A 113711-nucleotide genomic window follows, 5' to 3' on the forward strand; every position below is an offset into this window, starting at 1 on the left:
GGTGCCGCGGCGGTGTCGGCCGGCTTCGACGGCGGAGGCGGTGTCGGCGGCGCGGGCGGGGCCGGCGGGTTGTTGGCGACGACCGGCGGCGGCGGCGCGGGAGGCGCGGGCGATGCCGCCGGTGCCGGACGCGGTCCGCCGGCTCCCGGGCTGAACGAGAAATCTTCGGCCAATGAAGAGGATATCCACGGCACCTGCTCGCCGCGCGACGCCCTTGTAACGCCCATCTTGGTACGGTTCAGCGTCTCCTCGGCCATCAGGTCGGGGACGCGGATTTCCTTCAAAAGCTCCTGGACGAACAGGCTGTGATCGCCGCCGGCGTCGGAGACCACCGAGGCCAGCGCCGCCGAATACATCACCAGCGTGCCGTTCGGCGCGATGACCGGGGTCAGGCCGGCCGAGAAGCTGCGGAACCGGCGCTCGAACGGATTGCGCCTGGAGGCGTCGATCAGTGCGATCTTGACGCCGGCGCCACGGGTGTTGAGCTCGCCGAGGACGGTCTCGAGGCTGAAACCGTCGCGGCGCACGTCGGACTCCGTCCAGATCTGCGCATCGATCGGCAGCAGGTAGCTCTGGCGCGCCGACTGGATGCCGAAGCCGCTGAAGAACACCAGCGCCACCGATCCCGGCTTGATCTTGCTGTAGAGCTTGTCGAAGGCGCGGCGCATGCCGTCGCCGGTCAGATTCTCGCCGATCTCGACCGCAAAGCCGTCGCGCTTGAGCTCGTCGGCGAGGTTGCGTGCATCGTTGATCGGTTCCTTCAGCGGAGCATCCGCGTCCGGATATTTGGCGTTGCCGATGACCAGCGCAAAACGCTCACCGGCCGCAAACGAGGGGGCAGTCGGGACGAGCGAGATGAGCAAGGGCAGAAGAAAAAAGAAGCGAATTTTCATAATCAGCGCGGTCCAGCCAAAAAGGCGCCGTTCCCAGCTTGCGCCGCGGCGACCTTAACTTACGCTTCTTCCATTATCAAACCGGGGACGGGGGGCGTCAACCGCTTGGAGATTCGGCGTTATCGCGACTATTGACCGCAACGCCTGGGTGCGCCGCAAGGGGAATAAACAGGTTGTCATGGCTGTCCTCGTCGCGATCCGGCTCGATCCTATCGGCAGCATGGTAGGGCAGGAACGGCGTCGAAAACGTGATGGGTCTCACATTGAAGGCCCCGCCGCGGTCGCGCCGCGCGGGGTTTGACCTTTACGGCGGACGATGGCTTGCTTGCGCAGCATCGTCCCGTCAAGACCCACTCAGAAAAGCAAAGCAAGAACCATGGGAAGCGCCTACGAGATCTACGCCCTGCGCTATGCGACGATGTCGCCGCGCACCCCCGGCATGAACTTCCTGGCGCCCGATCCGCATGACAGCGCGGCGCAGGATCTCGATTATTTCGTCTGGCTGATCCGCGGGGGCGGCCGCGACATTCTGGTCGACACCGGCTTCAATGCCGAAGAGGCGAGCGCGCGGGCGCGCAAGCTGACGCTGAACCCGGTCGATGCGCTGGAGCGCTTCGGCGTCGCCGCATCAAGCATTCGCGACGTCATCGTGACGCATTTGCATTACGACCATGCCGGCAATCTCGACCGTTTCCCGAAGGCGCGCTTCCATTTGCAGGAGCGCGAGATGGCCTACGCGACCGGCCGCTGCATGTGCAACGGCCTGTTGCGCCATCCGTTCTCGGTCGAGCACGTCACGCAGATGGTGCGCCATGTCTATGGCGAGCGCGTCACGTTCTACTCGGGCGAGGGCGAGGTCGCGCCCGGCGTCACCGTGCATCGTGTCGGCGGCCATTCCGACGGCTTGCAGGTGGTCAAGGTCGAAACCGCGCGGGGGCCGGTGGTGCTGGCATCCGATGCCGCGCACTACTACGCCAATCTGCAGCGCAGGAGCCCGTTCCCGATCGTCTACAATGTCGGCGACATGGCGCAAGGCTGGGAGACGATCGAGCGCCTCGCCGGCCATCCTGACCGCTTCATTCCCGGCCACGATCCGATCGTGACGGAGATCTATCCGCGTGCCGGCGACAAGGTCGACGCCTTCGCGCTGCACCTGCCGCCGTCGCGGTCGTTTGCGAAATAGCATGGCGTCAGTGCCTCGCGCCCTCGCACGCGTCTCGAAGGATGAAGGCCGAGATGCAGCAGCCGGGCCTTCATGGTTCTCGCGGCGATGCGAAGCATCGACCGCGAGACGGCGCTTACGCACCTCCGCGATCGACTTGGGTTCGTGCTCATAGATCCTGGATGCCGGCTTTCGAGGGGCGAGCGGACACGCAGCCCTACCCGCGGGACGTCGCCTTGTGACTCGGAGCTGACATCAGGACGCAGGGATTGGCCTTTCGGGAACTTCAAGCTTAGTGCAGACTTCAGGCCATATTTCGAAGAATTGGATAGGGTGCTGCCGATGCCAATTTTCCTTGATCGACACGATCTCTCGGGGCTGACCGCCGCCGATATCGCCGAGGCGCATCGCAAAGATTTGGAAGTGCAAGATCGATACGGCGTTCGTTTTCTAACGTACTGGTTTGATGAATCGCGCGGTACGGGCTTCTGTCTCATTGACGCACCGGATATCCGAACGGCGATGAGGGTTCATGACGAAGCTCACGGCGACGTAGCGAAAGATGTCATCGAAGTGGACCTCTCGGCGGTCCAGGCGTTTCTGGGGAGGGTGTCCGACCCGGCCCCTAGCGGCGCGGCAGACGATGTCAAATTCGATTCGGCGCTGCGAGCTATCATGTTCACCGACATCGTTGGCTCTACCAGCATGACGGAGCGTCTTGGCGATGCCCGTTCAGTGGAGATGGTTCGGGCTCATGACGCGCTGGTGCGCCGGGCCTTGAAGGACGAGGGCGGGCATGTGGTGAAGCACACCGGCGATGGTATCATGGCATCCTTTGCCGACGCCTCTGCCTCCGTGCAATGCGCCCGCGCCATCCAGCGGGCATTTGAAGCCTTCAATCTGGCGAGCAAGGAGAAGCTTCAGGTGCGAATTGGCATCGATGTCGGCGAGCCGATTGCTGACAGCAACGACCTGTTCGGTGCGACCGTTCAATTGGCCGCTCGTTTGTGTCAGTTGGCCGACCCCGATGCCATTCTCGTGTCAAAGGCTGTACAGGATTGCATCCGAGATCGTGTGCAAGTGTCAAGCTTGGGTGCCCACCATCTCAAAGGCTTTCAGCAGCCCATTGATGCATACGGAATCGAATGGCGTTAATTGTCGCGACTACTGGCGACGTCTGCGTTTGGCCCATCAGTGAAGTAGCAGCGCAGCCCATTGAGGTCCGCTCAGTGAGGCATTGCGAACCAGATTTGCTCAGGTTGAGTTCTTCGCCCCTTAGCGTTCGATCATTTCAGAGAACAATCTCTTAAGTCTGTGCCCATAAGGTGTGCTTCCTATCCGTCACGCAGACCGACATACACACTCATGGGCGAATTGCGATCCGAAGAGAGTCAAACTCAGCAGCTTGCAACTTGGCCGCGATGGAAACGATGGCTCGCCGACGCTGGTGTTCTTGACAGTCGCGTCCTGCTCATGAGCGACACTGAGCGGCAAAGAACTAAAACAGAGAACCTCAGGCGATTGGCTGCTCGACCGCTCTGGGAGAAGTGCATTGCGATCGCAGGACTTGCCACAGGCGCGATCTCTGTTGCGGCGTATCCATATTTATTCGGACACCTAACAATCGGATGGGGAAAACTGGGCTTCACCAGGACGATTGTTCTGTCCGAAGAGCCAGCTCTCTTCATAGCCACGCTGCTGTTGTTTGAGAGCTTCTTCGTCTGCTTATTCTATTTTTTGTACAAGGTTTACTTCTTTCAGGGCAGCGACGGACGCCCTAGGTCCTAACCAGTCTCGGCGAATGTCCGCTTCTGGCCCATCGCGGACGTGGGCCCGTGCTTCGTCGATGTCCGCTTTATGGGCACACGCGTTAATACGCCTGCTTCGCGTCGGCCTCTTCGCTGGTCTGAATCAAATCGAGGCTCTGCTCGATCTTGCCGAGCAGCATGGACAACTGCTTGCGCTCCTGCGCCGAGAGACAGGAGAGGATCTCGTCTTCACGCCGCAGCAATTGCGGGAACAGTTGCTCGTAGAGGGCGCGGCCCTTCGCCGTCAGTTGCAGGCGGAATTCGCGACGGTCGGCTTTGTTCTCGACCCGCTCGATCAGATCCTGATTGAGCAGCGCGGTCACCGCGCGGCTGATGGTGGATTTGTGCGTGCGGGTGCATTGCGCGATGAACTGCGCGCTGCAGGCATCGTTACGGAACCCGAGCGTGGCGATCACGCGCCAGGCCGGGATGTCGAGACCGTGGCGTTCCTGATATTCGACCGCGAGCGCGGAACTGACTTCGGCCGCGAGCCGGTTGAGCCGGAACGGCACGAACTTGAACAGATCGAGCCGCGGTTCTCGCCGCACTGCGGCCTGATCGGCCTCGCGCGCCTTCAGTGCGGTGTCGCTGGATGTCCTCGCCAAGAGAGTGCTCCGAATTCCAGTTGACGGCCGGCCGGCTCCGGTCCAAAATAGTTGCACGTGAGACTATCTAACAGATCAGTGCTCTCCTGACCAGAGCCGAGGTTAGTGTATGGCGCAACCCACGACGCATCAGGCCAAAGCCCAGTTCGGCTATCGCCGCCATCCCGATCAGGACCGCGCCAGCCAAAGCCCGGCCGAGCATCCGGTCGTGGTTGTCGGCGCCGGCCCGGTCGGGCTGTCGCTTGCGATCGATCTGGCCCAGCGCGGCCAGCGCGTCGTCCTGCTGGATGACGCCGACCGCATCGGCGAGGGCTCCCGCGCGATCTGTTTCTCGAAGCGGTCGCTGGAATATTGGGACCGGCTCGGCGTCGGCGACCGCATGGTCGCCAAGGGCGTGGTCTGGAGCGTCGGCCGGATCTTTCACGGGGAGTCCCAGCTCTACCAGTTCAACCTCCTGCCTGAAGACGGCCACAAGCGGCCGGCCTTCATCAATCTTCAGCAATATTACGCCGAGGCCTATCTGGTCGATCGCGTCAGCGAGCTTCCCGAGATCGACCTGCGCTGGCGCAACAAGGTGACGGCGCTGGAGCAGCGCAACGACGGCGTGGCGCTCACTATCGAGACGCCGGAGGGCGCCTATCGTCTGCATGCGCAATATGTCATCGCCTGCGACGGCGCGCGATCCTCGCTGCGGCAGATGGTCGGGGCCGAGTTCGCGGGACAGGTGTTCGAGGACCAGTTCCTGATCGCCGACGTCAAGATGACGGCGGAATTCCCGACCGAGCGCTGGTTCTGGTTCGATCCCCCGTTCCATGCCGGCCGCTCCGCGCTGCTGCACCGGCAGCCCGACGACGTCTGGCGCATCGATCTTCAGCTCAATCGTTATGCCGACCCCGTGATCGAAAAGAAGCCCGAGAATGTGCGGCCGCGGATCGCGCGCATGCTTGGTCACGACAAGTTCGAGTTCGAATGGATCTCACTCTACAAATTCCAGTGTCGGCGGATGGATCGTTTCATCCATGGCCGCGTGATCTTCGCCGGCGATTCCGCGCATCAGGTCTCGCCGTTCGGTGCGCGTGGCGCCAATTCCGGACTGGAGGACGCCGAAAATCTCTCGTGGAAGCTCGATCGCGTGCTGCGCGGCACTTCGCCGGCGAGCCTGCTCGAAAGCTATCATGCCGAGCGCAGCATGGCGGCCGACGAGAACATCCGCGAATCCACCCGTTCCACCGATTTCATGGCGCCGAACTCGCATCAGGAAGCGCGGCTGCGCAAGGCGGTGCTGTCGCTCGCCAAGGAGACCGAGTTCGGCAAGCGCATGGTCAATGGCGGACGGCTGTCGGTGCCGTGCAGCTACGATTCCCCGCTGTCGTCGCCCGATGCCGATGCCTGGCACGGCGGACCGCCTCCCGGCTGCTCCATGCTCGATGCGCCGATTGCCGAGCAGGCCTACCTGACGGATGCGTTCCGCAAGGGTGGAACGGACTTCACGCTGCTGTCGTTCAGCAATGGCGCCGCGATCGATCCGCCGGCCGGCGTCAAGGCGATCCGGATCGGCGGTGAGAGCGGACTTGCCGATCCCTCGGGCCTCGTCGCGAAGCGCTATGATGGCGGACCCGGCACGGCCTATCTGCTCAGGCCCGACGGCTATGTCACGGCGCGCTTCCGTCATCACACACGCGAAGCCGTCGCTGCGGCGCTGTCGCGCGCCCAAGGTTTTAATTGACGGCCTGAATCGAGGTTTTGCATGCCGTTGTCCACCGACTCCAATTTCGCGCGGCCTGACGACGCCTTTCGGGCCGTCGTCGAAGCGCATCGCGGCCTCACCGAGGAGCAGAGCGCCGATCTCGACGCGGCGCTGGTGCTGATCCTCGCCAATCATATCGGCGACATCGATGTGCTGCGCGAGGCGATCGGCCTCGCCAAGCGCCGCATGATCGACGGCCAGCAGCAGCAACAACAGCAGCAACAATGACCCCGAGAATTCAAAGCAAAGCTCAAAGGACGAATTGATGGCGAAGAACTTCGCATCCACCGGCGATCTCGCCGAGAAGAAGATCACCTTCTCCGAGATCGGCACCGATCTCTATGCCTTCACCGCCGAGGGCGATCCGAACACGGCCGTCATCGTCGGCGACGACGGCTGCCTCGTGTTCGACGCGCAGGCGACGCCGGCGATGGCGAACAAGGTGATCGAGCGCGTCCGCGCCGTCACCGACAAGCCGATCAAATATGTCGTGCTGTCGCATTATCACGCCGTGCGCGTGTTAGGGGCCTCCGCCTACAAGGCGCAGGGCATCGTCGCCTCGCAGGAGACCTACCGGTTGATCGCGGAGCGCGGCAAGCAGGATTGGGATTCCGAATATGGCCGCTTCCCGCGCCTGTTCCAGGATGCGCAGAGCATCCCGGGCCTGACCTGGCCGACGCTGACCTTCGAAGGCGAGATGACAATTTACCTCGGCAAGCGCGAGGTGCGGCTGATGCAGCTCGGGGCCGGCCACACCTCGGGCGACATCGTCGCCTGGGTGCCGGATGCCGAAGTGATGTTCTCCGGCGACCTGATCGAATATCATTCGGCCTGCTATTGCGGCGATGCGCATTTGCGCGAATGGCCGCTGACGCTGAACGAGATCCGCAACTTCAATCCCAAGGCCATCGCGCCGGGCCGCGGCGACGCGCTGAAGGGGCTCGCCACGGGCCGCGAGGCCATCGCGATGACGCGCGACTTCGTCACCTCGCTCTACGGCGCCGCCGAACTGTCGGTGGCCAAGGGCCGCTCGCTGAAGGAGACGATGGCGGCGACGCGCGAGGTGATGGATCCGAAGTTCTCGAGCTTCGCCATCTACGAGCACTGCCTGCCGTTCAACGTGTCGCGCGCCTATGACGAGGCCTCGGGGATCGACGATCCCGTGATCTGGACCGACAAGCGCGACCAGGAGATGTGGGCCGCCCTGCAAGGAGGAGGATAGCCATGAACATCAACACCTCGCCCGATCAGATCATCCGCAGCTCGGCCCAGGTGACGCCGGGCTACATGTCCGGCTTCGGCAACAGCTTCGAGACCGAGGCGCTGCCTGGCGCGCTGCCGATCGGGCGCAACTCGCCGCAGCGCTGCGCCTACGGGCTCTATGCCGAGCAATTGTCCGGCTCGCCCTTCACCGCGCCGCGCGGCAGCAACGAGCGCTCCTGGCTCTACCGTATCCGCCCGTCGGTGAAGCATTCCGGCCGCTTCGAGAAGGTCGATGCCGGCCTGTGGCGCTCGGCACCGTGTCATGAGTACGATCTGCCGATCGCGCAGCTGCGCTGGGATCCGACGCCGCTGCCGAAGGAGGACGTCACCTTCGTCCAGGGCGTGCAGACCATGACCACCGCTGGCGACGTCAACACGCAGGCCGGCATGGCCGCGCATGTCTACCTCATCACCAAGTCGATGGTGGACCAGCATTTCTACAATGCCGACGGCGAGCTGATGTTCGTGCTGCAGCAGGGCAATCTTCGCCTCGTCACCGAGTTCGGCCGCATCGATGCCGAGCCCGGCGAGATCGTGGTGATCCCGCGCGGCGTCAAGTTTCGCGTCGAGATTCCGAACGGGCCGGCCCGCGGCTATCTCTGCGAGAACTACGGCGGCGCGTTCACGCTGCCGGAACGCGGGCCGATCGGTGCCAATTGCCTTGCCAATGCCCGCGACTTCCTGACGCCGGTCGCGCATTACGAGGACAAGGACACGCCGACCGAGCTCTACGTGAAATGGGGCGGCGCGCTGTTCAAGACGCAGCTCGCGCATTCGCCGATCGACGTGGTCGCCTGGCATGGCAATTACGCGCCCTACAAATACGACCTGCGCACCTTCTCGCCGGTCGGTGCGATCGGGTTCGATCATCCCGATCCCTCGATCTTCACGGTGCTGACCTCGCCGTCGGAAACCGCGGGCACCGCGAATATCGACTTCGTCATCTTCCCCGAGCGCTGGATGGTGGCCGACAACACCTTCCGTCCGCCCTGGTACCACATGAACATCATGAGCGAGTTCATGGGCCTGATCTACGGCGTCTACGACGCCAAGCCGCAAGGCTTCGTCCCCGGCGGCATGAGCCTGCACAATTGCATGCTGCCGCACGGCCCCGACCGCGATGCCTTCGAGCATGCCAGCAATGGCGAGCTCAAGCCGGTGAAGCTGACCGGCACCATGGCCTTCATGTTCGAGACCCGCTATCCGCAGCGCGTCACCGCGCACGCCGCCAATGCCTCGACGCTGCAGGACGACTATGCCGATTGCTGGAAGGGCCTGGAGAAGAAGTTCGATCCGAGCAAGCCGTAGTTACTGCGTCATTCCGGGATGCGCCGAAGGCGCAGGCCCGGAATCCATAACCACGATCGTGAGTATGGATTCCGGGCTCGCGCTCCGCGCGCCCCGGAATGACGGTGGAGAAACCGTCAGAAAATATCCGGCAGGAAACCCATGCCCCACCCCAACGACCCCAGCCTGCGCTCCTTCATCGAGGTCGACCCTTCTTCCGACTTCCCGATCCAGAACCTGCCCTACGGCGTGTTCTCGACCGCGGCCAATCCGACCCCGCGCGTCGGCGTCGCGATCGGCAATTACGTGCTCGATCTCTGGGAGCTCGAGCAGGATTCCCGGCTCGATGTCGGTCCGCTCGGCGTGTTCTCCGGAGCTTCGCTCAATCCCTTCATGGCGCTGGGGCCAAAAGTCTGGGCAAAGACACGGGCACGGATCAGCGAGCTGTTGCGCCACGATCATCCGGAGCTGCGCGACAACGAGGAGCTGCGCAAACAGGCGCTGGTGCCGATGCGCGAGGCCAAGCTGCATCTGCCGTTCGCCGTCTCCGGCTACACCGATTTCTATTCCTCGAAGGAACACGCCACCAATGTCGGCGTGATGTTCCGCGGCAAGGACAATGCGCTGCAGCCGAACTGGCTGCATATGCCGATCGCCTATAACGGCCGCGCCTCGACCGTCGTGGTCTCCGGCACCAAGGTGAAGCGCCCGCGCGGGCAGTTGAAGCCGCCGAATGTGGATCTGCCGAGCTTTGCGCCGTGCAAGCGACTCGATTTCGAGCTGGAGATGGGCGCGGTGATCGGCCAGCCCTCGCCGATGGGCGGCATGCTTGGGGAGCAACAGGCCGAGGAGATGATCTTCGGCTTCGTGCTGCTCAACGACTGGAGCGCGCGCGATATCCAGCAATGGGAATATGTGCCGCTCGGCCCGTTTCTGGCCAAGGCGTTCGCGACCTCGATCAGCCCCTGGGTGGTGACGCGCGAAGCGCTGGAGCCGTTCCGGCTGAAGGGGCCGCAGCAGGAGCCGGTGCCGCTCGATTATCTCAAGCAGAGCAAGCCGCAGAACTACGATGTCGAGCTCGACGTCTCCTTGCGCGCCGCCGGCGCCAACGCTCCCGCCAGCATCAGCCGCACCAATTTCAAGTACATGTACTGGTCCTCGGTGCAGCAGCTGATGCACCACGCTTCCTCAGGCTGCGCCATGAATGTCGGCGATCTCCTCGGCAGCGGCACCATCTCCGGCCCGGAGAAGAACCAGCGCGGCAGCCTGCTCGAGATCAGCTGGAACGGCAGCGAGCCGGTCGAGCTTCCCGGCGGCACCAAGCGCTCGTTCCTGGAAGACGGTGATAGCCTCGTCATGCGCGGCTGGTGCCAGGGCAACGGCTACCGCATCGGCTTCGGCGAGGTCGAGGGGACGATCTTGCCGGCGGAGTAGGCCGCCCTCTCCACATTCTCCGTCATTGCGAGGAGCTCTTGCGACGAAGCAATCCAGACTGCTTCAGCGGATGCATTTCTGGATTGCTTCGCTGCGCTCGCAATGACGGCGTGGAAAGGCCTACCGCCTCTCTGGCGGCACGTCCCTGATCCTCGCGCAATGCGCGGCGACGTCCTCGAGGCTGTATTTCAAATGCACGCGCTTGTCGGACGGCGCCTGCTTCGCCGTGCAGATCCCCGGCCGCCATTCCCGGGTGGGGCGGATCGGGCGCGGCGCAAAGCCACCGCCGCAGTTCGGGCAGACGTTGAACAGCTTGGTCTCGACGCAGTCCGCGCAGAACGTGCATTCGTAGGAGCAGATCCGCGCGTCCGTTGCGTTTGGTGGCAGGTCGCGGTCGCAATATTCGCAGTTCGGCCGAAGCTGGAGGGCCATGGCAAATCTCCCGGAGCGACCGCGATCATCGCAGATCGCGCCCGCGGTGCGAACGACGTAGTTCCCTCGATTTCAGCCGGCCTGATGGCCGTGTGGCAGAAGAGATCCTATCTCTTCCAGGCCGTCGTCACCGCGGCGATCTCCGCCGGCTCCGGCTCGCGCACGGCCGAGGGCGTGCGCGAGAAACGCGGCGCGGGACCGGGCTGCTTCACGCCGTGGCGCTCGATGAACACGTTGCGCGCGACCATGTGCGGATGCTTTGTCGCCTCCGACATGGTCAGCACCGGCGCGAAGCAGATGTCGGTGCCTTCCATGATCTTGCACCAATCCTCGCGCGTCTTGCTCTTGAACACCGCCTTGAGCTTCTCCTTCAGCGCCGGCCAGGCCTTGGGGTTCATCTGCGCGTCGAAATCGGCATCGGTCAGCCCGGCATGCTGGCGCAGCAGCGCGTAGAACTGCGGCTCGATCGAGCCGATCGAGATGAAATGACCGCAGGCGCATTCATAGACGCCGTAGAAGTGCGCGCCGCCGTCGAGGAAGTTCTGGTCGCGCCCTTCGGTCCAGCGTCCCATATTGGCCATGTCGAAGAAGAACGACATCAGCGAGGCCGCGCCGTCGCACATCGCGGCGTCGACGACCTGGCCCTTGCCGGATCTCTGCGCTTCCAGCAGCGCGGCGAGCACGCCGACGACGAGATAGAGCGCGCCGCCGCCGAAATCGCCGACCAGATTGAGCGGCGGCACCGGCGCTTCCTTCGGTCCGATGGCGGCGAGCGCGCCGGTGATGGAGATGTAATTGATGTCGTGGCCGGCGGCATTGGCGAGCGGGCCTTGCTGGCCCCAGCCGGTCATGCGGCCATAGACCAGCTTGGGATTGCGCGCGAGCACGACGTCCGGCCCGAGGCCGAGCCGCTCCATCACGCCGGGACGAAAACCCTCGACCAGCGCATCGGCGCTCGCGAGCAGATCCAGCACCTGCGCGATCGCCGCCTTGTCCTTGAGGTCGAGCTCGATCACCTTGCGGCCGCGCCCGGCCACCGACTTCATGTTCTTCTTCGCACCGACGCGGTCGAGCGTGACGACGTCGGCGCCCATGTCCGCGAGCATCATGCAGGCGAACGGGCCGGGCCCGATGCCGGCGAATTCAACGATGCGGAAGCCCGCAAGCGGGCCGGAGCTGCGGGCGGACGAGGCTTCCGATTTTTCTTGGGCTGATTGATCGAGCACGTTGTTGTTTCCTCGGGTCGCGGGCGGATGCCGGCGATCCGGCAGCCGTCTCTGACATTCTTTGTGGGGCGAGTTAATCGGCCGATTAACTTTTCTCGCCTTCGCGCCAGTGAGGCAAGCGGTTTTCATGCCGCATGGCCAAAATAAAACGGCGCGCACCGAAGTGCGCGCCGCGGAAAATTTGTGTCGAGGCGCTGGCCGCGGGATCAACCCGCAGCAGAAACCGCGCGTTGCGCCATCACCTTGATGAGATTGGCGCGATACTCCGCGGTGCCGTGGATATCGGCCAGCAATCCGTTTGCCGAAATGCTGACGCCGTCGATCGCCGCCGGCGACCAGTTCGCCTTCAGCGCGGCTTCGATGGCGGGAACCCGCATCACGCCGCTCTGCGAGGCGCCTGTGGCGGCGACGCGAACCTCGCCCGACTTGGTCTGGGCCACGAACACCCCGGTCAGCGCGAAGCGCGAGGCCGGATGGCGCATCTTCTCATAGCCTGCCTTCGCCGGCACGGGGAATGATACGGCGGTAATGAGCTCGCCGTCTTCGAGCGCCGTCGAGAACAGGCCCTGGAAGAAATCCTCCACCGCAATTGACCGCTTGTTGGTCTTGACGGTGGCGCCGAGCGCGAGCAGCGCGGCCGGGAAGTCCGCGGCGGGATCGTTGTTGGCAATCGAGCCGCCGATCGTGCCGCGATAGCGCACGGCAGGGTCGCCCAGCACCGAGGTGAGATGGGCGATCGCGGGAATCGCTTTCTTCACATCGGCATTCGTCATGATGTCGTAATAGGTCGTGGCGGCCTTGATGGTCAGCGTGTCGCCCGACAATTCGACGCCCTGCAGCTCCTTGATCTTGCCGAGGTCGATGACGTCGGAGGGGCTTGCGAGCCGCTGCTTCATCACAGGCAGCAGCGTCTGGCCACCGGCCAGGAACTTCGCTTCGCTGCTCTTGCCGAACAGGCTGACGGCCTCGTCGACCGAGGAAGCGCGATGATAGGTGGTCTGGTACATCTTGGTTGCTCCCTCTTAAGCCGCGTGGATGGTGCGCCAGACCCGGTCAGGGGTCGCGGGCATTTCCAGATTGTTCTTGCCGATCGCATCCGTGATCGCGTTGATCACGGCCGCTGACGCCCCGATCGCGCCGGCCTCACCGCAACCCTTGATGCCCAAGGGATTGCCCGGGCACAGCGTCGTGGTGTGGGAGAGATTGAATGAGGGCACATCGTCGGCGCGCGGCATGGCGTAGTCCATGAACGAGGCCGTGACCGGCTGGCCGTTGGCATCGTAGATCGCATGCTCGAGCAGGGCCTGTCCGATGCCTTGAACAAGGCCGCCATGGACCTGGCCCTCGACGATCATCGGGTTGATCAGCCGGCCGAAATCGTCGGCCGCGACGAAGTTGACGAAGGAGGTCTTGCCGGTGCCGGAATCGACCTCGAGCTCGCAGATATAGGTGCCGGCCGGGAAGGTGAAGTTGGTCGGGTCGTAGAAGGCGCTTTCCTTCAGGCCCGGCTCCATCCCGTCAGGCAGATTGTGCGCGGTGTAGGCCGCGAGCGCCACCATCGGCAGGGCGATCGCCTTGTCGGTGCCGGTCACCTTGAACTCGCCGTTCTCGATGACGATGTCGGCCTCGGAAGCTTCCAGCGCATGGGCTGCAATCTTCTTGGCCTTCGCTTCCATCTTCTCCATCGCCTTCAGGATCGCGGTGAGGCCGACGGCCGCCGAGCGCGAGCCGTAGGTGCCCATGCCGAACTGCACCTTGTCGGTGTCGCCATGGACGATCGAGACCTGGCTGATGGGAACGCCGAGGCGCTCCGCGACGAGCTGGCAGAATGTGGTCTCATGACCCTGGCCGTGGCTGTGCGACCCCGTGAGGATCTCGATGGTGCCGACCGGATTGACGCGCACCTCGGCCGATTCCCACAGGCCGACGCCGGCGCCCAGGCTGCCGACCGCCTTCGACGGCGCGATGCCGCAGGCCTCGATGTAGCAGGACACGCCGATCCCGCGCAGCTTGCCATCGGCCTTCGCCTTGGCCTTGCGGGCGGGGAAGCCGGCATAGTCGATCGCCTTCATCGCGGCATCGAGCGAGGCGTTGAAGTCGCCGGTGTCGTAGGCCATGATCACGGGTGTCTGGTGCGGGAACTGGGTGATGAAGTTGCTCCGGCGCAGTTCGGCCGGATCGACCTTGAGCTGCCGCGCCGCCGTTTCCATCAGACGTTCGATCAGATAGCTGGCCTCGGGACGGCCCGCGCCACGATAGGCGTCGACCGGCGTGGTGTTGGTGTAGACCCCGATCACCTCGGCATGGATCGCCGGGATGTTGTACTGGCCCGACAGCAGCGTCGCGTAGAGATAGGTCGGTACCGAGGACGAGAACAGCGACATGTAGGCGCCGAAATTGGCGTAGGTCTTCACCTTGAAGCCGGTGATCTTGTTGTTGGCGTCGAACGCCATCTCGGCATGGGTCACATGGTCGCGGCCATGCGCGTCGGTGAGGAAGGCCTCGGTGCGGTCGCCGGTCCATTTCACGGGACGGCCTACCTTCTTCGAAGCCCACAGCGCCACCATCTCCTCGGGATAGATGAAGATCTTGGAGCCGAAGCCGCCGCCGACATCGGGGGCGATCACGCGCAGCTTGTGCTCGGGCGCGATATTGTAGAACGCCGACAGCACGAGGCGGGCGACGTGCGGGTTCTGCGAGGTCGTGTAGAGCGTGAAGTGCTCTTCCGCCGCATCGTAATCGGCGATCGCCGCCCGCGGCTCCATTGCATTCGGGGCGAGGCGGTTGTTGGTGACGTCGAGCTTCACCACATTGGCGGCCTTGGCGAAGGCCGCATTTACGGCGCCCTCGTCGCCGATCACCCAGTCATAGACCTGGTTGCCGGGCGCTTCGGGATGAAGCTGCGGCGCGCCTGATTTGATCGCGGCCTGGACGTCGGCGACCGCGGGAAGTTCTTCGTAGTCGACGACGACCGCTTCCGCGGCATCGCGCGCCAGATTCTTGCTTTCGGCGATCACGACCGCGACGGCCTGCCCGACGAAGCGCACCGTCTCCGGCGCCATCGCCGGCCAGGCGCCCATCTTCATCGGGCTGCCGTCCTTGGAGGTGATGGCCCAGCCGCAGATCAGGTTGCCGACCTTGTCGTCGACGATCTGCTGGCCCGTGAGCACCGCGACCACGCCCGGCATCTTCAGCGCGGCCGACGAATCGATCTTCTTCACCTTGGCGTGGGCGTGCGGGCTGCGGATGAAATGGGCATGGGTCATGCCCGTCAGCTTGATGTCGTCGACGTAGCGGCCCTTGCCGGTGATGAAACGCTTGTCTTCCTTGCGCACGACGCGCGCGCCGATACCTTCAACACCCATGTCTGGTCCTCCCGACCGGAAATTTTATGGCTGCGCTTTCCTTCGAAAGCAGCAGGCGGTGATTCTTCTTTCGAGGCGCGCCGATTTACTCGGCCGCCTGCGAGACCTTCATGCGCCCGGCTGCATCCAGCACGGCCTTGACGATGTTGTGGTAGCCGGTGCAGCGGCAGATATTGCCTTCCAGCTCGCTGCGGACGGTCGCCTCGTCGAGCTGACCACCATGGCGATGCACGATGTCGATCGCCGACATGATCATGCCCGGCGTGCAATAGCCGCATTGAAGACCATGATTGTCGCGGAAGGCGGCTTGCATCGGGTGCAGCTCGTCGCCCTTGGCGATGCCCTCGATGGTGGTGATGGTGGAGCCGTCGGCCTGGCCCGCCAGCATGGTGCAGGATTTCACCGCCTTGCCGTCCATATGGACCACGCAGGCCCCGCACTGGCTGGTGTCGCAGCCGACATGGGTCCCGGTGAGGTTGAGGTGATCGCGCAGAAGCTGGACCAGCAGCGTGCGGTCCTCGACATCGACGGCAACGGCCTTGCCGTTCACCGTCAGTTTGACTGTAGACACGTGACGTCCTCCCAAAGTGATTTTGATTGGTTCTAATTAGAGACAGCGCAACGGAACTTTGCAACTGGCATTTTGGTGACCTCGCGTCATGGAAAGGTCATCGTGGCAGTCGTTACGGCGCGCAATTCGGTCATGACGCTCCGAGCCGTCACCAACACGTGGCGCGGCCGCAAGGCAGGTGTGGAAAGTTCGGCATCGCTTCCGCGGGCAATGTCGCAGCGTCGACGCCGCGTATCGCCACCGCTCGCGCGCGAGTTCAGCCCTGTCGCACGTTGCTCTCCCCTGGATATCTTGTTCCTTGGCGTGAATAGGAGCACGTGCCCGCGGCTTTGTAATCGCGATCTTGGTAGTATGTGGCGGAACGCTAAGTAGTTGATTTTACTGTGATTCTTCTGGGGGCGATGGGCGCCGCGTCCGCTCGCCTCCTACTTCCTGGCGATTGATCGACGGCGGCTGCCGCCCTATCCGCGCTGAGCAAGCACAACGGAGGGTGGAACGATGCAGATGAACGAGAGCCAGCGCATCCCGGCGTCGAAAGCGAAAGTCTGGGCCGCGCTCAACGATCCCGAGATTCTGAGGCGCTGCATTCCCGGCTGCCAATCGCTCGAGATGGCGTCGCCCACGGAGATGACGGCCATTGTGGTGCTGAAGGTCGGTCCGGTGAAGGCGACGTTCAGCGGCAAGGTCACGCTGACCGATATCGATGCGCCCAACGGCTATCGCATCGTCGGCGAGGGCGCCGGCGGCGTCGCCGGCTTTGCCAAGGGCGGCGCGAAGGTCAGGCTCGCCGAAGAGACACCGGACGTCACCATCCTGCATTACGAAGCGGAGGCGCAGATCGGCGGCAAGCTCGCGCAGCTCGGCGCGCGGTTGATCGATTCGACGTCGCGAAAACTCGCCGTGAGCTTCTTCGACAACTTCGCCGCATTGGTAGCGCCGTCATCGTGACCGATGCGCGATCGCGGCGCGATGCTGCCTGAATTCGATGGCGCATTTCGAGCTGCAAAATAAGGGCAAGACACAAGGCGGGACAACGAGATGAGCGGCGAAAGTCGCCAATGATTTGCACTACTACCTTCCGCCTATACTAAGCGCCACAAGCCGATGCTGTAATTTCCAACGATGGTTCGCAGACGAACTGCGCATCGCGAGCGCAACGCGCTCAGGCGTCCAACGTGGCGTGCACAACAACATCGTGGAGGGAATACATGACCTTTGGAACGAAGGGATTCTTGGCTGGCATCTCGATGATTGCGGTGCTGGCCGCCGTGAACTCAGGCGTTCGCGCCAACGACTCGCTGATCAAGGCGCAATCGGATGCAAACCAGTGGGCCGTTGCCGGCCACGACTACGCCAACACGCGCTACAGCCCGCTCAAGCAGATCAACACCGAGAACGCCGGCAAGCTGACGCTCGCTTATTCGTTCTCGCTGGCGTCGCTGCGCTCGAACGAATCCTCGCCGATCGTCATTGGCAACACGCTGTACGTGTCGAGCTCCTGGGGCCCGAAATACGTCTATGCGCTCGATGCCGCGACCGGCGCGCGCAAGTGGACCTGGGAGCCCGAAATTCCCGAGGACGTGCTGCAATATGCCTGCTGCGACGTGAACAATCGCGGCGTCTCCTATGCGGACGGAAAGATCTTCATCGGCCGTCTCGACGGCAAGCTGACGGCGCTCGATGCCGCGACCGGCAAGTCGCTGTGGACCACGAAGGTCGTCGACTACAAGCAGGGCTCGGTCATCACCTCGCCTCCGCTGGTCGTGCGCGACAAGGTCATCACCGGGTTCGGTGGCGGCGAATACGGCGTGCGCGGCTCGCTCCAGGCCTTCGACATCAACACCGGCAAGCAGCTGTGGCAGACCTTCACGGTCCCCAGTCCGGACGAGCCCGGCGGCGACACCTGGAAGGGCGATTCCGCCCAGCATGGCGGCGGCGCGGCCTGGCTGGTCGGCTCCTACGATCCCAAGACCGACACCGTCTATTGGGGCACCAGCAATCCCGGTCCGTGGAACACCGGCGTCCGTTCGACCGGCGACGGCAATTTCGGCAAGCTGACCAACCTCTACACCGCCTCGACGCTCGCGCTCGATCCCAACACCGGCAAGATCAAGTGGCACATCCAGACCACGCCGGCCGACGCCTGGGACTATGACGGCGTCAACGAGGCCGTGCTCGCGGACCTGAAGATCGGCGGCAACACCGTTCCGGCGCTGATGAAGGCGGACCGCAACGGCTACTTCTTCGTCGCCAACCGCGAGACTGGCAAGGTGCTCTCGGCGGAGAAATACGTCTTCTCCAACTGGGCGAAGAAGTGGGACGTCAACACCATGCGCGCGGTCGAAGACCCGGACAAGCGTCCGGGGCCGGGCCATCCCGCCAAGGACATCTGCCCGAACCTGATCGGCGGCAAGAACTGGCAGCCGATGTCCTTCAATCCGCAGACCGGGCTCGTCTACATCCCCTCGAACAATGTCTGCATGGACTGGTCGGTCTCCGACGTCACCTACAAGCGCGGCGTGTTCTATCTCGGCGCCGAATTCCCCACCAAGGAAGGCCCCGGCGGCTTCCTCGGCGAACTCGTGGCCTGGGATCCGATCGCCCAGAAGAAGGTCTGGTCGATCAAGGAAGACCTGCCGTTCAACGGCGGCACGCTGACCACCGGCGGCGGCCTCGTGTTCGCCGGCAACATCCATGGCGACTTCCGCGCCATCGATGCGAAGTCCGGCAAGGTGCTGTGGAGCAAGAATCTCGGCTCCGGCATCGGCGCGGGCCCGGTGACCTACAGCGTCGACGGCAAGCAATACGTTGCCATCGTCGTCGGCCGCACGGCGGCATTGCCCGCGTTCCTGGGCGAGGTTGGAAAGAAGATGACGGCCGCAGCCCCCGAGGGCGGCTCGCTCTTCGTGTTCTCCGTCCAGTGACGACTCGCGCGCGTATCCCGAAGGAGACGGGATGCGCGCGTGCTTTCTCGACATCGCGCGGCGACGGCACAGGCCTGATCTTGGCTCAGACCCCGTGCCGCAACGCCAGGTCCACCAATTCCCAACTGCCGGAGACGAGGATGCGTCCGATCAATCCAGGGAAAGGCAAGCGCCGACATCACAGCATCGCGGGACGGCTCGCATGGGCCGCAATGTCCGCGGCGATCGCATCGGCCTCAGCCGTTCATGCCGACGAGACCAAGCCGTTTCGCCTGTGCGCCGATCCGACCAATCTGCCGTTCTCGAGCGATAATCCGTCGCAGCCGGGCTTCTATGTCGAAATCGGCCAGGCGCTGGCACAGGCGCTCGGCCAACCGATCACGTATGATTGGTACAAATCCTATTTCGGCAAGCGGACCGTGCGGGTCACGCTGCTGGGCAAGCAATGCGACGCCATGATCGGCCTGCCGCGGTCCGAGGATTTCATGGGACCGGCCGTGATCTTCTCCGACACCATCGCGAAGGAAGGCTATGCCCTGGTCGCGGCGAAAGCTCAGGCGATCGGCGGCGTCGACGACCTCAGAGGCAAGCGCGTCGCCGTCCAGTTCGCCAGCACACCGCAAAACCTTCTCGCGACACGTGACGACATCCAGAAGGTGACGGTGCTGTCGCCCGAGGAGGCCATGCAGGCGATCGACCAGGGCAGGGCGGACGTCGCCTTCATCTGGGGGCCCGTCGCCGGCTGGTTGAACATGACCGCCTATAACGATCGCTATCAGATCCGGCTCACCGAAGGCGAAGGCCTGTCATGGGATGCCGCCATCGGCTTCGCGAGGGGATCGGCCGAGCTCCGCGATCGCGTCGATGCGATCCTGCCGACACTTCAGAAGACGATCGCTGGTCTCGCGGTGAAATACGGCTTGCCGGACGGGCAGCCCGTCCGCTTCGGCACGGCCGAGGCCATGCCGGCGGGAACCACGACCGGAGCGGGTCCCGGCGCGGCCGTAGGACAGGTCGCAAATGTGGTGGCGACCGAGACCAAGGGCGATGCGGCGGCGCCGAATGCGGAGATCGCGCGTGCAGGCAAGGAGATCTTCAACGGCACCTGCGCGCATTGCCACGGCCCCGACGCCATCCAGAGCGAGCGCAAGATCGACCTGCGGCTCCTGCGTCACCGCTACGGCGACGACATGCGCGACACCTACTTGAAGACCGTGCATGACGGGCGACCGGCCAAGGGCATGCCGGCGTGGAAGGAGGTCTTCACCGACAACCAGTTCGACAGCATCTATTCCTTCCTGCTGACGGTCCAGGTCGAATCGAACGACTGAACGGACGGAACCGGCAAGATGTGGTAGCATCCATGCTGCATCTTTCCGACGCCGGACCGGCACGGATGGGTGCGCTGCTGCCGCGAAGTGCGGTGGATCCTTTGGAAGGCGCCATGACCAGCTTCCTGATCATCGACGATCATCCGCTGTTTCGCGAAGCTCTGGGCAACGCCGTGCGGCTGGCCTTGCCGGAGGCCCGCATCCTGGAGGCGATGTCGATCGAGGACGCGCTGGACATCCTGTCGGCCGAGCAGGGGATCGACCTCGCGCTGCTCGATCTGTCGCTGCCCGATGCGACCGGCTTCTCCGGTTTCCTCCGCTTGCGCGAAACCTATCCGCGCCTGCCGGTCGCCATCGTATCGAGCGAGGAGGACCAGCACGTGGTCCGCGAAGCGCTGGCGCTCGGGGCGGCCGGTTATCTGCCGAAGTCGACGTCGAAGCGCGAGCTGGCCGCCTCGATCGAGGGCGTGCTGTCCGGATCGGTGTCGGTGCCGCGAGATTTCGTGGCGACGCCGCAGCGGCGAAAGGCCGAGACCAGCAAGGCCCTCGAGGTCAAGCTCCGCGAGCTCACGCCGCAGCAGATCAGGGTCCTGGACCTGCTGCGCCGCGGCTACCCGAACCGGCAGATCGCGCAGGAGCTCCAGCTCGCCGAATCCACGGTCAAGGCGCACATCACCGAGATCCTGCGCAAGCTCGGTCTGTTCAGCCGCAACAAGGCGATCATCGAGATCGGCAAGATGGACCTGCCCGATCCCAGGAACCGGCCCTATGCGCGGGCCGACCGCGGCAGGCCGCAATGATCGGCCTTGCCGTTGTTGACTTCGATCAAGCCGGCGCGCGCCAGCTGATACATCCTCCGGTCAAGCTCGACATCCGGCAACGATTTGGGGATGGCTGACGCGTGACCCGATTTCTGATTGTGGAAGACCATCCGTTGTTTCGCGAGGCGCTCGAAGGCGCGCTGCAAATGGTGGCGCCCGGGGCCGCGATCCTGCAGGCGACGTCGGTCGACGGCGCGCTTGAGCAGCTGTCCGCGGGCGCCGAGCTTGATCTCCTGCTGCTCGATCTGTCGATGCCGGGCACGACCGGCCTCTCGGGCATCGTTCGCATCCGCAAGGCCTTCCCGAAGGTCCCCGTCGTCATCGTGTCGGGACATCAGGATCCCAGAATCATCTCAGGCGCCTTGTCGCTGGGCGTCGCCGGTTACATCTTCAAATCCTGCTCCAAGCAGGAGCTCGCCCAGTCGATCGGCGAGGCGCTGCGGGGTCTCGTCTGCCTTCCCGATGCCTATCGCGCATTGCGGCCGCAGCGGGCTCCAAGTCCCGCCCATGATCTGCTGAAGCGGCTGCACGATCTGACGCCGCAGCAATTGCGGGTCCTCGAAATGCTCAAGCGCGGCCTTCAGAACAAGCAGATCGCCTATGAGCTGAAGATTTCCGAGACCACCGTGAAGGTCCATGTCTCCGACATCCTGCGCAAGCTGAACGTCGTCAGCCGCACCAAGGCGATCGTCGAGATGTCCAGAATCGATTTCGCGACGCTGGCAGGCGAGGGCCCCGTGCCGAGGGGCGATCGTGCCCAACCGGATCAGCAGTAAAACCGCTGCGCATTTTTCCGGATCGTGCGCTAGCTAGCTCAGCAGGAACGACAACAGCGCGCGCATCTCGGCGGGCTTGACCGGCTTCTTCAGGACTTCGAGGCCGACGAGGCTCGCTTGCTTGGCGGCCTTCTCGGAATAATCGGCGGTGATGATCATCGCGGGGACGTCGAGCTTGAGGTGCTCCCGGATGTCGGCGATCGCCGACAATCCGCTCTCGCCGTGATCGAGATGAAGATCGGCGATGACCGCGTCGGGCGCTCCGCCCAGCTCGCTGAGGCGCAGCAGCGCGTCCGCAGCCGAGGGCGTGGTCGCGACGTCGCATCCCCATCCTTCCAGCAGGGCGGCCATGGCCTCGGAGCCGGATGGGTCGTTCTCGACCAGCAGGATCTTGGCGCCTTCGAGGCCGCCATATTGACGTTCACTGAGCTTGGGCTCGTGCACCTCGTCGCTGACCTCGGCGAGATCGGCCGGCTCGAGCTCGAGGACGAACGTCGATCCCTTGCCGACCTGCGACGACAGCCGCACCTCGTGTCCGAGCACCGTCGCGAAGCGGCGAACGATGGAGAGACCGAGCCCGAACCCGGCCTGGTCGGTTGCGCTGGCTTCGCCGCGCTGGAATTCGCGAAAGATGGCCTCCTGTTGCGTCTGCGCGATTCCCGGTCCGGTATCGGAGACCTGGACGCAGATGCGGTTGCCTCGGCGCCTGCACCCCATCACGACGCCGCCGCTGCGGGTGTAGCGGATGGCATTGGCGAGCAGATTTTGCAGGATGCGTCGGAGCATCATCGCGTCCGACGACACCGCGACCGGCGAGCTGCGGATGCGCAAGGACAGGCCTTGCCGCGCAGCGAGCGGGGCGAATTCGTTGCGAAGCTGCTCGAACAGCGGCGCCAGCGCCAGCGGACGCACGTCAGGCCTGAGCGCGCCGGCGTCGAGCTTGGCGATCTCCAGCAGCGAGCGCAACAGATCCTCCAGCGTCACCAGCGAGCGGTCGACCTGGTCGATCAGCAGACCCGCCTCCTGCGTTTCCATCATCTCGGCCAGCGCCGAGAGCGTCAGGCGCGCCGCGTTCAGCGGCTGCAGCAGATCGTGGGTGACCGAGATCAGGACGGACGATTTGAGCGAGCTGGCGGCCTCGGCCTGCTGCTTGGCGCGATACAGACCCTCATTGGCGCGTTCGATCGAATGCAGCGCCTCGCGCAATTGGTAGGTGCGGTCGCGGACCTGCCGGTCGAGCGCGATGGCGGTCTCGAACAGCGAGAAGGCGTTGAGCTGCTGGTCCATCGAGCGCTCGACGCGGGACATCAGCGCGGCATTGATCTTCCTCAGCTTCGCGGTTTCCCGCTGCAGCTGCTCGACCGCATCAGGGTCCTGCCACAGCCCGGTCACGCGGGACGCCTGCCGATGGCGACGCCCGTGAAGGTCTGGTTCACGTGCATCGAGCCGAACTGCTCGCCGTAGGTATGAAAGCCGACGACGCGATTCTGCCGGTAGAGCTCGGACATGTCGCGGGCGAGCTGGTGCTGCTCGGCGTCGAGCCGGCGCAGCAGGCATTCGAAGCCGATATAGAGCGAGACTTCGCCGATCTGGTCGCGCGTCTCCGCGAAGGCCTCGCGCGTCGTGCCGACGAGGCTGCGCGACGTCGCTGCGGTCAGCACCATGCCTTCGTCGATGGCGCAGAAGAAGTGCAGCGACCCGTCCGGTTCGACGCGCTGGATCGACCGGGCGTAGTAGGAGCCGCCGACCCGGACCAGAACGGGATGCGAGGCGAACGAGAACGGGTCGAGCTTGGCGTCCATGATCCCGACGACGCGGGAATATTCCTGGGCCGCGGGCTCGGCGTTCAGCTCCCTGACCGTTCGATTCTCGGTGTCGGCCTCGGTGACCACCATCTTCCGGGGCCGCGGTTCGAAATTGTCACATTTGAAGACCCGGAACGGCAGCGACGTGCTCAAGAGGATCAGCAGGGCGGCATTGGTGTGGGCCTTGCCGTCGAGAAACACCCAGGTCCGCTCGAAGCGCATGCCGTCGCCCGCAGATCCCCCGACGATGGGAATGTCGTCCAAGGAGGCATAGATCGCGGACATCACGGCTTCCTCGCGGCGGCACAGGCCGTCGATCAGAACCAGGCCGAACGGATTTCCGCGCTCGCCTTGCGACGATACCCGCAGCAATTCCTGCCGGAGCTCGGTGCCGATCCTGCGGCCGTCCTCGACGCGAAAATTGTCGAGATTGAGAATCGGCCGCACCACGGCCGAGAAGTCGGCGCGGCTGAAGGCCAGGGCAACGACGCTGTTCTCGTCCCAGCCGTCAGGAGCGAGCTCGCCGGCAGTGGTGCAACCGCAGACCTGGGTCCCGTCGAATTGCCGGCTGATCTCTGCGATGAATTGGTGCGGATCGTAGCATGGAGAGACGAAGAGCAGGATGAGTGCCAGCTCGTCGGATGGGAGCTGAGCGGCGAGATCGGCAACGGCCGGCGCGACGCCCGCGGCCTTCGACTTCGCGACGGCAACGCCTGACGCACCGCCAAACCGAAAGTCGGTTTGCCCCACTCCGCTTCTCCCTCAAGGATCCGCTCGGTCTTATGCCGAGTGCCTGACAAGTGCCCAAAGAGTATGGCCTTTTTCGTCTGGTCGCAACATAGCGGCCGGATCCGCGGAAGGTGTGTTCCGTGACCGGCGGCGTTCGGGCACGAATTTACCGCCCCTTGACGATTCTGCCCTAATTTTCATCGCGGGTCGGGCGGGGCTGCTCCCGGCCGTGCTGCACTTTGCAAAAGCCGATCTGGGGGTGGGGAATGTCCGGGCGTATCAATTCGCCGTCAAAGCGCACGCTATTTCCCACGCTTAGGTTCCGCGCCAAGATCATCCTGGGCTTTGCGATTGTGCTCGCCATCTCCGCGGTGAGCCTCGCCTTCGCCTATTTCGGCTTCGAGCGCGTTTCTGAAGGCGTAGAATCCTACCGTATCAGCGTCTCGGAGGCCGATCTCGCCCGCAATATCGATCGCGAACTGCTCGGCTATCGTTCGGCCGCCCGTTATTTCGTGGTGACCGGCAAGGAAGACGACGCCAAGGCGGCGCTGGAAACCGAGGCCGGCCTGAAGAATGCGATCGATCAGGCGATCAAGAATGCCAGGAAGCCGGCGCGGCTGGAGAGCCTCAACAAGCTCGCGAAGGAGTTTTCAAACTTCTCGGCGACCTTCGCCAAGATCTTGGAGGCCAAGCGCGACAGCGCGCTTCTGGTCCAGAATCAGCTTCAGCGCAACGCCAACCTGCTGAAATACAAGCTCGACGACATCGGTAACAACGCCTCCGACTCCGAGGCGCAGGCGATCGAATTCGGCACCAAGCAGGTCAACGCCCAATTCCAGACCGCGAGTGCAGCCGCGAGCAACTTCATTCTCAACTCGGACCAGGCCGTCGGGGCAAGTGCGATGGCGCGGCTGAAATTCGTCGAGAACTCGCTCGGCGCGGTCTATTCCATGGACGACAAGGTCCTCGCCGGCCTGAAGGAGGCCAAGGCGCTGCTCGGCGCCTATCGCGATGCGCTGGAAAAGCTGATCGCGAAAGCCAAGTTGGTCGACGACCTCGTCACCGAGATGAGCGGCTCGGCCGGTGCGATTCTGCAAGGCGCCACCGCCATGAAGGCGGACCTCGTCGCCGAACAGCAACGGTTGGACTCGGAGTCGGAAGCGACCATCGGGCGGACCGAGCGGCTGGTTCTGATCCTCGCCGTTGGCGGCACGCTGCTTGGCGCGCTTCTCGCCTTCGTGCTGGGCACGGGCATCTCGCGCCCGATGATTGCGATGTGCAAGGCGATGCGGGAGCTTGCCTCGGGCAATTTCGACGTCGTGCTGCCGGGCCTCGGCCGCAAGGACGAGATCGGCGAGATGGCCGGCGCGGTCGAGGAGTTCAAGGTTCAAGCCGTGGCCAAGGCCGAGCGCGACGCTGCCGCCAGCGAGGTCCAGAACCGGGAGCAGGCCGCAAGCCGCCGCGCCGAGCTGATCCGCTTCGCCGACGATTTCGAGAGCGCGGTCGGTGCTATCGTCTCCAACGTCTCGGCTTCGGCCGTGCAGCTGGAATCGGCGGCCTCGACGCTGACCCGCACCGCCGAGACCACCCAGAGCCTGTCGAGCCAGGTCGCCGGCGTCTCCGAGCAGGCCTCCTCCAACATGCAGTCGGTCGCGACCGCGACCGAGGAGCTGTCCGCCTCGGTCGAGGAGATCGGCCGCCAGGTCCGCGACTCCAGCCGCATCGCGGAGGCCGCCGTGGTCCAGGCCAAGGAAACCGACGGGCGCATCGGAAAGCTGTCGCATGCGGCCCAGCAGATCGGCGAAGTGGTCAAGCTGATCACGGCGATTGCCGAGCAGACCAACCTTTTAGCGCTCAATGCCACCATCGAGGCGGCGCGCGCCGGCGAGGCCGGCCGCGGCTTTGCCGTGGTCGCCAGCGAGGTGAAGTCGCTGGCGAGCCAGACCGCGAAGGCGACCGACGAGATCTCCTCGCACATCGCGGGCATGCAGGGCGCCACGGCGGAATCGGTTGTCGCGATCAAGGAGATCGGGGCGACCATCGGCCAGATCTCGTCGATCTCGACCTCGATCGCCAGCGCGGTCGAGCAGCAGGGCGCGGCGACGCAGGAGATCGCGCGCAGCGTTCAGACCGTGGCGCAGGGCACCCAGACCGCGGCCACCGATATCGGCCAGGTCAACCGCGGCGCCGCCGAGACCGGCTCGGCCTCGGAGGAGGTGCTGCACTCGGCCAAGACGCTGTCATCCGAAAGCACCCGCCTGCGCGCCGAACTCGATCGCTTCATGGCCAATATCCGCGCGGCGTAGGGGCTGCGAAAGGAACGCGTAGGGTGGATTAGCGAAGCGTAATCCACCACCTCGAATCGAGCGTCGAGAGTTGAGTGGTGGGTTACGGCTTCGCCTAACCCACCCTACCGATCTTACTGCGCTACGCTTGTCCGGCACGACAGCGAGAGATTGGCGGTACTGAATTGTAACGGCGCCGGAAAGCACACCTTAACAATTCCCTTGCGTCATCTAACGCCAGTTGCGGCGCCACAAATTTACCACAGCTTATCCTTTGCCAATTACCGTGCGGACGAGACGGGGGGCGGGCTGCTCTCCGGCTGCGCCTGGTTTTCCGCGAATGGAATGGGGTGGGGGAATGTCGGTCAAGTCCAAGTCGAACCAATCGAAGCTGCCAACTCTGCGGTTTCGCGCAAAAATCATCCTCGGCTTCGTGGCGGTGCTGGCCATCCTCGCCGTCAGCATGGCCTTCGCCTATTTCGGCTTCGAGCGGATTGCCGACGCCGTGGCCTCCTATCGCACCAGCGTCTCGGAAGCCGACCTGGCGCGGACGGTCGACCGCGAACTGATCGCCTATCAAGGATTGGCACGGGCCTACACCCTGACGGGGGCGGTGGACGACGAGACCGCAGCCAAGGCCGCCGAAGAAAATCTGAAGGGCGCGATCGCCAAGTCGGTGGCCGCGACGACCGGCGCCGCGCGCCGCGAGCAGGTCGGCAAGCTCGAGGCCGAGTTCCAGCGCTTCACGAAGGTGTTCGGAGAGATCATCACGCTGACGCGCGAGAACAACAAGATCGCGGCCGATGAGCTCAACAGCGTCGGCAACAAGATCCGGTTCAAGTTCGACGATCTCGCCGATACTGCCGCGCTGGCGGGGCTGGCATCGGTCCAGACCACGGCCAAGGACATCACCTCGCAATATCTGGCGGTCTCCACCTCGGTCAGCGCCTTCGTCGCCAAGCCGGAGCCCAAGACCGCCGACGGCGTGATCGCCCGCGTCAAATTCCTGGAGACCCTGCTGGTCTCGATCTATGCCAGCGACCAGAAGATCACCGACCGCGTGACCGAGATCGGCAATCTCCTGAAGCAATACCGCACCTCCTTCACCAAGCTGTCGGAGAATGTGAAGATCATCGTCAAGCTGAACGGCGAGATGACCAAGACCGCGGCGACCATCCTCAAGCTCTCGGGCGAGCTGCGGTCGGAGCTGACTGCGGATCAGCAGCGCATCGAAGCGAGCGCCAATGCGACGATCCTGGATACCGAGCGACTGATGATGATGCTGGCGCTCGGCGGCCTTGCCATCGGAGCTGTCCTCGCCCTGATGCTCGGCAACGGCATCTCGCGTCCGATGATCGCGATGTGCAAGGCGATGCGGGAGCTTGCCTCGGGCAATTTCGACGTCGTGCTGCCGGGCCTCGGCCGCAAGGACGAGATCGGCGAGATGGCCGGCGCGGTCGAGGAGTTCAAGGTTCAAGCCGTGGCCAAGGCCGAGCGCGACGCCGCCGCCAGCGAGGTCCAGAACCGGGAGCAGGCCGCCAGCCGCCGCGCCGAGCTGATCCGCTTCGCCGACGATTTCGAAAGCGCGGTCGGCGCCATCGTCTCCAACGTCTCGGCTTCGGCCGTGCAGCTGGAATCGGCGGCCTCGACGCTGACCCGCACCGCCGAGACCACCCAGAGCCTGTCGAGCCAGGTCGCCGGCGTCTCCGAGCAGGCCTCTTCCAACATGCAGTCGGTCGCGACCGCGACCGAGGAGCTGTCCGCCTCGGTCGAGGAGATCGGCCGCCAGGTCCGCGACTCCAGCCGCATCGCGGAGGCCGCCGTGGTCCAGGCCAAGGAAACCGACGGGCGCATCGGAAAGCTGTCGCATGCGGCCCAGCAGATCGGCGAAGTGGTCAAGCTGATCACGGCGATTGCCGAGCAGACCAATCTTCTGGCGCTCAATGCCACCATCGAGGCGGCGCGCGCCGGCGAGGCCGGCCGCGGCTTTGCCGTGGTTGCCAGCGAGGTGAAGTCGCTGGCGAGCCAGACCGCGAAGGCGACCGACGAGATCTCCTCGCACATCGCGGGCATGCAGGGCGCCACGGCGGAATCGGTTGTCGCGATCAAGGAGATCGGGGCGACCATCGGCCAGATCTCGTCGATCTCGACCTCGATCGCCAGCGCGGTCGAGCAGCAGGGCGCGGCGACCCAGGAGATCGCGCGCAGCGTGCAGACCGTGGCGCAGGGCACCCAGACCGCGGCCACCGATATCGGCCAGGTCAACCGCGGCGCCGCCGAGACCGGCTCGGCCTCGGAGGAGGTGCTGCACTCGGCCAAGACGCTGTCATCCGAAAGCACCCGCCTGCGCGCCGAACTCGATCGCTTCATGGCCAATATCCGCGCGGCGTAGAGGCTGCGAAAGGAACGCGTAGGGTGGATTAGCGAAGCGTAATCCACCACCTCGAATCGAGCGTCGAGAGTTGAGTGGTGGGTTACGGCTTCGCCTAACCCACCCTACTGATCTCACTCCCGCCCGAACGCCCGCTTCAGCTCGACCTTCGCCTTCTCCAGACGCGCGCGCTGCGTTTTCGGCAAGGTCTTGCCGGCGCGGTTGATGTAGAAGGCCAGCATCGACAGCGCCGAACGATAGGCGCCGGTCTTGCGCCGTGAGCTGTGCTCGGCCGATTGCTTCAACGAGATTGCGATCTTCTTCGGGCTGGTCAGCTTGAACACGCCCTGCCTGAGGTCGAGCGCGTCGCTCTCTTTCGTCACACGTTGCGACCAGCGTTTCGGCGCGGCGCGCCTGGTGCTCTTGCGCGCAACCGTGCTGCGCCGCGTGCTCGTCTTCCGACGGCCGGACTTGCCTGTGCCGCTGTTTCGAGAATGTGTCGTCTTTCTGGCATGAGCCATGCGTCAACTCCTTGCAGCTGCTTCGAAAACGAGCGGGTCGGGGAGCCGTTCCCGCGGGAACCCGACCTCGCCGCAGACGTTGTCGCAGGGGCAGGCGGAATGCCGCACCCCGATGATCGGATCGACCCCGTTCGCATCCTGTGAACCGGGGCCGCTGCCATTGATCGAGCGCAACAGCCTGATGGAATTGCAGCAAAGTCCAGCGCTGAACTACACACCAATGGTCTCGGCGGCCGCGACCGACCGCATCATCGAGACCAGCATTCCCTCGCGGCTCGACGCGCTGCCCTGGAGCGGCTTTCACACCCGCGTCGTGCTCGCGCTGGGCATCACCTGGATCCTCGACGGGCTCGAGGTGACGTTGGCCGGTGCGCTCTCGGGGGCGCTGAAGCAGAGTCCGTCGCTGCAGTTCTCCAATCTCGATCTCGGCATCGCCAATTCCGCCTATCTCGCCGGAGCCGTGCTCGGCGCGCTCGGCTTCGGCTGGCTCACCGACCGCATCGGCCGCAAGAAGCTGTTCTTCATCACGCTGGCACTCTACCTCTCGGCAACGGCCGCGACCGCGCTGTCCTGGGATGTCGCGAGCTACGCACTGTTTCGTTTCCTCACCGGCGCCGGCATCGGCGGCGAATATACCGCGATCAACTCGACGATCCAGGAGCTGGTGCCGGCGCGCTATCGCGGCTGGACCGATCTCGTCATCAACGGCAGCTTCTGGATCGGCGCCGCGATGGGCGCGGTCGCGGCCATCGTGCTGCTCGATCCTGCCGTGATCGATCCCGAGCTCGGCTGGCGCCTGGCTTTTCTCATAGGCGCGATCCTCGGCCTCGTCGTGCTCCTGATGCGCATGTGGATTCCGGAAAGTCCGCGCTGGCTGATGATCCATGGCCGTCCCGATCAGGCCCATGCGATCGTCGACGAGATCGAACGCTCCGTGATCGGGCATGATCAGGATATCAGCGAGGCGCGCTTCCCCAAGATCCGGCTGAAGATGCGCGATCACACGCCGATCCGCGAGGTCGTGCACACGCTGTTCTCGGCGTATCGCCAGCGCGCGGTGGTCGGCCTCGTGCTGATGAGCGCGCAGGCGTTCTTCTACAATGCCATCTTCTTCACCTTCGCGCTGGTGCTGACCGATTTCTACGGCATCAGGGCCGATCACGTCGGCTGGTACCTGCTGCCCTTTGCCGCCGGCAATTTCCTCGGGCCGCTCCTGCTCGGCCGGCTGTTCGATACGCTGGGACGCCGGACCATGATCATGTTTACCTATGGCATGTCGGGCCTGCTGCTGGCGCTGTCGGGGTATCTGTTTTCCATCGGCGCGCTCAGTGCGCAGGGACAGACCGTCGCCTGGATGGTGATCTTCTTCTTTGCCTCACCGGCCGCAAGCGCGGCCTATCTCACCGTCAGCGAGACCTTTCCGCTCGAAGTCCGCGCGCTGGCGATCGCAGTGTTCTACGCCGTCGGCACCGGCATCGGCGGCGTGATCGGCCCGGCGCTGTTCGGCGCGCTGATCGACACGGGATCGCGCACCAGCGTGTTCGCCGGCTATTTGCTGGGGGCCGTCCTGATGCTCGCGGCCGCGATCGTGGCGTGGCGCTACGCCGTCTCGGCGGAGCGCAAATCGCTCGAACAAATCGCGCGGCCGCTGGCCTTTATGGAGTAGACTGATGAAATCTGAACTTGCAGAAATGGCGATGGACCAGCAGCCCACAATATTCGACGACGACACACCCGAAACGGTGCCGGTGCCGCATGCGCTGGTGCCCCATCTCGACGAGACCGCAATTCTGCTCGACATCGACGGGACCCTGCTCGACCTGATGCCGACGCCGCGTGAGGTATGGGTGCCGCCGGGCCTCTCGGAGACGCTGAACCGGTTGACCGAGCGCACTTCCGGCGCGCTGGCGCTGGTCAGCGGCCGCTCGCTCAACGACATCGACCTGATCTTCGCGCCCGAGGTGTTTCGCGCGGTCGCCGGCCACGGCGCCGAGATGCGGCTGTCGGTGGACAATGAGGCCGATGCCGTGCACGCGCCGCCGCTGGACAAGGAGCTGAAGCGGCGGCTCGCCGCCATCGCCAAGCTCAGCCCGGGCATTCTGCTCGAGGACAAGGGCTATTCGCTCGCGCTGCATTACCGCCTCGCGCCGCACGCGGAGAAGGCGATCTACGAAGCCGTCTCGGTGATCCGCGCCGATCTGCCCAACGCGCCAATCGAGGTGCTGCCCGGCAAGTTCGTCTGCGAGATCAAGCATTCCGGATTCACCAAGGCGACCGGCGTGCGCGAATTGATGAATCGGGAGCCGTTCAAGGGACGGCGTCCGATCTTCATCGGCGATGACGTCACCGATGAAACCGTATTCGCGATCATGCCCGACATGAACGGGCTCGCCTTCTCGGTCGGTCGCCGTGCCATGGGCGTAAATGGCCATTTCGACACGCCGAGCGACGTGCGTGCCTTCCTCGCGCGCCTGCTCGATCCGAGGTGAAACAAAGCCCGCGCCATCTCGCAGGTATAATGAGAAGCGGATCGGCGTCGCGGCGCGGCAAAACCTGTTGCGCAACCCGATCGCACAAGGTGTCTTTGCAACGAAATCACCCGGGTTCCGCAAGCGAAACCAGTTCCAACGCCCGCGCCCGATTTTGGTTTCAATTGGTTGAAACGATGATCAGGAACCATATTGATGAACGGCAGTTAAACGGGTGGAATGAAACAGGAGGGGACGACCTGTGAATCTAGTCGTCGTTTCAAATCGCGTCGCGCGCGGCAAACCTAACGAGCCCATGACGGGCGGCCTCGCGGCGGCGCTGCTGCCGGTTGTGGAACATTCGGGTGCGATCTGGGTGGGGTCTTCAGGCCGGGTACGGGACGGCCATCAGAAGGAACCGTTCGCTGAGATCGAAGCGCTCGGCGCGGGCGCTATCGCGACACTGGATCTGCCGGCGGCGCATTACGGCGGCTATTACGAGGGCTTTGCCAATTCGGCGCTGTGGCCGGCGCTGCATTCACGCAGCGACCTGATCCGCGTCTCGCGCGAAGACTATGTCAGCTATCGCGAGGTCAACGCCTTCATGGCGCGCGCCTTGATGCGCTTCCGAAAAACAAAGACCGCGTTCTGGGTGCAGGATTATCATTTCCTCGCGCTCGGCGCCGAGCTGCGTGATCTCGGCGTCGACGATCCGATCGGCTTCTTCCTGCATACGCCGTGGCCCGTCGCTGCGGTGATGCAAGGCGTTCCCAACCACCGCGAACTGATCACGGCGATGCTGGCCTACGATCTGCTCGGCTTCCAGACGGAGGAGGATCGCCATAACTTCCTTGGTTATGTCGGCGGCGAGCTCGGCCTCGCCATCGAGGACGGCGTTGCGATCTCGCAGCATGGCCGCACGCGCTGTGAAGTGTTTCCGATCGGCATCGATGCGGAGAAGTTCGCAGCCTATGCCGCCAAGTCGGCCTCGCATCCGGACGTGTCGCGGCTGCGGCGCAGCCTCAACGGCGAGCGGCTCGCGATCGGCGTCGACCGCCTCGACTATTCGAAAGGCCTCGTCAACCGCATCAGCGCGTTCGACCGGCTCTGGACCGAGCAGCCGCAATTTGCGCGCAGCATCTCGCTGCTCCAGATCGCCAATCCCTCGCGCGGTGCGATCGAGGCCTATGGCAATCTCCAGAACGAGGTCGCGCGCCTCGTCACCGACGTCAACGGCCGCCACGGCGAGGTCGACTGGACGCCGATCCGCTATTTGAACAAGGGCTTCAGCCAGGCCGTGCTCGCGGGTCTCTACCGCACAGCGCAGATCGGCGTGGTGACGCCGCTGCATGACGGCATGAACCTCGTCGCCAAGGAATATGTCGCAGCCCAGAACCCGGCCGATCCCGGAGTGCTGGTGCTGTCGAAGTTCGCGGGCGCAGCCAACGAGCTCGATACCGCCTTGCTCGTCAATCCGCACGACATCGACGGCATGGCGCGCGCGATCGCGGTCGCCGCATCCATGCCGCTCACCGAGCGCAAGATGCGCTGGGACGCGATGATGAAGAAGCTGCGCGGCCACACCATCCAGCAATGGTCGGCCGATTTCGTCGCCGCGCTCGAGAAGTGCCGCACCGAGAAGGCCGCCGTCGCCCCGCTTGCCGCGCAACCGCCGCAAGCGCTGCGCTGGCTGAAATCGGCGATCTCAGGCGTAAGGCTGATTTAGCTTTCTTCTCCCTCGCCCCGTACTTACGGGGAGAGGGTTGGGGTGAGGGGCCGGCTTTTCGCAAGAGAGGTGATAGTCGGATTCGCGGAGAGCCCCCTCACCCGGATTGCATCTTCGATGCAATCCGGCCTCTCCCCGCAAGCGGGGCGAGGTTTCCCTTCAATAGCAATACGAGACCCCGTCCAGAACCGCGCACTGCCGCTTGTTCGGCGCGTTGGGATCGTCCATCGGCACCATGCCCTTGCCCTGGCCGACGAACACGCCGGTGCCGACATGCACCGAGCTCTTGTTGCCGATGATCACGCTTGGATGCGGCGCCGAGCTCGAGCGCGTCCCGTCCGGCCACATGATGGCATCGCCCGACAGCACCCCGCGCCGCCCGTCGTCGCAGCTGACATCGACGCCTTGACGCGTGCAGACCTGGGCAGCAGCGGGCGCCGCCAGGGCGGAGCCGAGGGCCGAAATCAGGCCAAGGGCGAAGATGGTCTTGAGGATGGTCATGGCTCCCCCGGTCGCGCTCGGTATCCTCAACTGAATCGTCGCGCCAAACCCGTCACGGGTTCAGCCCGCAGGCCGATCAGAGCATCTGCGGTGCACAATATTGTCCTTTAAATACAACAGCTTGCGGAAAATTCGCCGGTTTTCCCAGCGATCCCTTGCAAAATCGTCGGCGCCCCTTCAAGAGAGGGCGCTCCGGAGAGATGGCCGAGTGGCTTAAGGCGCACGCTTGGAAAGCGTGTGTGCGGGAAACCGTACCGTGGGTTCGAATCCCACTCTCTCCGCCATTGGCCCAAATCAATCGCGCCCGGCTTATTTGCCTTCGGGGCCAGCAATCGTCGCCAAGCGCCCGATTAGGGCCGCCTCGGCCTTGGAAGTCAGACGGTAGCCTTCCGCCATCTCGACGATGCCCGATCCTCCTCAGCAGTGTCGTACTCGGATTCCTCGACCGAGCCTCGAATGAAGGTCTCGAAGTCGGGCGCAATGACGACGATGCTGTCGTCATCCTCCTGGTCGACGTACACGACCTGCGGCTCACCCCGCTTCCCGCAGGTCCGATAGACCTCGGCTCCGACGCCACCGCATTCGCTGGGACGGAATGTCGATGCCAGCCATCGTCGGCTGATGATCCATCGCGGACGCCGCACGAGCGTTCAGCACCGACCTGACGGGAAGCCGATACGCGTCGGATTACACTCCAGCGGCTTGTCCAACAAGCTGCCAAACCATCTGCTCGTCAACGAGCCATCCCTATCGATCCAGGGGATCGGTGGCAATTGCGGCAGGTAGGATGCATACGGCATGACTTTCGCAAGCGTCACTCTGCCCGGAAAACGTGTGAGGAATGCCTTGTTCATTCCGCCGTCCAGTCCGCTGTATATCGGGGCAGCCGGCAAATTGTCTTCAAGCAATCGCGCGTATTCGAGCTCGTCGGCGCGGCTCTTCTCAAGCGCCCGCCGTGCGGTATCCGGATTGACGACGAAGGGGGGACATCTTTCGGTGGGGTTGAACACTGGAGGCGACGGCGAATGCGGCGGAGCTTGCGCGTCGAAGACATAGCGGCGGTCGCACACATCCACCTTCGGTTCGAGTCGCGTCGTCTCGAAATGATCGTTGCCGATCTTGAGCATGTTCCAGAATGCGAGGTTGGGACTGTTTCGATGCCGCGCCAGATTTGCCGGCGTCAGGCGGAACGGATAGGCCTGGACCTGGAACGACGGCCGGCCGCCGAGGAACGAGTCGCGCGCCAGCGAATAGATTTCGCTGATCTGTTCGTCGGTCATGGCATAGCAACCGCTCGACCAGCAGTCGCCGTGGATCATGAGGAAGCTGCCGTTGCGCTTGTGCGCCTTGTCGAACGTGTTGGGGAAGCCGAGGTTGATCGAAAGATAGAAGTTGGAGTTGGGGTTCATCAACTCAGGTGTAATGGTATAGAACCCCTCCGGCGCCTGTCGGTCGCCCTCGTACAATTTCGGCCCGAGATCGCCCGACCACCGACAGATCGGATAGGTCTTGAGGATCTGGAAACGGCCGGTCGCTTCCTGTTTCCAGACCTCGAGCTCGGCCTCCTCCTTGAAAAGACGCACGAGGATAGGTGAATATTTCGGCATCTTCTTCTGCTCGAGCAGCGAGAGCAGCTCATCAGGTAGTTCCCTCGTCGCCTTGGCCGGCAACGGCTTGCTGCTTTCGCCAAGACACATGACCGGCGTCAAGGCAGCGGCAAAAGCCGCCGCCAGCACTAGGACACGTCGGACCATGGCGCGGATCATTGCTGTGCCTCCAGCCCTTCCGATCGCGCGCCGCTACGCCTCGAAACCGACGAACACCGTCGCTTCCTCGACGGACTTCCGCTCGGACACCACCGCATTCGCCGGAAAAGTTTCATCCGGCCAGCCCAGCGCGATGCTTTTCATGATGACCTGATCGTCGGCGATCCCTGCGTGCTCGCGCACCACGGGGGATTGCATGATGCCCTGGCTGTTGATGACGGCGCCGAGCCCGCGGGACCAGGCCGCATTGACCAGGGCGGTCGCCACCGCGCCGCAGTCAAAGGGCGTATCGTCGCTACCGTCAAGCGCGCGGTCATAGGTGATGATCACGCAGACGGGCGCGTCGAACTGGCGGAAGCCGCGGAGCACCCAGTCCTGACGCTGCTCCATGTTGTCGCGCTCGATTCCCATTGCGGAGAATAATTGCTTGGCGACGCCGACCTGCCTGTCGCGGTGCTTGCCTGCAAAGGCCTGGCCCGTGCGGAACTCGCGCGACTGCGGGATGCCCGCCAGCATCCGTTCGGTGTTGCCGGCGCGGATCCGATCCAGCGGTTCGCCGGTGATGACATAGAAATTCCAGGGCTGGGTGTTCATCGACGACGGCGCACGCATCGCCAAACCAATGATTTCCGCAATCAGCTCCTTGGGGACCGGATCGGGCTTGTAGCCGCGAATGCTCCGGCGACCGAGGATGACGTCATCGAACTGCATCTGTGTGGAATTCCCCTGGCAGGTTCTGAAACAGTCGGGATTTTCGCGGAAAATTCCTGATCTTTCAATCTGGAATGACCGACACTCTCTCCGCCATCGCGCCTCACCCCACGACCCTCCACTTCCCATCAACCGCACGCTTCAGCATCGGATCGCTCACCCGCACGTGCTCGGCGAGAAAATCGATGAACGCGCGCACGCGTGCGGGCAGCGGCGCGGTATGGCCGACATAGACGGCGTGGATGTCTTCGCGGTCGCCGGGATTGTAGTTCTGCAGCACCGGGACGAGGCGGCCGGATTCAATGTCGGGACCGATGTGGAAGAGCGCGAGGCGGGCGAGACCGACACCGCCGAGGCAGAGGCGGCGGGCGGCTTCGCCGTCGCTGACCCGCGCGACGGGCGGGGGCAGGGCCTCCTCGGTGTGGTCGCCGCGCTTGAACGGCCAGCCGCGGATGCTGCGCGGAAAGGTCCAGCCGATGCCGCGGTGCTCGGCGAGATCGGCCGGTATCTTCGGCGTGCCGCAACGGGCGAGATAGTCCGGCGCGCCGACCACGACCATGCGGCTGGTGCCGAGCTTTCGCGCGACCAGACGCGAGGCGCGCAGCGGACCGACGCGGATGGCGACGTCGGCGCGCTCCTGCATCAGGTCGATCACGGTATCGGTCAGCACGAGATCGATCGTGACGTCGGGATGCTGCTTCAGAAAGCGCGGGATCAACGGCATCACATGCAGCATGCCGAAGGGAATGTTGCAATTGACCGTGAGGCGGCCGCGCGGCGCCGCCCCCGATGCCGCTTCGCGCTCGGCCTCCTCCATCTCGGCGAGGATGCGCACCGCGCGCTCGTAGAAGGCCCGTCCTTCCTCCGTCAGCGTCAGCTTGCGCGTGGTGCGGTTGACGAGCCGCGCGCCGAGGCGCGCCTCCAGGCGCGAGATCAGCTTGCTGACGCCCGACGGCGTCAGCCGCAGCCTTCTCGCGGCCTGGGTGAAGCCGCCGAGATCGACGACGCGGACGAAAACCTCCATCTCGGCCGAGCGGTTGGTGTCGAAACGGGCCATATTGAATTCACGTCACAAATGATTGGATTGCGGACATTCTAATGGTTTCGCAGGAGCGCAGCTATCTGCGTGGCTCGTCTCATCCCTTGGAGCCACGCATGCCTCCCGCCGTTCTAGCTCTCACCGCCGGTGCCTTTGGCATCGGCACCACTGAATTCATCATCATGGGCCTGTTGCTCCAGGTCGCGGCCGACATGCATGTCTCGGTGCCTGTCGCAGGCCTGCTCATCTCCGGCTATGCCCTCGGCGTGTTCGTCGGTGCGCCGGTGCTGACGCTGGCGATGCGGCGAATGCCGCGGAAAGCCGTGCTGCTGGCGTTGATGGCGGTCTTCACGCTCGGCAATGCGGCCTGTGCGCTGGCGCCCACTTACGAATGGCTGATGGCGGCGCGGGTGCTGACCTCGCTCGCCCACGGCACGTTCTTCGGCGTCGGCTCGGTCGTCGCCACCAGCCTCGTCGCCGAGGACAAGCGCGCCTCCGCGATCGCCACCATGTTCATCGGCCTGACGGTGGCGACCCTTCTGGGCGTGCCCTTCGGCGCCTGGTTCGGTCTGATGCTCGGCTGGCGCGCGGCCTTCTGGGCGGTGACGGCCATCGGCGTGATTGCGTTCGCGGTGGTCGCCGTGCTCGTCCCCGGTCACGTCGGCCGTGGCGACAAGCCGGTCTCGCTCGCCGACGAGGCCGCAGTGCTCGGCCGTCCGCAGGTCCTGCTCGGCCTTGCCATGACCGTGTTCGGCTTCGCCGGCCTGTTTGTCGTGTTCACCTACATCCAGCCAATCCTGACGCGCTTCACCGGCTTTTCGGAGGCCGCGGTGTCGCCGATCCTGCTGGTGTTCGGCGTTGGGCTCGCGATTGGCAATGTCGCCGGCGGCAAGCTCGCCGACCGCGGTCTTGCGCGCGCCCTGATCGGCACGCTCGCCGCGCTCGCCATCGTGCTGCTCGGCCTTGCCGCGGTGCTGTCGGCCAAGATCCCCGCGATCGTGCTGATCCTGCTGCTCGGCGTCGCCGCTTTCGCAACCGTCGCCCCGCTCCAGCTTCGCGTGCTGGAAGCCGCAGGTCCCAGCGGCCGGACGCTGGCCTCCAGCCTCAACATCGCCGCGTTCAATCTCGGCAATGCGCTGGGCGCCTGGGCCGGCGGCGTCACGATCGATCGCGGGTTCGGCCTTTCCGCGCTGCCGCTGGTCGCGTCCGGCATCACCGCGATCGGCCTCGTGCTGGCGCTGTGGAGCCTTCAGCTCGACCGCAGGCAGGCCGTCGTTGCGGCGTGCCCGGCGGAATAGGAGAGCGATCATGGAATACCGTAATCTCGGCGCTTCCGGGCTCAAGGTGCCCGTCCTCAGCTTCGGCACAGGCACGTTCGGCGGCCAAGGCCCGCTGTTCTCGGCCTGGGGCCGCAGCGATGCGGACGAAGCGCGCAGGCTGATCGACATCTGCCTCGATGCCGGCGTCAATCTGTTCGACAGCGCGGACGTCTATTCGAACGGCGCCTCCGAGGAGATCCTCGGTGCTGCGATCAAGGGCCGCCGCGACAAGGTGCTGATCTCGACCAAGATGAGCCTTCCCATGGGCGACGGCCCGTTCGATGCCGGCTCGTCGCGGCAGCGACTTCTGGCCTCGGTCGACGCGGCGCTGCGCCGGCTTGGCACTGACCACATCGACCTGCTTCAGCTCCACGCCTTCGACGCATTCACGCCGATCACGGAGGTGCTGTCGACGCTCGATACGCTCGTGCGGGCCGGCAAGCTGCGCTATGTCGGCGTCTCCAATTTCGCCGGCTGGCAGCTGATGAAGTCGCTCGCCATTGCGGACCGGCATGGCTGGCCGCGCTATGTCGCGCATCAGGTCTACTATTCGCTGCTCGGCCGCGACTACGAGTGGGAGCTGATGCCGCTCGCGCGCGACCAGGGGGTGGGTGCGCTGGTGTGGAGTCCGCTCGGCTGGGGCCGCCTTACTGGAAAGATCCGGCGCGGCCAGCCGCTGCCGCCGAACAGCCGCCTGCACGCGACCGCACAGTTCGGTCCGCCGGTGCGCGACGAGACACTCTACGCCGTCGTCGACGTGCTGGACGCGATCGCGATGGAGACCGGCCGCACCGTGCCGCAGGTCGCGATCGCCTGGCTGCTGAGCCGTCCCACCATCGCCTCCGTCATCATCGGCGCCCGCGACGAAGCGCAGCTGCGCGACAATCTCGGCGCAGTAGGCTGGCCGCTGAGCGCGGATCAGATCAAGCGTCTCGACGAGGCCAGCGCGGTGATGCCACCCTATCCCTACTATCCCTATCGCATCCAGCAGGGCTTTGCCCGGCTGAATCCGCCGCCGGTGTAGTCCAAGGGACGCAGGCAATTCGTCGCATCGGTGTACCGTTGCAATGCGTCATGCAGAAACGCGGCTGTACACGCCTCATCGTCGTCCGTAACCTCCGCCGCACAATTTCAGGAGATGCGACGTGGCGAAGAAAACGGCAACCAAGAAGAAAAGTGCTTCCAGGAAGGCGGCAACGAAGACGAGCAAGAAGGCATCGAGCACGAAGACTTCAGCCCGAAAGGGCGTCGCTGCGAAAACGATCAAGCCAGCCAAGAAGGCCGCCGCCGGCAAATCAGCCACCGCGCGCCGGCCCAGGGGACCGGCCTGGCAATGGTCCGCGGTCGAGACCGCCGCCGCGATCCGCTCCGGCGCGATCTCCGCGGTCGAGACCGTCGAGGCGCATCTCGAACGGATGCGCGCGGTCAATCCGAAGCTGAATGCCGTCGTCGTCGATCTCTCGGAGGAGGCGTTGAAGGCTGCGCATGCCGCGGACAAGCAGCGCGCCAAAGGCGGTGCGCTCGGCCTTCTGCATGGGGTGCCCATCACGATCAAGGAAAACGTCGATTACCAGGGCCGGCCGAACTTCAACGGCGTACCTGCCAACAAGGACCTGGTCGCGCCCTCGGATTCCCCGGTGGTGCGCAATCTGAAAAAGGCCGGCGCGATCGTCATCGGGCTCACCAACACCCCGGAATTCTCCTTCCGCGGTTTCACCGACAATCCCCTGCACGGGCTGACGCTCAATCCCTGGGATCCCGATATCACCTGTGGCGGCTCGTCGGGCGGTGCGGGTTCGGCGGTCGCCGCCGGCATCGGCACCATCGCCCATGGCAATGACATCGGCGGCTCGCTGCGCTGGCCGGCGCATTGCAACGGCGTCGCCACCATCAAGCCGACGCAGGGCCGTATCCCCGCCTTCAATGGAAGCGCAACGGCCGAGCGGCCGATGCTGGCGCATCTGATGTCGGCGCAGGGGCCGCTCGCCCGCCACGTCGCCGACGTCCGTCTCGCGCTGGAGGCGATGAGCCAGCGCGATCCGCGCGATCCCTGGTGGGTGCCGGCGCCGCTGGTCGGCGAGACACCGAAGCGGCCGATCAAGGTCGCGCTCGCCAAGATACCGGAGGACATGGACGTCGATCCGTCCGTCGCGGCGGCGCTGCGCCAGGCCGCGGACCATCTCGAACGTTCCGGCTACCGTGTCAGCGAGGTCGAGGTGCCCGACATCGACGGCGTCTGGCAGACCTGGTGCGACATCATCACCAACGAGACGGTGATGATGCAGGAAGCCGCCATGCTGAAGGTGACCTCGGAGGACTTTCACAAGGCCTGGGGCGGCATGAAGGCCAAGGCCAATGTGCTCGATCTCAAGGCCTGGATGCAGGCGACCGCCGCGCGCAACGGCCACATCCGCGCCTGGCAATTGTTCTTCGAGGACTATCCGGTCGTGCTGGCGCCGACCACGGTGAAACCGACGCCGGGCCCGCGCGAGGACACCGTCAGCGCCGAGCGCGTGCGCGAGATCTTCTGGGGCGAGATCCGCTTCATCTCGGCGATCAACGTGCTCGGCCTTCCTGGCGCCGTGGTGCCGGTGGCCCTCCACGACGGCAAGCCGATCGGCGTGCAGCTCATCGCCGGTCGCTATCGCGAGGATCTTGCGCTCGATGCCGCGGCCGCGATCGAGAAGCGCGCCGGTGTGCTGACGCATCGGCTGTGGGAGAGGATGGGCTGAGACCAAGCAAGCTGTTCACGCAATGAAGGCGCACCCTCTCCCCTTGTGGGAGAGGGTGGCTTCGCCAAGCGAAGCCGGGTGAGGGGTCTCCATCCTCACGAACGGTTTTGCGAGCGGAGACATACCCCTCATCCGGCGCTTCGCGCCACCTTCTTCCACAAGGGGAGAAGGATCGCACCAAGCAAGCTCGCCATTTCGTTAATCGGCCTTAACCCGAATTCCAGCCAATTCGCCAACAAGCATTAGGGTTACTTCCTCGATCTCTAAGCGAATTATTGTCCGCTTTACCACCCGCCTCTAACAGAGGGACGGCGGACAACGCACATGCCTCATTCTAGGCCAATAAGTGCGGACCGCTCCACGCGGAGGTGGCACGATGCGCAACGAGACGATCGCTATTCACGCCGGCTACGAGCCCGAAGCGACCACGCACGCGGTTGCCGTGCCGATCTACCAGACCGCGGCCTACGCCTTCGACAGCGCCGACCACGGCGCGGCGCTCTTCAATCTCGAGGCCGAGGGCTTCCGCTACAGCCGCATCGCCAATCCGACCAGCGCGGTGCTGGAGAAGCGCATCGCCCAGCTCGAAGGCGGCGTCGGCGCGCTCGCGGTCGCGACCGGCCAGGCGGCCTTGCATTTCGCCTTCGTCAACGTCGCCGATCACGGCGGCAACATCGTTTCCGTGCCGCAGCTTTACGGCACCACCCATACGCTGCTCTCGCACATTCTGCCGAGGCAGGGCATCGCCGGCCGCTTCGCCGAGAGCGACAAGCCGGAGGCGATCGAGAAGCTGATCGACGAGAACACCCGTGCGGTGTTCGCCGAGACCATCGGCAATCCCGCCGGCAATGTCTGCGACATCGAGGCGCTGGCCAAGGTCGCGCACGCGCATGGCGTGCCGCTGATCGTCGACAACACGGTCGCAACCCCGATCCTGCTCAAGCCGTTCGACTACGGCGCCGACATCGCCGTGCACTCGCTGACCAAGTTTCTGGGCGGTCACGGCACCACGCTCGGCGGCGCCATCGTCGATTCCGGCAACTTCCCCTGGGCCAAATATGCCGAACGTTTCCCGGCCTACAACAAGCCCGACGCCTCCTATCACGGCCTCGTCTATGCCGAGCGATTCGGCCGCACCGCCTACATCGAGCGGGCGCGCAGCGTCTATCAGCGCACCATGGGCTCGGTGCTGTCGCCGTTCAACGCCTTCCTGCTGCTCCAGGGCATCGAGACCGTGGCGCTGCGCATGGAGCGTCATGTCGAGAACGCCCGTAAGGTCGCCGAATTCCTCCGCAAGGATGCGCGCGTCGCCTGGGTCAATTACACCGGCTTTCCCGACAGTCCCTATTATCCGCTGGTGCAGAAATATCTCGACGGCAACGCCTCCTCGCTGTTCACCTTCGGCATCAAGGGCGGCATGGAGGCCGGCAAGACCTTCTACGATGCGCTGAAGCTGATCACCCGCCTCGTCAATATCGGCGATGCCAAGTCGCTGGCCTGCCATCCGGCCTCGACCACCCACCGCCAGATGTCGGCCGAGCAGCAGCGCCTTGCCGGCGTGCTGCCGGAGACCATCCGGCTCTCGATCGGCATCGAGCACGTCTCCGATATCATCGAGGACATTGACCAGGCGCTGGACAAGGCCTGCCGGTCGGCGCGCCTCGAGGCCGCGGAGTAGGCCGCCTCGCCAATGACGATCTTGGTCGACAGGGATCAAGTCATCTCGGGCCCGGCATTGGTGCCGACCGAGCGCGATCTTGCGCGCGATCACGGCGCCGAGCTCACGATCGGGCTCGTCAACAACATGCCGGATCCGGCGCTGAAGGCGACCGAGCGGCAGTTCATGAAGCTGCTCCAGGCCGCAGCCGGCCCGTGCCGCATCCGCTTCCACTGCTTCTCGCTTCCCAGCGTGAAGCGTTCGCCGGAAGCGAAGTGGCATGTCGAGAGCGAGTATTCCGACCTGTCTGACCTCAAGCGCCGGAAGTTCGACGGCTTGATCGTGACGGGCGCGGAGCCGGTCACAGCCGAGCTCGACCAGGAGCCGTACTGGCGCGACCTCACCGAGCTGATCGACTGGGCCAAGGCCAACACGCGCTCGACGATCTGGTCATGCCTTGCCGCGCACGCGGCGGTGCTGCATCTGGACGGCATCGCGCGGCGACGGCTGCCGGCCAAATGCCACGGCATCTTCGATTGCGACGTGGTGACGCGCGATCCGCTGACGCGCACCGCGCCGGCGCCGCTGAAGGTCTCGCATTCGCGCCTGAACGAGATCGTGGAGAGCGACCTGGTCCAAGCCGGTTATCAGGTGCTGACGCGCTCGGCGCAGGCGGGTGTCGACATCTTCATGCGCCAATATGCCAGCCGCTTCGTGTTCTTCCAGGGCCATCCGGAATACGACGCGCTGTCGCTCCAGCGCGAATATCTGCGCGACGTCGGCCGCTATCTTGCGCGGGAGCGCGAGACCTATCCGCGCCTGCCCGTGAGCTACTTTGACGCAGCGACGGAAGAGAAACTGGCTCGCTTCCAGAAGAAGGCGGAGCACCAGCGCCATCCGGCGCTCACCAACGAGCTGCCTGGACTGAATTTGCGCACCGATATCGGTGCAGGCAGCGTGGCGGCAGTGCTTTTTCGCAATTGGTTGCGGTATCTCAGCGTGGAAGCCGGTGGGTCGATCCCCGCGGGCTAGCCAATGCATATTGATTCCGCGTTAGGATTACCCCAGCGTTAGGCTTGCCTCAGCCGCCAGGCGAATGTTTCAGTGCGGACATACGTCAATTACGGGAAACGCAGTCGTGTGGTCGGCACTCCAGGGACGCGTGAGCAATCGGCTGGCCCGGCATTTCCGCGCCGCGCCGCACCGGCTGCCTGCGTCGCATATGCCGATCGTGAGCTTCACCTTCGACGATGCTCCCGACAGCGCCGCAGGCGAGGGTGCCGAGCTTCTTGAGAGGCATGGCGGGCGGGGCACGTTCTATCTCGCCGGTAGCCTGATCGGCCAGCCGTCCGACCACTGGCATGGCTTATCGGACGACGCGATCGTCCGGCTGCATCGCGCCGGTCATGAGATTGCCTGCCATACCTTTTCGCACAAGAGCTCGGCTGATCTCGACGAGGCCGCCATGGCGCGCGAGATCGAGCGGAATCGCTCGTATTTTCGCGCGATCGATTCCTCGATCAGGCTGGAGAACTTCGCCTATCCCTATGGGCTTGCCTCGGTCTGGCGCAAGCCGCAACTCGCCAAGGCATTCCGTTCGGCGCGTGGCATTCTTCCCGGCGTCAACAGCGGCGTCATCGACCTCCAGTTCCTGCGCGCCTCGCCTTTGGTCGATCGCGAGATCGATAAAGCGGGCGTCGATCGCTATTTCGACGAGGCGGTCGCGAGCGGCGGATGGCTCATCTTCTATGGTCACGACGTCGCGAGTGCGCCGAGCCCCTTTGGCTGCACTCCGGACCTGATGCGTCACGCGCTGGACGCCGCCGGAAGGCGCAACATGCCGATCGTGACGGTCGCAGAGGCGTTGCGGAGGATTGGGGCGTAGCTCTTCACCTCTCCTCGCTTGCGGCGGGGCAATCCCATTTGAGCATTCAGCAGAGGTCGTCATGCCCGGGCTTGTCCCGGGCAGCCACGTTCTCCGTGCTGCGTGGAAGGACGTGGATGGCCGGGACAAGCCCGGCCATGACGCTGTGGGTGCTGCCTGTGCCCAGCCCTATATGCGATTCCGCTACCACTTGCCGGAGCGAGAAGATGGACTTGCCACGTCCGCGCCAGCATGCGACTGGCGTTGTGACAATCTCACGGCCCAGGTTCCAGCTCCCTCATGTCCGTTCCCTCCACCGCTCCGCTCTCTGCGCCGGCCAACGGCCGCGACGCGTTGTCGGTGCTGCATTCGGTGTTCGGCCTGCCGGGTTTTCGCGGCGCCCAAGGCGAGATCATCCGGCATGTCACGGACGGCGGCAATTGCCTGGTGCTGATGCCGACCGGCGGCGGCAAGTCGCTGTGCTATCAACTTCCCGCATTGCTGCGCGAAGGCTGCGGCATCGTGGTCTCGCCGTTGATCGCGTTGATGCGCGACCAGGTCGCCGGGCTGATCGAGGCCGGCGTCAACGCCGCTGCGCTGAACTCGTCGCTGACGCCGCAGGAAGCCTCCGATATCGAGCGCCGCCTGCTCGCGGGCGATCTCGATCTGCTCTATGTCGCGCCGGAACGCCTGGTCACGCCGCGCTGCCTGTCGCTGCTGGCGCAAGCCAAGGTGGCGCTGTTCGCGATCGACGAGGCGCATTGCGTCTCGCAATGGGGCCATGACTTCCGCCCCGAATATGTCGGCCTCTCCATCATCGCCGAGCGCTTTCCCGGCGTGCCGCGCATCGCGCTGACCGCGACCGCCGACGAGCTGACGCGCAAGGAGATCGTCGCTCGGCTTCAGCTCGCGGATGCGCCGCAATTCGTCTCGAGTTTCGACCGGCCCAACATCCGCTACGAGATCGTCGACAAGCGCAACGCGGTGTCGCAGCTCAAGGAGTTCATCCGGGAGCGGCATGCGGGCGATGCCGGCGTGGTCTATTGCCTGTCGCGCAACCGCGTCGAGGAGGTCGCCGTCGCGCTTCAGGACGCCGGCATCGCGGCGCTGCCCTACCATGCCGGGCTCGACGGCAGCGTGCGCTCGCGCAACCAGGACCGCTTTCTCAACGAGGACGGCATCGTCATCGTTGCGACCATCGCCTTCGGCATGGGCATCGACAAGCCCGACGTGCGCTTCGTCGCCCATCTCGACCTGCCCAAGAGCATCGAGGCCTATTACCAGGAGACGGGCCGCGCCGGCCGCGACGGCAAGCCGTCGGCGGCCTGGATGGCCTATGGGCTTTCGGACATCGTGCAGCAGCGTCGCATGATCGACGAGTCCAGCGCCTCCGACGAATTCAAGCGGGTCTCGATCGGCAAGCTCGATGCGCTGGTCGGCCTTGCCGAGACGCCGCACTGCCGGCGTCGGCGGCTGCTCGCCTATTTCGGCGAGATCGTGATGGGCGAGAGCTGCGGCAATTGCGACAATTGCCTGACGCCGCCGAAGATGCGCGACGGCAAGGTGCTGGCGCAGAAGCTGTTGTCCTGCGTCTATCGCACCGGGCAGCGTTTTGGCGCGATGCACCTGATCGACGTGCTGGTCGGGCGCCTGACCGAAAAGGTGACGCAGTTCGGCCACGACAAATTGTCCGTGTTCGGCATCGGGCGCGAGCTCAACGAAAAGCAATGGCGCACCGTGCTGCGGCAGTTGGTGGCGATGGGCCATTTGCACAGCGACAGCGAAGCGTTCGGTGCGCTGAAGCTGACCGAGACTGCGCGCGGCGTGCTGCGCGGCGAAACCGAAGTCTGGCTGCGCGAGGAGGCGCCCGGCACGCGCATTCGCGCGAGCCGCGGCAAATCCCGCCGCGGCGACCTTGCGCCCGCCGCCAACGCCGCGCCAGGCGATGTCGATCCCGAACTGCGCGCGCGGCTGCGCTCGTGGCGTTCGGAGGTCGCGCGCGAGCGCGGCGTGCCGGCCTATGTGGTGCTGCACGATGCCACCATCGACGGCATCGTCCGGGCCTGGCCGACGACACTCGACGAGCTCCGCAACGTGCCCGGCATCGGCGACAAGAAGCTCGAGCATTACGGCGACGAGCTGCTGCAGATCGTCAAGACGCGGTAAGCGACAAATATTCCGCCGTCATCCCGGACAAGCGCGCCCAAGGCGCGCGCAGATCCGGGATCCATAACCACAGGCCGATGTGGTCACGGCAGGCAGGCCACCACGAGCCGTCGCAAAACGATTGCTGCGGCGTATGGGTCCCGGGTCGGCGCTGACGCTTGCCCGGGACGACAGCGGAGGCGAGGCGAGAGGTGGGTTACCTCACCCATTCCTGAACGCATACGCGTAGCCGTTCAGCGCGGGGGCGCCGCCGAGATGGGCGTAGAGGATCTTCGCGCCCTTCTCGAAATAGCCCTTCTTCGCCAGATCGATCAGACCCTGCATCGACTTGCCCTCGTAGACGGGATCGGTGATCATGCCTTCGAGACGCGCGCTGAGGCGGATTGCCTCCTTGGTCTCTTCCGAGGGCACGCCATAGGCGGGATAAGCGTAGTCCTCGATCAGCACGACGTCGTCGGCGACGAGCTGCTTGCCGAGCTCGACGAGCTCAGCGGTGTTCTGCGCGATCTCGAGCACCTGCGCTTTGGTCTGCGCCGGCGTGAACGAGGCGTCGATACCGATCACCTTGCGGGCGCGGCCATCGGCGGCGAAGCCGACCAGCATGCCGGCATGGGTGGAGCCGGTCACCGTGCAGACGATGATATAGTCGAACTTGAAGCCGAGCTCGGCTTCCTGCTTGCGCACTTCCTCGGCGAAGCCGACATAGCCGAGCCCGCCAAACTTGTGCACGGAGGCGCCGGCGGGAATCGCGTAAGGCTTGCCGCCCGCGGCCTTCACCTCCTCGATCGCCTGCTCCCAGCTCTTGCGGATGCCGATGTCGAAGCCGTCGTCGACCAGGCGCACGTCGGCGCCCATGATGCGCGACAGCATGATGTTGCCGACGCGGTCATAGACGGCGTCCTCGTGCGGCACCCAGGCTTCCTGCACCAGGCGGCACTTCATGCCGATCTTGGCCGCGACCGCGGCGATCATACGGGTGTGGTTCGACTGCACGCCGCCGATCGAGACCAGGGTGTCGGCGTTGGAGGCGATCGCATCAGGGATGATGTATTCGAGCTTGCGCAGCTTGTTGCCGCCATAGGCGAGGCCGGAATTGCAGTCCTCGCGCTTGGCATAGATCTCGACATTGCCGCCGAGATGCTTGGACAGCCGCTCCAGCTTCTCGATGGGAGTCGGGCCGAAGGTCAGCTTGTAGCGCGGAAATTTGTCGAGCTTCATGGGGTCATCCCGATTGGCGTTGATGGCGGCAGCTGCCTAGCATCGCGCAAAGGAAATGTGCTCTCGAATGTTGCGCCAATATTGCGCCATATCTTGCAGTAATGGCCCAATCGGATCATAATTCTTCCAGAATATTATGAGATAGTGGAAGCTTCTTTCATGTCGGCCCGGCTCGACCGTATTGACCTTAAGATCCTGAGATTGCTGCAGAATAATGGCCGGCTGAGCAATGCCGAGCTGGCCGAGACCGTCGCGATCAGCCCCGCCACCTGCCACCGCCGTACCCAGCGCCTGTTCGAGGACGGGTTCATCGCGGCCGTCCGCGCCATGGTCGCCCCCAAGAAAGTGGGGAAGGGCACGCTCGTGATGGTCGGCGTCGTGCTCGACCGCTCCACACCGGAGAGCTTTGCCACCTTCGAGCAGGCGATCGCCAGGCTGAAATTTGTGCTCGACTGCCACCTCGTCGCCGGCGACTTCGACTATTTCCTGAAGATCCGGGTCGGCGACATGGAGGATTTCAACCGCATCCACGGCGAGCAGCTGATCGCGCTGCCCGGCGTGCGCCAGACCCGCACCTTCTTCGTGATGAAGGAGGTCGTCGACAACGCGCCGCTGGAATTTTGAGCGCGGTACACAAGGCGCCCGCGTGCTAAAGCATGATCCGGAAAAGTGCGCAGCGGTTTTCCGAAAAGATCATGCTTAAACAACAACCTAAAGCGCGATGACGATTCATCCTAATCGCATCGCGCTTTAGATGGACATCAGTCTTCAAGGAATCGCCTGGTCATGCCGATGGAGCCGCCTCCCTTCCGCCACCCGGCCGGGCCTGCCTATCGGCGCGGCTGGGTCGATGAGGCCGTGGCCGCGATCGAGGCCGACCAGTGCCGCACCGCCGATACGCATCTGATCCGGCTGATCGTGCCGGCGCTATCAGGCATCGACATCTATCTGAAGGACGAGTCCACCCATCCGACCGGCAGCTTGAAGCATCGCCTGGCGCGCTCGCTGTTTCTCTACGCACTCTGCAACGGTCACATCCGTGAAGGCACACCTGTGGTCGAGGCCTCGTCGGGATCGACGGCGGTGTCGGAGGCCTATTTCGCAGAGATGATCGGCGTGCCCTTCTACGCCGTGATGCCGCGCACGACCTCGGCGGAGAAGATCGCCGCCATCGAGCATTACGGCGGCCATTGCCATCTGATCGACGACGGCCGGGCGCTGTATGCGGAAGCCGCCGCGCTCGCCTCGCGGCTGAACGGTCACTACATGGACCAGTTCACCTTCGCCGAGCGTGCCACCGATTGGCGCGGCAACAACAACATCGCCGAGTCGATCTTTACGCAATTGCAGGGCGAGCCGCGCCCGTTGCCGGATTGGATCGTGATGGGCGCCGGCACCGGCGGCACGTCGGCCACCATCGGGCGCTATTTGCGCTACCGGCAGTATCCGACACGGCTATGCGTTGCCGATGTCGAGCATTCCGCCTTCTTCGATTGTTTCCGCTCGCAGGACCGTTCGCATGTCTGCGACCGACCGTCGCTGATCGAGGGCGTCGGCCGGCCGCGTTGCGAGCCCTCCTTCGTGCCTGAAGTGGTCGACCGCATGATGAAGATTCCGGACGTGGCCACGATCGCGGCGATGAACGTGTTGTCGCGCCGGCTGCGTCGTCCGGTGGGCGGCTCCACCGGCACCAATTTCCTGGCGCTGTGCCGGCTGGCCTCGGAGATGCGCCAGGCGAACGTCGTGGGGTCGCTGGTGACGCTGATCTGCGATTCCGGCGAGCGCTACCGGCAGACCTATTACGAGCCCGAATGGCTGAAGGCGCGCGGGCTCGATCCGGCGCCGTTCGAGGCGGCGCTGTCGTCGTTTCTCACGACGGGCGAGCCGTTGACGCTTGCCGTCGACGACGTCTTCAATCCGCAGAGCGTACGAAGTCCCGCCGCGTCATAGCAGCGTCTTCCTGCCGCTTTCCAAATTGGCACGACCGTCACGGCAACTTCACTTGCCCTGCGCACGCATGCAGGTGACGGTTGTGGTCTCAACGAGGAGATCCTGCCGTGCGCCTTCCCATTCTCGATCCCAAGGATCTGACTGACGAACAGAAGCCGCTCTATGACGACATGCGAGCCGGCATCACCGACCATTTCAAGGGTTTTGTGAACATGCGCGACGACGGCGCGCTGCTCGGGCCCTGGAACCCCTGGATCCGCGAGCCGCGCTTCGGCGGGCCGGTGTGGGAGCTGGTCAAGGCGATCGCGTCGAACCCGCTGCTGCCGGCGCCGGTGCGCGAGGTCGCGATCCTCGTCACCGGCTCGCATTTCCGGTCCGGTTACGAGCTCTATGCTCATGTGCTTGTCGCCGAGCAGCGCGGTCTGTCCGACGAGAAGCTGGCGACCATCGTCGCCGGACAGCGGCCTGTCGATCTGACCAGGCAGGAGGCGGTCGCCTATGACATGGCCTCGGCCCTGGTCAGCGGTGGCGTGCTGCCGGAGCTGACCTATCGTGCGGCGGTGAAGGAGTTCGGCGAACACGGTGCGGCCGAGCTGTCCTATCTGGTCGGCGTCTACTGCATGGTCTCGGTCACGCTCAACACGTTCGACGTGCCGGTTCCGGATTAGCAGCGGCTTCGTTTCATTTGCGCATGATCCTTTTCCGGGATCATGCTCAATTGCGCACGGCGTAGAGCGGCGTTCGCAAGGTCAGCTGATAGGACGGCTTCGGCGTCCACGCGATCAGCGCGGTGATGCCGAACAGGCGGTTGTCGTTGTCGTCCATGCGATCAAGGTCGAGCCGCAGGATCGGCTGCGTGAACGATTCCGCAAACGTCCGGCCCGCCAGCTGCGCGCCGCCGAACGACTGCATGCCAACACGCCCGGTGAACTTCCAGTTGCTCGGCCATTGGTAATAGCCGCCGGCATAGAGGATCGTGTTCGGCCGGATGCTGGCGAACGGGCTGGCGATGGTGGTGTAGGTATGTTGCACGCCGGTCAGCCAGCCCCGCGTCTCGTCCTCGTCGAGCGCGTAGTCGAATTCCAGGATGTTGTTCAGCGAATTCGTCATGCCCTGCTCGTTCGGCACCGACTGCGTCAGCGTCGATTGCAGCGTGATCGTCGGGATCTTGCCGCCATTCTGCTGGTAGAGGTCGGCCTGCACGCCGATGTTCCAGCTGGTGATGTCGAAGGACGACCAGCCGCCGCCGATATCCGTCGTCGATCCGGACACGCCGCCATAGAGCGAGACACGGTCGGTGACGTCGACAGTGAGCGGCAGGTCAACGGCAATCGACTTCGCCGCCGGCAAACCGTTCGGCAGCGTCGTGCTTCGTCGCGCCGCCAGGGCTTGGAACGCGGCCGACAGCGAGGTGGTGCCGAAGCCGAGCCCGAGCGTGCCTGCGGGGATCGTCGCGTAGCTGGTGCGGAGGTCGAGGTAGATGTTCGGAACAGCCGGCTTTGCCGGTGCGTCCTCGTCCGCCTCGGCGGCGAAGGCCGCGCTTGCTGAAACCGTCACGCAGGCCAGCCCCAGCGCGACGGCGCGCAAAGCCGGACGATGCGGTGGGTTGCGAGTTGACACGTGACAATCCGACGCGTGAGGCTCTGGTGACGGAAGCGCACGCTAGATGGAACGTGATCGCTCCCGCGGTCAAGCGCTATCGGCAAACGATGGACTGTATCGACGCACGCGGCTACCCTGTCGTGACTGCACCGACACGCTCGCCGGCCAGAGTGCAGGCCAGACAACGGAGGACGACAGCCATGACCACGTCACGCCGCATCCTGCTCGCCGGAATGGCGGGGCTCGCCCTCGCTCCGACCGCTGCGGCGGCCGCACCGGCGCCAGTGGTCGATGACACGACGGTTGCCGAAGAACGCTTTGCGCGCATGATTGCCGCAGCGCATGCGCCCGACGTCACCTGCGCCCGCCAGGCGGAGCGTTATGCGGACGCGCATTGGCCTGACTATGTCATGGCGGCCAGGGCCGTGCTCGGCGCGCGCGTGTGATCTACCTCTCCACCGCTCGCCGTACCTGCTCGCCGATCAGCGACAGCACGAGCTGCGCCTGCGGCAGGATCGCGCCCATGGCGTGGAAATTGTGAACCATGCCGTCGTGGCAGACATGCTCGACGGCGACGCCTGCGGCGAGCAGCTTGCGGGCATAGGCATTGCCTTCATCGCGCATCGGGTCGTACTCGGCGGTGTGGATGATCGCGGTCGGCAGGCCGGTGAGCCGGGTGGCGCGCAGGGGAGACACGCGGGGGTCGGCGGTGTCGATGTCGTCGGGCAGATAGTCGGAAAGATCGGCCTCGATCGTGACGCGATCGATCAGATGACCCTCGGCAAAGGCCTCGCGCGACGGCGAGGTTTCCTCGAAATCCAGCACCGGGCAGATCAGGCATTGCGCGGCGATGGCAAGGCCCGCGGTCTGCGCCGCCTCCTGACATACGATCGCAGCGAGCGTTGCACCGGCGGAATCGCCGCCGACCACCAGGCGGTCCGCGTCGATGCCGAGCGATGCGGCCTCGCGCGCGACCCATTCGGTGGCCGCGATGGCATCGTCGACGGCGGCAGGAAATCTGTGCTCCGGCGCGAGCCGGTAATCGACGGAAACGAGACGGCAGCCGGTGGCATGCGCCAGCGCCGCCGCGATGCGATCATGCGTGGCGATGCCGCCGGCGACGAGGCCGCCGCCATGAAAGAACACGAAGCCCGGTGCAAGCTCGTCGGCATTTGCAGGCGTGTAGAGGCGATAGGGCACCTCGCCGGCGCGGCCGGGCAGCACGCCGTCGCGCGCCGTCACATCCGGCGCATCCGCACGCGCGAACTGCATCAGCTTGGCCAGCGATTGCCGCCGCGCCTCCACGCTCGGCCGGCTTTTCGCCTGCGGCGCAGCCGCGGCCATCATGGTCAACAAGCGCTTTGCGAGCGGATCGAGCGGCATGGCAATCTCCGTATCATCGCCCGCATTATAGCCTTTTCGGCGCGTTTTACCCTCCAGGGGAGGGTGCAGGTCCAGCAGCAAATCGTTTAGAAATTGGGACAATAGTGCCCGGATATTTCCAAGGGGAGGCCGTCATGGCCGAGATCAAGAAGCCGATCGAATATTCGCCGAGCTGGACCTTCTTCGAGGGTAAATGGCACGACGGCAACGTGCCGATCATGGGCCCGCGCACGCACGCGGCCTGGCTCGGCTCGGTGGTATTCGACGGTGCGCGCGCGTTCGAGGGCGTCGCGCCCGATCTCGACCGTCACCTCGCGCGCGCCAATCAATCCGCGATCAATTTTGGCCTGAAGCCGGTGGTCGATACCGGCACCTGGCTCGGGCTTGCGACCGAAGGCATCGCACGCTTTGCGGCCAATGCCGAGCTCTACGTCCGTCCGATGTATTGGGCGCAGAGCGGCTCGGGCGGCGGCGTGCTGTTCGATCCCGAAACCACCAATTGGTGCCTGTGCATCTACGAGGCGCCGATGCCAAAGCCGGTCGGCAACGCCATCACCCTGTCGCCGTTCCGCCGGCCCACCGCCGAATGCGCGCCGGTCGAGGCGAAGGCGGCCTGCCTCTATCCGAACAATTCGCGTGCGCTGGCGGAAGCCGCCTCGCGCGGCTTCCAGAACGCGCTGATGCTGGACATGCTCGGCAACGTCGCCGAGTTCGGCAATTCCAACGTTTTCATGGCCAGGGACGGCGTGGTCTATACGCCGGTTCCCAACGGCACGTTCCTCGACGGCATCACGCGCCAGCGCGTCATCAGCCTGCTCCGCGGCGACGGCGTCAATGTGGTCGAGAAGACGTTACGCTATGCCGATTTCCTCGCTGCAGACGAAATCTTCTCCACCGGCAATTTCGCCAAGGTCGCCCCGGTGATCCGCATCGACGCGCGCGAGCTGAAGCCAGGTCCGTTCTACGCCAAAGCGCGAAAACTCTATTGGGACTTTGCGCATGCGGTGAAGCTGGCGGCGTAGGCGCCGATTCCTCCGTCATTGCGAGCGCAGCGAAGCAATCCAGGATCTTTCCGCGGCGGCAGTCTGGATTGCTTCGCTGCGCTCGCAATGACGAGTTGGTGGAGCCTGCAGGGTTCGCTTACGAGCTACGCTTCCGAAACCGGCTGAACTGAAACGCCTGCGTCGAATCCCACGGTGTCTGATGCGTCTCGCGGCGCGTCTCGATCAGCTCGAACTCCGGCCCGAGCTCCGCCTTGAGGCTGGCGCTGTCATGGCGCTGCACCGGCAGGCCGCTGCATTTCTCCGGACCATCGGGCGCAAACGTCGCGATGATGACGTGGCCGCCGGGCGCGACCCCAGACCGCAGGCGCTCGACGTAAGCCGCCCTGTCGCCCGGGTCGGTCAGGAAGTGGAACGCGGCGCGGTCGTGCCAGACCTCGTAGGTCTTTGCCGGCTGCCATCTGGTGGCATCGGCAACGATCCAGTCGACCATCGAAGCGCTTGCGCCGATCCGCTTCTTCGCCGCGTCAAGCGCATGGGCGGAAAGATCCAGCACAGAGACGTCGCGATATCCGTCAGCCAGCAGCGCATCGACCAGACGCGAAGCGCCGCCGCCGATATCGATGATGGCCGACCCGCGATCGGGATTGGTGGCCCGGATCATCGCGAGCGAGGTCGACGGGCTATTCTGAAACCAGCTGACCTCGTTCTCGCCCTTGGTGGCGTAGACGCTGTCCCAATGCGAGCTTCGGTCGGACATCTCGTATTCTCCGGCTCAACCGGATGCCGGGACGAAGGAGGAGCTATTCCTCCTTCTTCGACATCCGCTCCAGGCGCTCCTGCATTTCCTTCATCTGCTGGCGCAGATCGTCGATGTTGCTGTCCTTCGGCGTTTCAGCATTCGCGTCGGACCCCGCCTCGGCGGTGGTCGCCGGGCGCGGCGGGACGAAGGGCTTGAACATCGAGAAGGTCTGCTGGAACAGCTCCATGTTACGGCGGACTTGTTCTTCCAAAGGAGCAAAAGGAGTGCCGGACAGGGTATTGGCGATCTGCTTGCGGAACTTCTCTTGCTCCTGGGTCAGGGTCGCGATCGACTGCTCCAGATATTTCGGCACCACCATCTGCATGCTGTCGCCGTAGAAGCGGATCAGCTGGCGCAGGAAGGTGGTCGGGAGCAGGTTCTGGCCGGCCTTGTTCTCCTGCTCGAAGATGATCTGGGCCAGCACCGAGCGGGTGATGTCGTCACCGGTCTTGGCGTCATAGACCAGGAAATCCTCGCCTTCCTTGACCATCGCGGCGAGGTCTTCCAGCGTCACATAGGTGCTCGTTCCGGTGTTGTAGAGCCGGCGGTTCGCGTATTTCTTGATGGTGGTGGGTTGGTCTGATTTCGCCATGGGCTCTCACTTGCAAGCGCGGAGAACGGGAACCCGGCGGGCCATGCCGCAGGGCGGGAAGAGTACGCAACGCAACAAAATAAGCATTTTCAAAGGGGTCACGCTACCGTTTTGTGCGGCACGGTTAATCGCAGAGCAAAATCGTGCTTGCGAAAGCGCCAAGAACGCTATTTTGAATGCGCTGCGGCATGAATTCGGTCGCCGGCCGATTGACATGCCTCAACGACGTTAACAGGATGGCTCACGACACTGGCGAGCCGTTCTCGTAAAGCTCCGCCTGCCCCCTTTAAAAAACCTCAAGCCTCAGGAGATGCCCATGTCAGACGATGTCGTCATCGTCAGCGCCGCCCGCACCCCGGTCGGTAGCTTCAACGGAGCGTTCGCGACCCTTCCTGCCCACGATCTCGGCGCCATCGCCATCAAGGCGGCGCTGGAGCGCGGTGGCATCGAGCCCGGCCGGGTCTCGGAAGTCATCATGGGGCAGATCCTGACCGCCGCGCAGGGCCAGAACCCCGCCCGCCAGGCCTCGATCGCCGCAGGCATTCCGGTGGAGAGCCCGGCCTGGGGCGTCAACCAGCTTTGCGGCTCGGGCCTGCGCACGGTCGCACTCGGCTACCAGGCGCTGCTCAACGGCGATTCCGAGATCGTGGTTGCAGGCGGCCAGGAATCCATGAGCATGGCCCCGCACGCCCAATATCTGCGTGGCGGCGTCAAGATGGGACCCGTCGAGTTCGTCGACACCATGATCAAGGACGGTCTGTGGGATGCCTTCAACGGCTACCACATGGGCAATACCGCCGAGAACGTCGCGCGGCAGTGGCAGATCACCCGCGCCCAGCAGGACGAGTTCGCGGTGGCCTCGCAGCAGAAGGCCGAGGCGGCGCAGAAGGCCGGCAAGTTCAACGACGAGATCGTCCCCGTCACCATCAAGACCCGCAAGGGCGACGTCGTCGTCAGCGCCGACGAATATCCGCGTCATGGCGCAACGCTCGACGCGATGGCCAAGCTCCGTCCCGCCTTCGAGAAGGACGGCACGGTCACCGCAGGCTCTGCGTCCGGCATCAATGACGGCGCTGCCGCGGTGGTGCTGATGACCGCCAAGCAGGCGGCCAAGGAAGGCAAGAAGCCGCTGGCGCGAATCGTCTCCTGGGCGCAGGCCGGCGTCGATCCCAAGATCATGGGCTCGGGCCCGATCCCGGCTTCGCGCGCCGCGCTGAAGAAGGCGGGCTGGAATGTCGGCGATCTCGATCTGATCGAGGCCAACGAAGCCTTCGCGGCCCAGGCCTGTGCCGTCAACAAGGACCTCGGCTGGGACACCTCCAAGGTCAACGTCAATGGCGGCGCCATCGCAATCGGCCATCCGGTCGGTGCGTCCGGTGCGCGCGTGCTGGTGACGCTGCTGCACGAAATGCAGAAGCGCGATTCGAAGAAGGGCCTCGCCACGCTGTGCATCGGCGGCGGCATGGGCATCGCGATGTGCATCGCGCGCGACTGACGATCGCCGACGTGCAGCTTACGCGCAGTTTGCGCGTGCGCTGCACACGTCAGTGAGTGCGTTGCACGCGATTAAAAAGGCAGCGGCTGCAAATCAAATATTCTTCGCAACCGCGCAGGCCTCGACTAAATACAAACGCCCGGCTCGACGCCGGGCGTTTTGCTCTTGATGTCCGTCAAACCAACCGCATAATCCAACGTTAAAAAAGCGATCACGTCAGAAACGTCCGAAGAGTCCAAGGGAAGGAATACGACATGGCACGTGTTGCATTGGTCACGGGTGGTACGCGGGGCATCGGTGCTGCGATCAGCAAGGCGCTGAAGGCGGCCGGCTACAAGGTCGCGGCGAGCTATGCCGGCAACGACGCGGCGGCGGAGAAGTTCAAGGCCGAGACCGGCATTGCCGTGTACAAATGGGACGTCAGCAGCTTCGAGGCCTGCGCCGAAGGCGTGAAGAAGGTCGAGGCCGATCTCGGGCCGGTCGAGGTGCTCGTCAACAATGCCGGCATCACCCGCGACACCGCCTTCCACAAGATGACGCTCGAGCAGTGGAACGCTGTCATCAACACCAATCTCGGATCGCTGTTCAACATGACGCGCCAGGTCATCGAGGGCATGCGCGCGCGCAAGTTCGGCCGCATCATCTCGATCTCGTCGATCAATGGACAGAAGGGGCAGTTCGGTCAGGTCAATTACTCCGCGGCGAAGGCCGGCGACATCGGCTTCACCAAGGCGCTGGCGCTGGAGAACGCCAAGGGCGGCATCACCGTGAATGCGATCTGCCCCGGCTACATCAACACCGAAATGGTGCAGGCGGTGCCGAAGGACGTTCTGGAGAAGAACGTGATCCCCCAGATCCCGGCCGCTCGGCTCGGCGAGCCCGAGGAGATCGCGCGTGCGGTCGTGTTCCTCGCCGCCGACGAGTCCGGTTTCATCACGGGATCGACGCTGACGGTCAACGGCGGCCAGTACATGGTGTGATGCAAGCGCATCACGCCGGCTGATATTTCGTCATGCCCGGGCTTGTCCCGGGCATCATGCCCTGTCATTCCGGGGCGCCGCGCCAGCGGCGAACCCGGAATCTCGAGGTTCCGGGTTCGGCTCTTCGAGCCGCCCCGGAACGACGAGGCCCTGGAATGACTCCCCGTACCGCGACGCTGATCGGATTGACCGCGATCCTGATGTGGTCGCTGCTCTCGGTGATGACGGTGGCGACCGGAAAGATCCCGGCGTTTCAGCTCGCCGCAATGACCTTCGCGATCGGCGGCCTGGTCGGCCTGCTCACCTGGATCGGGCGCGGCGATGCGGCGAAAAGCCTGCGTCAGCCGCCGGTCGTCTGGGTCGTCGGCGTCGGCGGCCTGTTCGGCTATCACGCGCTGTATTTCCTCGCGCTGCGCTTCGCGCCGCCGGCCGAGGCCGGCCTTCTGAACTACATGTGGCCGCTCTTGATCGTGCTGTTCTCGTCGTTCCTGCCCGGCGAGCGGCTCGCCCTGCATCACATCGTCGGCGCCGTGCTCGGCCTCGTCGGCACCGTGCTGCTGTTCGCCGGCAACACCTCCGGCTTCGCGCCGGGAGCGGTGCCGGGACTGATCGCGGCCTTCATCGCCGCGTTCGTCTGGGCAACCTATTCGGTGCTGTCGCGCCGATTGAAAGCCGTGCCGACCGATGCGGTCGCGGGCTTCTGCCTGGCCACCGCCGTGCTGGCCGCGCTGATGCATGGCCTGTTCGAAACCACCGTCTGGCCGGAGACCGCGTTGCAATGGCTCTCGGTGATCGCGCTCGGCATCGGCCCCGTCGGCGCCGCGTTCTACGCCTGGGACATCGGCATGAAGCGCGGCGACATCCGCGTGCTCGGCGCCGCCTCCTACGCGACGCCGCTGCTCTCGACCGGCTTCCTCATCGCCGCCGGCTTCGCCAAGGCCAGCGCCAACATCGCCATCGCAGCGATCCTGATTGCCGGCGGTGGCCTGATCGCGGCCAAGGATATGGTGCTGAGGAAGCGATGATTGTCATTCCGGGGCGCACGAAGCGCGAACCCGGAAATGACGGTGCGAAGTTACGGTTCCCAGCCCTGCGGTGCGAGTTCGAAGCCCGCGAACTCGAACGCGGGCGCGACGGTGCAGCCGACCAGGGTCCACTCGCCTGATGTTTCCGCCATCTGCCATGCATGCGCCGGCACGATGGCCTGCGGCCGTTCGCCGCCGGCGAGGTCGGTGCCGAGCCGCACCTCGTGCTGGGAGCAGCCGTCATGGGCGATGCGCAGCCTCAAGGGGCTGCCGGCATAATAATGCCAGGTCTCGACCGCATCGACGCGATGCCAGTGCGAGCGCTCGCCGCGGGCGAGCAGGAAATAGATCAAGGTCGAGCGCGAACGGCCGTTGGCGTCCGTGGCCTGATCGCGAAACGTCTCGCGATAATGGCCGCCCTCGGGATGCGGCCGCAGTTCAAGGCGCGCGATGATCTCGGCTGCGGTCGGCATCGATCCTCGTCAGGATTTGTTCTTCAGGACTTGAGCGTCAGGATTTATTCTTGCGCTCGCGCAGCTCGCCGAACACCGCGGCGGCATCGGCGCCCTTCATGTGCAGCTTGGCGGCGACCTGTGGCTCGTCGGCGCGCAGGAATACGTTGGCGCGTTTCTCCTCGCCCAGCAGCGTGGGAATGGTCGGCTTGTTCTCGGCCCGCAGCTTCGCCACCTCCGCCGCGCGCGCCTGGAGCGCCGCATTGTCGGGCTCGACGGTCAACGCGAACTTGACGTTGGAGGCGGTGTATTCGTGGCCGCAATAGAGCCTGAAGTCGTCGGGCAGGGCGCGCAGCTTCAGAAGCGAATCCCACATCATCGGATAGGTGCCCTCGAACACGCGGCCGCAGCCGATCGAGAACAGCGTGTCGGCGGCGAAGACCGTCTTCTCGGTGTCGAACACGTAGGAGACGTGGTCGAGCGTGTGGCCGGGCGTCTCCAGGACGCGCGCCAGCAAATTGCCGATCTTGACCACGTCGGCATTGGCGACACGCAGGTCGACGTTCGCGATCGCGGTGGTCTTGTCGTGCGGCGCGACGACGCGGCAATCGTATTTCCGCTTGAGTTCGGCGACCCCGCCGACATGATCGCCGTGATGATGGGTGATCAGGATGTCGGTGAGCTGCCAACCCTCGCGCTCCAGCGCCTTGATGATGGGGCCGGCCTCGGGCGCGTCGATCGACGCCGTCGCCTTAGTTTCCACATCGTGGATCAGATAACCGAAATTGTCGTTTAAACAGGTGAAAGTACGAATTTCGGCGGCCATGTCATCTCCATCGGGCTCAGCCCCGCCAGACAAATATGGCGTTAACGTTGCGCAGGCAATGCAATATTCCGCGCGCAGGCGCGGCCCTGCGCATGTTACATTGCGGTCATGACCATCGACGTCGTCGATCTCCGCGAGTTCTATTCCCGCCGCCTCGGGATCGTGGCGCGGCAAATGATCAATCGCGGCATCAGGGAGCGCTGGCCGGGCGCGGAGGGCCAGCGCGTGCTCGGCCTCGGCTATCCCACGCCCTATCTGGGGTTGTTCCGCGAAGATGCCGAGCGCTGCATCGCCTTCATGCCGGCGGCCCAGGGCGTCCTGAAATGGCCGACGGGGCGGCCGGCGCTGGCCTCGCTGGTCGACGAATTCTCGCTGCCGCTTCCCGACGCCGCGGTCGATCGCATCCTGCTGGTTCACGCGCTGGAGATGTCGGACGATCCGGCCGCGCTGCTGCGCGAGGTGTGGCGCGTGCTGTCGCCCTCGGGCCGCGTGATCGCGGTGATCCCGAACCGGCGCGGGGTGTGGACCCGCACCGACAGCACGCCGTTCGGGCACGGCCGGCCCTATTCGCGCTCGCAGATCACCGATCTGTTGCGCCAGACCTGGTTCACGCCGACCGCGTGGGGCGAGGCGTTGTTCATGCCGCCCTATGCCGGCGGCTGGGTTCTGAGATCGGCACAGATGTGGGAGCGCGCCGGTGCGGCGCTGTCGCTGCCATTTGCCGGCGTGCACATCGTCGAGGCCACCAAGCAGGTCTATCGTGCGATCCCCGCCAAGCGCGAGCGGGCCCGGTTGATTCCCTCGCTCGCCAAGCCCGTGCTGGTGCCGTCCTCGACGGTGACGCGCGGCTGAAAAAATTCGTCCCGGCGAGGCCGGGACGAGTTCAGATCAGAAGATCAGAAAAAGCTTACTCGCCGGTCGCGAGATCGTCGCTCGAGGCGGCTGGCGCTGCCTCGCGCTCGGGGCGCGGGCCATGCGGCCGGCGCCGCCGACGCGGAAACCGTTCGCCACCGCCGCCGCCGCCAGCCTCGAAGCCGGGCTGGCCGCCGTTTGCGCCGACATTCACTTGCGGCTGCGGGCCGGTGATGAAGGACGGCAGGCGATCGACGCCGGCATCGGCGATGACGGGCTGCGGCTGGTTGGCGGGCAGCGGCTGCGGCTGATATTGCGGCTGCGGACGATGATCGCGTTCGCGGTGCTCGCGCGGCTGCTGGTCGCGCTGATAGGGCTGCTGCTGGTTGTCGCGCTGCTGATGATCACGCTGGTGATGATCGCGCTGGCCGTCGCGGTCGCGCGCGAAAGGCTGCTGCGGCGGCTGCGGGACGAAGCCCGGCTCCTGGCCGAAATTCGAGAAATTCTCGCCGTCGTCCTCATCGTCGCCGCTCGGGCTGCTGATGGGCTCGTCACCGCGCGGCTGCTGGTTCTGGCGGAACTGCTCCTGCGCCGCCGCGATCAGGCGGAAATAATGCTCGGCATGCTGGTAGTAGTTCTCCGCCGCAACGGGGTCGCCGGAGGAGCGGGCGTCGCGCGCAAGCTGGAGGTACTTTTCGGCGATGTGCGAAGCCGTGCCGCGGATCTTGATGTCGGGTCCGTTGGACTCGTAGACCCGGGTCATCGGGTTCTGGCTGCGCCGGTTGTTGTTGTTATTGTTGTTGCGGTTGCGCATCCGCTGCTTGTTCTGACCGTTTCTCATGTCCTGCCTTTAATTCCAGCCCTAAAGGTTGCACGCATTACTGATTGCTAGGAGTGACCTGGTGACAGCGGTTTCACGTCGCATGCGCGCACCGCGCGCAAGAGCGGATCCAACCCTGCCAATGTTCGTCGACCGTCGCGTTCAACAAGGACGCGTTCCCCACCCGCCAGCATTGATCGCCAGCGAATCCATTCATTTCGCTTGCCGAAACAAGCCCAGCGGTGTTGCGTAAGTCTTCAAGCGCAATATCAGGCTTTCGTTCACGTTGCGGTCGGAGAGCAGCGCAGCTCCACTGGCTATCGCGCTTCACAGGACCTGCGGCTTGGAACCTATAATCAGTAAAGCTCTCGCCCGAGAGCCCGGCTTTCACCCGCAAGTCTACGGGGCCGGCACCGATGTGTTGATCGGAACGTAGTCGTTCCCAACGGATATTCCAAGAGCTTTTTGCAAGCCAATCCGGCTTTTATGGGGGCATTTTTCGGGCCGAAACGGCCCGCTGAATGCCCGCCAGGTCGGCCTTGGGTGGCCTGTCCATCGTTAACCCCGCTGCCGCCATGAGGGTTTCAATATTTCTCGCCTGGCCCCGGCCGGCCTCGACGACCAGCGCGCCGCCGGGGGCGAGGCGCTCGCTCGCCTGCGGGATCAGGGCGCGGTAGGCGTCATATCCGTCGTTGCCGCCATCGAGCGCCAGATGCGGATCGTGCCCGCGCACCTCGACGCTCAATGTCGGAATCTCGGCCGAGGGGATATAGGGCGGGTTCGACACGATGAGGTCGAACGGGCCGCGGAGCGCTGACGCATAGGAGCAGGCGACGAAAGCGGTGCGGCCGCCGAGACCGAGAGCGACGGCATTGTCTCGCGCCGTGCTGAGCGCGGTCAGGCTGATATCGGTGCCGATGCCGAACGCATCGGGAATTTCGTGCAACAGCGCGAGCAGGATCGCGCCCGATCCGGTGCCGATGTCGGCGATGCGCGGAGGCGGTGCGGCTTTCTGTTCGCGAAGGATCTCGAGCGCAAGCTCGACCACGGTCTCGGTATCGGGGCGCGGGACCAGGGTTGCTTCCGACAGACGAAACGGCAGGCCCCAGAATTCGCGTGTGCCGAGAATGCGCGCCACCGGTTCGCCGGCGCTGCGGCGCTGCGCATACTGCGTGAGCCGGGAAGCCTCGGCGTCGGTGAGCGGCCGGGCGGCTTGCGCGATCAGGCCGGTCAGATCGAGGCCGAGGACCGCGCCGACCAGGATACGGGCGTCGAGCTCGGCCTCCTCGATTCCCGCCGATCTCAGCTGTCCAGCCAGCGAGCGCCGCGCGCTCTCGATGGATTGTCCGGTGAGGGGATTACTCACGCGTCACGCCGCCACGCCTTGTGCGGCGAGCTGCGCGGCCTGGTGCTCGGTGGTCAGCGCGTCGATCAATTCGCCGAGCGATTCGCCCGCGATCACCTGTGGCAGCTTGTAGAGCGTCAGATTGATGCGGTGGTCGGTGACGCGCCCTTGCGGAAAATTGTAGGTGCGGATGCGCTCGGAGCGGTCGCCGGAGCCGACCTTCTCCTTGCGCTCGGCCGAGCGGGCGGCATCGACGCGCTGCCGCTCGGCGTCGTAGATGCGCGAGCGCAGGATGTTCATGGCGGAGGCGCGGTTCTTGTGCTGCGAGCGGCTGTCCTGCATCATCACCACGATGCCGGTCGGGATGTGGGTGATGCGGATCGCCGATTCGGTCTTGTTGACGTGCTGGCCGCCGGCGCCTTGCGCGCGCATGGTCTCGATGCGCAGATCGTCGTTCTTGATGTCGACATCGACGTCCTCGACCTCCGGCAGCACGGCGACCGTGGCCGCAGACGTGTGGATGCGTCCCTGCGTCTCGGTGTCGGGCACGCGCTGGACGCGGTGCACGCCGGATTCGAACTTCAGCTTGGAGAACGCGCCGCGGCCCTGCACCTCCGCGATGATTTCCTTGTAGCCGCCGACGGTGCCTTCGCTGGCCGAGATCACCTCGACCTTCCAGCCCTGCAAGGCGGCGAAGCGCTCGTACATCCGGAACAGATCGCCGGCAAACAGCGAGGCCTCGTCGCCGCCGGTGCCGGCGCGGATTTCCAGCACCACGTTGCGATCGTCCATGGCGTCCTTGGGCAAGAGCGCGACGCGAATCTTCTGGACCAGCTCCTCGATCTTCGGTGCCAGCTCGTCGCGCTCGGCTTCCGCCATGGCCCGCATCTCGGCATCGGTCGCGGGATCGGCGATCAGCGCCTCGGTGTCGGCGAGCTCCTTGACGGCGGAACGGTAGGCCTTCACCGCTTCGATCAGCGGCGTGATCTCGGCGAGCTCGCGCGTGATCTGCACGTAGCGCTCGGAGGCAAGCTGCCCCAGTGATTCGGCCTCGAGCGAGGCGTGATGGGCGAGCAGGACGTCCAGTTTGGCTTCGGGCAGTGACGACATCGGTTCAGTCTCAAATGGCGGAAAGAGGCGAGGCGGCAGGAAGCGGCGACAGGCCCGCTACAAGGCCAGGCCTTCGGCCTCGGCAAATTCCGTCAGCTTCTGCCGGATCGAGACGCTGCCGGCCGGCGCGTCGAGCAGCGGGCCGAGCATGGCTTCGGCCTTCTTGGCGTCGAGATCGAGCACCATGGCCTTGACCGGGCCGAGTGCGGTCGCCGACAGCGACAGCGAGCGGTAGCCCAGCGCAATCAGCGCCAGCGCGCCGATCGGCTTCGACGCCATCTCGCCGCAGAGCGAGAGCGACTTCTGCGCTGCATCGCACTGGTGCGCGATCTGGCGCAGCGCGCGCAGGATCGGCGCCGACATGGTGTCGAAGCGTTCGGAGACCTTGGCATTGCCGCGATCGACCGCGTACAGGAACTGGAACAGATCGTTGGAGCCAACCGAGATGAAGTCGACTTTCCGCAGCAGCTCGTCGAGCTGATAGAGCAGGGCCGGCACCTCGACCATGGTGCCGATGTCGATTCTTTCAGGCAGCGTGTGGCCGTGCTGGCGTAGGTAAGTGAGCTCGCGCTCGACCAGCGCCTTGGCCGCGTCGAATTCGGCGACCTCCGAGATCATCGGGAACATGATGCGCAGCGCGCGGCCGCCGCCGGCGCGCAGCAGCGCGCGGATCTGGCCGCGCAACAGGCCTGGGCGGTCGAGCCCGAGCCGGATCGCGCGCCAGCCGAGCGCGGGATTTTCCTCGATCACGGCTTCCATATAGGGCAGCGCCTTGTCGCCGCCGATGTCGAGGGTGCGGAAGGTGACGGGCTTGGTGCCCGCGGCATCCAGCACGGTGCGATAGAGCGCCAGCTGGTCGCTGGTGCGCGGCAGGCTCTGGCCCACCATGAATTGCAGCTCGGTGCGGAACAGGCCGATGCCGGCGCTGCCGGTGTCCTCGATATGCGGCAGGTCGATGGCGAGGCCTGCGTTGATCATCAGCTCGACCTTCTGGCCGTCCTTGGTGACGCAGGGCCGGTCGCGCAGCGCCAGATATTGCGCCTGGCGGCGGGCGCGGAAGCGCACGCGCTCGGCGAAGGCCGCTTCGACCTCCTGCGACGGACGCACATAGATCGAGCCGGAGGTGCCGTCGACGATGATGGCGTCGCCGGGATCGGCAATGCCGGGCGCGTTCGGGACTTCGCCGACCGCGGGAATGCCGAGCGCGCGCGCCACGATCGAGACGTGGGAGTTGGCGGTGCCTTCCTCCAGCACGATGCCGCGCAGGCGCTTGCGGTCATAGTCGAGCAGCGCCGCCGGGCCCATCGCGCGCGCGATGACGATCGCGTTGTCGGGCAGCTGCTCGCGTGAGGGCGCGTGGTCCTGGCCGACCAACTGCCGCATCAGGCGGTAGCCGAGATCCTCGAGATCGTGCAGCCGGTCGCGCAAGTAAGGATCGGTCGAGCGCAGCATGCGCGCGCGGGTGTCGGACTGCACGCGCTCGACCGCGGCTTCCGCGGTGAGGCCGGTGGCGACCGCTTCGTGCAGCTTGTGCGACCAGCCCTGGTCGTTTGCGAACATGCGGTAGGCTTCCAGCACCTCGCGATGCTCGCCGCCCTCGGCGACATCGCCGCGCTCCAGCATGCGGTCGAGATCGGCGCGCAGCTTGGCGAGCGCGGTGTCGAGCCGCTTGATCTCCTTCGGCAGGTCCTCGGCGATGTAGTCCTTGATGACGACGCGCGGCTCGTGCAGCACGACGTGGCCGAGCGCGATGCCCTCCGACAGGATGGCGCCGACCTTCTGCGCGGAATGGCGCGCGGCGGGCTCGTGGCCCGGCTGCGCCAGCGCGGAGAGCTCGCCGGAAGCGATCAGCTCCGCCAGCACCATCGCGGTGGTCTGCAGCGCCTCGAGCTCTTCCTCGACATAATTGCGCTTGGCGCGGTTCTGCACCACCAGTACGCCGAGCGTGTTGCCGGCCCGCAGGATCGGCACGCCGAGGAAGGAATGGTAGATTTCTTCGCCTGTCTCCGGGCGGAACGAGAAGGCCGGGTGGCTCTGCGCATCGCTCAAATTGAGCGGCGTCGCCTCGCTGGCGACGAGGCCGACCAGGCCCTCATGGGCGCTCAGCACGGTATGGTGCACCGCCGCGCGGTTGAGACCTTCGGTGGCGTAGAGCTCCAGCGTGTTGTCGATGCGCAGCACATAGACCGAGCACACCTCGGCCACCATGTTGGCGGCGATCAGCACCACGATCTTGTCCAGCCGCTCCTGGGCCGAGACCTGCTCCGCCATGGTTTCGCGGAGCCGTCTCAACAAGACGCGGGGACCTCCCGACGCGCTCCGCATGAACCGTCAATCTCCTCCGTCTGCCAGGGCCGAAAAGGGCCTTGGCTGCTCGCCCAGTATCCAGAAAAACAACAAGTTTGCTCGTCCGGCGCCGGCTCAGGCGGTTGCCTGAGCCGAATCAGCACCGCCTGAACTGGGGCACAGTTTCTGGCAGCCCACCCTGTTCGCCGTATAGCGAATTGGGGCTTGTTTTGCCAAGCAAAACGCCTGCCAAACGCGAAAGTGTGGACACCTCGGCGTTTGCTGCGACCGCTAAGAGAAAATTCGTCTAGGCCTGATCGAGACCGTAGAGCGTGTGCAGCGTGCGCACCGCAAGCTCGGTATAGGCGGCGTCGATCAAAACCGAGAATTTGATCTCGGAGGTTGTAATGGCCCGGATGTTGATATTCCGCCTCGCGAGGGCCGAGAACGCCTGGGCGGCGACGCCGGCGTGGCTGCGCATGCCGCTGCCGATCACCGAGATCTTGGCGACGTCGGTGGCGGTATCGAGCCGCGCATAGCCGATCTTGCCCTTGGCGGCGGTAATCGTGTCCTTGGCGCGGGTATAATCGGCCGCCGGCACCGTGAAGGTGAGATCGGTGGTCTTGCCGTCCTCGGAGACGTTCTGCACGATCATGTCGACGTTGATGTTGGCATCCGCCAGCGGGCCGAAGATCGAGGCCGCAACGCCCGGCTTGTCCTCGATCTGGCGCACCGAGATCTGGGCCTCGTCCTTGGAGAAGGCGATACCGGTGACGACGTGGCTTTCCATGATCTCCTCCTCGCTGCAGATCAGCGTGCCGGGCGGCTGGTTGGCATGCGGGTCGATATCCTCGGGCTTGTCGAAGCTCGAGCGGACGAAGATTGGCATGTTGTGGACCATGCCGAGTTCCACGGAGCGGACCTGGAGCACCTTGGCGCCCTGGGAGGCCAGTTCCAGCATGTCTTCGAACGCGATCTTGTCGAGCCTCTTGGCCTTCGGCACGATTCGCGGGTCGGTGGTGTAGACGCCGTCGACGTCGGTGTAGATGTCGCAGCGGTCGGCCTTGACGGCGGCGGCAACCGCCACGGCCGAGGTATCGGAGCCGCCGCGGCCGAGCGTGGTGATGCGATTGGTCTTGGGCTCGATGCCCTGGAAGCCGGCGATGACCGCGACCTCCTTGCGCTCCTTAAAGCGCTTGATGATCTCGCTGCCGTCAATGCCCTCGATCCGGGCCGAGGCATGGGCCTCGCTGGTCTTGATTGGGATCTGCCAGCCCTGCCAGGAACGGGCCTGGATGCCCATGCCCTGAAGCACGATGGCAAGCAGGCCGGAGGTGACCTGCTCCCCCGAGGCGACGACGGCGTCGTACTCGCGCGCGTCATGCATCGGCGAGGCCTCGGTGCACCAGGCCACCAGCTCGTTGGTTTTGCCGGACATCGCCGAGACGACCACGGCCACCTCGTGGCCGGCATCGACCTCACGCTTCACATGGCGTGCGACGTTGCGGATACGTTCGATGTTGGCGACGGATGTGCCGCCGAATTTCATCACGAGGCGGCTCATGACGACGCGTGCATTCCCTCATAAGGATCAGTATGGTGACCCGCACTGGACGGGCCTGGCGGACACCGACCGCGCGTATACAGAGGGGCGGGGCCGGGGGCAAGCGGGTTCCTGCTCCGGCTAATCCGGGCAATGGGTTAATCGAGGTTATGGCGCGCTATATTGACGAGATCCTGCAACCGGGCGAGCGGGTGCTGTATTCGACCAATGCGCACTGGATCTTTTATTTTCCGGCCATCCTGGCCTGGATCGTGACGCTGGCCCTGCTGATCCTGTCGCGCCAGGCGATCGTCGACTGGCTCGTTCTGTTTTGTCTCGCGGCCGCAGCTGTCGCGGCGCTGGCGGCCCTGTACTGGACCGTCAAGGGCTGGTTCCACCGCTTCACCACCGAGACCGACGTCACCAATCTCCGGGTCGTGCACAAGACCGGCTTCATCAAGCGCCGCACCTTCGAAATGGCGCTGGACAAGGTCGAGAGCGTGGACGTCGACCAGACCATTCTTGGACGTATTCTCAACTACGGCGACGTGACGATTCGCGGCGTCGGCGAGGGCTTCGAGACGATCAAGACCATCGCCTCGCCGCTCGCCTTCCGTAGTTCGATCACCACGCGGTAGGACCGCGCGCAACCATGAGCATGCAGCAAAATACTTCCCTCTCCGCCAGCCCGCAGCCGGGCTCGACCGTCGATGCCGCCGAGATCGCCAAATTCTCGAAACTCTCGGCGGAGTGGTGGGACCCCAATGGCAAGATGGCGCCGCTGCACCGGATCAACCCGCTGCGGCTCGGCTATATTCGCGATGCCGCATGCCGCAAGTTCGAGCGCAATGTGCGCAGCCTCAACTGCCTCGCCGGCTTGCGCGTGCTCGACATCGGCTGCGGCGCCGGCCTGTTGTGCGAGCCGCTGTCGCGCCTCGGCGCGCAGGTTATCGGCGTCGATCCCTCCCAGAGCAACATCGCCGCGGCCAAGCTGCATGCCGACAGGGGCCATCTTGCGATCGACTACCGCTGCACCACGGTCGAGGAGATCGACCCGCGCGAGCGCTTCGACATCGTGCTGGCGATGGAAGTGGTCGAGCACGTCGTCGACGTCGGCGTCTTCCTGAAGCGCTGCGCCGCGATGCTGAAGCCGAACGGGCTCATGGTGGTCTCGACGCTGAACCGCAACTGGAAGAGCTTCGCACTCGCCATCGTCGGCGCCGAATACGTCCTGCGCTGGCTGCCGCGCGGCACCCACGAGTGGAACAAGTTCGTCACCCCGGACGAGCTGACGAAATATCTGCTCGACAACCGTCTCGTCATCACCGAGCAGACCGGCGTGGTCTACTCACCCTTCGCCGACAAATGGTCGCTCTCCTCGGACATGGACGTCAACTACATGGTGGTGGCCGAAGCCATGGTGTGAGGGCTGTAAGTAGGGCGAGCATCGCTCCTATGACGTGGGCGTGATTGACCTGCTTCGCGGCTAACGGCAGGTTGGCCAAAGTCTTCGGCCCCACCCCCGCTCACCACCCCATGTTCACCGTCGCCAGCCTCTGGATTCCCTTCACCATCATTGCTGCGCTCGGGCAGGTCGTGCGCAATGCGATGCAGCGGTCGTTGACGAAGCCGCTGGGGACCTGGGGCGCGACCAATATCCGCTTCCTGTTCGGCTTTCCGTTCTCGGTGCTGTTTCTGGGCGTGGTGCTGGTTGCGACCGGCGATCGTCTCGGCATGCCACCGACGGCGTTCTGGCCGTGGCTGCTGCTCGGGGCGCTCAGCCAGATCGTCGCCACCGGCCTGATGCTGCTCGCGATGAACGACCGCTCCTTCGTGGTGACGACGGCGTACCTCAAGACCGAGGCGATCCAGACCGCGATCTTCGGCTTCGTCTTCCTCGGCGATCACCTGACCTGGCTGAAGGTGCTGGCGATCGTGATCGCGACCATCGGCGTCGTCATCACGGCGCTCCGGCCAGGCGGCGAGAAGAGCTTTGCGGAGCTGAAGCCGACCATCACCGGCCTCGTTGCGGCGGCGGCCTTCGCGCTCTCCGCGGTCGGCTTCCGCGGCGCCATCATCAATGTGCCGGATGTCTCCTTCGTGACCGCGGCGTCGGTCACGCTGGTGCTCGGCCTGTTCGTGCAGACGCTGATCCTGACGATCTACCTGCTCTGGCGGGCGCCGGACGTGCTGCGGGGAATCCTTGGGTTGTGGCGGCCGTCGATGCTGGCGGGCTTCACCGGCGCCTTCGCCTCGCAATTCTGGTTTCTGGCCTTCGCACTGACGGCTGCCGCCAATGTCCGCACGCTCGCTCTGATCGAGGTGCTGTTCGCGCAAGCCGTGGCGTATTACTCGTTCAAGCAGCCGGTCGCGCCGCGTGAGCTGCTCGGCATCGCGCTGATCGTGATCGGCGTGGCGGTGCTGGTGGGGGTTTGATTCTTTCAACCGCCGTCATGCCCGGGCCTGTCCCGGGCATCCACGTTCTTTGTGCCGTCGGAATGGAAGACGTGGATGGCTGGGTCAAGCCCGGCCATGACGAAGAGGAGAGGACGTCAGTTCCGGTCTTCCGGTAGCGTCGGCAGTGGCGAGACCTCGATGCCCTCGTCGATCAGCGATTTCGCTTCTTCCGGTGAGGCCTCGCCGTAGATCGGGCGGTGCTCCTTGTCGCCGTAATGCATCGCGCGGGCTTCGTTGGCGAAGCGCTCGCCGACATTGTCGGCGTTCTTGACGATGTGATCGCGCAGCTCCTTCAGCTTGGCGCGCAGCTCTTTCTCCTGCGCCATCAGCAGCGAGGTCGGACCTGACGGCGCGGCTTCGGGCGCGGGAGCTGCCGTTGCTTCCGGCGGTGGCGTCGCACGCCCGCGGCCCTTCTTGCCGACGATGCGCGGCGCCATGATCGCCTTCTCGACCTTGGCCGAGCCGCAGATCGGGCAGGTCACGAGCTTGCGCTTGACCTGCTGGTCATAGGCCGACGAGCTCTGGAACCAGCTCTCGAAGCTGTGGTCCCGGTCGCAGTGAAGCGCGTAGCGGATCATGCCGATCCTCGCACGAGGTGCAGATGGTCCGGCCCCGCCTTGGGGTCGGACACGCCGAAACGGCGGCCGTGCTGGAGCGAGGGAATCGCGCGGCGCGCGGTCTCGACCTTGGCCGGATCGATCCTGGCCATGACGATGCCGGGCTCGACGTCGCCCTCGGCGAGGATCTCGCCCCAGGGATCGATGATCAGCGAATGGCCGTAGGTCTCGCGCTTGTTCTCGTGCAGCCCGGCCTGGGCTGCGGCGAAGATGAAGCAGCCGGTCTCGATCGCGCGTGCACGCAGCAGCACGTGCCAATGCGCTTCGCCGGTCTTGCGGGTGAAGGCCGAGGGCACGGTGATGAAATACGCGCCGCTCTCGGCAAGCGCGCGATAAAGCGCGGGGAAGCGCACGTCGTAGCAGATCGTCAAGCCCACCCGGCCCCAGGGCAGGTCGGAGATCACCGCGGTCTCGCCGGGCTGGTAATTGGCGGATTCGCGGTAGCTCTCGCCGTCCGGCAGCTCGATGTCGAACATGTGGATCTTGTCGTAGCTCGCGAGCACATTGCCCTCGGGCCCGATCAGGAAGGAGCGGTTGACCGCCTTCTCCGGAGAAAAGCGCAGCGCCAGCGAGCCGACATGGAGATGGATCTTCAGCTCCGCCGCGAGCGCCCGGTAGGCCTTCAGCGAAGTGTCGTCCTCCTCGCTCTGCAGATGCTCGAACAGCGCCTTGCGGTTCAGCTGCATCATGTTGCTGACTTCGGGCGTCTGCACGTAGTCGGCGCCGCTGGCTGCCGCCTGCCGGATCAGCTTGGTGGCCTGTTCGAGGCTCGGCCCCGGCATCAGGCCGGTGCGCATCTGCACCATCGCGGCGGTGAACGTGCGGTTCTCGCTCATGAGCTGGCTTTCACGCCTTCGAGCATGCCGTCGAGCTTGCCTTCGCGGTCGAGTGCGTAGAGATCGTCGCAGCCGCCGACATGCGTTCCGCCGATCCAGATTTGCGGGAAGGTCGAGCCCTCGCCGGCGCGATCGTACATCTCGGCCCGCCAGGAGGGGTTCTTGGCGACGTCGAATTCGGTGAAGGCGGCCTTCTTGCGGGTCAGCAGCGACTTGGCGGCGGAACAATAGCCGCAGCCCGGCCTGGTGTAGATCTCGACAGCAGCGTTCATCTCGTCTGGCGCTCTCATGTCATGAATTCATTGAATTATATGGGACTTTACCTGACCTCCACAACCCGGGCGAAGACCAGCACGTCAACCTGGGCGGCTTTGGCGCGCAGCAGGGCCCGCGCGCAGGCATCCAGCGTTGCCCCCGAGGTCAGGACATCGTCGATCAGGACAATGCGGCGGCCCTGGACGTCAGCCTGACGGTCGGAAGATACCTGGAATGCGCCCTGCACATTGGTGGCGCGCTGGGCCCGCGACAGGCCGATCTGCTGCTCCGTCGCGCGCACCCGGCGCAGCACGTCGCCCTGTACCTTCACGCCGCTCTGCCGCTCGATGATTCGCGCCAGCGCCCCGGACTGGTTGTAGCGGCGGCGCCAGGCCCGCCGCCAGTGCAGGGGCACCGGCACCAGCATGTCGGCGCCGGCCAGCAGTTCGCCGCCCGCCCGTGCCATCCAGCGCCCCATTGCGGGCGCCAGATCGGTGCGGTCCTGGTATTTCAGCGCATGCACCAGCGTGCGCGCGACGTCGTCATAGCGCACCGCCGCGCGGGCGCGCATGTAGGCCGGCGGGCTCGCGATCGCCTCCATCGACAGCATGTCGGGGCCGGGGTCGTAGACGAAGGGAATGCCGAGCCGCGGGCAATAGGGCCGCTCGATGAACGACAGCCGTGCCCAGCACGAGGCGCAAACGCCCTCGCCGTCGACCGGTTCGCGGCAGGACACGCACAGCGTCGGCAGCGCGATGTCGAGCGCGAGCCGAGCTGCCCGCGACAGCACGTGACGGCCGGCCGTCCACGCGGCACGGAAGGGCGCGGCGATGGAGCGGGTCGGGGCGGCGTCGGCTTCCATGCGGGGAGGCTAGCGTTCCGCTCGGTGGCGCTCAAGCAATTGTACCGGTCTCGTGCCCCGGACGCGGCGCATCGCCAGGGGCGATGCGCTGCAGAGCCGGGGCCCAGAGAGCCGCACGCACAGATCCATGGGTCCGGCTCTGCGCAGCAGCGCAAGAGCGCTGCAGCGCGTCCGGGACACGAGAGCGTTGCCAGAACGGTGGTCATCAGCGTAACCAGCGGCATGGCTCCGACCCCGCAAATCCCGCCCGCTTTGTTCGATCGCGCCCTGCTGCATGCGCGGCAGCATCGCGCGCAGGCGCAGGGGGCCGTGACCTTCCTGCTCGATCGCGTGGCCGAGGACATGTCGGACCGGCTGGCGGCGGTGATGCGGGAATTTCACGCGCCGGCCGATCTCTGGACGCCCGGCGAGGGGCTTGCGGATTTGCACACGCGCCTGCCCTCGCTCCAGCACATCGCGCTTGACGCGGCTGGCGCGGAGAAGCTGCCTATCTCTCCAGAAAGCCTCGACCTCGTCGTCTCGGCGCTGGCTTTGCAATTCGTCAACGACCTTCCGGGCGTGCTCGCGCAGATCCGCCGCGCATTGAAGCCGGACGGCCTGTTGCTCGCCGCCATGATCGGCGGCGACAGCCTGACCGAGCTGCGCCAGGCTTTCGCCGCGGCCGAGGCCGAATGCGAGGGCGGCGTCTCACCGCGCGTGGCGCCGTTCGCCGATCTGCGCGACGTCGGCGCGCTGTTGCAGCGGGCGGGCTTTGCGTTGCCGGTCACCGATGTCGATCGCGTCGTGGTGCGTTACGCCAATGCGTTCGCCCTGATGCAGGATCTCCGTCGCATGGGCGCGGCCAACGTGATGATCGAGCGGCGGCGCTCGCCGTCGCGGCGCGCGACGCTGCTGCGGATGGCCGAAATCTATGCCGAGCGCTTTGCCGATGCCGACGGCCGCATCCGGGCGACGTTCGACATCATCTGGCTCTCCGGATGGGCCCCGCATGCGAGCCAGCAGCAGCCGCTGAAGCCGGGATCGGCGAAGGCGAGCCTGGCGGAGGCGGTGAAGAAGGCGGGGAAGGAGTGACGTGTGTCCCGGACGCGGTGCGGCACGAAGTGACGCTCCGCAGCGCCGGGACCCAGCTGCGGCTCCTGGGCCCCGGCTCTGCAGCGCTTCGCGCTGTTTCCGGGGCACGGCCTCACGTCAGCAGATCAATCAGATGCGGGATCAGCGGGATATCCGCGGGCGGCATCGGGTAATCGCGCAATCTGTTGGCGCGGACCCAGGCCAGGGCCTGGCCCTCGCGCGCAATCACCATCCCCTCCCAGCGCCGGCAGATGTAGAGCGGCATCAGCAGGTGAAAGGTCTCGTAGCCGTAGCTCGCGAAGGTCAGCGGCGCGAGGCACGGCTCGGCGACGATGATGCCGAGCTCCTCGTGCAGCTCGCGGATCAGGCTCTGCTCCGGCCGCTCGCCCGGCTCACACTTGCCGCCGGGGAATTCCCAGAGACCGGCAAGCGCCTTGCCCGCGGGGCGCTGCGCGATCAGGACGCGCTTGTCGGCATCCACGAGGGCGCAGGCCACCACCAATGTCAGTTTAAGATCGGCCATGCCCGCAATGTCGCTCGCTGAGGTCGTTCGCAAGGATTCGTTAATCCCGTCGAGGGGCCACGTGTCTGGCCTCCCATAAGTCATATTTAATCAACGGTTCCTAGAGTGGGAACATATTTAAACCATTCCGGGCCCGTTTCATGCGCGCTGTGCTTCGCACCACCATCCGCCGATTCGTACGCGACCGGCGCGGCAATATCGCGGTGATCTTCGCACTCGCCTGCGTCCCCCTGATCACGGCGGTTGGCTGCGCGGTCGATTATTCCCGCGCCACGCAGATGCAAGCCAAGCTTCAGGCCGCGGCCGACGCCGCCAGCGTCGGCGCGGTCGCCAAGGCATCGCCGGCCTTCAAGGCGGCGGGCTCGATGAACTCGGACGGTGCGATCCCGGAGGGCGTCACCGACGCGAGGAACATCTTCAATGCCAACGTCGCCAATCTGACCGGCTATACGCTCGACAGCGTCACGCCGACCGTGGTCAAGAACGGCTCGACCGTCAGCTCGACCGTTACGTTCAGCGGCACCATCAAGACCATGTTCCTCGGCGTGATCGGCAAGACGGCGCTGACCGTGACCGGCACGTCGAAGGCGACGGCGAGCATGCCGCTCTATGTCGACTTCTACCTCCTGCTGGACAATTCGCCGTCGATGGGCGTGGCGGCGACGCCGGCGGACGTGACCAAGCTGGTCAACGCGACCACCGGCAGCAGCTTCAAGCCCAACGACCAGTGCGCCTTCGCTTGCCACGACTACAACGACTCCAACAATTACTACAATCTGGCCAAGAGCATCGGCGTGACCACGCGGATCGACGTGCTGCGCAGCGCGACGCAATCGCTGATGGACACGGCTGCCGCGAGCCAAACCTATTCGAACCAGTTCCGCATGGCGATCTACGATTTCGGCGCGGAGTCAAAGACGATCGGCTTGCGTGCGCTTTTCGCGTTGTCCTCGAATTTGTCGAGCGCGAAGACGGCGGCCGGCAACATCGACCTGATGGGCGTCTACGGCAACAACGACAAATATACCAAGGATCAGGACACGCCGTTCAGCTCCATCTTTCCGGCGATCAACAACGAGATCCCCAATCCCGGAAGCGGCAAATCCAACGCGCCCCTGAAGTATCTCTTTTTCGTCTCCGACGGTGTCGCCGACGAAAGCAATACGGGCTGCCTGAAGCCGCTGTCGGGTTCCTCGCGGTGCCAATCGCCGCTCAACGCTTCGCTCTGCAAGACGATGAAGGACCGGGGCGTCAAGGTTGCCGTGCTCTACACGACCTATCTCGCGCTGCCCACCAACCACTGGTACAAGAAATGGATCGATCCGTTCAATGCCGGGCCCTATGGCCCGTCGCCGAACAGCGAGATCGCGCAGAACATGCAGAGCTGCGCTTCGCCAGGGCTGTATTTCGAGGTGAGCCCGACCGAGGGCATCGCGGACGCGATGAACGCGCTGTTCAAGAAAGCGGTCGCCGACGCCCGGATCTCGGGCTGATGTGGTTTTGCGGGTCATTCCGGGGCGATGCGCTAGCATCGAACCCGGAATCTCGAGATTCCGGGCTCTCGCTTCGCGAGCCCCGGAATGACAGCCGCGGAGCCTACGACCTGTAGTCCCCGTTGATCGCCACATATTCCTTGGTGAGGTCGCAAGTCAGCACGCGGTCGCGGCCCTTGCCGAGGCCGAGTGAGACCTTGATCGCGATCTCCGGCGCTTTCATCGCGTCCGACACCTGGGCCTCGTCATAGGACGGATCGCGCGCGCCGTTCTTGGCGACGCGGATGCCGTTGAACGAGATCGAGAGCTTGTCGCGATCGGCCGGCTCGCCGGCCTTGCCCACCGCCATCACCACGCGCCCCCAATTGGCGTCTTCGCCCGCGATCGCGGTCTTCACCAGCGGCGAGTTGGCGATCGACATCGCGATCTTGCGCGCTGAGGCCTTGGTCTTGGCGCCCTCGACAATGATCTCGACCAGCTTGCGCGCGCCTTCGCCGTCGCGGGCGACCTGCTCGGCGAGGTTGGCGAGCAGCTGGTTGAAGGCCTTGACGAAGGCCTTCAGGCGCGGATCGCTGGCGCGGCTGATCTTCGGTGCGCCGTGTTCGGCAGCCGCGCCGGTGGCGAAGGCCAGCAGCGTGTCCGAGGTCGAGGTGTCGCCGTCGATCGTCACTGCGTTGAAGGTGTCCTCGACACCGGCCTTGAGCAGCGCCTGCAAGGCCGCGGGCGCGATCGGCGCGTCGGTGAAGATGAAGGACAGCATCGTCGCCATGTCGGGGGCGATCATGCCGGCGCCCTTGGCCATGCCGTTGATGGTGACCCTGGCCTTGCCGAGCTTGACGGTCGCGGTCGCGACCTTCGGAAAGGTATCGGTGGTCATGATCGCCTTGGCCGCGGCGAGGTAGTCGCCGGGCTCGGCGGTCTCGGCGAGGCGACCGAGCACGCCGTCGAACTTGGTGGCATCCAGCGGCTCGCCGATCACGCCGGTCGAGGCCAGGAAGATTTCGCTCTCGCTGCAGCCGACCGCCTTGGCCGCGATCTTGGCAGTCAGCGCGGTGGAGGCGCGGCCGGTCTTGCCGGTGAAGGCGTTGGCATTGCCGGAATTGACGACCAGGGCGCGCGCCTTGCCGCCCTTCAGCTTGGCGCGGCACCATTCCACCGGTGCCGAGGGGCATTTCGATTTGGTGAAGACGCCGGCGACCGCGGTGCCCTTGTCCATTACCGCCAGCAGCACGTCGGTGCGGTTCTTGTAGCGGATGCCGGCCTCGGCCGTCGCAAGACGGACGCCCGCGATCACGGGCATATCGGGGACGGTCTTCGGGGCGAGGGGAGAGACGGAGGAGGACATCGCGGGGCCTTTTGGACAAATGGAAGCCGTCATGGCCGGGCTTGTCCCGGCCATCCACGTCCTTCAGCACACGTTGATGAGGGTCTTAAGACGTGGATGCCCGGGACGAGCCCGGGCATGACGTCAAACTACTGAAGTGCGAGAGGGAAGTCGATTTACTTCTTCGCCGGCGGCGCCATCTTGCTGTCGGACGGCTTGGCGTCCTTGGACGCATCAGCCGCCGGCTGGTCCAGCCGCTCGACCTTGGCTTCGGTGCGCAGCTTGGCGACATACTCGGCCTGGGCCTTGCGGGTCACATACTGCTCGATCTGGGTCTTGACCTGCTCGAAGTCCGGTGCCTTGCGGTTGCGCTTTTCCTCGACCTTGATGATGTGCCAGCCGAACTGCGACTTCACGGGGTCGGAGACCTTGCCCGGCTCCAGCGCGAAGGCGACGGTGGAGAATTCCGGCACCATCTGCTCCTTGGTGAAGAAGCCGAGGTCGCCGCCATCGGCCGAGCCAGGATCCTTGGACTTCTTCTTGGCCAGCTCGGCGAAATCGGCGCCCTTGTCGAGCTCGGCCTTGACCGCCTTGGCCTCGTCCTCGGTCTCGACCAGGATGTGGCGGGCGCGCACCTCCTGCTCGCCGGTGATCTGCTTGGAGGCCTCCTCGTAGACCTTCTTCATGGCGTCGGGGGTGGTGGCGGCCTTGCCCTCATTGGCGAGCAGGCTGTCCATCAGAAGCCGGTTGCGGGCGAATGCCAGGCGCTTCTTGAACTCCTCGCTGTCGGCGACCTTCTTGTCCTCGGCAGCCTTGCTGACGATCTTCATGTCGATCAGGAACGACAGGACGTTCTCGTCCTTGGTCGCGGGGTCCATCTGGGCGAGGCTCGGCCCGAGCTCCTCCTCGGCCATGGCGACGTCGCTCTTCTTGATTTCCGCGCCATTGACCTTCGCCAGCACCGGATCGTCGGCCGCCCGGAGCGGGCCCGCGAACGCCAGCGACAGCGCCAGAGCAAGGCTGCCAGCCAGGGCGGTCGCAAGGCGGAAACGCTGGCCGGTGGTTACCGGGAACGAGCTGGTCATGGAAAATCCTTATGTTGAAGCAGGGGGCTGCTCGAGCGGGGCGGACACTCGCCCAAGTCAGGGGGGCTTGGCAACGCGAAAAGTCTGTCAAAATGATGAATTAGCCGCAATGCGCCCGCCGTTGACAAGGCCCCGACCGGGCCATATCTCTGGCCGGTCGCGACCATGGCGATGGCGTTTATTTTGCTGCGTTTTTGGCCGTTGAACCCAGGCTTGCCCAATTCCCACCCATATGGCGGACGACCCCGCAGTCCGGGCCGAACACGCCATCAGGCGTCACGGTGAGTTGATAGGCAGGCGGGTGACAACTTTCTCGGGCCCAACGCGGTTAAATCGCGAACACAGGAACTAGGCATGATCGGCGCGCTCGCCCGCAAGTTTTTCGGCTCCGCCAACGACCGGCGGGTGAAGGGATATCAGTCCCGCGTCAACGCGATCAACGCGCTGGAACCCGAGGTTTCCAAGCTTTCCGACGAGGCGCTCAAGGCCCGCACCGCCGAGTTCAAGAAGCAGCTTGCCGAGGGCAAGACGCTGGACGATCTCCTGGTGCCCGCCTTCGCCACCGTGCGCGAGGCCGCCAAGCGCACCCTCGGCCAGCGCCATTTCGACGTCCAGCTGATCGGCGGCATGGTGCTGCACGAGGGCGATATCGCCGAGATGAAGACCGGCGAAGGCAAGACGCTGGTCGCCACGCTCGCGGTCTACCTCAACGCGCTCGCCGGCAAGGGCGTCCACGTCGTCACCGTGAACGACTATCTCGCCCGCCGCGACTCCGGCTGGATGGGCCAGATCTACGGCTTCCTCGGCATGACCACCGGCGTGATCGTGCACGGCCTCGACGATTCCGAGCGCAAGGCGGCCTATGCCTGCGACATCACCTACGGCACCAACAACGAATACGGCTTCGACTATCTGCGCGACAACATGAAGTACCGGCTCGAGGACATGGTCCAGCGCCCGCACTTCTTCGCCATCGTCGACGAGGTCGACTCCATCCTGATCGACGAGGCGCGCACGCCGCTGATCATCTCCGGCCCGCTCGACGACCGCTCGGATTTCTACAACACTATCGACGGCTTCCTGCCCAAGCTCGACAAGACCGATTACGACGTCGACGAGAAGCAGCGCACGGTGACGCTGACCGAAGCCGGCATGGAGAAGATCGAGACGCTGCTGCGCGATGCCGGCCAGCTCAAGGGCGAGTCGCTCTACGACGTCGAGAACGTCTCCGTCGTGCACCACATCAACCAGGCGCTGCGCGCCCACACGCTGTTCACCCGCGACAAGGACTACATCGTCCGCGACGACGAGGTCGTCATCATCGACGAGTTCACCGGACGCATGATGCCGGGCCGCCGTTATTCGGAAGGCCTGCACCAGGCGCTGGAGGCTAAGGAGCACGTCCAGGTCCAGCCCGAGAACCAGACGCTGGCCTCGATCACCTTCCAGAACTACTTCCGCATGTACGAGAAGCTCGCCGGCATGACCGGCACGGCCGCGACCGAAGCGGACGAGCTGTTCGACATCTACAAGCTCGAGGTCGTGGAGATCCCGACCAATCTGCCGGTCGCCCGTCTCGACGAGGACGACGAGGTCTACCGCACCCAGCAGGAAAAATACCAGGCGATCCTCGCTGAGATCGAGCGCGCCAATTCGCGGCTGCAGCCGGTGCTGGTCGGCACGGCCTCGATCGAGAAGTCGGAAGTGCTCGCCGAATTCCTCAAGAAGAACGGCTACAAGCAGATCGACTTCGGCAAGGAGCACGCCCTCGACAAGCTCTATGCGGCGGCCCGCGCCGGCAAGCCGGCGAAGCTGTTCGCCGTGCTGAACGCGCGCTTCCACGAGCAGGAAGCCTATATCGTCGCGGAAGCCGGCGTGCCCGGCGCGATCACGATCGCCACCAACATGGCCGGCCGCGGCACCGACATCAAGCTCGGCGGCTCGCTGGAGATGCGCATCCAGCAGGAGACCGCCGGGATCACCGACGAAGCTGAGAAGGCCAGGAAGATCGAGCAGATCAAGGCCGACATCGAGACCTTCCGCAATATCGTGCTGAAGGCCGAGGAGACCGTCGAGATCGAGCCGGCGAAGGGGTCCAAGCCCGCCAAGACCGTGAAGAAGCCGGGCGGTCTCTACATCATCGGCTCCGAGCGTCACGAATCCCGCCGCATCGACAACCAGCTGCGCGGCCGCTCCGGCCGTCAGGGCGACCCCGGCCGCTCGAAGTTCTTCCTGTCGCTGGAAGACGATCTGATGCGCATCTTCGGCTCGGACCGTCTCGACAGCATGCTGCAGCGTCTCGGCCTGCAAGAGGGCGAGGCCATCATCCATCCCTGGATCAACAAGGCGCTCGAGAAGGCGCAGCAGAAGGTCGAGGCGCGCAACTTCGACATCCGCAAGAACCTGCTCAAGTTCGACAACGTCCAGAACGACCAGCGCAAGGTGATCTTCGACCAGCGCGTCGAGCTGATGAAGGACGACAGCGTCGCCGAAACCGTCACCGACATGCGCCACGCCTTTATCGACGACCTCGTCGCCAAGCACGTGCCCGAGCATGCCTATGCCGAGCAGTGGGACGTCGCAGGCCTGAAGGACGAGCTGAAGCGCGTGCTCGATCTCGACCTGCCGGTCGACGAATGGGCCAAGGAAGAGGGCATCGCCGACGAGGAATTGCTCAACCGGATCGAGACCAGGGCCGACGAGCACATGGCGGCCAAGGTGGCGCAATGGGGTCCCGACGTGATGCGTTACGTCGAGAAGACCATTTTGCTCCAGACCCTCGACCATCTCTGGCGCGAGCACCTGATCATGCTCGACCATCTGCGCCAGGTCATTGGCCTGCGCGGTTACGGCCAGCGCGATCCCTTGCAGGAGTACAAGACCGAAGCCTTCAATCTCTTCCAGGAGATGAGCGCCCATTTGCGCGAGGCCGTCACGGCGCAGCTGATGCGGGTCGAGATCGTCCCGCCGGAGCAGGAAGCCCCGGTCCTGCCTCCGATGGAGGCGCACAAGTTCGACCCCAACACCGGCGAGGACGAGATGGCGCTTGCCAGCGTCACGCTCGGCGCGCAGGCCACCGATGCCACGCTTCGCGACCCCAAGAACCCCGCCAGCTGGGGCAAGGTCGGTCGCAACGAGGATTGCCCGTGCGGAAGCGGCAAGAAGTACAAGCACTGTCACGGACGGTATGCTTGAGGGCTGAGGCCCCCGAGCTGCAGCGTCGCTGAAGGTCCTCAGGGGATCATTCCGCAGTCGAACATCTTGTTGGCGACCGGCGCGGCCACCTTGTTGATGAATTTCACCTTGAGGGAGGGATTGCCCTTCAGGAAGGCAACCGCTGCTCCGATGACTTCTGGCGGGGGCTCTCCCTTCTTTGCTTTCAGATCCTCGCAGCTGGACGTCTTGTATTTTTGGATGACGATTCCCGCGATCATGTCCAGCGGGCCCTCCGGAGGCAATTCGGGAGGCGGCGGCGGCATCTGAGCTGTCGCGGGGGTCGTTGCGATCACCGCGATTGCGACCAGAACCTTCAGCCGTCGCGACTTTCGTGTGGGCCGGATCAAGCGGGTCTTCGAGCGGAGCTCGTCCCACCAGCGCGAGGGACAAGGGGAAGAAAGCGGCACCATGATCTCCATTTAATGAACTATACGGTATAGTATATTTATTGTTCGATGCCGTCAAGCTGCTCGCCCATGTGCGCTCTGCGCGCAAGGTCTCAATCCCGCGGCGCATCTACGCCCAGGTCTTTGCTTTATTCTTGCCCCTCGGGAATCGGAAGGGCGCAGGGAAGGCCGGGTACCGGCTGGCACCCGCGAGCCCCTGTGCAATGATGCGTAGGTAGACGCTCACAGGGGAGACACAGGTGCAGCCCGATAACCGGCCTTCCCTGCGCGATGGTTTGACGGCTTACGTCGCGCTCTCCCCGGGGAGCGTTGCACTATTGCCCCCGTCGCCTCGCAGATCGCTGATATGCGCAACCCGGTCGGGCACGCACACCACCGCGGAGACTTGACGCCAGCCTGCGGGCGCCAGGACCACACGATTTTGCCGTACACAAGCCGCGCTGTCGTACCCGCGCCCGCTGATCGCTCACGGGGACTACCCGCCCTGCGACCGCACCTGGCGCCACCGCCGCCCGCGTCCACCGCAACCCACCCCACGAACCGTGACGATCGCGACCCGCCCCTTCCGGAGGGATGAGATGGCGAGGGAGTATAGGGTGTGTCGCGCTTCGGGTAAAGAGAAATTATGTATATCCGAATGTTCTTGTGGAAAAGGGCTGCATTGCCCCGCGACTTTGGCGCGCAGGGTGCTCGAACCAGATCAAAAGGTCATCTTGGGACCGCAGAATACGTCGTTGGCGTCGTGAAGAGCGCATCTTCAAGAGGTGGAGCGATTTCAAACATCTGCGCATGATTGCGAAAGTGAAAGACGCGCCGAACTCGATATTTGTCGCTTCTCGCTTCAGCAACGTCGACCTCCCGTTTGGTGAGCCAAAACGGCGTGCGTTCGTGTCCGCACGTCGTTTTGATTTCCAGTAGCCGCTCTTGTCCATCGGGTTCAAAGGAACGGACATCGTACCCGTATCCGTCGCCATCCAGGTCGGAGACCCAACGAACGTTATCGGCGAGATCTTCGCGCCCAGCTCGTCGGAGGCGGATGCGTTCGAACTCTACGACGAACTTTTCTCCGGCCTTCCCCAAGTCGCGGTTTCTGGCATCCCGCTCTGCGGGATCAAACTTCCCGACAAGCTGGCGGATCGCAGGCGGAAGCACCTTCGGCGTTGAAACGCCTCAGGTCCATATCGGGCTCCTGATCTTCAGGTGCATCACGGGCCGGCGGCGCACGCTGTATGAGCGCGGCTCAAATCTCATCGCGCTTTAATCACCGGGCAAACGGCTTCGACGCAAATCCCCGGCGGCCCGCCGCGGCTGCTCCAGCGATCACTTCCTAGTGTTGCTGCTTGCGCAGATTTCGGAGGCTCAGTGCTTTCGTCCGGCTGCGCAGGTTGAAGGACTGTCTCACGTCCCGGAATGCCAACGGCGGGATGCGGGATCGTGTCGCGAACGGGAACGCCGCCGGCTAGCCCATCCAATTTTCCGCCACGGCTCTTGTGATCTGCTTCACCTGAAGAGAGCTCAATCTGTGCTTTGATTGAATCACAACACGCGGCAAAAATGGGAGATCGGACAATGTCTGGAATGGGACGTGCGCTGCCGACTGCCTTTTGTGTTCTTGCATTCAGCTTTTACGGCGGCGGTCCTGCCCCTGCGAGCCAAGTGGCCGGATGGTGGGGCGGAACATGGTCTTGCAAAATCGACGGCCGGCCGGCCCGGATGAAGTGGGCCGCCGTGGACGACAGTCAGACAACCTGCGACGGGAACATTTGCAGCAGCACCTCGGGAGCACGCTGGTCGGGCAGCTTTTCAGACAATGGCTCGCGATGGGTGAAGCTGACAAATCCACGCAGCGGTACGCAGGGCGGCCTGTACTTCCAGCACGCTGATGGCAACAAATGGTACCTGGCTAAACCGGTCAGCAACAGGGCCGCGGGCTGGACGACATGGAACCGCCAGCGCTATCCGCTCTCATGCTGGCGATGATGCATTTGTGCGTCGCCCGTTCGGCCTGCGCACGGACTTAAGGGCGAGCCTCGCGCGCTCAATGAGGCTCGCATGCTCCGATCATGTTCAATTCGAGCTGTCGATCAGGCTCTCGAGCAACCGCTTCAATTCGCTGGTCGACTTGTCGCCGTAGCTCTCCAGGATGTGTTCCTCCTGGTCCACCGCGAGCGAGTTGAGCTTCTTGCACAGCACCTTGCCGCGGTCGGAAATGAACATCAGCACCTTGCGGCGGTCGTTCGGATCCTGGACGCGATAGACCAGGGTGTCCGAGACCATGCGGTCGATCATCTTGGTCAGCGTCGGATGGTTGAGCAGCACGGCCTCTGCGAGCTCGCCCATCGAATGGCCGTTGCCATCGGACAGCACTTTCAGGATACGCCATTGCTCGACGGGAACCCCCTCCTTGCTCAACCGCAGTTCCAGCTGCCGGTTGATCTCCCGGTTGGCTTGCGCGAGCAGATAGGCGAGGTGTTCGGTGATCGGGGTGTTTGCTTTGGTCGGTTTTGCCACGGCTAAGACTTCGTCTTGACCCAAATGAGTGAATGTCTTGCAATCAATGCTGCATCTATATGCACTTCAATTGTTGAACTTTCAATATTTTCAAAATAGGATAATTGCCCAACAAAGGGGCGGATGCCGCGGCCGCCCGCAGAATGTGCTTGCAGGTCTGGAGCCAGACAGGAGTTGGCGTGCGCGCGACGGTAAACTTCCCGGCTCACGGCGGTCCGGCGTTGCCGCCGTCTTTGCTGTTCAGGAATCTGTCGTCACCGGCAGCTGACGGTGCGTTGTCGCCGCGCGATCATGCCTTGTTCAAACGGCGCGGCACCAACAAGCTCCGCATCGGCGGCTTCATCTGCTGCACCGGCTCGCCCGGCGTCTGGGGCCCCTGCGCCACCAACAGCGCGCAGCTCGCCGTCGCCGAGATCAACAAGCGCGGCGGCATCCTCGGCCGGGAGATCGAACTCTCCATCTACGACGCCGGCGGGCCGCTGGATGACGTCCTGGACCGCGCCGAGCAGGCGATCGCGTTCGACGAGGTCGATCTCATCGTCGGCCTGCACACCAGCGCGGTCCGCGTCGGCCTGCGCGACGTCACCACGCGTCATCGTATCCCCTATATCTACACGCCGGTCTACGAGGGCGGCGAGCGCACGCCCGGCGTGATGGCGATCGGCGAGACGCCGCGCTGGCAGAGCCGCCCCGCCATCCACTGGCTTGCCGACGTCAAGAAGGCCCGGCGCTGGTACCTGATCGGCAGCGACTATGTCTGGCCCTGGCAGTCGCATCGCGCGGTGAAGACCTACATCAGGGAAACAGGCGGCCACGTCGTCGGCGAAGAGTTCGTTCCCCTCGGCGAGGACAATCACGAGCCGCATCTGGCGCGCATTCGCGCAACCAAGCCGGACGTCGTGCTGATCTCGCTGATCGGCACCGACAGCATCACCTTCAACCGCGCCTTCGGCGAATGCGGGCTCGGCGCCACCACGCTGCGGCTCGCCGGCGCGATGGACGAGACGGTTCTGCTCGGCATCGGCGCCGACAACAGCGAGAACATGTTCTGCGCCTCGGGCTATTTCACCGGCACGGGCGCGCGTGCCAATGACGACTTCCAGAGCCGCTATCACGCCATGTTCGGGCCGAATGCGCCACCGATCGGCTCGGTCGGACAGTCCAGCTACGAAGGCCTGCGCTTTCTCGAAACCGTCGCAAACAAGGCCGGTTCGTTGTCGATGGGCCCGATGCTCGCGGCCGGCCGCAATATCGTCTACAGCGGCGCCCGCGGCCCGGTCACGGTCCGCGACGGACGCGCGCGGATGCCGATGCATCTTGCCGAGGCCGACGGCCTCGATTTCAAGCTGATCAAGCCGCTCTGACCTCGCCCCAGCAATTCCCGAGCAGGCCGGCCCGCAAAATAATACTTGAAAAGGAAAATATTTCCGTTTTGAATGTTCCCGCGAGGCCGCTGACGCGTGCGTCGCGCCGGGGCGGCCACGCCCAACGTTCCGAAAAACTCTCAGGAGAGCGCCGTGACAGTTGTCCTTCCCACGCCAGCCCAGCTTCGCAGTGTCGCCGAGCAATGCGGCCTTTCGCTCACCGATGAGGACGTCGCCTCCTTCCGCGGCCTGATGCAGGGCTCGATCGAGGCCTACAATCTCGTTGCCGCGATGCCGGACGAGTTGCCGGAGGTGAAGTATCCGCGCACGCCGGGCTATCGCCCCTCGGCCGAAGAGAACCCGCGCAATGCCTGGTACCGCAAGTCGACCGTGAAAGGCGCCGCCAGCGGCAAGCTCAAGGGCAAGACCGTGGCGCTGAAGGACAACATCATGCTGGCCGGCGTTCCCATGACCAACGGCTCGTCGACGCTGGAAGGCTATGTGCCCGATTTCGACGCCACCATCGTCACGCGCATGCTGGATGCCGGCGCCGAGATCAAGGGCAAGGTGCATTGCGAGCATTTCTGCCTGTCCGGCGGCAGCCACACCGGCTCCTACGGGCCGGTGCACAATCCGCACAAGATGGGCTACTCCGCCGGCGGCTCGTCCTCGGGCTCGGGCGTCGTGGTCTCGCTCGGCGAGGTCGACATGGCGATCGGCGGCGATCAGGGCGGCTCGATCCGGATGCCGTCCTCGTTCTGCGGCGTCTACGGCATGAAGCCGACCTGGGGCCTCGTTCCCTATACCGGGATCATGCCGATCGAGATCTATGTCGACCATACCGGCCCGATGACGGCGACCGTCGCCGACAACGCGCTGCTGCTCGAAGTGCTCGCCGGCGACGACGGCTACGATCCCCGCATCAAGGCGCCCAAGGTCGAGGAATACACCAAGGCGCTCGGCCAGGGCGTCAAGGGCATGAAGATCGGCATCGTCAAGGAAGGTTTTGAGCAGCCGACCGCGGAAGCCGCCGTCAACGAGAGCGTTCGTGAGGCTGCCAAGCGCTTCAAGGATCTCGGTGCCACCGTCGAGACCGTCTCGATCCCGATGCACCTGTTGGGCGGCGCGATCTGGACTCCGATCGGTACCGAAGGCCTGACCCAGACCATGATGTTCGGCGACGGCTACGGCCTCAGCCGCGGCGATCTCTATTCGACCTCGCTGATGGATTTCCATCGCGGCTGGCGCCGGCAGGCGGATTCGCTGTCCGAGACCACCAAGCTGTTCATGATGCTCGGCACCTACATCAACAACAATTTCGGCCCGCGCTTCTACGGCAAGGCGCTCAACATCTCGCGCCGGCTGACTGCGGCCTACGACAAGGCGTTCAGCGATTACGATCTGCTGCTGATGCCGACCACGCCGATGAAGGCGACCAAGCTGCCGGAGCCCAACGCCAGCCGCGAGGAATACGTTGCCCGCGCGCTGGAGATGATCTCCAACACCGCGCCGTTCGACATCACCCATCATCCCGCCATGTCGCTGCCCTGCGGCATGGTCGACGGCCTGCCCGTCGGCCTGATGCTGGTCGGCCGCATGTTCGAGGAATCCACCATCTATCGTGCCGCCCACGCCTTCGAGCAGGTCGGCGACTGGAAGAAGATGTGAGCGGGGCATTGATGCAGACCGCTGGAAACGCCACGCATGGCTAACGCGTTCGTCGCAGCGTTCGAGATCCTGAGCTTTGGCGCGATCATTGTCTTGATCGTGCTGGGGCTCGGGATCATCGCCAGCATGATGGGCATCTTCAATTTCGCGCAGGGCGAGTTCGTCCTGCTCGGCGCCTACATCACCTATCTCGCCTACGCCAAGGGCATGCCGATCTGGGCCGGCATGGTCGCGGCGCCCTTCGTGGTCGGCGCGCTCGGCTTCGCGCTGGAGGCGCTGATCATCCGCCGCTTCTACGCCGCGCCGATCGTCGCCATGCTCGGCACCTATGCGCTCGGCCTGATCATCCGCGAATCCGTGCGTGGGCTGATCGGCGGCTTCTATCTCACCGTGCCCGAGCCGATCGGCGGCTCGATCGACATCGGGGCCATGCACATCTCGGCCTGGCGCTTCACCATCATCGTCATCACGCTCCTGGTGATGGCGGGCTGCTACCTCCTGCTGTCGCGCACCAGCTTCGGCCTGCGCATGCGCGCGACGCTGGAAAATCCCTCGCTGGCGCGGGCCTCGGGCATCTCCACGCCGCTGATGTACGGCGCCACATTCGCATTCGGCTCCGCACTTGCCGGTCTTGCCGGCGCGCTGATCGTCCCGGTGTTCAGCCTCTATGCCGATCTCGGCCTGCGCTTCCTGATCCAGGGCTTTGTGGCGGTCATGGTCGGCGGGGTCGGTTCCTTCATTGGGCCGGTCGCGGGTGCCGGCGTCATCGGCACGCTCAGCGCCGCGCTGCCGTGGATCATGGCGCCCGTCGTCGCCGATGTTCTCGTCTTCGTGCTCGCCATTGTCTTCATCAAATTCCGCCCGCAGGGCCTCATCGCTGGAAAAGGGGTTTAGTCACATGTTCGATCGCACTCAGCTCTCACGCCGCCGCTTTCTCTCCAATTTCGCCTTTGCGTCCGGCGCGGTCGCAACCGGCGTCGGCAGCTGGGTGATCCCGGCGCCCTGGGCCAATGCGGCCGAAGCCCCGATCAAGGTCGGCATCGCCACCGACCTCACCGGCCCGATCGCCTATGCCGGCAATGCCGACGCCAATGTCGCCAAAATGGTGATCAAGGAGATCAACGCCGCCGGCGGCCTGCTCGGCCGTCCGCTCGAGCTCTATATCGAGGACACCGCCTCCAACGAATCCGTCGCCGTCGGCAACGTGCGCAAGCTGATCCAGCGCGACAAGGTCGACATGGTGCTGGGCGGCATCACCTCGTCGATGCGCAACGCGATCAAGGATCCGATCGTGGCGCGCGGCAAGACGCTCTACATCTATCCGCAGCTCTACGAGGGCAAGGAGTGCACGCCCTACCTGTTCTGCACCGGGCCGACGCCGGCGCAGCAATGCGACGAGTTCATCCCCTGGCTGATCAAGAACGGCGGCAAGAAGTTCGCGCTCCCCAGCGCCAATTACGTCTGGCCGCACACGCTCAACGTCTATGCCCGCAAGGTGATCGAGGCGAACGGCGGCGAGGTCGTGTTCGAGGAATACTATCCGCTCGACCAGGTCGATTTCTCCGCGACCGTCAACCGCATCGTCTCCAACAAGGTCGATGTCGTCTTCAACACCGTCATTCCGCCGGGCGTCGGGCCGTTCTTCAAACAGCTCTATGAAGCCGGCTTCCTCAAGAACGGCGGGCGCCTTGCCTGCGTCTACTATGACGAGAACACGCTCAACATCAACCAGGCCGCCGAGATCGAAGGCCTCGCGAGCTGCCTCGACTATTTCAAGGTGCTGACCAAGGAAAACCCGTTCGACGCCAAGATCCAGGCGGCCTACGAGAAGGACTTCCCCGGCAACTTCCTGTTCGCGGCCGGCAGTGCCGCCACCGGCACCTATCGCGGCCTCAAGCTGTGGGAAGCCGCGGTGAAGGAAGCCGGTAAGATCGATCGCGAGTCGGTTGCCGCCGCGCTCGACCATGCCAAGATCTCCGAAGGTCCGGGCGGACCTGCCGAGATGGTCCCGGGCAAACGCCATTGCAAGATGAAGATGTACACCGCGGTCGCCAAGGGCGGGAACTACGAGATCGTCGCGCGCAGCAGCGGCCTCGTCGATCCCAAGGAATGCTGAGGTGGAATGCTGAAGCCGATGAGTGTGGTAAGAGAAGCCATCGCCACCGACATGGGCGACGAAGCGGACGGTGCGATGGCTGAGGGCGCAGCGGCGGGACAGGCCAAGGACCGCGTCAAGGCAGGACGGAAGATCCTGCCGATCGTCGAGGCCGTAGTGCTCGTCGCAGCGCTGCTCGCGCCATTGGTGCTGCAGGATTATCTCACCGTGTTCGCAACGCGCGTGATCATCCTGGCGCTGTTCGCGCTGTCGTTCGACCTGGTCTGGGGCTATGCCGGCATCATGAGCTTCGGCCAGGCCCTGTTCTTCGGCTCCGCCGGCTATGGCGTGGCGCTGCTCGCACGCGATCTCGACGTCACCAACATCTTCCTGGTGCTGCCGGCGGGCACGCTGATCGGCCTCGCCTTCGCGTTGCTGCTCGGCGGCTTCCTGCTGCTGGGCCGGCATCCCTCCAGCGTGATCTTCGTCTCGCTCGGCACGTTGACCGGCTCCTACGCCGCCGATCGGCTGGCGCGCGGCTGGTATTATCTCGGCGGCCAGAACGGCATCCCCTCGATCGCGCCGATGTCGCTCGGCACTTACGAGTTCACGGAAGGGCCGGCGTTCTACTATCTCGTGCTCGGCATTCTGGTCGTGGTCTACCTGCTCTGCCGCTTCCTGGTGCGGTCGCAGTTCGGCCTCGCGCTCGCGGGCCTGCGCGAAAACGAGCAGCGCATCGCCTTCTTCGGCTACAAGGCGCAGCACCTCAAGGCGATCATCTTCACCATCGGCGGCGCCGTGGCGGGCCTCGCCGGCAGCCTCTATGCCTTCCACGAGGGTTTCGTCTGGCCCAACATGGTCGGAGTCGTGGTCTCGACGCAGGTGGTGCTCTACGTGCTGTTCGGCGGCTCGGGCACGCTGATCGGCGCCGTCATCGGCGCCGTGATCGTCGAGGGCGTCAGCTTCTGGCTGTCGGACAATTACCGCGACATCTGGCCGATCATTCTCGGCGTGTTGCTGCTGCTGGTGATCCTGTTCCGCCCGCTCGGCCTGATCAGCTTCGTGCTCGGCGAGCGCGAGCGCGTCGGCAGCTTCGGCGCCAAGGCGAAGGAGAATCGTGATGCTCCTTGAAGCCGCCGGCATCAAGAAGATCTTCGGCAAGCTCACCGCGCTGGACGGCGCGGCGCTGACCGTCGGCGAGAACGAGTTTCACGGCCTGATCGGACCCAACGGCTCCGGCAAGAGCACCTTGATGAAGTGCATCGCCGGCGCCGAGGTGCCGACGCAAGGCAAAGTCTCCTTCGTCAACGCCGACATCACCGCGTACACGCCGACCGAGCGCGCGCGGGCCGGCATGAGCCTCAAATTCCAGATCACATCCGTGCTGCCGTCGCTGACGCTCTACGACAACATCCTGCTCGCGTTGCAGGCGCAGTCCTCGCTGTTCGACCTCGTGTTCTCGCGCACGCGAGGCGCGCTGCACGACCAGGTCATGACCATGCTCAGGCAATTCCGTCTGGCCGACCGCGCCTTCGAGGCCGCCGCTGCGCTGTCGCACGGCCAGCAGCAATGGCTGGAGATCGCGATGGCGCTCGCCGGCAAGCCGAAGCTGCTGCTGCTCGACGAGCCGACCGGCGGCATGAGCCTGGAGGAGCGCCGCGTCACCGGCGAGCTGCTGCAGCCGATCAAGCAGCATTGCTCCCTCGTCATCGTCGAGCACGACCTCGATTTCATCCGCGACATCTGCGATCGCCTCACCGTGCTCGACCAGGGCAGGGTGCTGGCGTCGGGAACGGTGTCGGAGATCCAGGCCAACCCATCCGTCCAGGAGATCTATCTGCGCCGTGCCTGAATTTTTGGACATCAAGCATCTCGACGCCGGCTATGGCCGCAGCCAGGTCCTGTTCGACGTCACCCTCGGCATTCCCTGGCGCGGCGGTGTCGCCGTGCTCGGGCGCAACGGCGCCGGCAAGACCACGCTGATGAAGACCATCGTCGGCGAGCTGCCGGCGTGGAAGGGCGAGGTCGCCTTCGACGGCCGCGACATCAGCCGCCGCGCCACCCAGGAGCGCGTTCGCGCCGGCATCGGCTACGTGCCGCAGGAGCATTCGGTGTTCGCGCGCCTGTCGGTGCGCGACAATCTCGCCGTCGGCTCGCTCGCCAGCAGCAAGGCCGACGCCGTCGACCACGTGCTGACCATCTTCCCCAAGCTCGGCCAGCGCCTCGACCAGCCCGCTGGCACGCTGTCCGGCGGCGAGCGCAAGATGCTCGCGATCGGCCGCGCCATGCTGGGGGATCCCAAGCTGCTGCTGCTGGACGAGCCGACCGAAGGCGTCTGGATCGGCGTGATCGAGGAGATCACCGAGCGCCTGATCGAGCTCGCCAGGACCATCGCCGTCATCATCGTCGAGCAGCACCTCGACCTCGCGCTCCGTGTCGCCGACTACGCCTATGTGCTCGACCGCGGCCGCGTCGCGCTGCAAGGCGAGGCGGGGCAGGTGCGGGGCAATCCGGAGCTGATGCGGTATCTGGCGCCGTAGAATTTGTGCTGATGAAGTTTGATGCTCTCGCGCCACCTTCGCTGTCATGCCCCGGCTTGACCGGGGCATCCAGTACGCCGCAGCGTCTCGATCGATAACGACGGCCTCTGGAATACTGGATTCCCCGCCTGCGCGGGGAATGACAGCTGAAGTTGGCGCGGCACCGCATCCGCATCTTCAACTGTCAAACAGCCGACGTGACATCGCGATCCCGCGGCGCCCAGCGCCCGGGTCTTGCTTCGCTTCTGGCGCCCCTTGAAATCGGAAGGGCGCAGGGAAGGCCGGGTACCGGCTGGCACCCGCGAACCCCTGTGCAATGATGCGTGGATAGACGCTCACAGGGGGAGACACAGGTGCAGCCCGATAACCGGCCTTCCCTGCGCGATGGTTTGACGGCTTATGTCGCGCTCTCCCCGGGGAGCGATGCACTCTTGCCCCCGTCGCCCTGCGGATCGCTGATGCGCGCACCCGGTCGGGCCGCCACATCACCACAGGACTTGGCGCCAGCCTGCGGACGCCAGGACCACACGATTTTGCCGTACGCGACCCTGCTTCGCCCCCTTGGGCTTCGCAGGGCATGGCCGCGCTGTCGTACCGCGCCCGCCGACCGCTCACGGGGAGACCCCGCCCTGCGATCCGCCTGGGCGCCACCGCCGCCCGCGTCCACCGCAACTCACCCCACGAACCGTGACGATCGCGACCCGCCCCTTCCGGAGGGATGAGATGGCGCGGGAGTATAGGGTGTATCGCGCTTCGGGTAAAGTGAATTATTTTTATCCGAATTTATTGAGTTACGCGATCGAACAGGTGAAATCTATCTTGGGACCACGGAATACGTGGTTGGCGTCATGAAGAGCGCGTTTTCAAGGGGTGGAGCGATTTCGAACATCTGCGCATGGTTCCGAAAGTGAAAGACGCGCCGAACTCGATATCTGTCGCTCCTCTCTTCAGCAACGTCGACCTCCCGTTTGGTGAGCCAAAATGGCGTGCGTTCGTGTCCGCACGTCGTTTTGATTTCCAGTAGCCGCTCTTGTCCATCGGGTTCAAAGGAACGGACATCGTACCCGTATCCGTCGCCATCCAGGTCGGAAACCCAACGAACGTTATCGGCAAGATCTTCACGCCCGGCTTGTCGGAGTCGTATGCGTTCGAATTCCACAACGAACTTTTCTCCGGCCTTTCCCAAGTCGCGATTTCTGGCATCCCGCTCTGCGGGATCAAACTTCCCGACAAGTTGGCGGACCGCAGGCGGAAGCGCCTTGTCCAAATCGGTGAATTGCGGCGGAGCAACGAAGATCACATCGTCGTTTAGTGCCAGCGGTTGCGTATCCGCACTTGCCGGATAGAGAAAGTTTGGCTCCCGTCGGATATTGCGTTCGACGGCCGGCACCAACGCGTCCTGATAGTGCGCGAGAGGTTTGTAACCGTTGATCCACTGCGCGCCGAGCAAGTCCAGAACCGCAGAGATGTTCTGGAGCTTGCGTTCGATCGACCCTTTAGATCGATGGACGGTCGTCATGAGACGACGCCAATTGTCGGCCTTGCTGTAGGGAACGCCCGCCTTTTCGGCGGCCAGCATCCGGAAATAACTGTCGACCACGGCGGAGATTTCAGTCTCCGTCCAAGGTGTTCCTGCAATGCCTTCGACGGGCTCGGGGTCCAAGCTTCTGCCTCTCGAGGACGAAGCGTATCAGGGCATTGGAGAGGCGCAAGGTTGGTCTTGCCAGTGCAGCGGCGACTCCATCGGCGGCGAAGGGCGATCGTGCTGTTAGGTTTGGCTTAATCCGGAAGGCGCGACGTCTCGCCCTTACTTCATCGCCGAGAACCGGCTGTCGAACGAGTTCGACGACACCACCGGCGCGGCGCCCATGATCTGCGTGGCTTCACCCGCACCATCGCTCACCGACGGCTTCAGCACCGGGCGGGTCTGGGCGAGGCGCGTGTCGGGCTTTGCGGGCTCGGCGGGCTTGGCGGCGGCAACGGCCGGCTTCGGCGCGTCCTTCTTGTCGTTCCCCGGCACGAACCGGCTCACGGCGGCTTTGAGCCGCGACGCTGCGGTCGTGGGTGTCGTGGGCGTGGCAGCCGGAGCGACGGATGCGGTGGCCTGCGGCGGCGGTGTGGTCGCCGTGGTGTCGGATGAGCCGATGCCCATCTTGCGCCCGAGATTCGAGAAGAAGCCTCCGGATTTCTCTTGCGATTTCTCCTGGGCGGACTTTTCGGCAGGCTGAGCCGAGGCGACGCGGGTGCTGGTCGCGGGCGCGCTGACGGCGACGACCGGCTCTTGCTGCGGTGCCGGCGTGGACGCCACCGCGTCGAGATTTGGCTTCGGCGGATTGACGTGGCTGGGGATCGTGCCTGGCGCCTTGGCCATCGCCAGCATCTGCAGCGTGGTGCCTTCGGCGCCCTCGGACAGGCCGGTCGAGCCTTCCGGAATCTTGGCGGCGAACACCTTGTTCATGCCGCCGTCGATGCCGGTGTTCATGCGCGCCACCGGCGTGCCCTTGGCGACGAGCTTGGCGTATTCGGCCTCGTCTTTGGCTTGCTTGCCCCGCACGGCGGCGACGATGTCCTCGGGGATCACATAGGCCGGGCATTTTGCCGAGGCGTCGAACACCGGATCGCGCTTGGCGTCCGCCGGCTTCGCCGCGTCGAAGACGTACTTCTTCTCGCAGAAATCGACCTTCGGCTCCTGCCGCGTCACCTCGAAATGATCATAGCCTTCCTTGATCATCTTCCAGAACGGCATGTTCGGATTGTTCCGGTGCTTGGCCATGTTCACCGGGGTCATCTTGAACGGATAGGCCTGCAGCTGGAACGCCTTCTGGCCGCCGAAGAAGGATTCGCGCCCGAGCGAATAGATCTCCGCGATCTGCTCGTCCGTCATGGCGTAGCAGCCGCGCGAGGAGCAGTCGCCATGCACCATCAGCTGCGAGCCGGTGCGGCCCAGCGCCTTGTCGAACGCGTTCGGATAGCCGGTGTTGAAGGAGAGGTAATAGGCCGATTGCGGATTCATCTGGCCCGGATTGATCGAGTAGAATCCCTCCGGCGCCTGACGGTCGCCTTCGCGCACCTTGGGGCCGAGGTCGCCCGACCAGCGGCAGATCGGATAGGTCTTGAGCAGTGCGAACTGGCCCGAGCGGGTCTGCTTCCAGACCTCGAGCTCGGCCTCCTGCTTGAACAGGCGGACCAGGATCGGCGATTGCAGGTCCATGTCCTTCTCGGCCATCGCAGCGATCAGCTTCGGCGGCACCGGCTGGTTGGCCTTGGCGTTGGTCGCGAGCGAGACCTGGTCGCTGTTGCAGCCGGCCAGCAGGCCGCCGGCCGTCATCAGCGCAACCGAAGCCAAGAGCGCGCGAGCAAGCGAACGAGAAATCAAGATGGACCCCACACCGTGCCGGGCATTGATGCGCGAACCCCAATTCGTTTGGCGCATGATCCGACCGGCGAACCGGACCCGTCACCACGGGCTTTTCAGCTCACGCCCCAGCGCTTGTGCCCTGAAGCCATTGATTAAAATTCTAACCTCTGGGTCATGTGGTCGCAACCCGAGCAGGGATCACGAGGGCGTTGGCCCAAAGGTGTGGTCAACAGAGACTTAAAGTGGGCCGGAACTTGGACCATGCGGCCAGACCAGCACAGAGATCGCTGATTTGGGCAAAAAAAGGGTTAATGCGGGGTTACCGGGAAGGCCCCGGGAGGTCTCGTAGGGTGGGCAAAGCGGAAGCGTGCCCACCAACTTTCTCAATCAGGAAGAGATTCGTGGGCACGGCGCTTTGCGCCTTTGCCCACCCTACGGCACCGGAATCGAGCCGAATCAGCCCAGTTTCCGGCCGATATCGAGGAATTTCTGCCGCCGCTGCTTGCGGATGGCGTCGCCGTCCAGGCCCCGCAGCTCGTCGAAGGCCTTGGCGATGGCCTCACCCGTGGTGGCGATCATGGCGGCGGGGTCGCGGTGGGCGCCGCCGACCGGCTCCTTCAGGATCTGGTCGATCACCCCGAAGCGAAGCATGTCCTGGGCGGTGATCTTCATGTTGTTGGCGGCTTCCTGCGCCTTGGTGCCGTCACGCCAGAGGATCGAGGACGCCGCCTCGGGCGAGATCACGCTGTAGATCGCGTGCTCCAGCATCAGGACCCTGTTGGCGGTGGTGATGGCGATGGCGCCGCCCGACATGCCCTCGCCGGTGATGATCGCAACGTTCGGCACGGTCAGCGCCAGGCAGGCGTCGGTCGAGCGCGCGATGGCCTCCGCCTGGCCGCGCTCCTCGGCGCCGATGCCGGGATAGGCGCCGGCGGAATCGGCCAGCGACAGCACCGGCAGGCCGAACCGCTCGGCCATCTCCATCAGCCGCACGCATTTGCGATAGCCCTCGGGCCGCGCCATGCCGAAATTGTGCCGGATCCGGCTCTCGGTGGAATCGCCCTTTTCCTGGCCCATCACGCAGATCGGCTCGCCGCGGAAGCGGCCGAAGCCGGCGACCAGCGCCTCGTCCTCGCCGAACTTGCGGTCGCCGGCGAGCGGGGTGAATTCGGTGATCAGGCCCTTGATGAAGTCGTTGAAGTGCGGCCGCTGCGGATGCCGCGCCACCAGCGTCTTCTGCCACGGGGTCAGGTTCTGATAGAGGTCGGCCAGCGCCTGCGCCGCCTTGTCCTCGATCCGCCCGATCTCATCAGCGATATCCGTGCCGGACGCCGCGAGCGTCCTGAGCTCGTCGAGCTTGGAATCGAGCTCGGCGACGGGCTTTTCGAAGTCGAGATAGCTGCGCATCTGGTCTTGCATCAACTCAGTATAGGGGGACGGGGCTAAGAGGCGAAGCGAGGTCGGGGTCGCGGGAAGAAGTGCAGCGTCTTCAATGAGTTGGCTTGTGCACTCCGGGCAGGGAGCCAAATCATGCATGAGGCCACGGCTCTTTCTGCGGAGATGTGGCCGAAGTCAAGGCGGTTCATGGGTCGCCGTAGCCCGGATGAGCGAAGCGATATCCGGGGCAGGTCGTGCCTTGGGCACAATCCCGGATGTCGCTTCGCTCATCCGGGCTACGAAAGTCCTATTTCTCCGCCAGCGGGTGCAGGTCGCGCACCAGGCTTTTCAGCCGCTCCTCGACCACATGGGTGTAGATCTGGGTGGTGGAAATATCGGTGTGACCGAGCAGGGTCTGCACGATGCGCAGATCCGCACCATTGTGCAGGAGGTGGCTGGCAAAGGCATGGCGCAGCACGTGCGGGGAAACCAGCCGGGCCTGCAGGCCGGAGGCGATTGCGAGCTCCTTGAGGTCGCGGGCGAAATGCTGCCGGGTCAGATGTCCGCTCTCGCCGAAGGAGGGGAACAGCCATTTCGAGGCGGCGAGGCCATTCTTCTTGTCGGCTTTGGCGGCGTCGGTCGCGGCGAGGTAATCCGCCATTGCCTGCCGCGAGGCCTCGTTGAGCGGCACCAGGCGTTCCTTGTTGCCCTTGCCGCGCACCACGATCATGCGCGCATCGCGCTTGGCCGCCGAGCGCGGCAGCGCCACCAGCTCGGAGACGCGCAGGCCCGTGGCGTAGAGCACCTCGAGCAGGCAGTAGAGCCTTAAGGCGCGCAGCCGCTTCGCCGGCGAGGCATCTTCCGCCTCGCTCAATTCCTTGGCGCGACGGAGCATGCGGTCGACATCGGAGATCGACAGCACTTTCGGCAGGCCACGGCCGCGCTTGGGGCCGGACAGGATCGCGGCGGGATCCTCAGCTCGGATCCGCTCATTCAGCAGGAAGCGATAGAGATGCCGCATCGCCGACAGCCGCCGCGCCACGCTGGTGGATTTGAAGCCGCGGCTGTCGAGATCGGCGAGGTAGTCGCGCAGCGTCTGCGTCTCGGCGTCCGCAAAGCTGCGGCCGACGCGGCCCAGAAATTCCGAGAAATCGGTGAGGTCGCGGCGATAGGCGTCGAGCGTATTGGGCCCGGCGCCCTGTTCCGCCGCGAGCATGTCGAGGAACAGGCCGGTGAGCTTGGCGTCTGAGGGCGGGTTGCGCATGCCCGTCAGGCTAGCCCCTATTTCTTGAGAAACTTGTCAGGCGGAATCGTCACCGTCATTTCCCGCGACTTGGGCGTGACGAAGTTGGCCAGCGCGAAGACCACGCCATAGACGATGCCGGCGATCACGGCGACGACCGTCAGGAAGCGGAACAGGCTGGGCATCGGGCAAGATCTCGGGAGAAGGTCCAGACGGGCAAATTAACCAATGAAATCATCCAACATGTTCGCCGTTTCGTGGCAAGAGTCCTCTGGCGAGGCCCCTTCCGGGGTCGTATAGGTGGCCGAAGTGCGCCGCCTTTGGCGGCAGATCGAGCGGGATCCAATCGAGCGAGACATGTCCGACGCCGCGTTGCCGATACCAGCTTCGCCCGAAGCCGACATCCTGTCGGCGCTGAGATCGCGCTCGATCGTGCTCGTCGGTATGATGGGAGTGGGCAAATCCACCATCGGCCGCCGCATGGCTCTCAGGCTCAAGCTGCCCTTCGTCGACGCCGACAACGAGATCGAGACCTCGGCCCAGATGACCATCCCGGAGATCTTCGAGCGCCATGGCGAGGCCTATTTCCGTGACGGCGAGGCGCGGGTGATCGCGCGGCTGCTCGACGGCGGGCCGGTGGTGCTGGCGACCGGCGGCGGCGCCTTCATGCGCGAGGAGACGCGCAAGCGCATCGCGGCAAAGGCGGTGTCGATCTGGCTCAAGGCGGACCACGACGTCATCATGCGCCGCGTGCGCCGCCGCGCCGACCGCCCGCTGCTGCAGACCGCCGATCCCGAAGGAACCGTGACGCGCCTGCTCACCGAGCGCGAGCCGGTCTATGGCCATGCCGACCTCACCATCGCCTCGCGCGACGTGCCGCACGACAGAATCGTCGAGGAATGCATCGAGGCGCTGCGCGCCCATCTTTGCGGCGAACAGGCCGCTCCACCATCTGCCGACGTAGCGAGTGCGTTGAGATGACTGCGCCGTTGAAACATTCCGAGCCCGTCAAGGTCGAGGTCGCGCTGGAGAATCGCGCCTACGACATCGTCATCGGCCGCGGCGTGCTGGCCTCGCTCGGCGAACGCGTGGCGCGTTTGCGTCCCGGCGTGCGCACCGCGATCGTGACGGATCGCAACGTGGCAAAGCACTGGCTCGAACCCGCCGAGGCCTCGCTCGCGGCGAGCGGCATCCCGACCTCGCGCATCGTGGTCGAGGAAGGCGAGATCTCCAAGACCTATGCCGGCCTGGAGAAGGTCAGCGAAGCCCTGATCGCCGCGAAGATCGAGCGCAACGATCTCGTCATCGCGCTCGGCGGCGGCGTGGTCGGCGATCTCGCCGGCTTTGCCGCGGCGATCCTGCGCCGCGGCGTCGATTTCGTGCAGGTGCCGACCTCGCTGCTGGCCCAGGTCGATTCCTCCGTCGGCGGCAAGACCGGCATCAACTCGCCGCAGGGCAAGAACCTGCTCGGCGCCTTCCACCAGCCGGTGCTGGTCATCGCCGACACCGCCGTGCTCGACACGCTGTCGCCGCGCCAGTTCCGCGCCGGCTATGCCGAGGTCGCCAAGTACGGCGTGCTCGGCGACGAGGCCTTCTTCTCCTGGCTGGAAAAGAACCATTCCGACATCGTCAAGGGCGGCTCCGCGCGCGAGCACGCGATCGCGACCTCCTGCCGCGCCAAGGCGGGCGTCGTCTCCCGCGACGAGCGCGAGACCGGCGAGCGTGCGCTGCTCAATCTCGGCCACACCTTCGGCCACGCGCTGGAAGCGGCGACCGGCTTCTCCGACCGCCTGTTCCACGGCGAGGGCGTCGCGATCGGCATGACGCTGGCGGCGCAGTTCTCGGCAAAGCTCGGCATGATCGGCGAGCAGGACGCCGCCCGCGTCGAGCGGCATTTGATCGAGGCCGGCCTGCCGACCCGCCTGCAGGATATCGCCGGTTTCGCGCAGGAAGGACTTGCCGATGCCGACGCGCTGATGGCGCTGATGGCGCAGGACAAGAAGGTCAAGCGCGGCAAGCTCACCTTCATCCTGCTGGAGGCCGTCGGGCGCGCGGTGATCGCCAAGGACGTCGAGCCGGCCCCGGTGCGCGATTTCCTGCAATCGAAACTATCGCAGTGATGGCGGGACCGTTCAGGCCGGCCGCCCGCGAAACGGCGGGGAATGCCGAGGCGGTCGCGAGGCAAACATGAGTTCGATCACGATCAATCTGCTGCTGGCGGTGCTCTTGCTCGCCGCCAATGCGTTTTACGTGGCTGCGGAATTTGCGCTCGTGAAGAGCCGCGGCTTTCGCGTCAAGGCCATGGTCGAGCAGAATCGCTTCGGCGCCCGCCTGTTGCAGACGATGATGGGAAATATCGAATCCTATCTCGCCTGCTGCCAGCTCGGCATCACCATGGCTTCCCTCGGTCTTGGTTGGATCGGTGAGCCGACCGTGTCTGCGCTGCTGAGCCCGATCCTCGAGCCGATCGGCCTGTCGGAGGCCACGCTGCATTTCGTCTCGTTCGTGGCAGGTTTCCTGGTCTTCTCGTCGCTGCACATCATCATCGGCGAGCAGGTGCCGAAAACGCTGGCGATTAGGGAGCCGATGCCGGTGTCGCAGTGGATTGCCTATCCGCTGCATGTCTCCTACCTGGTGTTCTATCCGCTCAGCTGGTGTCTCAACGCGGCTTCGAGCGCGATCCTGCGTCTGATCGGGGTCCAGGAGTTTTCGCAGCACGAGATCCTGACGGATTCCGAGATCGAGGGCTTGGTCGAGGAATCGGCCGTGCACGGCAAGATCGAGAGCGGCGAGGCCGAATACATTCACAACGTCTTCCGCCTTGGCGAGCTGACCGTGTCCGACGTGATGGTTCATCGCACCGCCATGGTGATGATCAACGCCGATTTGCCGCCGGAGGAGCTGGTGCGTGAGGTGCTGGCCACCGAGTACACCCGCATTCCGCTGTGGCGCGAGAAGTCGGAGAACATCATCGGCATCCTGCACGCCAAGGATCTGTTGCGGGCCATCCGCGCGTCGGAGGGCGATACCTCGCGCATCGACGTCACCACCATCATGCTGCCGCCCTGGTTCGTGCCGGAAATGCGGCCGATATCCCAGCAGCTCAAGGCGTTCCGCCGTCGCAAGACCCATTTCGCGCTCGTCGTCGACGAGTATGGCGAGGTCGAAGGCCTCGTGACGCTGGAAGACATTCTGGAGGAGATCGTCGGCGATATCTCCGACGAGCACGACGTGGTGGTCGCCGGCGTACGCCGTCAGCCCGACGGCTCGGTCGTGGTCGACGGCTCGGTGCCGATCCGCGACCTCAACCGCGCGCTGGACTGGCACCTGCCCGATGAAGAGGCAACGACGGTCGCCGGCCTCGTCATTCACGAGGCGCGCTCGATCCCCGACCGCGGCCAGAGCTTCACCTTCCACGGCTTCCGCTTCCGCGTGCTCCGCCGCGAGCGCAACCGCATCACCGCGCTCCGTATTTCGCCGGTGGCACGCGAGGCGGAGCTGGAAGAGGCGAAGCCGAGAAGGGCCGGGACGTCGTTTTAGCCTCACGCTCGGTGTCATCGCCCGCGCAGGCGGGCGATCCAGTACGCCGCAGCGGCTCGGCCTGGCCGCGCCGTCGCGGAGTACTGGATGCCCCGCTTTCGCGGGGCACGACAGCGGAGTTTTACGGCTAGCCTTCCCCCGGCGCCTTGGCCTGGATCGCCAGGGCGTGAACGCTGCCGGAGAGTTCCGCGGCCAGCGCCGAATTTATCATGCGATGGCGCTCCACCCGGCTCTTCCCTTTGAAGGCCGCAGACACGATATAGACGCGGAAATGTGTCTCACCGCCCGGCCGATGGCCGGCGTGGCCCTCATGCAAATGTGACTCGTCGACGACTTGCAGGCTTTCCGGCGTGAAAGCTTCCTGCAACTTGTTGCTGATAGTGTCTCGCATAGCCATTTGTGCCATTCGGGTGCAGAGGTCTCGCCCCGTTGATTGCCGGGTTTTCGGCGAATTGCAATGTCAAGACTTGAACGTTTTTGCATTGCGTAGTCAAAGTCAGCCATGCCGATCGATTCATCAAAATTCTTCGACTCCATCCGCGTCAAGCCGCGGGGCAAGCAGCCGGACGTGAAGCCGCGCGACACCGCCGTCGGCTGCGAGTGGGCCGGGTGTCAGAACAAGGGCGCGCATCGTGCGCCCAAGGGCCGCGAGAACCAGCGCGAGTATTGGCACTTCTGCCTGGCTCACGTGCGCGAGTACAACCAGAACTACAATTTCTTCTCCGGCATGAATGCCGACGCCGTCGCGCGCTACCAGAAGGATGCATTGACCGGTCACCGCCCGACCTGGAAGATGGGCGCCAATGGCGGCAAGAAGGGTGCGGAAGCCGAGATCGACATGGCGTCCGATCCGTTCAGCATGTTCAGTGAGATCAACGGCCGCGCCAGCTGGCGCAAGGGCCCCGAAGCCGCGCCCAAGGCCGAGACGCGCAAGGTGATGAACGCCGAGCGCAAGGCGCTGCTGGTCATGGGCCTCGGCCCCAGCGCCACGCTCGCCGACGTCAAGACCAAGTACAAGGCGCTGGTGAAGCAGCACCACCCCGACGCCAATGGCGGCGACCGCTCCACCGAGGACCGCCTGATCGAGATCATCAAGGCGTATAATTATCTGAAGACGGTGGTGCGCGAGGCCTAAGGCCTCGCGGCACCTTGTGGTGTCGTCCCGGCTTTCGCCAGTCTCGTAGGGTGGGCAAAGCGAAGCGTGCCCACGCATTTTTGCGATCGAGAGAGATGGTGGGCACGGCGCGTTGCGCCTTTGCCCACCCTACGATTTGACATCCGCCCTCAAACTTCGGGCATCGCCCCCACATAGGATGAGCTCGGCCGGATCAGCCGACCGGTGCGCTGCTGCTCGCGCGCATGCGCGGTCCAGCCTGCGCTGCGCGCCACCGCGAAGATCGGTGTGAAGGCCTGGCGGGGGATCGCGAGCGCGTCGAGCAGGATCGCGGTGAAGAACTCCACATTGGTCTCCAGCGGTCGCTCCGGATTCTTCTTGCGCAGCGCGCTGCGGATATAGGCCTCGACCTCGCCGGCGAAGGGCAGGTCGGCGCCGTCCGCCGAGAGCCGCTCGATCGCCGCCTTAAGCACGTCGGCGCGCGGATCGCGCACGCGATAGACGCGATGGCCGAAGCCCATCAGCCGCTCGCCGCGCGCCAGCGCCGCGTCGACCCACGGCTTGATCCGCTCGCGCGTGCCGATTGCGTCGAGCATTTCCAGCACCGGCTCCGGCGCACCGCCGTGGAGGGGCCCGGTGAGTGCGCAATAGCCGGCCGTGACGGCGGCGAACAGATCGGCTTGCGTCGAGGCCACCACGCGCGTGGCGAAGGTCGAGGCGTTCATGCCGTGATCGCAGACCGTGACGAAATAGGCGTCGAGCGCGGCGACCTCGCGCGTTTCAGGCGCGGCGCCGCGCAGCATGCGCAGCGTATCGGCGGCATGGCTGGCATTCGGATCGGGCGCGACCGGATCGAGCCCCTTGGCGCGGCGCACCAGCGCGCCCGCGATCACCGGAAACGCGCCGACGATGGTGGCTTCATGCTCGAGGCCGTGCTCGGCGCGAAGCCCCGCGACCGCCGCGCGAAACCCGTCGATGATGTCCATGCCGCGCGTCGCCGGCAGCAGGTCCGGCAGGCGTGCGAAGGCGCGCTCGCGCGCCGCGCCCAGGCTTCCCCGCACGTTGGCTTCGCTCAGGGTCGTCTTGCTGGCGCCGTTCCAGAGCCGGGCGGTGACGCCCTCGAAGCTCGACTGGCCCGCCAGCCGGCCGACATGCTCCCCGGCAATGATCAGCTCGCCGCGCTCGCCATCGACATGGCTCAGCACGGTTTCGGCCGCGGCAACGCCGTCCAACCCGATCTGGCTCTTGGTGAGGTGGATATTCATGGCCCAAATCTCCTGTTCAGGGAGCACACAAGGTCAGGCCTCTCGACACATTGATCAATCTTGATTACATAAATCAATATGAAAAATTCGGCGCTCTATTTGTCCGCCCGGGAGGCCGCGGCCGAGCTCGCGATCTCGCCGGCCACGCTGTACGCCTATGTCAGCCGCGGCCTGATCCGCTCCGAGCCGACACCGGACTCCCGGAAGAACCGCTACCGTGCCGAGGACGTCCGGGCCCTGAAGGAGCGCCGGGTGCCGTCGCCGGAGCCGCGCGGCCTGCGCAGCTTCGATGCCGATCTGCCGGTGATGGACACCGAGATCTCGACCATCACCGAGGAGGGCGCGATCTATCGCGGCGTCAACTGCGTCGATCTTTCCGAGAGCGGCACGCTCGAGCACGCCGCCACCTTGCTGTGGGACGTCTCCGGGGTCGATCCGTTCGAGCAGGACAATCAACCCGAAATATCCGAGGAGATGGGCGCGATCGGGCAAGCCGCGCGCCGGGCGGCGCCGATCGACCGCGCCATCGCCGTGCTGGCGCTGGCCGCCAGCGCCGATCCCCGCGCCTTCACCCGTGCGCCCGACGGCCGCGCCATGGTCGGCGCGCGCATCGTTCGTCTGCTGGTGGCGACCATGCTCAATGCCGAGCCTTCGGCCGAGCCGTTGCATCAGCAGGTCGCAACAGCCTGGGCGCCAGACAACAAGCACGCGCCCGACCTGATCCGCCGCGCTCTCGTCCTGCTCGCTGATCACGAGCTGAACGCCTCCACCTTCACCGCGCGCTGCGCGGCCTCGACCGGCCTCAACCTGTACGATGCCGTGATCGCCGGCCTGGCCGCGCTGAAGGGTCCGCAGCATGGCGGCGCCGGCGTGCTGGCCTCGCAGCTCGTCAAGACGCTGATCGATCGCGACGTCGAGCCGATGGTGCGCGAGCGCGTCGCGCTCGGCGAACGTTTTGCTGGCTTCGGCCACGGCGTCTACAAGCGTGGCGATCCCCGCGCGCAATCGCTATTGAATGCGCTGTCGCGCGCCGGCGCGCCGCGCAAATTCACCCGCGAGGTGCCGGAACGCATCGCGGAAGCCACCGGCGAATTCGTCAACATCGACTATGCCCTTGCCGTGCTCGTGCACGCGCTGCGCCTGCCCGGGGGCAGCGAGCTCGCCTTGTTCGCAATGGCCCGCAGCGTCGGCTGGATCGCCCACGCCAGCGAGCAATTGCAGTTCGGCAAGTTGATACGGCCAAGGGCCAGGTATGTCGGGCCGGCGCCGGGGCGAAGGGCGGGGGGCGCGACCTAGCGTCGTCAAGTGATCTTCTCCGCCGTCGTCCTGAAGGCCAGGACCCATACCATCCTCGCGGCAGTGGGAGTTCCGGCAAAACTCTCAAGGACCGGGATATCCCAAGACGTCAGCCTACTAACGCAAAGCGGAAGTCTCCGGCCTGAGCGTGACCGGCAGCATTTGACCCCACAAGAGACATTAGCGGGATCGAAATCCCGCAATGCGAGATAGGCCCTACACGCCCCGATCCGGCGACGATGGCCGCGGCACTCGCACTCGCGGTCGATCAGGACGACGCCGACGTAGAGCCGGGCAAGCGTGGCAACCAGCGCGACACGTTGGCGCAATAGGTGTCGTACTCCGCTCCAAATGTCCTACGCAGCGTCGGCTCCTCATAAGCCAGAACGAAAACGTGGAAAGCGATCCACAGTAGCGCGCCGTAGACCAGAAGCCCTGTGTTTCCGAGGATCAGTCCTTGGCCCAGTACAATCGCCACTAGGGCAAGATAGATCGGATTGCGGACATAACGATTGGGGCCGGTGATCACCAAATGTTGCGGTGGTGCGACCGGCGCTGGCGTGCCACCGCCTTGCAACGCAAATCGTGTGAAGGTTTCGACCAACACCGGAATGCCAAACAGGATCAGAACAACGCCGAACCATCGGATAAGCTGGAGATCGAAGAACGGCGCTTGCAGATGCCATCGCGAAATCGACCACGGCACGACACCGGCGACCGTCGTGGGGGCAATCAGAAAAAAGACCGCCGACCCCAGAGCTGCCAAGCCCCTGGTCATGATGTTGCTCCGGCCTCACAAATCCCAGCGTGCACCCGCGATAGCGACGCGGTCGCGATCGGCGGCCTCATCGTAGCGGCCGGCGATTGGGGCGACAAGGATTGACTGGCCCGGGTCACGCTCCTCAAGACCGCTTATGGCCCTTCGGCGAAGTGGCAGCATCGCTCCATGAGGTCCGCTTGTTGAGGCTTGGCGAACAAGATTTGCTCAGGTTGAGCTCTTCGCATTTTGACCCGGAACAGAAGTCGCGTTAGGCGGCGCGAGCCAATCGGTAACCAACGCAGCTTTTGGTCAGCCGCGGGAAGAATGAGTAACCGGACAGCGACAAGAAACTTTATTAGAGCGGTCGCCTGCGCCGCTTGGCCCAGATGCCTCGGACTTTCGATCGCTTGCGGCTGCTTCTTTCAACGGTCTTCGATACGCGAGCACGAAGATCCCGAAGTTCGGCAAGTTGACAGTTGAGCAACCAGACTCGTTGATCCAAAATGACCATACGGTCGTAGATCTGACCACGATTACTCATTGCGAATCCCAAGAAGTGCAACTGCTAAAAACACTCACGTTCGCAAAAATGGCGTTCCGTTGGATGGTAGCATCTTTTCACGTAAAAGATGTGAAACGGCACACATGCCGCAGGCCGTGCTATGGTGACCAGACTGAGCGAACGTCCGAAACTAGGGCCGCCTCAGCGCAATCGTCATAAATACGTCATGTTGGGGCGCAGAACCTTCTTGGGGTGGCCGGCCTTGTCTATGGTGGCATGGCCGCCAGTATGGCGAGTGCGACATGACGGAAAACGCGCAATTGCATGAAGATCGACGCAGCCGATTATTGGAAGCCGCGATCCATGAGATGGCGCGGTTTGAGCGGCAAGAGAGCGAATTCCGCAAGAAGGATCGCGAGGAGCGCGCGGCCGCATTGCGACTTCCTTTGGACAAAATCAATTAGCTGCGTCACATCACCGTCATCTGGCTTTTTTTAGCCTGTAGGCGGCGGGGCCGTCCCCCGTCGTGCTTGCAACCTCCCCGTCCAAGGTGGGCGGGGAGCTTTTTCAGTCCATCGTTTTCATCGGGAATGATCAGGGTGAGCGATCCAGAGAATCTTCCGAAGACTCGGATCGCAGTGACAATCTATCGTCGCCAAACTGGCCAATGAACGTGGGCTTTGTGGTAGTGATCGCGCTAGTATTTGCCCTCGCAATGGTGCGACGCTCACCATAGCGATTCTCTCACGTAGACATTGAAAACCTGTCAACAACGGTTACGGCGTCAATCAAGGAGTCCGGAAATGGCCCGCTGCCGACCTCCGCGCAGAGAGCCGCTTCGTCTGCTTTCGACAGGTAAGCCGATCACGGTGAAGCGACTGCCGAGGGCAGCCTTTGACCCAAAGCGGACATGCAATTTTAGGGAGTATTAACACCTGCCGCGCACGTTGGCGGTGACGATGATCGCGTGTCTAGAGAGTTGCCTTGAGATCGTTTTCGCGAATTGTAGTGATGGTCGTTGTTTCACTATTAGTGCTCACGACCGGCGCGGGCGGATACGCGCGCAATTTCGCGGGACTCTTCGTCCTATTCAGCATGTTTTGGGGACTGCCACTTCTCACTCTCATTTCGTTGTTCCACTTTCTCGACAAGCGCTTTGGACCCCGCGCTCGCTATCCAATAGCAGCAATCGGGCTTTGCCCTCTCGTGCTCGTCCTCTACATTGGTCGAGGCGATCCTACGTTTATGATGGCAGCTGTTCTGTCGGGACTCGCTTGGTCTGCCGCTTGGTTAATTACGTCCTGCAGCCTTGCATCTAAGCCCTCGCAGTCGATCCGAACGGCAAATGGCCAACCAGCAACGTGAAAAAGCACGCCCGCTGTGGTCCGCTTATGGACTGAAGCTGGGTGTAGGCTTGGCCCTTGCCATTCTTGTAGGTCCCTATTTCTACGGATCGCCGCGTTATAGAGCACTAAAGAAAGAGTGTATTGAAACTGGCATGGAGTATTCGGATGCTCCATCGGACGACGATTTGCACCGCTTGTGGATGGCTTGCCGCAAGATAGGCTTCGGTGCTCCGTTGTGAAAAAGAGGCAAGCGAACTAGGTCGGCTGTTGGGCCTTGGCCGACTAGCCATGGCCAACTTGCCATGTCTGGTTTTGAAGACTGATCGGGCATCGGCACGGGCTGATTGAGTTGAGGACACGCCCGAATGGCCCTGGCTTTCGCCAGGACGACCATCAACTGAGCGTCATGCCTGCGACTTCGCCGCCGCGACGCCATTGCGGCGGTGACGGATCCACAGGGCCAGACCCGCCACGATCGCAACGCCCACGACGGTCAGCATCCAGATGTGCTTGCCGACATGCCCATGAAGATGCAGCCCGGCATATTCGTGCAGGGCCGAGACCGCCAGCACGCCCGGCAGTACATGGGCGGGCGCCCAGGCCAGAATGGCCGGGATGTTCACCGCGTAGAATTTGGCCGGTGCCATGCCGAGCGCGCCGGCGGTCACGGGGACGAAGGCCCGGACCGGCGGCACGAAGCGGGCGAAGAACACGGCCCAGGTGCCGAAGCGGTTGAAGAAGCTCTCGCTCTCGGCGACCACGCGCGGGTAGTTGGTCAGCGGCCAGGTGTTTAGAATCTCGCGCTGGCGCCGGTGCCCGATCCAGTAGGCCGAGCCGTCGCCGAGCACGGCGCCGAGCGCGGCCGCCAGCAACACCCATTGCAGCTTGAGTTCGCCGCCCGGGACCAGGGCGCTCAGCGCCAGGATGATGGTCGAGCCGGGGATCACCGATCCCACCACCGGCACGGCTTCGAGCAGCGCCGCCAGGAACAGGGTCAGATAGCCCAGCCACGGATGGGCCGAGACGAAGGATATGAGCGGATCGAGAAAGGACGTCACGTCGTCTCTGGCGGGCTGGAGCACGGGGCTTGCGACCCTACATAAGTAAAGGCATGCGGCCAAACTGCCATTCGCGTGGGCGGTCCCCGCGAACCCGCCCGAATTTGGGCGTGATTCGCAAGGCAGCCCTCCAAAAACTGCGTTCCTTGCCTATCTAAATGAAAAGACAACGGAACTTTGATTGGCGGGCGGGCTTCTGCCGGCCACTTGACTCTGATAGGTTGAGTTTCAGCACCCAGCCGCAGCCAACGTGCGAATAACCGGTTTCGGGACCGCCCGGGACCTCGGAGGATTGATGACGACCGCCGCCATGTCCAAAGTTGAGGAAGTTTCCGGTCTGCCCGACATGAAGGTGTCGGTGCGCCAGGTGTTCGGGATCGACAGCGATCTCGAAGTGCCGGCCTATTCCGAAGTCGATCCTCATGTGCCCGAAGTCGATTCCGACTATCGCTTCGACCGCGCCACCACGCTCGCCATTCTCGCCGGCTTCGCCCGCAACCGCCGCGTGATGGTGACCGGCTATCACGGCACCGGCAAATCCACCCATATCGAGCAGGTCGCGGCCCGTCTGAACTGGCCCTGCGTGCGCGTCAACCTCGACAGCCACATCAGCCGTATCGACCTCGTCGGCAAGGATTCCATCGTGGTCCGCGACGGCAAGCAGGTCACCGAATTCCGCGACGGCATCCTGCCCTGGGCGCTGCAGCACAACGTCGCGCTGGTGTTCGACGAATACGACGCCGGCCGCCCGGACGTGATGTTCGTGATCCAGCGCGTGCTCGAAGTCTCCGGCCGCCTGACGCTGCTCGACCAGAACAAGGTGATCAAGCCGCATCCGGCGTTCCGCCTGTTCGCCACGGCGAACACGGTCGGTCTCGGCGATACGTCGGGCCTCTATCACGGTACCCAGCAGATCAACCAGGGCCAGATGGACCGCTGGTCGATCGTCACCACGCTGAACTATCTCAGCCATGACGAGGAAGTGGAGATCGTGCTGGCCAAGGCCAAGCACTATCGCACCGGCGAAGGCCGCGACATCGTCAACAAGATGGTTCGCCTTGCTGATCTGACCCGCAACGCCTTCGCCAACGGCGATCTGTCGACGGTGATGAGCCCGCGCACGGTGATCACTTGGGCGGAGAACGCCGACATCTTCGGCGATATCGGCTTTTCGTTCCGGGTCACCTTCCTCAACAAGTGCGACGAGCTCGAGCGTCCCCTGGTCGCCGAGTTCTACCAGCGCTGCTTCAACGCGGAGCTGCCGGAATCGGCGGTCAACGTGGCGCTGAGCTGATCTCTCACGGTGTGTTGTCCCGGCGAACGCCGGGACCCATACCGCGTGATGTCTCGATTGAAACGACGCTGATAGTTTCCTGACACAAGAGCGGCCGGTGGTTATGGGTCCCGGCGTTCGCCGGGACGACAGATAGGGTCAGATGACCACCTCCAACTCCAAATTCCGCAGCAGCAAGGAAGCACCGACCGAGCCGTTCAAGCGCTCGGTCGCCTCCTGCCTGAAGGCGATCGCCAAGACGCCGGAGCTCGACGTCTCCTTCGCCGCCGAGCGCCCGGGCCTCGCGCCCGGCAAGGCGCGGCTGCCCGAGCCCGCGCGCAAGATGACCAAGCGCGATGCGGCGGTCGTGCGCGGCCATGCCGATTCCATCGCGCTCAAGCTCGCCTGTCATGATGCCAAGCTGCATCGCAAGCTGATGCCGGGCAATCCGCAGGCACGCGGCGTGTTCGAGGCGGTGGAGCAGGCGCGGGTCGAAGCGATCGGCGCGCGCCGCATGGCGGGCGTGGCCAAGAACCTCACCGCGATGCTCGACGACCATTTCCATCGCGGCAAGTTCGACGAAATCACCGACCGCGCCGACGCCCCGCTCGCCGACGCGCTGGCGATGCTGGTGCGCGAGCGCCTCACCGGCATGGCGCCGCCGACCGCCGCGAAGAAGATGGTCGATCTCTGGCGGCCGATTCTCGAGGACAAGATCGGCAAGCGGCTCGACCGGCTCGATAGCGTCGTCGAGGACCAGACCCGGTTCGGCGATGCCGTGCACGACCTCTTGTCCGCGCTCGAGCTCGGCGACGAGCGCAACGCCGACAGCGAGGACGATGACGACAACGATGAGAACCAGGACGGCGACAACGACCAGTCCGGCGCCGAGGGCTCGCCCGATTCCGATGCCGCGCAGGAGATGAGCGCCGACCAGGCGCAGGCGACCAGCGAGGAGATGAGCGAGAGCGCGATGGAAAGCGCGCAGGCCTCGACCTCCGACAGCTTCGACGACGGCGAGCTCGGCGACGACGAGACGCCGGGCGAGGCGACGCGGCCGAACCAGCACGGCAAGAACGAGCCGCGCGGGCCGGAATATCACGCCTTCGCGCCCAAGTTCGACGAGGTCATCGCCGCCGAGGACCTCTGCGACCATGACGAGCTGGAGCGGCTGCGCGCCTATCTCGACAAGCAGCTCGCGCATCTGCAGGGCATCGTCGCCCGCCTCGCCAACCGGCTGCAGCGCAAGCTGATGGCGCAGCAGAACCGCGCCTGGGAGTTCGACCTCGAAGAGGGCATTCTGGACCCCGCGCGCCTGTCGCGCGTCGTCACCGATCCCTATCATCCGCTGTCCTTCATGCACGAGAAGGAGGCGACGTTCCGCGACACCGTGGTGACGCTGCTGCTCGACAATTCCGGCTCGATGCGCGGACGGCCGATCACGGTCGCCGCGACCTGCGCCGACATCCTCGCCCGCACGCTGGAGCGCTGCGGCGTCAAGGTCGAGATTCTCGGCTTCACCACGCGCGCCTGGAAGGGCGGGCAATCGCGCGAGGCCTGGCTTGCCGCCGGCAAGCCGGCCAATCCCGGCCGCCTCAACGATCTCCGCCACATCATCTACAAGTCGGCGGATGCGCCGTGGCGTCGTGCGCGGAAAAATCTCGGCCTGATGATGCGCGAGGGGCTGCTGAAGGAAAACATCGACGGCGAGGCGCTGGATTGGGCGCACAAGCGCCTGCTCGGCCGGCCCGAGCAGCGCAAGATCCTGATGATGATCTCGGACGGCGCGCCGGTCGACGATTCCACGCTGTCGGTCAATCCCGGCAATTACCTCGAGCGGCACCTGCGCCACATCATCGAGGAGATCGAGACCCGCTCGCCGGTCGAGCTGATCGCGATCGGCATCGGCCATGACGTGACGCGCTATTATCGCCGCGCGGTGACGATCGTGGACGCCGAGGAGCTCGGCGGCGCCATCACCGAGAAGCTCGCCGAGCTGTTCAGCGAGACCGCCACGGCGCCCACGCAGGCACCCGGCCGCCCGCGGCGCAAATTGCATTCGTGAGCACGCATTCATCCCGCCGCAGCTTTCTTCAGTACGCAGCGGCGGGATTCTCCACTCTCGCAGCCTCCCGCATCGCGCTGGCGCAAGCCCCCGCCGAGCCGCCGCCGCGCGCGCTTCAGGTCGAGAACGCCGTCACCGACCCCGTCAGCGTCGAGGTCAATGCGCGCCCCATTCCCAATTTCGAGCCGCGCGACCGCACCCGCACGCGCTTCGGTTCGCTGGAGTACCGCAGCGGCCTGGTGCTGACCTCGCCCTATCGCGGCTTCGGCGGCTTGTCCGGCATCCGGCTCGATGCCAGGGGTGAGCGCTTCCTCGCGGTGTCCGACCAGGGCGGCTGGTTCACCGGCCGCATCCGCTATGCCGACGGCAAGATGGTTGGCCTCGACGAGGTCGAGGCCGCGCCGCTGCTCGGTGCCGAGGGCCGGCCGATCACGGAAAAGCGGCTGTGGTGGGATTCGGAATCGATCGCGCGCGACGGCAGCCTCGTCTATGTCGGGCTCGAGCGCGTCAACCAGATCCTGCGCTACGATTTTGCCAGGGGCGGCACGCGCGCGCGCGGCGAGGCGATTCCGGTGCCGGCGGGCGTGCGCAGGCTGCCGTCCA

At 64.7% G+C, this 113711-nt stretch carries 103 protein-coding genes and 1 tRNA gene (1 of these 104 running past the window's edge); 58 read left to right on the top strand and 46 right to left on the bottom strand.

Annotation, left to right across the window (positions count from 1 at the left end; genetic code table 11):
* On the bottom strand, positions 1–893 hold an 893-nt coding region (locus tag AC066S_RS31000; RefSeq protein WP_478271381.1), incomplete at its 3' end, for a caspase family protein.
* A 376-nt stretch (positions 894–1269) separates the two neighbouring features.
* Here AC066S_RS31000 and AC066S_RS31005 point away from each other — a divergent pair.
* Entirely contained in the window at positions 1270–2076 is an 807-nt protein-coding gene (locus tag AC066S_RS31005; protein WP_164718953.1) for an N-acyl homoserine lactonase family protein, read from the top strand.
* A gap of 321 nt (positions 2077–2397) precedes the next feature.
* Positions 2398–3210, top strand: coding sequence for a nickel-binding protein (locus AC066S_RS31010; RefSeq protein WP_126260615.1), 813 nt, complete (start codon positions 2398–2400; stop codon positions 3208–3210).
* Positions 3211–3925: 715 nt separating this feature from the next.
* Here AC066S_RS31010 and AC066S_RS31015 read toward each other — a convergent pair.
* Positions 3926–4468 carry a MarR family winged helix-turn-helix transcriptional regulator gene (locus tag AC066S_RS31015; protein WP_126260616.1) on the bottom strand — a complete coding sequence of 181 codons (543 nt, stop codon included), beginning with the start codon at positions 4466–4468 and terminating at the stop codon, positions 3926–3928.
* Between the two features lie 109 nt (positions 4469–4577).
* Here AC066S_RS31015 and AC066S_RS31020 point away from each other — a divergent pair, with 109 nt between their 5' ends.
* The 5 genes from AC066S_RS31020 (at position 4578) to fahA (ending at position 10199) form a co-directional block, all read left to right on the top strand.
* Positions 4578–6194, top strand: a complete 1617-nt coding sequence (locus AC066S_RS31020) for an FAD-dependent oxidoreductase (protein WP_478271382.1) — start codon at positions 4578–4580, stop codon at positions 6192–6194.
* 21 nt (positions 6195–6215) lie between these two features.
* Complete coding sequence (locus AC066S_RS31025) at positions 6216–6443, top strand: DUF2783 domain-containing protein (protein WP_375306186.1); 228 nt, start codon at positions 6216–6218, stop codon at positions 6441–6443.
* Positions 6444–6480: 37 nt separating this feature from the next.
* A complete protein-coding gene (locus AC066S_RS31030) occupies positions 6481–7437 on the top strand; it encodes an MBL fold metallo-hydrolase (protein WP_126260619.1) in 957 nt (318 codons plus the stop codon).
* A 2-nt stretch (positions 7438–7439) separates the two neighbouring features.
* The gene (gene hmgA / locus AC066S_RS31035; RefSeq protein ID WP_167772399.1) at positions 7440–8786 is read left to right on the top strand and encodes a homogentisate 1,2-dioxygenase; all 1347 of its coding nucleotides are present in this window, start codon (positions 7440–7442) and stop codon (positions 8784–8786) included.
* A 141-nt stretch (positions 8787–8927) separates the two neighbouring features.
* Positions 8928–10199, top strand: coding sequence for a fumarylacetoacetase (gene fahA, locus AC066S_RS31040; RefSeq protein ID WP_478271383.1), 1272 nt, complete (start codon positions 8928–8930; stop codon positions 10197–10199).
* A gap of 120 nt (positions 10200–10319) precedes the next feature.
* Here fahA and AC066S_RS31045 read toward each other — a convergent pair whose 3' ends face one another.
* From AC066S_RS31045 to AC066S_RS31065, 5 genes are all read right to left on the bottom strand, one after another.
* Positions 10320–10631, bottom strand: coding sequence for a DUF1272 domain-containing protein (locus AC066S_RS31045; RefSeq protein ID WP_478271384.1), 312 nt, complete (start codon positions 10629–10631; stop codon positions 10320–10322).
* 107 nt (positions 10632–10738) lie between these two features.
* Positions 10739–11857 (bottom strand): CaiB/BaiF CoA transferase family protein, encoded by a 1119-nt coding sequence (locus AC066S_RS31050; RefSeq protein ID WP_478271385.1) that lies wholly within the window; start codon positions 11855–11857, stop codon positions 10739–10741.
* 206 nt (positions 11858–12063) lie between these two features.
* Positions 12064–12864, bottom strand: a complete 801-nt coding sequence (locus AC066S_RS31055) for an FAD binding domain-containing protein (RefSeq protein ID WP_478271386.1) — start codon at positions 12862–12864, stop codon at positions 12064–12066.
* A 15-nt stretch (positions 12865–12879) separates the two neighbouring features.
* Positions 12880–15222 carry a xanthine dehydrogenase family protein molybdopterin-binding subunit gene (locus AC066S_RS31060; RefSeq protein ID WP_478271387.1) on the bottom strand — a complete coding sequence of 781 codons (2343 nt, stop codon included), beginning with the start codon at positions 15220–15222 and terminating at the stop codon, positions 12880–12882.
* An 85-nt stretch (positions 15223–15307) separates the two neighbouring features.
* On the bottom strand, positions 15308–15793 hold the full coding sequence (locus AC066S_RS31065; protein WP_126260626.1) for a (2Fe-2S)-binding protein: 486 nt from the start codon (positions 15791–15793) through the stop codon (positions 15308–15310).
* 498 nt (positions 15794–16291) lie between these two features.
* On the opposite strand from AC066S_RS31065, the gene AC066S_RS31070 reads away from it, so the two are divergent.
* From AC066S_RS31070 to AC066S_RS31090, 5 genes are all read left to right on the top strand, one after another.
* The gene (locus AC066S_RS31070) at positions 16292–16741 is read left to right on the top strand and encodes an SRPBCC family protein (protein ID WP_478271388.1); all 450 of its coding nucleotides are present in this window, start codon (positions 16292–16294) and stop codon (positions 16739–16741) included.
* A gap of 260 nt (positions 16742–17001) precedes the next feature.
* Positions 17002–18717, top strand: a complete 1716-nt coding sequence (locus tag AC066S_RS31075; RefSeq protein ID WP_478271389.1) for a PQQ-dependent methanol/ethanol family dehydrogenase — start codon at positions 17002–17004, stop codon at positions 18715–18717.
* A gap of 140 nt (positions 18718–18857) precedes the next feature.
* Positions 18858–20048 carry a c-type cytochrome gene (locus AC066S_RS31080; RefSeq protein WP_478271390.1) on the top strand — a complete coding sequence of 397 codons (1191 nt, stop codon included), beginning with the start codon at positions 18858–18860 and terminating at the stop codon, positions 20046–20048.
* 113 nt (positions 20049–20161) lie between these two features.
* Entirely contained in the window at positions 20162–20848 is a 687-nt protein-coding gene (locus tag AC066S_RS31085) for a response regulator (RefSeq protein ID WP_126260742.1), read from the top strand.
* A 101-nt stretch (positions 20849–20949) separates the two neighbouring features.
* Positions 20950–21645, top strand: a complete 696-nt coding sequence (locus tag AC066S_RS31090) for a response regulator (RefSeq protein ID WP_478271391.1) — start codon at positions 20950–20952, stop codon at positions 21643–21645.
* A 33-nt stretch (positions 21646–21678) separates the two neighbouring features.
* Here the strand turns inward: AC066S_RS31090 and AC066S_RS31095 are convergent, their stop codons facing one another.
* Both AC066S_RS31095 and AC066S_RS31100 read right to left on the bottom strand, forming a co-directional pair.
* On the bottom strand, positions 21679–23037 hold the full coding sequence (locus tag AC066S_RS31095; RefSeq protein WP_478271392.1) for a hybrid sensor histidine kinase/response regulator: 1359 nt from the start codon (positions 23035–23037) through the stop codon (positions 21679–21681).
* On the bottom strand, positions 23034–24200 hold the full coding sequence (locus tag AC066S_RS31100) for an FIST N-terminal domain-containing protein (protein ID WP_126260632.1): 1167 nt from the start codon (positions 24198–24200) through the stop codon (positions 23034–23036). The genes AC066S_RS31095 and AC066S_RS31100 overlap by 4 nt, the downstream gene beginning before the upstream one ends.
* A gap of 245 nt (positions 24201–24445) precedes the next feature.
* Between AC066S_RS31100 and AC066S_RS31105 the strand changes: the two genes are divergently transcribed.
* Both AC066S_RS31105 and AC066S_RS31110 read left to right on the top strand, forming a co-directional pair.
* On the top strand, positions 24446–26485 hold the full coding sequence (locus AC066S_RS31105) for a methyl-accepting chemotaxis protein (protein ID WP_478271393.1): 2040 nt from the start codon (positions 24446–24448) through the stop codon (positions 26483–26485).
* Between the two features lie 337 nt (positions 26486–26822).
* Complete coding sequence (locus tag AC066S_RS31110) at positions 26823–28856, top strand: methyl-accepting chemotaxis protein (RefSeq protein ID WP_478271394.1); 2034 nt, start codon at positions 26823–26825, stop codon at positions 28854–28856.
* Between the two features lie 113 nt (positions 28857–28969).
* Here AC066S_RS31110 and AC066S_RS31115 read toward each other — a convergent pair whose 3' ends face one another.
* Positions 28970–29356, bottom strand: coding sequence for a DUF3175 domain-containing protein (locus tag AC066S_RS31115; protein ID WP_126260635.1), 387 nt, complete (start codon positions 29354–29356; stop codon positions 28970–28972).
* Between the two features lie 181 nt (positions 29357–29537).
* Here AC066S_RS31115 and AC066S_RS31120 point away from each other — a divergent pair, with 181 nt between their 5' ends.
* From AC066S_RS31120 to AC066S_RS31130, 3 genes are all read left to right on the top strand, one after another.
* Positions 29538–31022 (top strand): MFS transporter, encoded by a 1485-nt coding sequence (locus AC066S_RS31120; protein WP_164718970.1) that lies wholly within the window; start codon positions 29538–29540, stop codon positions 31020–31022.
* A gap of 4 nt (positions 31023–31026) precedes the next feature.
* Complete coding sequence (gene otsB / locus AC066S_RS31125) at positions 31027–31845, top strand: trehalose-phosphatase (RefSeq protein WP_126260637.1); 819 nt, start codon at positions 31027–31029, stop codon at positions 31843–31845.
* 241 nt (positions 31846–32086) lie between these two features.
* Complete coding sequence (locus tag AC066S_RS31130; RefSeq protein WP_478271395.1) at positions 32087–33550, top strand: trehalose-6-phosphate synthase; 1464 nt, start codon at positions 32087–32089, stop codon at positions 33548–33550.
* Positions 33551–33709: 159 nt separating this feature from the next.
* Here the strand turns inward: AC066S_RS31130 and AC066S_RS31135 are convergent, their stop codons facing one another.
* Entirely contained in the window at positions 33710–34051 is a 342-nt protein-coding gene (locus AC066S_RS31135; protein WP_478271396.1) for a hypothetical protein, read from the bottom strand.
* Positions 34052–34245: 194 nt separating this feature from the next.
* Between AC066S_RS31135 and AC066S_RS31140 the strand changes: the two genes are divergently transcribed.
* Positions 34246–34335, top strand: a tRNA-Ser gene (locus tag AC066S_RS31140).
* A gap of 90 nt (positions 34336–34425) precedes the next feature.
* Here AC066S_RS31140 and AC066S_RS31145 read toward each other — a convergent pair.
* From AC066S_RS31145 to AC066S_RS31160, 4 genes are all read right to left on the bottom strand, one after another.
* Positions 34426–34572: a hypothetical protein gene (locus tag AC066S_RS31145; RefSeq protein WP_478271397.1), complete on the bottom strand. Its 147-nt coding sequence runs from the start codon at positions 34570–34572 to the stop codon at positions 34426–34428.
* A 129-nt stretch (positions 34573–34701) separates the two neighbouring features.
* A complete protein-coding gene (locus AC066S_RS31150) occupies positions 34702–35817 on the bottom strand; it encodes a L,D-transpeptidase family protein (RefSeq protein WP_478271398.1) in 1116 nt (371 codons plus the stop codon).
* Positions 35818–35850: 33 nt separating this feature from the next.
* Positions 35851–36528 carry a nitroreductase gene (locus tag AC066S_RS31155; RefSeq protein WP_478271436.1) on the bottom strand — a complete coding sequence of 226 codons (678 nt, stop codon included), beginning with the start codon at positions 36526–36528 and terminating at the stop codon, positions 35851–35853.
* A 103-nt stretch (positions 36529–36631) separates the two neighbouring features.
* Positions 36632–37585 (bottom strand): LysR family transcriptional regulator, encoded by a 954-nt coding sequence (locus AC066S_RS31160; protein ID WP_478271399.1) that lies wholly within the window; start codon positions 37583–37585, stop codon positions 36632–36634.
* 98 nt (positions 37586–37683) lie between these two features.
* Between AC066S_RS31160 and AC066S_RS31165 the strand changes: the two genes are divergently transcribed.
* The 7 genes from AC066S_RS31165 (at position 37684) to recQ (ending at position 47305) form a co-directional block, all read left to right on the top strand.
* Positions 37684–38865 carry an MFS transporter gene (locus AC066S_RS31165; protein WP_478271400.1) on the top strand — a complete coding sequence of 394 codons (1182 nt, stop codon included), beginning with the start codon at positions 37684–37686 and terminating at the stop codon, positions 38863–38865.
* Between the two features lie 10 nt (positions 38866–38875).
* Positions 38876–39910 (top strand): aldo/keto reductase, encoded by a 1035-nt coding sequence (locus tag AC066S_RS31170; protein WP_478271401.1) that lies wholly within the window; start codon positions 38876–38878, stop codon positions 39908–39910.
* A gap of 121 nt (positions 39911–40031) precedes the next feature.
* Positions 40032–41618, top strand: a complete 1587-nt coding sequence (locus AC066S_RS31175; RefSeq protein ID WP_478271402.1) for an amidase family protein — start codon at positions 40032–40034, stop codon at positions 41616–41618.
* Positions 41619–41994: 376 nt separating this feature from the next.
* The gene (locus AC066S_RS31180) at positions 41995–43296 is read left to right on the top strand and encodes an O-acetylhomoserine aminocarboxypropyltransferase/cysteine synthase family protein (RefSeq protein ID WP_135171348.1); all 1302 of its coding nucleotides are present in this window, start codon (positions 41995–41997) and stop codon (positions 43294–43296) included.
* Between the two features lie 12 nt (positions 43297–43308).
* A complete protein-coding gene (metA, locus tag AC066S_RS31185) occupies positions 43309–44307 on the top strand; it encodes a homoserine O-succinyltransferase MetA (protein ID WP_478271403.1) in 999 nt (332 codons plus the stop codon).
* A gap of 106 nt (positions 44308–44413) precedes the next feature.
* Complete coding sequence (locus AC066S_RS31190) at positions 44414–45160, top strand: polysaccharide deacetylase family protein (RefSeq protein WP_135171350.1); 747 nt, start codon at positions 44414–44416, stop codon at positions 45158–45160.
* Between the two features lie 279 nt (positions 45161–45439).
* A complete protein-coding gene (gene recQ / locus AC066S_RS31195; RefSeq protein ID WP_478271404.1) occupies positions 45440–47305 on the top strand; it encodes a DNA helicase RecQ in 1866 nt (621 codons plus the stop codon).
* A 201-nt stretch (positions 47306–47506) separates the two neighbouring features.
* Here recQ and AC066S_RS31200 read toward each other — a convergent pair whose 3' ends face one another.
* On the bottom strand, positions 47507–48523 hold the full coding sequence (locus AC066S_RS31200; RefSeq protein ID WP_135171352.1) for a 1-aminocyclopropane-1-carboxylate deaminase: 1017 nt from the start codon (positions 48521–48523) through the stop codon (positions 47507–47509).
* Positions 48524–48682: 159 nt separating this feature from the next.
* On the opposite strand from AC066S_RS31200, the gene AC066S_RS31205 reads away from it, so the two are divergent.
* The 3 genes from AC066S_RS31205 to AC066S_RS31215 all read left to right on the top strand — a co-directional run bounded on the left by AC066S_RS31205 (position 48683) and on the right by AC066S_RS31215 (position 51141).
* Positions 48683–49147: an Lrp/AsnC family transcriptional regulator gene (locus AC066S_RS31205; RefSeq protein WP_478271405.1), complete on the top strand. Its 465-nt coding sequence runs from the start codon at positions 48683–48685 to the stop codon at positions 49145–49147.
* A gap of 168 nt (positions 49148–49315) precedes the next feature.
* Positions 49316–50473 carry a PLP-dependent cysteine synthase family protein gene (locus AC066S_RS31210; RefSeq protein ID WP_478271437.1) on the top strand — a complete coding sequence of 386 codons (1158 nt, stop codon included), beginning with the start codon at positions 49316–49318 and terminating at the stop codon, positions 50471–50473.
* Positions 50474–50580: 107 nt separating this feature from the next.
* Entirely contained in the window at positions 50581–51141 is a 561-nt protein-coding gene (locus AC066S_RS31215; RefSeq protein ID WP_126260685.1) for a carboxymuconolactone decarboxylase family protein, read from the top strand.
* A gap of 46 nt (positions 51142–51187) precedes the next feature.
* On the opposite strand, the gene AC066S_RS31220 is transcribed toward AC066S_RS31215, so the two are convergent.
* Positions 51188–52060: a hypothetical protein gene (locus AC066S_RS31220; RefSeq protein ID WP_478271438.1), complete on the bottom strand. Its 873-nt coding sequence runs from the start codon at positions 52058–52060 to the stop codon at positions 51188–51190.
* 215 nt (positions 52061–52275) lie between these two features.
* On the opposite strand from AC066S_RS31220, the gene AC066S_RS31225 reads away from it, so the two are divergent.
* Positions 52276–52521, top strand: coding sequence for a hypothetical protein (locus tag AC066S_RS31225; RefSeq protein WP_126260686.1), 246 nt, complete (start codon positions 52276–52278; stop codon positions 52519–52521).
* A gap of 1 nt (position 52522) precedes the next feature.
* Here AC066S_RS31225 and AC066S_RS31230 read toward each other — a convergent pair whose 3' ends face one another.
* Positions 52523–53458 carry an alpha/beta hydrolase gene (locus AC066S_RS31230; protein WP_478271406.1) on the bottom strand — a complete coding sequence of 312 codons (936 nt, stop codon included), beginning with the start codon at positions 53456–53458 and terminating at the stop codon, positions 52523–52525.
* Positions 53459–53592: 134 nt separating this feature from the next.
* On the opposite strand from AC066S_RS31230, the gene AC066S_RS31235 reads away from it, so the two are divergent.
* Positions 53593–54480 carry a branched-chain amino acid aminotransferase gene (locus AC066S_RS31235; protein WP_478271407.1) on the top strand — a complete coding sequence of 296 codons (888 nt, stop codon included), beginning with the start codon at positions 53593–53595 and terminating at the stop codon, positions 54478–54480.
* Positions 54481–54598: 118 nt separating this feature from the next.
* Here the strand turns inward: AC066S_RS31235 and AC066S_RS31240 are convergent, their stop codons facing one another.
* Positions 54599–55219, bottom strand: a complete 621-nt coding sequence (locus AC066S_RS31240; protein WP_478271408.1) for a class I SAM-dependent methyltransferase — start codon at positions 55217–55219, stop codon at positions 54599–54601.
* Between the two features lie 43 nt (positions 55220–55262).
* On the bottom strand, positions 55263–55853 hold the full coding sequence (gene phaR, locus AC066S_RS31245; protein WP_126260690.1) for a polyhydroxyalkanoate synthesis repressor PhaR: 591 nt from the start codon (positions 55851–55853) through the stop codon (positions 55263–55265).
* Positions 55854–56169: 316 nt separating this feature from the next.
* Between phaR and AC066S_RS31250 the strand changes: the two genes are divergently transcribed.
* The 3 genes from AC066S_RS31250 to yddG all read left to right on the top strand — a co-directional run bounded on the left by AC066S_RS31250 (position 56170) and on the right by yddG (position 59353).
* On the top strand, positions 56170–57348 hold the full coding sequence (locus AC066S_RS31250; protein WP_126260691.1) for an acetyl-CoA C-acetyltransferase: 1179 nt from the start codon (positions 56170–56172) through the stop codon (positions 57346–57348).
* A 254-nt stretch (positions 57349–57602) separates the two neighbouring features.
* Complete coding sequence (gene phbB, locus AC066S_RS31255) at positions 57603–58328, top strand: acetoacetyl-CoA reductase (protein WP_126260692.1); 726 nt, start codon at positions 57603–57605, stop codon at positions 58326–58328.
* Positions 58329–58483: 155 nt separating this feature from the next.
* Positions 58484–59353, top strand: a complete 870-nt coding sequence (gene yddG, locus AC066S_RS31260) for an aromatic amino acid exporter YddG (RefSeq protein WP_478271409.1) — start codon at positions 58484–58486, stop codon at positions 59351–59353.
* A gap of 50 nt (positions 59354–59403) precedes the next feature.
* Here the strand turns inward: yddG and AC066S_RS31265 are convergent, their stop codons facing one another.
* A complete protein-coding gene (locus AC066S_RS31265; protein WP_126260694.1) occupies positions 59404–59826 on the bottom strand; it encodes a cupin domain-containing protein in 423 nt (140 codons plus the stop codon).
* Between the two features lie 37 nt (positions 59827–59863).
* The gene (gene gloB / locus AC066S_RS31270; RefSeq protein WP_126260695.1) at positions 59864–60631 is read right to left on the bottom strand and encodes a hydroxyacylglutathione hydrolase; all 768 of its coding nucleotides are present in this window, start codon (positions 60629–60631) and stop codon (positions 59864–59866) included.
* Between the two features lie 108 nt (positions 60632–60739).
* Here gloB and AC066S_RS31275 point away from each other — a divergent pair, with 108 nt between their 5' ends.
* Complete coding sequence (locus AC066S_RS31275) at positions 60740–61483, top strand: methyltransferase domain-containing protein (RefSeq protein WP_126260696.1); 744 nt, start codon at positions 60740–60742, stop codon at positions 61481–61483.
* 55 nt (positions 61484–61538) lie between these two features.
* On the opposite strand, the gene AC066S_RS31280 is transcribed toward AC066S_RS31275, so the two are convergent.
* The 5 genes from AC066S_RS31280 to AC066S_RS31300 all read right to left on the bottom strand — a co-directional run bounded on the left by AC066S_RS31280 (position 61539) and on the right by AC066S_RS31300 (position 68608).
* On the bottom strand, positions 61539–62324 hold the full coding sequence (locus tag AC066S_RS31280) for a DUF4167 domain-containing protein (protein WP_126260697.1): 786 nt from the start codon (positions 62322–62324) through the stop codon (positions 61539–61541).
* Between the two features lie 463 nt (positions 62325–62787).
* Positions 62788–63669 carry a peptide chain release factor N(5)-glutamine methyltransferase gene (prmC, locus tag AC066S_RS31285; protein ID WP_478271410.1) on the bottom strand — a complete coding sequence of 294 codons (882 nt, stop codon included), beginning with the start codon at positions 63667–63669 and terminating at the stop codon, positions 62788–62790.
* Between the two features lie 3 nt (positions 63670–63672).
* Positions 63673–64758: a peptide chain release factor 1 gene (gene prfA / locus AC066S_RS31290; RefSeq protein WP_126260699.1), complete on the bottom strand. Its 1086-nt coding sequence runs from the start codon at positions 64756–64758 to the stop codon at positions 63673–63675.
* A gap of 57 nt (positions 64759–64815) precedes the next feature.
* Positions 64816–67083: a phosphoenolpyruvate--protein phosphotransferase gene (gene ptsP / locus AC066S_RS31295; protein ID WP_135171362.1), complete on the bottom strand. Its 2268-nt coding sequence runs from the start codon at positions 67081–67083 to the stop codon at positions 64816–64818.
* Between the two features lie 268 nt (positions 67084–67351).
* Complete coding sequence (locus tag AC066S_RS31300; protein WP_126260701.1) at positions 67352–68608, bottom strand: aspartate kinase; 1257 nt, start codon at positions 68606–68608, stop codon at positions 67352–67354.
* A 149-nt stretch (positions 68609–68757) separates the two neighbouring features.
* Between AC066S_RS31300 and AC066S_RS31305 the strand changes: the two genes are divergently transcribed.
* The 3 genes from AC066S_RS31305 (at position 68758) to AC066S_RS31315 (ending at position 71023) form a co-directional block, all read left to right on the top strand.
* Positions 68758–69225, top strand: coding sequence for a PH domain-containing protein (locus AC066S_RS31305; RefSeq protein WP_126260702.1), 468 nt, complete (start codon positions 68758–68760; stop codon positions 69223–69225).
* Positions 69226–69239: 14 nt separating this feature from the next.
* A complete protein-coding gene (gene ubiG, locus AC066S_RS31310; protein ID WP_478271411.1) occupies positions 69240–70013 on the top strand; it encodes a bifunctional 2-polyprenyl-6-hydroxyphenol methylase/3-demethylubiquinol 3-O-methyltransferase UbiG in 774 nt (257 codons plus the stop codon).
* Positions 70014–70123: 110 nt separating this feature from the next.
* Positions 70124–71023 carry an EamA family transporter gene (locus AC066S_RS31315; RefSeq protein WP_478271439.1) on the top strand — a complete coding sequence of 300 codons (900 nt, stop codon included), beginning with the start codon at positions 70124–70126 and terminating at the stop codon, positions 71021–71023.
* A gap of 116 nt (positions 71024–71139) precedes the next feature.
* On the opposite strand, the gene AC066S_RS31320 is transcribed toward AC066S_RS31315, so the two are convergent.
* From AC066S_RS31320 to AC066S_RS31335, 4 genes are read right to left on the bottom strand one after another with little or no spacing between them, the layout of a single operon-like run.
* On the bottom strand, positions 71140–71622 hold the full coding sequence (locus tag AC066S_RS31320; RefSeq protein WP_478271412.1) for a DUF1178 family protein: 483 nt from the start codon (positions 71620–71622) through the stop codon (positions 71140–71142).
* Positions 71619–72497 (bottom strand): carbon-nitrogen hydrolase family protein, encoded by an 879-nt coding sequence (locus tag AC066S_RS31325; RefSeq protein ID WP_478271413.1) that lies wholly within the window; start codon positions 72495–72497, stop codon positions 71619–71621. The genes AC066S_RS31320 and AC066S_RS31325 overlap by 4 nt, the downstream gene beginning before the upstream one ends.
* Entirely contained in the window at positions 72494–72769 is a 276-nt protein-coding gene (grxC, locus tag AC066S_RS31330) for a glutaredoxin 3 (protein ID WP_126260706.1), read from the bottom strand. The genes AC066S_RS31325 and grxC overlap by 4 nt, the downstream gene beginning before the upstream one ends.
* A gap of 47 nt (positions 72770–72816) precedes the next feature.
* Positions 72817–73614, bottom strand: coding sequence for a ComF family protein (locus tag AC066S_RS31335; protein WP_478271414.1), 798 nt, complete (start codon positions 73612–73614; stop codon positions 72817–72819).
* A 222-nt stretch (positions 73615–73836) separates the two neighbouring features.
* Between AC066S_RS31335 and AC066S_RS31340 the strand changes: the two genes are divergently transcribed.
* Positions 73837–74685 carry a methyltransferase domain-containing protein gene (locus AC066S_RS31340; RefSeq protein ID WP_478271440.1) on the top strand — a complete coding sequence of 283 codons (849 nt, stop codon included), beginning with the start codon at positions 73837–73839 and terminating at the stop codon, positions 74683–74685.
* A gap of 112 nt (positions 74686–74797) precedes the next feature.
* On the opposite strand, the gene AC066S_RS31345 is transcribed toward AC066S_RS31340, so the two are convergent.
* On the bottom strand, positions 74798–75208 hold the full coding sequence (locus AC066S_RS31345) for a (deoxy)nucleoside triphosphate pyrophosphohydrolase (protein ID WP_478271415.1): 411 nt from the start codon (positions 75206–75208) through the stop codon (positions 74798–74800).
* 140 nt (positions 75209–75348) lie between these two features.
* Between AC066S_RS31345 and AC066S_RS31350 the strand changes: the two genes are divergently transcribed.
* The gene (locus AC066S_RS31350) at positions 75349–76701 is read left to right on the top strand and encodes a TadE/TadG family type IV pilus assembly protein (protein ID WP_478271416.1); all 1353 of its coding nucleotides are present in this window, start codon (positions 75349–75351) and stop codon (positions 76699–76701) included.
* Positions 76702–76804: 103 nt separating this feature from the next.
* On the opposite strand, the gene argJ is transcribed toward AC066S_RS31350, so the two are convergent.
* Positions 76805–78046 (bottom strand): bifunctional glutamate N-acetyltransferase/amino-acid acetyltransferase ArgJ, encoded by a 1242-nt coding sequence (gene argJ / locus AC066S_RS31355; RefSeq protein ID WP_478271417.1) that lies wholly within the window; start codon positions 78044–78046, stop codon positions 76805–76807.
* Between the two features lie 155 nt (positions 78047–78201).
* Complete coding sequence (locus tag AC066S_RS31360) at positions 78202–79110, bottom strand: peptidylprolyl isomerase (RefSeq protein ID WP_135171370.1); 909 nt, start codon at positions 79108–79110, stop codon at positions 78202–78204.
* Positions 79111–79464: 354 nt separating this feature from the next.
* Here AC066S_RS31360 and secA point away from each other — a divergent pair, with 354 nt between their 5' ends.
* On the top strand, positions 79465–82305 hold the full coding sequence (gene secA, locus AC066S_RS31365) for a preprotein translocase subunit SecA (RefSeq protein ID WP_478271418.1): 2841 nt from the start codon (positions 79465–79467) through the stop codon (positions 82303–82305).
* Positions 82306–82343: 38 nt separating this feature from the next.
* On the opposite strand, the gene AC066S_RS31370 is transcribed toward secA, so the two are convergent.
* Both AC066S_RS31370 and AC066S_RS31375 read right to left on the bottom strand, forming a co-directional pair.
* Complete coding sequence (locus AC066S_RS31370; protein ID WP_478271419.1) at positions 82344–82544, bottom strand: hypothetical protein; 201 nt, start codon at positions 82542–82544, stop codon at positions 82344–82346.
* Positions 82545–83441: 897 nt separating this feature from the next.
* Positions 83442–83885, bottom strand: a complete 444-nt coding sequence (locus AC066S_RS31375) for a protein NO VEIN domain-containing protein (protein ID WP_478271420.1) — start codon at positions 83883–83885, stop codon at positions 83442–83444.
* Between the two features lie 426 nt (positions 83886–84311).
* On the opposite strand from AC066S_RS31375, the gene AC066S_RS31380 reads away from it, so the two are divergent.
* Positions 84312–84713: a DUF6006 family protein gene (locus AC066S_RS31380; protein WP_478271421.1), complete on the top strand. Its 402-nt coding sequence runs from the start codon at positions 84312–84314 to the stop codon at positions 84711–84713.
* Positions 84714–84800: 87 nt separating this feature from the next.
* On the opposite strand, the gene AC066S_RS31385 is transcribed toward AC066S_RS31380, so the two are convergent.
* Positions 84801–85244 (bottom strand): MarR family winged helix-turn-helix transcriptional regulator, encoded by a 444-nt coding sequence (locus AC066S_RS31385; RefSeq protein ID WP_135171373.1) that lies wholly within the window; start codon positions 85242–85244, stop codon positions 84801–84803.
* A gap of 179 nt (positions 85245–85423) precedes the next feature.
* On the opposite strand from AC066S_RS31385, the gene AC066S_RS31390 reads away from it, so the two are divergent.
* The 7 genes from AC066S_RS31390 (at position 85424) to AC066S_RS31420 (ending at position 92911) form a co-directional block, all read left to right on the top strand.
* Positions 85424–86608, top strand: a complete 1185-nt coding sequence (locus AC066S_RS31390; RefSeq protein WP_167767769.1) for a substrate-binding domain-containing protein — start codon at positions 85424–85426, stop codon at positions 86606–86608.
* A gap of 153 nt (positions 86609–86761) precedes the next feature.
* Entirely contained in the window at positions 86762–88276 is a 1515-nt protein-coding gene (locus AC066S_RS31395) for an amidase (RefSeq protein ID WP_478271422.1), read from the top strand.
* 36 nt (positions 88277–88312) lie between these two features.
* Positions 88313–89170: a branched-chain amino acid ABC transporter permease gene (locus tag AC066S_RS31400; protein ID WP_135171376.1), complete on the top strand. Its 858-nt coding sequence runs from the start codon at positions 88313–88315 to the stop codon at positions 89168–89170.
* A gap of 4 nt (positions 89171–89174) precedes the next feature.
* Positions 89175–90392 carry a substrate-binding protein gene (locus AC066S_RS31405; RefSeq protein WP_478271423.1) on the top strand — a complete coding sequence of 406 codons (1218 nt, stop codon included), beginning with the start codon at positions 89175–89177 and terminating at the stop codon, positions 90390–90392.
* A 6-nt stretch (positions 90393–90398) separates the two neighbouring features.
* Complete coding sequence (locus AC066S_RS31410; protein ID WP_126260718.1) at positions 90399–91502, top strand: branched-chain amino acid ABC transporter permease; 1104 nt, start codon at positions 90399–90401, stop codon at positions 91500–91502.
* Complete coding sequence (locus AC066S_RS31415; protein ID WP_478271424.1) at positions 91489–92223, top strand: ABC transporter ATP-binding protein; 735 nt, start codon at positions 91489–91491, stop codon at positions 92221–92223. Before AC066S_RS31410 ends, AC066S_RS31415 begins: the two co-directional genes overlap by 14 nt.
* Positions 92216–92911: a branched-chain amino acid ABC transporter ATP-binding protein gene (locus AC066S_RS31420; protein WP_126260720.1), complete on the top strand. Its 696-nt coding sequence runs from the start codon at positions 92216–92218 to the stop codon at positions 92909–92911. Before AC066S_RS31415 ends, AC066S_RS31420 begins: the two co-directional genes overlap by 8 nt.
* An 814-nt stretch (positions 92912–93725) precedes the next feature.
* Here the strand turns inward: AC066S_RS31420 and AC066S_RS31425 are convergent.
* The 5 genes from AC066S_RS31425 to AC066S_RS31445 form a co-directional block, all read right to left on the bottom strand.
* Positions 93726–94574: a protein NO VEIN domain-containing protein gene (locus AC066S_RS31425; RefSeq protein WP_478271425.1), complete on the bottom strand. Its 849-nt coding sequence runs from the start codon at positions 94572–94574 to the stop codon at positions 93726–93728.
* A 144-nt stretch (positions 94575–94718) separates the two neighbouring features.
* Positions 94719–96287 (bottom strand): L,D-transpeptidase family protein, encoded by a 1569-nt coding sequence (locus AC066S_RS31430; RefSeq protein ID WP_478271426.1) that lies wholly within the window; start codon positions 96285–96287, stop codon positions 94719–94721.
* 438 nt (positions 96288–96725) lie between these two features.
* On the bottom strand, positions 96726–97688 hold the full coding sequence (locus AC066S_RS31435) for an acetyl-CoA carboxylase carboxyltransferase subunit alpha (protein WP_135166795.1): 963 nt from the start codon (positions 97686–97688) through the stop codon (positions 96726–96728).
* A gap of 265 nt (positions 97689–97953) precedes the next feature.
* On the bottom strand, positions 97954–98910 hold the full coding sequence (gene xerD, locus AC066S_RS31440) for a site-specific tyrosine recombinase XerD (RefSeq protein ID WP_478271427.1): 957 nt from the start codon (positions 98908–98910) through the stop codon (positions 97954–97956).
* Positions 98911–98927: 17 nt separating this feature from the next.
* Complete coding sequence (locus AC066S_RS31445) at positions 98928–99074, bottom strand: hypothetical protein (protein ID WP_035685402.1); 147 nt, start codon at positions 99072–99074, stop codon at positions 98928–98930.
* Between the two features lie 172 nt (positions 99075–99246).
* On the opposite strand from AC066S_RS31445, the gene AC066S_RS31450 reads away from it, so the two are divergent.
* The 3 genes from AC066S_RS31450 to AC066S_RS31460 all read left to right on the top strand — a co-directional run bounded on the left by AC066S_RS31450 (position 99247) and on the right by AC066S_RS31460 (position 102429).
* A complete protein-coding gene (locus AC066S_RS31450; protein WP_478271428.1) occupies positions 99247–99870 on the top strand; it encodes a shikimate kinase in 624 nt (207 codons plus the stop codon).
* Positions 99867–101009, top strand: coding sequence for a 3-dehydroquinate synthase (gene aroB, locus AC066S_RS31455; protein ID WP_478271429.1), 1143 nt, complete (start codon positions 99867–99869; stop codon positions 101007–101009). Before AC066S_RS31450 ends, aroB begins: the two co-directional genes overlap by 4 nt.
* Positions 101010–101076: 67 nt before the next feature.
* Positions 101077–102429: a hemolysin family protein gene (locus AC066S_RS31460; RefSeq protein WP_126260725.1), complete on the top strand. Its 1353-nt coding sequence runs from the start codon at positions 101077–101079 to the stop codon at positions 102427–102429.
* A gap of 127 nt (positions 102430–102556) precedes the next feature.
* Here AC066S_RS31460 and AC066S_RS31465 read toward each other — a convergent pair whose 3' ends face one another.
* Positions 102557–102835 (bottom strand): BolA family protein, encoded by a 279-nt coding sequence (locus AC066S_RS31465; RefSeq protein ID WP_205680535.1) that lies wholly within the window; start codon positions 102833–102835, stop codon positions 102557–102559.
* 96 nt (positions 102836–102931) lie between these two features.
* Here AC066S_RS31465 and AC066S_RS31470 point away from each other — a divergent pair, with 96 nt between their 5' ends.
* Positions 102932–103564: a J domain-containing protein gene (locus AC066S_RS31470; protein ID WP_126260727.1), complete on the top strand. Its 633-nt coding sequence runs from the start codon at positions 102932–102934 to the stop codon at positions 103562–103564.
* A gap of 149 nt (positions 103565–103713) precedes the next feature.
* Here the strand turns inward: AC066S_RS31470 and AC066S_RS31475 are convergent, their stop codons facing one another.
* The gene (locus AC066S_RS31475; protein WP_478271430.1) at positions 103714–104808 is read right to left on the bottom strand and encodes a citrate synthase/methylcitrate synthase; all 1095 of its coding nucleotides are present in this window, start codon (positions 104806–104808) and stop codon (positions 103714–103716) included.
* Between the two features lie 78 nt (positions 104809–104886).
* On the opposite strand from AC066S_RS31475, the gene AC066S_RS31480 reads away from it, so the two are divergent.
* Positions 104887–106104, top strand: coding sequence for a citrate/2-methylcitrate synthase (locus tag AC066S_RS31480; RefSeq protein ID WP_126260729.1), 1218 nt, complete (start codon positions 104887–104889; stop codon positions 106102–106104).
* A gap of 268 nt (positions 106105–106372) precedes the next feature.
* Here AC066S_RS31480 and AC066S_RS31485 read toward each other — a convergent pair whose 3' ends face one another.
* Positions 106373–106882 carry a methyltransferase family protein gene (locus AC066S_RS31485; protein ID WP_478271431.1) on the bottom strand — a complete coding sequence of 170 codons (510 nt, stop codon included), beginning with the start codon at positions 106880–106882 and terminating at the stop codon, positions 106373–106375.
* 786 nt (positions 106883–107668) lie between these two features.
* On the opposite strand from AC066S_RS31485, the gene AC066S_RS31490 reads away from it, so the two are divergent.
* The gene (locus AC066S_RS31490) at positions 107669–107830 is read left to right on the top strand and encodes a hypothetical protein (RefSeq protein ID WP_164718966.1); all 162 of its coding nucleotides are present in this window, start codon (positions 107669–107671) and stop codon (positions 107828–107830) included.
* Positions 107831–108711: 881 nt separating this feature from the next.
* Positions 108712–108951 carry a hypothetical protein gene (locus tag AC066S_RS31495; protein ID WP_135171709.1) on the top strand — a complete coding sequence of 80 codons (240 nt, stop codon included), beginning with the start codon at positions 108712–108714 and terminating at the stop codon, positions 108949–108951.
* Positions 108952–109116: 165 nt separating this feature from the next.
* Here AC066S_RS31495 and AC066S_RS31500 read toward each other — a convergent pair whose 3' ends face one another.
* Complete coding sequence (locus tag AC066S_RS31500) at positions 109117–109770, bottom strand: DedA family protein (protein ID WP_126260731.1); 654 nt, start codon at positions 109768–109770, stop codon at positions 109117–109119.
* Positions 109771–110080: 310 nt separating this feature from the next.
* Here AC066S_RS31500 and cobS point away from each other — a divergent pair, with 310 nt between their 5' ends.
* The 3 genes from cobS to AC066S_RS31515 all read left to right on the top strand — a co-directional run.
* Entirely contained in the window at positions 110081–111064 is a 984-nt protein-coding gene (gene cobS / locus AC066S_RS31505) for a cobaltochelatase subunit CobS (RefSeq protein WP_430642544.1), read from the top strand.
* A gap of 142 nt (positions 111065–111206) precedes the next feature.
* Positions 111207–113108, top strand: a complete 1902-nt coding sequence (gene cobT, locus AC066S_RS31510) for a cobaltochelatase subunit CobT (RefSeq protein WP_478271432.1) — start codon at positions 111207–111209, stop codon at positions 113106–113108.
* A protein-coding gene (locus AC066S_RS31515) for an esterase-like activity of phytase family protein (RefSeq protein WP_478271433.1) crosses the window boundary here: on the top strand, positions 113105–113711 show its 5' portion. Its footprint extends 476 nt past the window's final position; the window shows 607 of its 1083 coding nt (coding positions 1–607); the start codon lies at positions 113105–113107; the stop codon falls past the right edge of the window. The genes cobT and AC066S_RS31515 overlap by 4 nt, the downstream gene beginning before the upstream one ends.

Source organism: Bradyrhizobium sp. CFUWI (genome assembly GCF_056429085.1).

What these genes read in the sequence shown, in the direction of transcription:
- AC066S_RS31135 (WP_478271396.1), bottom strand. Translation starts at nt 34,051, where the DNA reads ATGACCATCCTCAAGACCATCTTCGCCCTTGGCCTGATTTCGGCCCTC.
- argJ (WP_478271417.1), bottom strand. Translation starts at nt 78,046, where the DNA reads ATGTCCTCCTCCGTCTCTCCCCTCGCCCCGAAGACCGTCCCCGATATG.
- AC066S_RS31470 (WP_126260727.1), top strand. Translation starts at nt 102,932, where the DNA reads ATGCCGATCGATTCATCAAAATTCTTCGACTCCATCCGCGTCAAGCCG.
- AC066S_RS31085 (WP_126260742.1), top strand. Translation starts at nt 20,162, where the DNA reads ATGACCAGCTTCCTGATCATCGACGATCATCCGCTGTTTCGCGAAGCT.
- AC066S_RS31020 (WP_478271382.1), top strand. Translation starts at nt 4,578, where the DNA reads ATGGCGCAACCCACGACGCATCAGGCCAAAGCCCAGTTCGGCTATCGC.
- AC066S_RS31105 (WP_478271393.1), top strand. Translation starts at nt 24,446, where the DNA reads ATGTCCGGGCGTATCAATTCGCCGTCAAAGCGCACGCTATTTCCCACG.
- AC066S_RS31340 (WP_478271440.1), top strand. Translation starts at nt 73,837, where the DNA reads ATGGCTCCGACCCCGCAAATCCCGCCCGCTTTGTTCGATCGCGCCCTG.
- xerD (WP_478271427.1), bottom strand. Translation starts at nt 98,910, where the DNA reads ATGCGCAACCCGCCCTCAGACGCCAAGCTCACCGGCCTGTTCCTCGAC.
- AC066S_RS31495 (WP_135171709.1), top strand. Translation starts at nt 108,712, where the DNA reads ATGGCCAACCAGCAACGTGAAAAAGCACGCCCGCTGTGGTCCGCTTAT.
- AC066S_RS31325 (WP_478271413.1), bottom strand. Translation starts at nt 72,497, where the DNA reads ATGAGCGAGAACCGCACGTTCACCGCCGCGATGGTGCAGATGCGCACC.
- recQ (WP_478271404.1), top strand. Translation starts at nt 45,440, where the DNA reads ATGTCCGTTCCCTCCACCGCTCCGCTCTCTGCGCCGGCCAACGGCCGC.
- secA (WP_478271418.1), top strand. Translation starts at nt 79,465, where the DNA reads ATGATCGGCGCGCTCGCCCGCAAGTTTTTCGGCTCCGCCAACGACCGG.
- AC066S_RS31345 (WP_478271415.1), bottom strand. Translation starts at nt 75,208, where the DNA reads ATGGCCGATCTTAAACTGACATTGGTGGTGGCCTGCGCCCTCGTGGAT.
- AC066S_RS31265 (WP_126260694.1), bottom strand. Translation starts at nt 59,826, where the DNA reads ATGCCGACCGCAGCCGAGATCATCGCGCGCCTTGAACTGCGGCCGCAT.
- AC066S_RS31335 (WP_478271414.1), bottom strand. Translation starts at nt 73,614, where the DNA reads ATGGAAGCCGACGCCGCCCCGACCCGCTCCATCGCCGCGCCCTTCCGT.
- AC066S_RS31075 (WP_478271389.1), top strand. Translation starts at nt 17,002, where the DNA reads ATGACCTTTGGAACGAAGGGATTCTTGGCTGGCATCTCGATGATTGCG.
- AC066S_RS31045 (WP_478271384.1), bottom strand. Translation starts at nt 10,631, where the DNA reads ATGGCCCTCCAGCTTCGGCCGAACTGCGAATATTGCGACCGCGACCTG.
- AC066S_RS31475 (WP_478271430.1), bottom strand. Translation starts at nt 104,808, where the DNA reads ATGAATATCCACCTCACCAAGAGCCAGATCGGGTTGGACGGCGTTGCC.
- AC066S_RS31005 (WP_164718953.1), top strand. Translation starts at nt 1,270, where the DNA reads ATGGGAAGCGCCTACGAGATCTACGCCCTGCGCTATGCGACGATGTCG.
- AC066S_RS31235 (WP_478271407.1), top strand. Translation starts at nt 53,593, where the DNA reads ATGGCCGAGATCAAGAAGCCGATCGAATATTCGCCGAGCTGGACCTTC.
- grxC (WP_126260706.1), bottom strand. Translation starts at nt 72,769, where the DNA reads ATGAACGCTGCTGTCGAGATCTACACCAGGCCGGGCTGCGGCTATTGT.
- AC066S_RS31400 (WP_135171376.1), top strand. Translation starts at nt 88,313, where the DNA reads ATGGCTAACGCGTTCGTCGCAGCGTTCGAGATCCTGAGCTTTGGCGCG.
- AC066S_RS31445 (WP_035685402.1), bottom strand. Translation starts at nt 99,074, where the DNA reads ATGCCCAGCCTGTTCCGCTTCCTGACGGTCGTCGCCGTGATCGCCGGC.
- phaR (WP_126260690.1), bottom strand. Translation starts at nt 55,853, where the DNA reads ATGGCGAAATCAGACCAACCCACCACCATCAAGAAATACGCGAACCGC.
- AC066S_RS31060 (WP_478271387.1), bottom strand. Translation starts at nt 15,222, where the DNA reads ATGGGTGTTGAAGGTATCGGCGCGCGCGTCGTGCGCAAGGAAGACAAG.
- AC066S_RS31030 (WP_126260619.1), top strand. Translation starts at nt 6,481, where the DNA reads ATGGCGAAGAACTTCGCATCCACCGGCGATCTCGCCGAGAAGAAGATC.
- otsB (WP_126260637.1), top strand. Translation starts at nt 31,027, where the DNA reads ATGAAATCTGAACTTGCAGAAATGGCGATGGACCAGCAGCCCACAATA.
- AC066S_RS31320 (WP_478271412.1), bottom strand. Translation starts at nt 71,622, where the DNA reads ATGATCCGCTACGCGCTTCACTGCGACCGGGACCACAGCTTCGAGAGC.
- AC066S_RS31485 (WP_478271431.1), bottom strand. Translation starts at nt 106,882, where the DNA reads ATGACCAGGGGCTTGGCAGCTCTGGGGTCGGCGGTCTTTTTTCTGATT.
- AC066S_RS31025 (WP_375306186.1), top strand. Translation starts at nt 6,216, where the DNA reads ATGCCGTTGTCCACCGACTCCAATTTCGCGCGGCCTGACGACGCCTTT.
- AC066S_RS31300 (WP_126260701.1), bottom strand. Translation starts at nt 68,608, where the DNA reads ATGAGCCGCCTCGTGATGAAATTCGGCGGCACATCCGTCGCCAACATC.
- AC066S_RS31180 (WP_135171348.1), top strand. Translation starts at nt 41,995, where the DNA reads ATGCGCAACGAGACGATCGCTATTCACGCCGGCTACGAGCCCGAAGCG.
- metA (WP_478271403.1), top strand. Translation starts at nt 43,309, where the DNA reads ATGACGATCTTGGTCGACAGGGATCAAGTCATCTCGGGCCCGGCATTG.
- AC066S_RS31465 (WP_205680535.1), bottom strand. Translation starts at nt 102,835, where the DNA reads ATGGCACAAATGGCTATGCGAGACACTATCAGCAACAAGTTGCAGGAA.
- aroB (WP_478271429.1), top strand. Translation starts at nt 99,867, where the DNA reads ATGACTGCGCCGTTGAAACATTCCGAGCCCGTCAAGGTCGAGGTCGCG.
- AC066S_RS31280 (WP_126260697.1), bottom strand. Translation starts at nt 62,324, where the DNA reads ATGAGAAACGGTCAGAACAAGCAGCGGATGCGCAACCGCAACAACAAT.
- AC066S_RS31460 (WP_126260725.1), top strand. Translation starts at nt 101,077, where the DNA reads ATGAGTTCGATCACGATCAATCTGCTGCTGGCGGTGCTCTTGCTCGCC.
- AC066S_RS31150 (WP_478271398.1), bottom strand. Translation starts at nt 35,817, where the DNA reads ATGATCCGCGCCATGGTCCGACGTGTCCTAGTGCTGGCGGCGGCTTTT.
- AC066S_RS31480 (WP_126260729.1), top strand. Translation starts at nt 104,887, where the DNA reads ATGAAAAATTCGGCGCTCTATTTGTCCGCCCGGGAGGCCGCGGCCGAG.
- AC066S_RS31490 (WP_164718966.1), top strand. Translation starts at nt 107,669, where the DNA reads ATGACGGAAAACGCGCAATTGCATGAAGATCGACGCAGCCGATTATTG.
- gloB (WP_126260695.1), bottom strand. Translation starts at nt 60,631, where the DNA reads ATGGCCGCCGAAATTCGTACTTTCACCTGTTTAAACGACAATTTCGGT.
- AC066S_RS31080 (WP_478271390.1), top strand. Translation starts at nt 18,858, where the DNA reads ATGCGTCCGATCAATCCAGGGAAAGGCAAGCGCCGACATCACAGCATC.
- cobS (WP_430642544.1), top strand. Translation starts at nt 110,081, where the DNA reads ATGTCCAAAGTTGAGGAAGTTTCCGGTCTGCCCGACATGAAGGTGTCG.
- AC066S_RS31405 (WP_478271423.1), top strand. Translation starts at nt 89,175, where the DNA reads ATGTTCGATCGCACTCAGCTCTCACGCCGCCGCTTTCTCTCCAATTTC.
- AC066S_RS31120 (WP_164718970.1), top strand. Translation starts at nt 29,538, where the DNA reads ATGGAATTGCAGCAAAGTCCAGCGCTGAACTACACACCAATGGTCTCG.
- ubiG (WP_478271411.1), top strand. Translation starts at nt 69,240, where the DNA reads ATGAGCATGCAGCAAAATACTTCCCTCTCCGCCAGCCCGCAGCCGGGC.
- AC066S_RS31410 (WP_126260718.1), top strand. Translation starts at nt 90,399, where the DNA reads ATGCTGAAGCCGATGAGTGTGGTAAGAGAAGCCATCGCCACCGACATG.
- AC066S_RS31170 (WP_478271401.1), top strand. Translation starts at nt 38,876, where the DNA reads ATGGAATACCGTAATCTCGGCGCTTCCGGGCTCAAGGTGCCCGTCCTC.
- AC066S_RS31450 (WP_478271428.1), top strand. Translation starts at nt 99,247, where the DNA reads ATGTCCGACGCCGCGTTGCCGATACCAGCTTCGCCCGAAGCCGACATC.
- phbB (WP_126260692.1), top strand. Translation starts at nt 57,603, where the DNA reads ATGGCACGTGTTGCATTGGTCACGGGTGGTACGCGGGGCATCGGTGCT.
- AC066S_RS31155 (WP_478271436.1), bottom strand. Translation starts at nt 36,528, where the DNA reads ATGCAGTTCGATGACGTCATCCTCGGTCGCCGGAGCATTCGCGGCTAC.
- AC066S_RS31435 (WP_135166795.1), bottom strand. Translation starts at nt 97,688, where the DNA reads ATGCAAGACCAGATGCGCAGCTATCTCGACTTCGAAAAGCCCGTCGCC.
- AC066S_RS31200 (WP_135171352.1), bottom strand. Translation starts at nt 48,523, where the DNA reads ATGAAGCTCGACAAATTTCCGCGCTACAAGCTGACCTTCGGCCCGACT.
- AC066S_RS31240 (WP_478271408.1), bottom strand. Translation starts at nt 55,219, where the DNA reads ATGTCCGACCGAAGCTCGCATTGGGACAGCGTCTACGCCACCAAGGGC.
- AC066S_RS31315 (WP_478271439.1), top strand. Translation starts at nt 70,124, where the DNA reads ATGTTCACCGTCGCCAGCCTCTGGATTCCCTTCACCATCATTGCTGCG.
- AC066S_RS31275 (WP_126260696.1), top strand. Translation starts at nt 60,740, where the DNA reads ATGACCATCGACGTCGTCGATCTCCGCGAGTTCTATTCCCGCCGCCTC.
- AC066S_RS31370 (WP_478271419.1), bottom strand. Translation starts at nt 82,544, where the DNA reads ATGATCGCGGGAATCGTCATCCAAAAATACAAGACGTCCAGCTGCGAG.
- AC066S_RS31210 (WP_478271437.1), top strand. Translation starts at nt 49,316, where the DNA reads ATGGAGCCGCCTCCCTTCCGCCACCCGGCCGGGCCTGCCTATCGGCGC.
- AC066S_RS31110 (WP_478271394.1), top strand. Translation starts at nt 26,823, where the DNA reads ATGTCGGTCAAGTCCAAGTCGAACCAATCGAAGCTGCCAACTCTGCGG.
- AC066S_RS31305 (WP_126260702.1), top strand. Translation starts at nt 68,758, where the DNA reads ATGGCGCGCTATATTGACGAGATCCTGCAACCGGGCGAGCGGGTGCTG.
- AC066S_RS31160 (WP_478271399.1), bottom strand. Translation starts at nt 37,585, where the DNA reads ATGGCCCGTTTCGACACCAACCGCTCGGCCGAGATGGAGGTTTTCGTC.
- prfA (WP_126260699.1), bottom strand. Translation starts at nt 64,758, where the DNA reads ATGTCGTCACTGCCCGAAGCCAAACTGGACGTCCTGCTCGCCCATCAC.
- AC066S_RS31055 (WP_478271386.1), bottom strand. Translation starts at nt 12,864, where the DNA reads ATGTACCAGACCACCTATCATCGCGCTTCCTCGGTCGACGAGGCCGTC.
- AC066S_RS31010 (WP_126260615.1), top strand. Translation starts at nt 2,398, where the DNA reads ATGCCAATTTTCCTTGATCGACACGATCTCTCGGGGCTGACCGCCGCC.
- AC066S_RS31115 (WP_126260635.1), bottom strand. Translation starts at nt 29,356, where the DNA reads ATGGCTCATGCCAGAAAGACGACACATTCTCGAAACAGCGGCACAGGC.
- AC066S_RS31380 (WP_478271421.1), top strand. Translation starts at nt 84,312, where the DNA reads ATGGGACGTGCGCTGCCGACTGCCTTTTGTGTTCTTGCATTCAGCTTT.
- AC066S_RS31250 (WP_126260691.1), top strand. Translation starts at nt 56,170, where the DNA reads ATGTCAGACGATGTCGTCATCGTCAGCGCCGCCCGCACCCCGGTCGGT.
- AC066S_RS31205 (WP_478271405.1), top strand. Translation starts at nt 48,683, where the DNA reads ATGTCGGCCCGGCTCGACCGTATTGACCTTAAGATCCTGAGATTGCTG.
- AC066S_RS31230 (WP_478271406.1), bottom strand. Translation starts at nt 53,458, where the DNA reads ATGCCGCTCGATCCGCTCGCAAAGCGCTTGTTGACCATGATGGCCGCG.
- ptsP (WP_135171362.1), bottom strand. Translation starts at nt 67,083, where the DNA reads ATGCGGAGCGCGTCGGGAGGTCCCCGCGTCTTGTTGAGACGGCTCCGC.
- cobT (WP_478271432.1), top strand. Translation starts at nt 111,207, where the DNA reads ATGACCACCTCCAACTCCAAATTCCGCAGCAGCAAGGAAGCACCGACC.
- AC066S_RS31360 (WP_135171370.1), bottom strand. Translation starts at nt 79,110, where the DNA reads ATGACCAGCTCGTTCCCGGTAACCACCGGCCAGCGTTTCCGCCTTGCG.
- AC066S_RS31165 (WP_478271400.1), top strand. Translation starts at nt 37,684, where the DNA reads ATGCCTCCCGCCGTTCTAGCTCTCACCGCCGGTGCCTTTGGCATCGGC.
- AC066S_RS31225 (WP_126260686.1), top strand. Translation starts at nt 52,276, where the DNA reads ATGACCACGTCACGCCGCATCCTGCTCGCCGGAATGGCGGGGCTCGCC.
- AC066S_RS31350 (WP_478271416.1), top strand. Translation starts at nt 75,349, where the DNA reads ATGCGCGCTGTGCTTCGCACCACCATCCGCCGATTCGTACGCGACCGG.
- AC066S_RS31070 (WP_478271388.1), top strand. Translation starts at nt 16,292, where the DNA reads ATGCAGATGAACGAGAGCCAGCGCATCCCGGCGTCGAAAGCGAAAGTC.
- fahA (WP_478271383.1), top strand. Translation starts at nt 8,928, where the DNA reads ATGCCCCACCCCAACGACCCCAGCCTGCGCTCCTTCATCGAGGTCGAC.
- hmgA (WP_167772399.1), top strand. Translation starts at nt 7,440, where the DNA reads ATGAACATCAACACCTCGCCCGATCAGATCATCCGCAGCTCGGCCCAG.
- yddG (WP_478271409.1), top strand. Translation starts at nt 58,484, where the DNA reads ATGACTCCCCGTACCGCGACGCTGATCGGATTGACCGCGATCCTGATG.